This is a genomic window from Streptosporangium sp. NPDC023963, from assembly GCF_040639135.1.
GTDB lineage: Bacteria > Actinomycetota > Actinomycetes > Streptosporangiales > Streptosporangiaceae > Streptosporangium.
Window position 1 is genome coordinate 228081 of sequence record NZ_JBEZZK010000007.1, and the last position, 112232, is coordinate 340312.

Here is a 112232-nt window from a genome sequence, read left to right on the forward strand (position 1 = left end):
CGCCGGTCGCCGGCGGACCTTGCGGACGCAGGGCTCAGTGATCGACACATACGGTAACAGCGACACCGAAATGCGTTTTTTGCCCCAGTAACCATTCCAAGTACAGTTCCGTGAATATTGCGGACGACCTCCCGATAGGGTGACCCGCTAGCTCCATGACATCGACACCGAAGAGGACATCGTGGGCGGACGTCACCGGACGGATGAACTCGAGGACGGCTACACCCCGTACAAGGAACCGCAGCCCAGACGCAGGCGCGGGGGCCGCGGCAAGGTACTGGTCCCGCTGGCCGGGTCCGTCGCCCTCGCGGTGCTGCTCGGCGTCGCCGCGTTCGTGGTCATCAACCGCGACCGCGGCGCCGGTGCGTGCGGGGGCGAGGCGCTCCCGGTGCGGATCACCGCCTCCCCGGACATCCAGCCCGCCCTGTCCCAGATCGCCGGGCGCTTCAACAAGGCGGCCCACGACGTCGAGGGCAGGTGCGCCACGGTCACGGTGACCAAGGGCGCCTCGGCGACCGTGGCCTCCTCCTTCAGCGGCGGCAAGGCCACCGCGATGGACATGTGGATCCCGGACTCGAAACTGTGGGTGACGAACCTGCGGGCGAGGAACCAGGAGGTGCCCGAGGCGGGCGCGTCCATCGCCCACTCCCCCATCGTCATGGTGGCCTCCGGCTCGGTGGTGCCGAACCTGAAGAAGAGCTTCGGCGAGGCCAGCTGGGGCGGCATGATCAACGCCGCCAACGTGGCCAACGTGGACGGTCCCGGCCGCAAGGTGCGCGTCCTCGTGCTGGATCCCTCGCTCAACGCCGCCGGGCTCGGCGCGCTCCTGGCCGCCGCCGGGGTGGCCACGGCCTCGGGCGCGGGCGAGGAGCAGCTGGTCGGCGCGCTCAAGAGCCTGTCGGGGTCGACGTCGACGGTCCGCGACCAGGACGCGCTGCTGGCCAGCCTCGGCGTCAAGGGCAGCAAGGTCCCGCTGGGCATCTCCTCGGAGCAGGGGATCTGGGCGTTCAACAAGGCCAAGAAGCCCGAGGTCCCGGCCGTGCCGCTCTATCCGGCCGAGGGGACCATCAACCTCGACTACCCGGTGGTGGTCACCGCCGAGGACGCCGCCGTGCGCAAGGCCGCCGAGGCGTTCCGCAAGGAGCTGGGCAGCGAGGCGTCCAGGAAGACGCTGCAGGAGCAGGGGTTCCGCACCCCGGACGGCAAGGGCGGCAAGGCGATCTCCGGCTCCGACGGCTTCCAGGCCAAGGCCCCCCAGGCGATCGAGCCGCCCGACGGCAACACCGTCGCGAGGATGTCCCAGACCTGGTCCCGGATCAAGCTGGGCACCAGGCTCGTCACCCTGCTCGACGTCTCGGGCACCATGGCCCTCCCGGTGCCCGGTACCGGCCTGACCCGGATGCAGGCGATCAGCAGGATCGCCGTCGAGGGCATGAAGCTCTTCCCGGCCAAGAGCGAGATGGGGCTGTGGGAGTTCTCCACCCATCTGAACGGCCAGGGGGTCGACTATCGCGAGACGGTCCCGGTCGGCCCGCTCACCGAGGACATGAACGGCGTCCTGCGCAGGGACGTGATCAACCAGAGGCTGATCACGACCCGGGCCAAGTCGACCGGCGACACCGGGCTCAACGACACCCTCGCCGCCGCCTACGCGCAGATGACCAAGGAGTACCAGAGCGACAAGATCAACACGGTGCTGATCCTCACCGACGGCGCCGGCAACGACGACCCGGACGGCGGGATCAGCAACCAGCAGATCCTGAAGCGGCTCAAGGACCAGTTCGACCCGGAGAAGCCGGTCAGCGTCCTGATCATCGCCTTCGGTCCCGACGCCCCCAAGGGCAAGCGCCAGATGGACGCTCTGGCCAAGGCGACCGCCGGTGACGCGTTCATCGCCAAGAACGTCCTGGAGGTCAGGAAGTTCTTCCTGGAGGGCATGAAGCGCCGGCTCTGCGCCCCCAACTGCGACTGACCCTCCTCCCTCACCTTCACCCTGTACGGCTGGTGTCACATTGGCACCAGCCGTAGCAGTTTTCCCAGGTCATACCGTGTCGGCATGAAATCAACCCCTTTGGTCAACCGGTTGCCGGGAGGTGGCGTCCTACGCGTGTGGGCTGGAACGGGTGAGTGGTGAAACCCGTGAACGAGCCCGTCTCGCGGGGGAGGAATGTCCGTGCCCGGATGGCCGACCGTCGGCCGAACCGACGATCAACAACTCGTTGAGGCGCTGCGGCGTGCCGACACAACGGCGCCGGCGAGCCTCTACGACTCCTATGCCGAACGCCTCAACGACTACGCCCACTCGCTGCTGGGCGACCGTGAGGCCGCCGCCGGTGCCGTACACGACGCCCTGGTCGCGGCCCAGGGCGGAGTGGACCGCCTGCGCGAGCCCGGCCGCCTGCGCGCGTGGCTGTACGCGCTCGTACGGATCCGGTGCGCGGACGAGGGGCGCGGCGGCCCGCGGGGGTCGGCGCCGCCCGACGTCCACGACGACCCGGGCGAGCGGGAACTGGCGGCCCTGGTCCACGAGGTGATGGCGGAGCTGAGCGGGCAGGAGCGCGAGGTGCTCGAGCTGTCGCTCCGCCACGACCTCGGCAGCGGCGAGGTCGGCGCGGTGCTGGGGCTGACCTCCCGCCAGGTCACGGCGAGGCTCGGCCGGGCCCGCGACCACCTGGAGAACGCGGCCGCCGCCGTGGTGCTCGCCAAGGTCGGCCGGGCGCACTGCCCCGACCTGTCGGCGATGGTGGACTCGTGGGAGGGCCCCCTCACCACGCTGCTGCGCAGGCGGCTGTCGGCCCACATCGGCCGCTGCGAGGTCTGCGTCGAGCGCAGGGACCGGCACGTCTCGGCCGGGCGGCTGCTGGACCTGGTCCCCCTGGCCTACCCTCCGCTCTCCCTGCGCCGCCGGGTGATCGAGACCTGCGTGAATCCGGAGGCGCGCGAGGACCGCGCCGCCATCGTCGCCGGGAACGGCTTCGACAAGGCCGGTTTCCCCATCGCGGCCGAACGGCGCTCCGGGGGCCGCCGGTGGGGCGGCAGGAAGGGCGCGGGCGGCAGGCGGGCACGCGACGAGCAACCCTCCTCGGGCGGGGGGACCACGCCCCCCGAGGGCACCCGTTCCCGGCACGCGGCGCCCCCCGCGGACCCCGGAACGTCGCATCCGGACACGAGGGCCTGGCCGGCCGGGACGGAGGCCCGGTACGGGGAGGAGCGGGCCGGACACGCGGATACCGGGACACGCTCCCCGGAGAGCGGGCCGCGCCGCCCCGAGATCGGGACGGCGCCGAGGTACGTGCTGGCGTCGCCGGCGGACGGCGGGCCCGGGTACGCGGCCCCGTGGACGGACGCCGGGACCCCGCGCGCGTCACGACCCTCGGACGCCGACGCGCGACACGCGACACCCCCCGCGGACGTCGAGGCCTGGCCGGCACCGGCGGTGAGCGCCGAGGCGTGGCCGGCGCCGACGACGAACCCCGACGCCTGGCCGGCACCCCCCGCGGAGGGCGAGGCGTGGCGCACCGCACCGTCCGCGAACGCCGAGGTGTCACCGGCGCCGTCCCCGGACGGTGAGACCTGGCGCACACCGCCCTACGCGGACGGCGAGGCCTGGCGCACGTCGTCTCCCGACGACGAGGTGTGGCCCGCGTCATCCGCGGCCGGCGAATCATGGTCCGCGTCGTCCCCCGACGAGGCGTGGCCCGCGTCATCCGCGGCCGGCGAGCCGTGGTCCGCGTCGTCCCCCGACGAGGCGTGGCTCGGGGAGTCCCCCGAGAACGGTGAGGCCCGGCCCACCCCGCCGGCCGGCGGCACCGAGGTCTGGCGCACGTCACCGGCGGAAGCTCCAAGGATACGACGCACGCCGCCGGCGGAAGACCCCGGGGCCCGGCGTACACCGCCGGCCCCCGGCGAAAGGAAGCGGAGGACGGAGACGCCGCCCGCGCAGCGGCGGCGGCAGCGCGGGCGCAGGGGGCCGGTGCTGCTGGCGGTGGTGTGCGTGCTGGCCGCCACTGGGGCGGTGGTCGTGGTGGGCGGGCAGGACCTGGCCGGAGGGGCGTTGAGGGACCCCCAGACCGCGCCGGGGACGGAGCCCGCGCTGATCACGCTGGAGCCCGGCCCCGAGCCGGAGCCCGACCCGCTGCCGGAGGATCCGGAGGCGGAGGCCGCGCCGACGCCCACGCCGAAGCGGAGCCGCAGGACCGAGGCGCCCGTTCCCGCCGCCCCGACCGCCACCGCGGCACGACCGGCACCGAGCCGCGCGCCCACGGCGGGGCGGCCCCGCCCCACCCGCACCGCCGCCCGGCCCCCCGCGGCCGGACGGCTGAGCGTCTCGTGTCCGGGCGACATCGGGGAGGGTGCCGGGCAGATCCGGCTCTCGGCCCGCACCGCCACGGTCTCGTGGTCGGCGACCACCTCCGGCGGCCTCGACGTCCACCCCGCGCGAGGGCAGCTGAGGGCGGGCGCGAGCAGCGTGATTTGGGTCACCGCCAAGGACCCGTCGGAGAGCGGCGCCGGACGGGTCGCGTTCAGGTCCGCCGGAGGCAACGCCGGATGCGCGATTTCCTGGGAAAGCCCTGAATCAGAGGCTTCCACGCCTCAGGACGAGCCGGCTCCCGATCCGACTCCCACTCCCTCCGCCGGAGCGAGCTCCGAGGAGGCGACGGGCTGATTCCCGCATCTCGTTTTACCTAACACCGAGACTTCTCCCGTGGATCAGGTAAACCATGGACTGGTGCCGAGCGTCGGCATTGACGTCCATGTTGAGTGATTGGTCACATGAAGAGCGCGATCAGTCACGTCATTACCAACCAGGAGCTCGGAGATGTCGATCAAACGCAGGGGGCTCAAGTGGGCCCTCACTCTCGCCTGTGTCGCGGGAGCCGTGATCGCCTTAGCCGACATCGACACTCCGTTACGCTTGATCCTTACGCCCCTGTTCCTGTTGGTTGTTCCGGGCGCCGCAGTGGTAGGACTGTTGCGTGATCGTGACCCGCTTGCGGCACTATCAGTGGGTGCGGCAGCGAGCCTGGTTGTGAACGTTCTCCTGGCCGCTGCCATGCTTACCTTTGACGCATGGTCGCCCCGTGCCGGAGTCGCGACGATTGCGGTGCTCGGCGGCTTCATATACGTACTACGCGTGTTGTATCGGGGGAGCGGGAGCTTGCAGACCGAACAGGGGGCCAGGTCAAGGTGAACATCGTCATCGTTCGCCCGGAGGACCTCGGGGAGCCCGAGATCTCACGATGGCGGGAGTTGCAGGTGGCGGATCCGTCGCTGGACAACCCCTTCCTCTCCGTGGAGTTCACGCTCGCCATGGGGCGGCTGCGCGACTACGTCCGTGTCGCGGTCATCCAGGACGGCGGCAAGATCGTGGGGTTCTTCCCCTACGAGCGCCACAGCTTCGGGATCGGCAAGCCTCTCGGGGGCTTCCTGACCACCTGCCACGGGTTGATCTCGGTCCCCGGCCTCAAGCTGGACGTCCGGACCCTGCTGCGCGCCTGCAAGCTCTCCGTGTTCGACTTCGACCACCTGGTCCCCGGCCAGCCGACGTTCGCGCCGTACGAGTCGGACGTGCGACCGGCTCCGGTGATGGACCTCAGCGTGGGGTTCGAGACCTACATCGAGCAGGTGAAGGCCAACTCGCCGAAGAACCTCAAGACGGTCCGCTACAAGGAGCGCAAGCTCGGCCGCGAGCAGGGCGAGATCCGCTTCGAGTGGTACTCGGCCGACCCGGGCACGCTGCGCACGCTCACCAACTGGAAGTCCGACCAGTACCGCAGGACCGGCCGGGTCGACCGCTTCGCCCAGCCGTGGATCGTCCAGTTGCTCGACGAGATGCACGCGGCGAGGTCCGAGAGTTTCGCGGGCGTCCTGACCATGGTCTACGCCGGAGACAGGCCCGTCGCCGGCCACTTCGGCCTCCGGACGGCGACGACCCTGGTGGGCTGGTTCCCGGCCTACGACACCGAGTTCGCGCGTTACTCCCCCGGCATCATGCACCACCTGCACATGGCCGAGCACGCCGCGAACTCCGGGCTGCAGCAGGTCGACATGGGCAAGGGCGGACGCGAGTACAAGAGCTGGTTGAAAAGCGGTGACCTCTTCGTCGCGGAAGGTCGCGTATCGCGTCCCTCCCCGGCCGCCGCCGTCCACTGGATCGGCCGCACCCCGGTCAACAAGGCACGAACGATCGTTACGGATCGCCCGAATTTGTACAGGCTTGCCGACCGTGTCCTGAAGGGTTTCGGCCGTATGCGCTCCCCTGCGCAGAACCAATCAGGCACCCCGGTCGTCAAGGAACCATGGGGAGTGGGCTAGCCCGTTCCCGTTCATCACCACACCACCCGCCAGGACCCTCGCATGCATCCCTCATCGCATTCGCCGTTTCCGCCGGTCGTTACGGTCGGCGATGGCCCCGGGTCCGTCCGCCAGTCGCCCCTGACGACCGACCGCCCGGAAGGACATCCGTCACAATGAGTCCCGAGATCACCAAGCACTACAACAACAAGCCACCGCTGAGGGCGGTGCCACCCATCGAGCGGTTCACACCGATCACCCCCAACATGGCGATCTCCCCCACCGTCAGCGTCGTCGTCCCCGCCATGAACGAGGCGGAGAACCTTCCGCACGTCTTCGCGACCCTGCCGCAGTGGATCGACGAGATCGTCCTGGTCGACGGCAACTCGAAGGACGACACCGTCGCCGTGGCCAGGAGGCTGCGCCCCAACGTCCGCGTGGTGCACCAGACCGGCAAGGGCAAGGGCGACGCGCTGTCGGCCGGGTTCGCCGCGTGCAGCGGCGACATCATCGTGATGATCGACGCCGACGGGTCGACGGACGGCCGCGAGATCATCCAGTTCGTGGGCGCGCTGGTCACCGGCGCCGACTTCGTCAAGGGCTCGCGCTACGCCTCCGGCGGCGGCAGCGACGACCTGACGTTCATCCGCAAGTTCGGCAACAAGTCGCTGACCGCGCTGGTCAACCGGATGTACGGCACCAGCTACACCGACCTGTGCTACGGCTACAACGCCTTCTGGGCCCGCCACCTCGACGTCCTCAACCTCGACTGCGACGGCTTCGAGATCGAGACCCTGATGAACGTCCGCGCCGCCAAGGCCGGGCTCAAGGTTCACGAGGTCCCCAGCCACGAGCGCTGCCGCATCCACGGCGAGAGCAACCTGCACGCCGTCCGCGACGGCATCCGGGTGCTGAAGACCATCATCCGCGAGTGGCGGAGCAACCCCGCTCCCGTCGTTCACGAGCCGGCCGCCGCCACCCCGGCCGCCGATCAGGGCGCCGCGTAGCCATGAGAAGCAGTGTCGTCATCTGCGTCTACACCGAGGACCGCTGGGATGACATCCGGGCGGCCGTCGAGTCGGTCGAGAACCAGACACGCGAGCCACACGAGATCATCCTTGTTGTCGACTACAACCCGGATCTTCACCTGAGGCTCAAGAAGGAGTATCCCGGCGCGATCGTGGTGGAGAACGCTCAGGAGAAGGGGCTGTCCGGTGGCAAGAACACCGGCGCGGCGACCGCCTCCGGCGACATCGTGGCGTATCTGGACGACGACGCCGTCGCGGAGCCTGGCTGGCTGGAAGCACTGGAGGAGGGCTTCCAGGACCCGACCATCGTGGGGGTGGGCGGGCTGACCAGGCCGCTGTGGGGCATCGGGCACCGGCCCGGCTGGTATCCCCACGAGTTCGACTGGACCGTGGGGTGCAGCTATCTCGGCATGCCCACGGAACGGGCCAGGATCCGCAACGTCATGGGCGGCAACGCGGCCTTCCGCAGGGAGGTCATCGGCGGTGTCGGCGGGTTCCACACCGGCATCGGGCGCAGCGTGCAGGGGCGCAAACCCCGCCCGCTGGGCTGTGAGGAGACCGAGTTCTGCATCCGGCTCTCGCAGCGGATGCCGGGGTCGGGAATGCTGTTCGAACCGGCCGCGGTGATCGGCCACAAGGTGCCGCCCGTACGCTCGACGTTCGCCTACTTCCGCTCGCGCTGTTTCGCCGAGGGCCTGTCCAAGGCACTGGTCGCCCAGAGCGTGGGAGCGGGCGACGGGCTGTCGAGCGAGCGGGCCCACGCGCTGAAGGCGCTGCCGCTGGGCGCGCTGCGCGGGGTCGGCGAGGCACTGCGGGGCGACGTGTCCGGCCTCGGCAGGGCCGGGGCGATCGTCGTCGGCCTCGCCTGGACGACCTGGGGTTACATCGTCGGCTCCCTTCGACTGAAACTGAAGCGGGTGCGTCCGTCATGATCCGCGTACCGATCCTCATGTACCACTCGGTCTCCGACCGGCCCAACGCCGAGACGAAGCCGCTGGCGGTACGCCCCTCGGCCTTCGCCGAGCAGCTGGCCTACCTGAAGGAGAACGGCTTCACGCCGCTGACGGTGGCCGACCTGGTCGCCTCGCTGCACAACAACAACGGCCGCTCCATCCCGGAGCGGCCGGTCGTGGTGACCTTCGACGACGGGTACGCCGACTTCCACAGCGAGGCGCTGCCCCTGCTCGAACGCTACGACTTCCCCGCGACGGTCTTCCTGACCAGCGGGTGGGTCCGCGACGCGGGCAAGGACGCGGCGGGCAGGCCCCTCGACACGATGCTGTCGTGGAGCCAGGCCCGCGAGGCCGCCTCGTGCGGCATGGAGATCGGCGGGCACAGCCACAGCCATCCCCAGCTCGACCAGCTGCCCGACGACGAGCTCCGCCAGGAGCTGCGGCGCAACAAGGCCCTGCTGGAGGACAAGATCGGTTCCCTGGTCTCGACGATGGCCTATCCGTACGGCTACTCCAGCGTGCGTGTGCGGCGCGAGGTCAGGAAGGCCGGATACTGGGCCGCCTGCGCGGTGAACAACGCCATCGCCGCCGACCGGCACGACGTGCTCGCGCTGCCGCGCCTGACCGTCGCCGAGGGCACGTCGATGAGGATGTTCAGCCGGGCGGTCGAGGGAAACCAGGTCCCGCTGATCTATATGAGGGAACGCATGCTGACGAAGGGTTACGCCGTCGTCAGGCGCACGAGATACGGTCTGCGCAAGGTGCGCGGCCAGGCCTGAACGGCCGGGTACGCTCCGGAGGACGCGCGATCCGCGGGGCGGGTCGCGCACCGGTGGCCGACCCGGTGTGACCGGCGGTCCTCGCTCCGTCCGGCGCCCCTTCCCCCGGGAGCGGAGGCGTCGGGAGAGGGGCCTCCCGGCCGGAAAACGGCCGCTGTACCGCTTCTCAACGGTCTACGCGAAGCGCCCGGACATGACGGATCTCCGCGGTGACTCGTCACACCCTGGTCCGCGTAGCCGCCATGATGTTAGACGTGAGGCAACGGGCAGGTAATGACGTGACGACGACGGGGGCGGCGGAGACCGCCGAGGTCGGGGAGATCGATCCCACCCACCCCGCGCCTTCGGACGGAACCCGGGCCGGGTCCGACGGCGAGTCCACCGGCACGGCGCCCTTCGAAGCGCCTGACGACGAGGCTCCCGGCGCGCTCCCGGACGACGAGATCGCCGAGGGCGAGGCTCCGGGCGGCGAGACGTCCGACGGCGGGCCGCCCGGCGGGAGTCCGTACGGCGGGCGTCCCGGCGACGAGACGTCCGACGGCGGGGAGGCTTCGGGGGGCGACCCGCGCGACGACGCGGCCGGTGACGGCACGCCGCCGGACACGGACACCGCGGATACCGCGGACACCTCAGACGAGGCGGACACCGCGGCCGAGGCGGACGCCTCGGACTCGGACGCCTCAGAGGACACGGACGACGCGGACGACGCGGACGACGCGGACGACGCGCCGGATGACAGTGTCTACGGCGACGACCCGGAGGTCACCGCCGTCATCAGGCTCCCCCTCCGCCCGCTCGCCCCGCCCCCGGCCGGCGTTTCCGAGGACGATGCGGCCGAGACGGCCGAGGCCCCGCCCGCGCCCACCGAGGACGAGGACGAGGACGAGGACGAGGGCAGGTTCGAGACCACGGCGGAGATGCGCCTGCCAGGGCGGGCCGCGCCACTCCTCAAGCCCGCCCCCACCCCTCGGAGGTCCTCCGAACCCTCCGAACCCTCGGCGCCCCCGCCGGTCGCGGAATCCTCCGGGTTCTCACAGCCCTCGCAGCCCGCTGACCCCCGGGAGTCCGCCGGGGCGCCCAGGCGGCCCCTGGAAGTCTCCGAGCCCCTCGCCGAGGTCACAGAAACCCCGGCGGCCCACCAGGCCCCACAGGGCACGCAGAGGAGCTCGGGAACGGGTTCCGGGACGGGAAAGGGAGCCGGGAGGGGATCGGGGAAGGCGGCACCGGCGACCAGCGCCATGCCTCCGTCCGCGGCCGCCCCCGGGGCTCCGGCCGCGACGCCCGCCGCCAGGCCCTCGCGCCTGCAGGCCTTGATGCAGTCGGCCATGGTGTGGCTGCCGCCGCTCCTCACCATCGAGGGTCTGATCATGTACGTGCTGGCCCTGCGCGTCGCGCCGGGCCCGCTGCGGGGCGTCGACCTGAACGACATCGACGGTGTCGGCCTGATCTCGGCCATGCCGCCGACCGCGTTCGCCGCGATCCTGCTGATGCTCGTCGCGTTCTTCGTCACGATCGCACAGAACACCGACCGCAAGTTCCTGCTGCTCTTCCAGATCGCGGCGATAACCTTCGCCCTGCACGGGGCGGCCGCCCTGATCGAGGACGAGGCCAGGTTCCACACGGCCTACGTCCACGCGGGCTTCGTGGAGTACATCAACCGCACCGGCGAGTCCTCCGCCCTTCTCGACGCCCGCCTGGCGTGGCCGGGGTTCTTCGCGCTGGTGGGGTTCATCACGAAGGCCGCCGGGGTCACCGACCTGACGACGATCATGCGGTGGACGCCGCTGCTGTCGAACCTGCTCTACCTCCTGCCGTTCGTGCTGATCCTGCGCCAGGTCGTCGCCACCACCCGGGCCCGCTGGTTCGCCGCGCTGCTGTTCGTCATCGTGCAGTGGATCGGCCAGGACTACTTCTCCTCCCAGGGCTTCACGTACGCGATCTACCTGGCCTTCGTGGCGATCGTGCTGCGCTGGTTCGGCAAGGTGGAGCCCCGCGAGAAACCGATGCCGGCCAAGGGCTTCGTCCGGCGGCTGCTGGCCCGCCTGGACGGGCTGACGCCGGGCGAGCTGCCGCACTCCACCGGCGTCTACGACCGGACCATCATGCTGATCGTGCTGATCGGCCTGTTCGCGACCGCGACGGCCTCGCACCAGATCACGCCGTTCATGATGCTCGGCGCGCTGACCGGCCTGATCCTGCTGCGGCGCTCCTCGCTCAGCTGGGGGCTGCCCTTCTTCCTGGGCCTGATGGTGCTGGCGTGGATCAGCTACCAGACGGTCGCCTTCTGGAGCGGGCACATCGACCAGCTCTTCGGCGGTCTGGGCCGGATCCTGGAGAACCTGCAGAGCAACACCGGCGACCGGATCGACGGCAGCGACCCCAAGCACGCGCTCGTCCTGATGGCCCGCCTGGGCATCTGCGGCGTCATCCTGACGCTGGCCGCCGCCGGCCTGTTCCGCCGCCTGCGGCGCGGCGTCGGCGACCGCGCGGCCCTGCTGCTGCTGTGCATCCCGGTGCTCGCCCTCGGCCTGCAGAACTACGGCGGCGAGATCGGCCTGCGCATCTACCTGTTCGCGCTGCCGGGCGCCTGCATCCTGGCCGCGTACGCCTTCTTCCCGAACCTCCCGGCGGGCACCGAGGACGCGCCGGAGGAGACGGTGCCGATCCGCAGGCGCAACATCCGGTTCAACCCGGAGCTGACGCGGCGGATCTCGCTGCTGCTCGCCGCCGGGTGCGCCATGGTGCTGGCGATGGTCTTCCTCGTCGCCCGGTACGGCAACGAGCAGTTCGAGCGGGTCTCCGCCAGCGAGGTCGCGGCGATGCACTACGTCTACGACCACGACAAGCCGAGCGCCCGTGTCCTCTACCTGGTCCCGGTGGTCGGCGAGGAGGTCACCCCGAGCATCCCGTGGGGCGAACGCGACTTCGACAAGATCTCCTACCAGCAGGTGCTGGTGGACAAGAACCCGGCCCTGCTCTCCACGGTGATCGACAAGCTCCGGGTGTCGCCGCCCAACACCTACCTGGTGGCCACCCGGGGGCAGGCCGGATACCTGCAGCTCAACCACGGCTTCCCGACGGACTGGGCGCCGAGGTTCCGCGCCGCGCTCGACGCCCACAAGGAGCTCAAGCGGGTCTTCAACGGCGAGGACGCCGCCGTCTACACGCTCAAGACCTACCCCGAGGGGGCCGAGATCCCCGAGCCGGGGGCGCCGACCGGCGGCAGCGACCCGACCTCTCCGTGGACGCCGATCGGCCTGGGCGCGCTGGGCGTGACGTGGATCGCGCTGTTCGGCTACGAGGTGGTCCGCCTGCGGGGCCGCGATCAGGCGTCCAGGACGAGGAGGCGCATCCTGTTCGTCGCGGTGCCCGCGTTCGTGCTGGCCGTAGGGGTGATCGTGGAGAGGTTCATCGTCATCGGGTCCTGACCTCCGTAAAGGACAAAGTCTCCCGGCGGACGACCGGCGCGCGCGCCATACTGAGCACCGTTCGCCGGGGGGCGTACGGCTCGAAAGCTGCTCGAAGGACGGTCAGATGCTCGCAGGAGAACCCCGTGGCCGGGCGGGGGCCTCCACCGAGGTCACAGGGCGGCGGATCGCGGCGGTCGACGCGCTACGCGGTTTCGCGCTGTTCGGCATCGTGGTGGTCAACATCACCTATCTCGCCTCGGGATACCGGATGGCGGGGCTGGCGGCGCCGTCGTTCTCCGCGCCGCTCGACTGGGAGGTGCGCTGGGTCGTCTCGGTGCTCTTCGAGAACAAGTTCTATCTGCTGTTCGCCTTCCTGTTCGGCTACAGCTTCACCCTCCAGATCGACTCGGCCCACAGGTCGGGGGCGGCTTTCGTCCCCCGGTTCCTGCGCCGCCTGGGCGGGCTGTTCCTGCTCGGCCTGGCCCACGGGATCCTGCTGTTCCCCGGCGACATCCTGGCGACGTACGCGATCGTGGGGCTGGTCCTGCTGGCGGTGCGGCGGATCACCCCGCGCACCGCGATGATCGCCGCGCTCGCGCTGACGGTGGCGCTGGCCGTGGGGGTGCTGCTGCTGGCCGTGCTGGCGGCGCTGGGCACCGACGCCTCCGAGGCCGTGTCGGAGAGCGCGGCGCAGGCCGCCGTGTCGGACCGGGCCCTGCACGGCTCCGCGTCAATGATCATCAACGAGCATCTGCACAAGCTCGCCAAGATCTTCGTGTTGCGGGTCTTCTTCCAGGGACCCACGGTGCTCGCCGCGTGCCTGGTCGGGCTGGCCCTGGGCAAGCTGCGGCTGCTGACCGACCTGTCGGGGCACACGGCCACGCTGCGGCGGCTGCAGTGGGCGGGGTTCACCGCGGGGCTCGCCGGGGCGCTGGTCTACGCGCACTCGACCTGGTCGGGGGGCGGCCACGCGTACCACATGGTCGGCCAGACGGTGAACCTGGTCACCGCGCCACTGCTGGCCGCGGCCTACGCCGCGACCCTGCTGCGCCTGCTGCCCGCGGCGCCGCGGCTGGCCGGGGCGCTCGCGGCGCCCGGCAGGCTGGCGCTGACGAACTATCTGGGGCAGTCGCTGATCAGCTCGCTGATCTTCACCGGCTACGGGCTGAGCCTGGTCGACCAGGTCAGCCCGTTCCGTGTGGTGTCGATCGGCGTCGGCATCTTCGCGGCGCAGGCCGTCTGGAGCCGGTGGTGGCTGCGCCGCCACCGCTACGGGCCGGTGGAGTGGCTGCTGCGCTGGTTCACCAACCGGCGCAGGCCCGCCCGTTCCCCGGGCGGCGACACCTAGGCGGCTGGTGGTTCTCCCCTTTCCACCTGCGCACCGACCGCCTCGACTTCGTCTGGGTGCACGACATCTCCCAGGACTTCTGGGGCGACGAATGGCTGGAGGCGTTCGACCGGGCCCGCGCCCTGCAACGTCTTATGCCCACCGCCGCCGATCAGGGCGTGGACATCACGGTGCACGGAGGCACGGACGCCGAGCACGCGCGGGTGGAATGGTCAGGCACCTTCACACCGAGGGGCGCCACCGACGAAGAGACCATCGAGCTGTTCCACGGCATCTACGCCGACGGCCTTGCCGCGCTCAAGCGGACCCTCGGCATCTGACCGCTGGCCGCGCGGGCTTCAGCCGCGAAACGGGGCTTGAGCAGCAACCGAACGGCCCGTCACGTCAAGGAGCCCGGCAGGCGCCTCTTATCAGCACGTACCGGCCGATCGCTTCCTTAATCTTCGGGTCGGAGCCGCACGCGGACTCGTCTTCGCCGAAGTGCTCACTCCCCGGTACCCCACTGTGGTCGTCACCGACGGCCGTGGCAGCATCGGCACGGGACGTTCTCGTCACGGTGCGGGTGGAACAACCGGATCTCACGGACACGGTCTGCCTGCAGAAAGTTCACCCAGATGACGACGGGCGGGCAATCAAAACGATCATCAGGCGGGTTGATGAGGCTGTTCTCCCAGATGACCACGTCACGGCCGATCACAACGTTGGCGGAATTCTGCTGCACGCCGGCGTCGAGGTCGCGGTCCATCGTCCTCAGCAACCAGTCGATACCCTGGATGCGTTTGCGCTTCATCGTGGTGACCTCCACCGCAGGCGAGCAGAGATCCGTCAGCGCCTCCGCGAACGAGCCACACCGGGCGGCCCGCAAAGTGTCCTCTGCCTCCCTGCGGCGCCTCCTCTCCTGGATGGCCACGTCGTCGTGAGTCAGGCTGGCCGTCGTCAGCAACGCCTCCGACAGCTTGGCCCGCGCCTGGCTGAGCCGGCTCCGCACCGTGCCGACCGGGACATCACACAACTGCGCGATGTGCTCGTAGGCGGTGGCCGCGGTGAAGTAGCGCAACATCGTCACCAGACGCAGGCGGGGTGACAGCTCGTCAAGAGCGTGCCAGACCCAGTCCCTCAGGGCGTGACCATCCAGCATTTCCTCCAGATCGGGCTCACCGCGGGGAAAGACCAGCGCCTCGACGTCCTCGACCGGTATCGGCGTCGTGGCGCGAAGCTGCATCCGGCAGGAATTGCGTACGATCGCCCTCAGCCACGGCGCCAGGGCGGCGGGATCGCGGAGATCCCCGATACGGCGCAACGCGATCAGGACGGCTTCCTGAAGGGCGTCCTCGGCATCGGGGCCGCATCCGAGAATGCTCAACGCCACCGCCCGCATGTCCGCCTGGTGCCTGGCCAGCAACAAACCGAGCGAGCCGACGTTGCCGGATTGAGCTTCATGGACGAGGTCAACGTCTGTGACCATGGCGTTTCCCATGTCGTTCAGGCTACTGACACGGCATGACTGCGGCGGACGTCCACCGATCTTGCTTCGCAGGAGGGCAGACAGAACTCCCGGCCATCGCACTGGGTCAAAGGCGATCTATTTTCGACCCTGCGCAGAGCAGGCGATGAGATTCCTCCCGGAGTATGGAGAAGTACGCACCCGCGCGACCGAACCGTCCCGCCACCTCGGTGATGACGTCCGGCTTCCGGCAGCGCGAAGCGCGGGGACCGAATGGCACCAGATTCTGGACGTTCCTCCCTGCCATCGGCGAGGAAGCCCTGAAGAAGATCGGTCGGGAGATCCACCGCCGGCGGATTCACCGGTGGATCGGTCTCACCATTACATAGGTCGCCCGCGCGATCGATCCGATCGTTGTCGGCTGGATGAACTAATGCGGTCGGTTATGCCGATCGGAGATTCGTTCACTCCTGATACGCATCAATTCCTACCTGGTGCGCTGGATCCGCAACAAGTACAAACGGTTCAAGGCCATCAAGAAGGCCGCGCGGGCCATACAAGAGGAAGTAAGACGCCATTCCAGCATCGGAATGCACAGCCCCGTCATGTTCGAGAGCCTCTACCTGCCCTCAGAAACCACCGGGTGACCTAACCTTTGGTGCCCGTGCTACGGGGGAACCTCATCCGTGCCCAGACGGCGGCGCTCGTACTCGGGGTGTACACGCGCACCGTCTGGCCGACGCCATCCGGGGGCAGGACGATCTGCCGCTCAACCGGAACGGTGTAGCGGTCGACGAGCTCCCAGAAGATCATGTGGTCCCCTCCGGGTGTAGATCTTGTGCCGGTACATGCTCGCCCAGATGCCACCCTCCCGGAGGGTGATCTCCGTCGTGTCCACGCGGCCGATAGTCGCGACGCAGGCCATGGCGCGAGCGTCGGACCGGCGGGAGTTGACGGCGATGGCGATGCGGGCGCGCAGCCGCTACCCCGCGGTACGCGTCGTCATCGTGCTCCTCATCTGCTCCTGTGGGGGCCCGCGCTGTGATCGGATCGTGCGTGCCGTGCTCCGTGGTGTGAGAGGCGGGCCCCAAGCTCGTCCGTCACCCCGCCCAGCCTCCGCTGAGGAACAGGGCGGAATGGAGCAGCATGAGCGGCCCGAGAAGCAGCGCGTACAGCGCCATCACCCACGGTCTCCTGGTCGCGACCTTGGCGACCAGCACCCACAGCGGGAAGTAGAGCAGCAGCGAGCGCGGAATCGACAGGTAGTACGCCGAGGTCAGCAGGGCGGCGCCCTGTGCTCCCACGTAGACGGCCTCGCTCCACCTGCGCAGGAGGAGCAGGCAGACCAGCACGCAGACGGCCACCACCGCGCCGACGATCTCCATCCGGAACCCCACCGCGAAGTCGCCGGAGCCCATGGCCTCGCGCCAGGACGTCTCCCACGCCTCCCACGGCCAGGCGAACGTGCGGCCCCAACCGGCCTCCTGCGCGTGCTTCCAGGCCAGCCAGTCGCCCGACCTGCTGTAGTGGTAGGCGGAGTAGGCCACCGGCGGGACCAGCGGCAGCAACAGCCAGCCCGCGCGCCGGGGCGACCGCCTCCGGAGGCAGAACTCCACGATCAGCGCGAGCGCCAGGAACAGCCCCGTGATGCGCACGCAGGAGGCTCCCGCGGCCAGTAGGGCGGCCTGTGGCCAGCGGTCCTGCCTGGCGGCCAGCCAGGCGGGGATCGCCAAGGCGAGGAAGAGCGACTCGCTGTAGCCCGCCGCCAGGAACACCGCCGTCGGGAAGAGCAGCAGCGCCAGCACCGCCATCCACCCCGAGGCGCCCTCCATCTCGGCCAGCCGGGCCAGCGCCACCATCGCCACCGCCCCGGCGACCAGCGAGATCAGCAGCCCTGCCGCCGTCCAGTCAGGTACCACGAGGTGGACCAGCCGCAGCAGGAGCGACAACCCGGGAAAGAAGGCGGGCAGCCCGGGGTCGGGAGGCTTGCCGGGATCGCCCTCGTAGCCGTACTCGGCGATCGTGGTGAACAGCACGACGTCCCACTGGCGCCACTTGTCCACATACTCGCCGAGCACCACTCCGAGCAGCGTGGCGACCAGGATGCCCGCCCGCGAGCCGAACCAGAGGAGCAGCGCGTCCCGGTGGACGGAGCTGGTGATCATCGAGATGCGGGAGCCGGCGGGAACCGGGTCAGGAGTGTCCTCGCCGACGTCCGCCCCGCTGTCAGCGGGTGCTGCAGCGGGCGGGAGGACCGAGACTCCGTTCGACTCGGCCCTCATACCTTCCCGTCCCGGGCGGGAGCCTCGGTTGCGGTGCGGCGCTGTACGACGCTGTCGCCACTGTCCTGGTCGACAGGCTTGCGGTGGTGGACGACCTGCAGACCGGCCTCGCGCGTGAGCCGTTCGACGCGCTTATGGTTGACCTTCTCGCCCAGCTGGAGCCGTAAGTGGGCATAGATGCGCGGTGAACCGTAGCTGCCGCGCGAGTCGGCGTGGATCCGACGGATCATCTGCGTGAGTTGTCTGTTGCGGAGTTCACGTGGCGACTCGGGCCGCTTGAGCCAGTCGTAATATCCCGATGTCGATACCCGGAGTACGCGGCAGGCTCGCGCGACCGGAATATCGTCGTCGGCGAGCTCGTGGACCAGTGCATAGATCGCTCCTGCGGAGCCCTTTCCCAGGACCAGGCGCGCCGCCCGCTGGAGAATGTCGTTCTCTTTCTGCAGCTGCTTGTTGCGACGGTCGAGCTCGGCGATTCTCTTCTTGGTCTCGCTGGCCAGCCGACTGCCGTTTCTGGATTTTGTGTCGGCCTCATCCTGTTTTAGCCAGTTCTGCAGGCACGAGCGGCTGATGCCCAGGTCTTTGGCGAGCCGAAGGAGTGGTTTGTCGCCTTGGCGCGCGAGCTCGATGGCGCGGCGACGGAACTCGGGAGGATGCGGAGAGGGCATGGAGGACGTCCTTTCCTGATGATTGGAAGTGGCTTCGGGTCACGTGTCCGGAGAGCACGGAGAAACGGCCGCTGAACTCACGGATCCGTGGGAAGACGAAACCCGGGATCGGCTGATCAAGCCGGAGAAACGGCCGCGCGCGGCCGCGCGATCACGTCGGCCGGTCGGTGGCGTCGGGCCGCCAGGTCCAGGTTGATTCCGAGCCGGGTCCGCACTGACGGCGGCGCGCTCGACTCGTACCGGTACATGAACTCCGCCTCGGCGCCTTCGACCAGAGCGGTCTGTTCCACTTGCCGCATGATCTTCCCTGCTGGGTGTCCTCGGGACGTCCCCGGGTCGCCGGTGCGCTCGCCGTGGGACATGACGCAGTCAAGATGTATCGATCAGCCCGAAAGTTCGATTTCCGGCTCCCCAATTCGCAGGGCCCTCGTCGGGGCCGTGGATGGAACAGCCCGACCCTGTGGACGCGACCCGCTTCCAGTGGCCCAAGGCGTGCCAGACCCAGTCGCGCAGGACGTATGGTGCAGCAGTTCGTCCGTGCCGGGCTCACGGCGAGGGAGAACCGGCGACTCGACGTCCGGGAAGGGGATACCTCACGACGCGCATCTGCATCAGGCAGGCGTCGCGGACGATCGCCCGCAGCTACGGCTTCAGGGCGGCTGGACCACGGAGATCCCCGATCCGGTGCAACGCGATCAGGGCAACTTCCTGAAGGGCGTCCTCGGCGCCGGGGCCGTGTCCAAGGATGCTCAGCCATCCGGCCACGTCCGCGGTGGTCCGTGCCCTACCCGGTATGCCGGTTGCCGAAAAATGTATGGAAAAGTACGTGGTCGTCTTCGCCGGTACTCCGGCAAGCTCCTCACGGGTTCACTCAGAGGCCGCCGGCTGGGCGACGTCTTCGCACGAGCCCCTACACGACTGTCTGCAACTCCCCCGGCCGTTACGGCACCACGCTGAGCCAGCCTGCGCCGTGACCAACGGCACGGGGATCATCGGAAGGCGAATGTATGTGCACGATGCCTGTTCAGGGATGCCAGGCGCCCCGCGTGACCGATGATCAGTGGGAGGAACAGCCCGTGATGAACGCAGTGGCGGGCACCTCTCGCCGCGCCGCCATCGTGGGCGCGGGCGGCGCCGGCTTGATGACCGTCCTGGCCGCCTGTACCGGCACCGGCCATACCGGCCACTCCCCCGCAGGGACCGCTGAAACCTCCGCCGCCGACACCGCTACGCCGGCCGCCACGCGGAGCAGCACCGTCCTCGCGAAGACTTCCGACATCCCCAAGGAGGGCGGCAAGGTCTTCCCGGACCAGAAGATCGTCGTCGTCCAGCCCACCGCGGGCAAGTTCCGAGCCTTCAGCGCCGTCTGCACCCACAAGGGATGCACCGTGTCCGACGTCTCCTCCGGAATGATCAACTGTCCGTGCCACGGCAGCATGTTCTGGCTCGACGGCAAGGTCATGGGCGGCCCGGCCACCAAGCCGCTACCCGAGGTGGAGATCAGGATCGACGGCGACACCATCTCGCTCGCCTGAACCCGGCAGGCCTCCTCTGCGTCGCCACCTGTGAACCGTATCGCCTGGCTCGAAAATCGGTGCGTCAGCGGGCAGGCGGCATCGGTAGAAGTCGGGCCCCAGGTCGATGAAGCGGGCCTCGGGATCGGGGAGCAGGTGCCAGATGACGGTCAGTGCGGAGTTGCCGATGGCGAAGACGGCGCGTTTTCGGCCCCTCCGGCGAGCACGACGAACAGCACCGTCTCGCAGTTCGTCGGCGAGATCAGCACCCTGTCGCCGCGCTTGAACCAGTGGCGCAGCGCCGGCAGCAGGCCGAACCTGGCGGACGGCACGTGGAGGCACTCCTGGCCGATCCGGTCGCGCATGGCCGCCTCGAGCGCACGGCGGCCGTTCCCGCGGCCGTCCCCGAGGCCGTTCACGAGGCGGTGGTCCTTTCTCGAAGCCTGGTCCCAGGCCGCCGAGCGCCACCACCCACAGCTGGGTGGCATGAGCCGCCGCGATCTGTTGCGACAACGGCGACCACAGCCGGCCAGCTGTTTTCCCTGTCCTGCAAGGTCAAAGCGGTCGATCTTCTGTGCGCCGGGGCATTCCACCAGGAGGTGGAATGCCCCGGCGCCGAGCGACCTACCAGCGGCTGCCCGTGTGGAGCTGGCCACGCACCGCGCCGTCCGGGAACTGGCGGGTGTGCAAGTTGGCGTACCAGTTCTTCGGCTTGGCCTTGATGTCTCTGAGCAGGCTGCTCTTGACACTGACGGAGCCGGCAGCGGTGTTGCCGCGGATGCGCCCGTTGGACAGCAGGTCAATGACGACGGGGCCGTTCACTCCCGCCTTGCCCCTGTGGATGTGGAAGGCGGTCGGCCTGCCGGTGTTCCGCCACTGCACGATGTAGTGGAAGCGGTTGCCGCTGATCCGGAACTTGGCGACAGCCACGCCATCCCGGTCGTTGACCTTCTTACCCGGTTCGCGTACTTCGTTCCTGCCGAACAGCGCAGCGGAGAAGTAGTACTTCCTGCTCGAACCGGTCGACTGGGCATGGGCCGAGGTGGACGCGGCCTGGCTGGAGTGAGCGTAGCTGTGCGTGGCGACGATGGCCCCCGGGGAAGCAGCGACCGCGGGCGTGGCGATCAGCGTGCCGGCGGCGAGTGCCGTGACCGCTCCTGCCGCCACGGCATTACCGAGCCCGCTCCCCCACGACGTCCGTCCGTTGTTCGTCGGCTTGTGCGTGTTCATTACCATCCCTTTCCCGGCTGTTCTTGAGGTCTCTTTCGTCACTGTCGACAGCACAGGTGACACTAGCGCTAGTTCTGCGTGTAAATTCACATAAGGGGTGTGATCGGTGCCACACGGCTTATGTGGATGATTCCATCTCCGCAGCTCATGCGGCCTACCTCAATCGCTCGCGCTCCCGAAAAAAGAAAGGAGCATCCCCACCCATGCGATGATCATTTGGGGCGCCACGATCTCCGCCGACGCCCCCGGAGAGCCATCCTTTCGTCATAACGCTGCGCAAGCGACGAGAAAGCCTTCCCCCGTTTCCCGGACATGTGGCCTGAGGTCACTTATCAAGAAGGGTGTCTTTTATCCTTTGCTCTATTTACCGATTTCCGTCACAGCGCAGTCGAGCTCGCGCGCCGTCACGACAGTCCGCGCGTGCGCTCTGCATGGCTGCCCGGGCCGGGCGAAGGGGACGGTCGCCACGGCGTCGAACGGCTTAGACGCACGGCTGACCTGCTGTGCTTCGGCGGGCGCGAGGGCCGCCACACCTTGGATGACACGATCGTCAAGGCAGGCCTGGCGCAGCGGCACTTCCGATGTCGAAGCACCCATCGACTCTGCCCGGCCTCCGCCCAGGAATATCCGGCCGAGAATGGGCGGGCATTCTGCGCCGCCGGTCGTGGACGCCCATTCCCCACGCGTCATCGGCTGGTGCGTCGGCTTCGAGCCGAACGCTAATCCGCAGGGAAGGAATAAGCGATGCGGCCCATCGGAGGGCCGGAGCATGCTCGACGGTTCAGCATTCCGGCGACGGCACGCAACATACGTTCCTGGCTTACGGCAGGCGTTTGCGGAATACAGCTGGAGTGATTCGAGGGAGAAGCTGGATACGTCCGACGGAAATGCGGTCAATTAATTCCGCAGATTGATGCGGCCGAGAGTCGTCGATGCCGAGGTGCGGACAACCCGAGAACCGGCCGATGTCGTCGCCCATGGAACAATGAATAGTCCAGTCCATACCGGCGGCATCGCAATCTCGGTACGTACAGGTACGTCCCGTTCGAAAGTCCCCGCCAGCCGTCTCCCACCGCTGAGTGACCTGACCTCAGGGTGTCCGCCACACGGGGGAACCTCACCTGGTGACAGGGCGTCTCCGGCTACCTCACCGTCGGCCGACACGAGGCGGGGTGGCGGTGCCGTAGATGCGCTTGGCATGCGAGGCGTACAGGCGCGGGGCCACCAGCGGCATGATCAGCCGGACCATGAGCGGCGCGCGGGAGAGGACCTCCTCGACCACTTCGGGATCGCCCTCGTACATGGTCATGCCGAGGACGAGCGGCAGGTCCTTTTTAGAGCTATTTGAGAGGCTATGCTCGCCGAGTTGGGCCCATTCGGCGGCGGTGACGACTTTTTCTGCGAGAGGAAGGATCTCCTCCTCTTCCAGGACCATGTGCTTCAGCAGCCGGTCGAGCAGTACCTCGAAGGCCGCGGCGAGGTTCGCGCCGTTTTGGGCTGTGGACTTCCATACCGGCAGCAGCGTCTCCACGTCATGAAGGGCGGCCTCGATTCCGTGGTGCTGCTCCTCCATCGTCGGCACGATGGCCGAGGCCTGTGCACCGCCGCGTTCCAGAAGGAGTGGCCAGAGAACAATGTCCTCTCCCTCATGGTGCAGATGCAGGACGCGAGAAATCCGCTCGGCATGTGCCGCGACGACCGCGGAGCGTTTGGTGTCACCTGAAGCTACGTCGCGGACGAGCTGAGGGAGGAGCTCGAACTCCCGGCGCATCATCGTGTGCACCATGAACATGTCACGTACGTCGGCCATGGGCTGGCTCACTGCGACCCCATTAAGTGATTTTTATGGACATTTCGGACAAAAGATATTATGGGTAGTTGCCGAAACCTGCTCGCCGGGCAGCCGAGATCAGCCCTTCACGCCGCAGAAATGAACGTGTGAGTTTGGTCCAGCGAGCGAGTTACCGGCGGTCACCGATGCGCAACTGGCCACGCAGCGCGCCGTCGGGGGAGTGGGCGGTGTGCAGGTCGGCGTACCACTTCCTGGGGTCGTTCCTGATGTCTCTGAGCAGGCCGCCTTTGACCAGGACTGAACCGCGCGCGAAGTTGCCGCGGACGTCGCCCTTGGCCAGCAGGTTGATGACCACGGGGCCGTTCGCCCCAGCCCTGCCCCGGTGGATGTGGAAGGCAGTCGGCCCGCCGGTCTTGCGCCAGGCGACGAGGTAGGAGAACCGGCCGTCTGAGCCGTGTGGGCGTGACCGTGCGTGCTGGACAGAGGCGCCGCGCCGGCGGGCGCGGCGATCAGCGTGCCGACAGCCGCCACCGCGAGCGCACCAGCCACCACTCCCCCGGCCACCCGCTGCCACGAGATTCGCCTCCCCATGCATGTCGCAACCCTTTCCGCCGCTCCAAGGTCTGCTTTGTCACCACAGACAGCAAGGATGACAATATCGGCACTCACGCAATTTATTTACACAAGTCGTGTGATAAGTGCCACACGGCCTCTCGGGCCGTTCGGAGACCGACGGCATGAGCCGTCGACCATCCTCGTCATCACGCCCGTCACTACGCTTGACCAGCGGATACGGCGTCGCGAAAATGATCACAAAGAACGTTCTGCCCGAAATGATCTATCTATCGTATAGTCTCCGCCAGTGCCGCAGAAAGCGATCGTCTTCGCATTAAGCGAGAAAGTCTCCCCCCGTAGTCCGGACACCTGACCTGAGGCCACCCGGTATCACAAGGACGGCCTCCATGCCCTTTTTGAATTCACAAAACTCCGGAATCGACGACATTCATTATCGGAAAGTACAACCTCGTCCCGATCGGAGCGCAGCCGCCGACTGGCCGGGCACCGCTGAGTGACCTCACTTCAGGTGTCCGTCCTCCGGGCGAGGGACGGCCCGGTCGGCCGCCCGCCGGACGGTGGATTCCCCGCTCCGACGCTCCGTCTCAGCAGACACGCTCCTGGAAGGAACACGTCGAATGAACGCCCTGGCCGAGGAAGCCGCGCCCAGCCCGAGGGCAGCCGAACGGTCGACGTTCTCCACCTTGCCGAGCATGATCGTGCGGTTACTCGACACCGCCGGCATCTCCGCGGGCGACAAAGTGCTGGAAATCGGCACCGGCACCGGCTACTCCACGGCACTCCTGTGCTATCGGCTGGGCACCAGCGCCATCACCTCGGTCGAGGACGACCCGGTGGCCGCCGACCGGGCCGGAACAGCACTCACCCTGATCGACTACCTTCCCACCCTCGCGCACGGGGACGAGCTGACCGGCCACCCGACCGGGCACCCTACGACCGGCTCATCGCCACGTGCCTCGTACGGACGATCCCTCCGGCGTGGGTGAAACAGGTCCGCGCGGGCGGGACACGATCACCACGCCGATGATCGGCGACACCGGAGCGGCTATGTTCGCCCACCTGCGGGTGGCGGAGGACGGCAGCGCCGCCGGACGGTTCGTCGCCCCCGATGGGTTCTTCACGCCGACCCGGCACCAACGCCGCGCGGCCATCGGACGACGTCGACCTCGTCGTCTGTGAGCTCACTTGTATGTATTCGTACGCAGATCCCTTGATGGTGCGATCTCCAGTGTCGGCATGACCATGGACGCGGCATCTTGAAGTTCTCTTTCCTGGCCGGGCCGGCCCCGGACGGATCGGCGACGGCGTGTCCCGCCGGTTCGGGTTCCAGCCGCTGTACGACCAGACAGTCAGCTCGGGCCCTGATCTGTCCGGCTGATGCGAAAACCATGGCCGAGATGCTCGCAGCCCGGCTCCACATCCCCTCCCGTGAAGTGCGCATGGAGAAGGTGCCGGTGCCTGAGCCCGGTCCAGGGCAGGTCCGCGTCGAGGTGCGCGCGGCCGGTGTGTGCCTGTCCGACGTGCACCTCGCCGACGGCACGCTCCCGCCCAAGCTGCTGAAAGGCGACGTGGTGACACTCGGCCACGAGGTGGCCGGCGTGGTGGACGTCCTCGGCGCGGGAGTGACCGACCGGGCGGCCGTGACCGCCGCGGCGGCCACGCGTCCGGGCGAGGCGGCGGCGGTCTGGGGCGTCGTCAGGCTCCCGCGCGCTCGCTCCACCTGACCTCGTACGGCTTGAGCTGGAACTGCTTGCCGTCCACGACGGTGACGGCGTCCGCGGCGGTGGTGTTGACCATCACGAGCTGGCGCTCCTGGGCCAGGACCCGCACCTGCGCGTTGGAGGAGGTCACCGCCTCCAGCGGGACCCCGACGGGGAACCACTTGGTGAAGCCGCTCAGGATGCCCGCCATGGGCATCTCGACGCCGGTGGTCGGGTGCCACAGGCAGCCGGGGCAGGCCTGGTCGTCACCGGTGGACTTGCGCTGGGGGTTCCAGAAGAGCGAGGTGGTGACGCCGCTGGTGGCGAACTCCATCATCGCGGCCGTGTGGACGGCGATGCGGTGATCCTCCTCCCAGTCGCTGTTCATGGGCTCGACGTACCACTCGGCCCACCAGACCGGCAGGTCGCCGCTCTTCTCCCGGAGCCATCGGGTGAGGGCGCCGAACTTGCCCAGGGCGGTGAACTCGTCGGGGAAGGCCCCGGCCTCCTTGGTCACCGAGGCGCCGTCGACGACGATGAAGTCGGCGCCCTTCTTGTTCTCGATCCAGTACTCGACCGCCTCCAGGTCGCGCTGGACGATGCTCCCCCACGGTCCCTGGATCTCCGCCCCCCGCTCGGGGGTGCTGGTGCTGCCGACCGACACGTAGGGACCGCCGACCTTGATGTCCTTGTCGACGGCCTTCAGCGCGTCGTAGACCTTGTTGTAGAACTCGGTGTAGCCCTCGATGTCCCAGCGGTTCTGGGCCGTGTTCCAGAAGCCCTTCAGCTCGTTCCACACCATGAAGTGCTTGACGGTGGGATAGCGCCTGGCGACGGTCACGGCGAGCTTGGCGTAGTCGTCGAAGTGCTCGGGCCGCGGCGCGGTCTCCAGCTGCGTCCAGTCGGTCCTGCCCGAGCTGCCGCCCTTCATCCAGTCCGGCGAGCAGCACAGCGTGATGATCGGGATGGACTGCGAGCCGGACATGAACCTGATCCGGCGGTCGAGGTCGCGGAAGTCGTTCCTGCCCGGCGCCGGTTCGGGGTTGCCCGCGCCCCAGCCCATGATGTGCTGGTTCTGCAGCATCGGGACCCGGCTGAGCATGTGGGAGGCGGCCTCGGTGACCTCGCCGCCCTCGTTGTCCGCGCTGAACTCCGTGTGGGTGATGCCCCAGCGCGGCCAGTCCTGGACGACGGGGGGCGCTTCCAGCACGGGCGCCGCCTGCGTTGGGGCCATTGTCATGGTTTGTCCGCGCGGAACGTCCGGCTTGGCGGCATAGGCGATGATGCCGACCACGAGTGCCGCCGTCACGACCAACGCTCCCAGTGCGACCGGCCAGGCCGGGCGCCGTCGCTGGTGCCGTCCGTTAGTCGGTATCACCGATTTCCTCAATCCTCGCAGGTCAACGAATGTAGCGTTCCATAGCGGCGTCGGACGTGACGGTGCCCCGGCATGGTTCACAGGCAAGCGTTACCGGCCGCGCCGCCAGCGTATCCGTGGCGGCTTGCATGACGCTTGAAACTTCTACGGTAGTTGCCGCCCGCCCGTGCGCCCACCCGGGCGCCCGGCCCGAGCGCACGGCCCGGCCCCGGCCGCGGACCCCGGCGCCGGCGGTTCGAGCGGGGGGACCACCGGGCGGTCGTTCAGCCGCCCAGGACCCTCAGTGCCCGGTCGACGAGCGTGGGGACGGCCGCGCCGATGTGCTCGAAGCCCTCACCGACGGTCTTGCCCTGCTTGAACCTGGCGTGGATGCCCTCCACGATGACGGCGAGCTTGTAGTTGCCGAAGGCCACGTAGAAGTCCAGGTCGGACAGGTCCGCGCCGGAGACCTTGGCGTAGTGGGCGGCGAACTCGCGGGCGGTGAGGAAGCCCGGGGCCACGGTGACGCCCGCCGCGACCGGGACCGAGGCGCGCTCCTCGTCACCGGGGTCCTGCCAGTAGGTGAGGGTGAGGCCGAGGTCGGCCAGCGGGTCGCCGAGCGTGGACATCTCCCAGTCGACGACGGCGAGGATGCCGGGATCCGGGGAGAGCCGCACCAGCGTGTTGTCGAGCCGGTAGTCGCCGTGGACCAGCGTCGAGGCGGAGCGCGCGGGCAGGCGCTCGCGCAGGCGGGTCACCAGGCGGTCGTACGCGGGCAGCTCGGCGGTCTTCGACCGCTCCCACTGCTGCCCCCAGCGCTCCAGCTGGCGGGCCATGTATCCCTCGGGACGCCCGAAGTCCCCCAGCCCCACCCGCTCGTAGTCGATCGCGTGGATGGCGGCGAGCACCTCGGCCAGCCGCTCCGACAGCCGCCGGGTCTGGACGGGGGTGAGCCCCAGGGCGTCCTCCCGGGTCCGCACGGCCGCGCCGTCCACGTGTCCCATGAGATAGAAGGGCGCCCCGATCACGTCCTGGTCGTCGCAGAAGGCGACCGGTTCGGGCACGGGGACCGAGGTCGGCGCGAGCGCCGAGATCACCCGCCACTCGCGCCGCATGTCGTGGGCGGTCGGCAGTACGTGCCCCAGCGGGGGGCGGCGCAGTACCAGGCGGCGCCCGGAGGTCTCGACGACGTACGTCAGGTTGGATCTACCGCCCGCGATCATGGAGACCCCGGTAGGCTCACCGACGCCCGGGACATTGGCCGCGATCCATCCGACAAGACGTGGCCAGTCGATGCCAGGGGTGCTCATAGCCAACCATTAGAACGTCACTCGGGTCAGCGGCGCCAGCCGGGGTCGCCCAATGAGATCCCGAAACGTTGCGGTCGACACCACCTGGGCTCCGTTCCGTCCTTTATCGTTACATTACGTGCCTACCAGCATGCTTGGGCTTTGCGACATCCTTCATTGGATGACGTAGGGGACCCCGCACATCCCAGTAGGAGCTCATGCACGTCTCAATCGTTCAGCCCCGTGACCTCGGCCCGGCCGAAATCGACCGATGGAGAACCCTTCAGGGTGCCGACCCTGCCTTCGACAACCCCTTCCTGTCCCCTGAGTTCACCGTCACCGTTGGCGCGCTCCAGGAACGCGTCCGGGTGGCGGTGCTGCACGACGGATCGGACATCGTCGGATTCTTCCCCTTCGAACGTCATCCGATGGGCATCGGCATGCCCGTCGCCGCGGGCCTGACCGATGCACAGGGGCTGGTGCACGCCAAGGACGTGGAGATCGACGCGCGACGGCTGATCAGGGAGTGCGGCCTGGCCGTCTACGAGTTCGACCACCTGATCGCCGGGCAGCCGCTGCTGCAGCCGGGGCACTGCAGACACCCCTCGCCGATCATCGATCTGCGTGACGGCTACGAGGCGTACATCGAGACGATCAAGGTGACCTCCGGCAAGACCTACCGCTCGACGGCGTACAAGAGCCGCAAGCTCCAGCGCGACGTCGGGCCGCTCCGGCACGACTACGCCACCACCGACCTGGCGCCGCTGCGCACGCTGCTCGGCTGGAAGACCGAGCAGTACCGCCGCACCGGCCGCACCGACCGGTTCGCCCGGCCGTGGATCGTGGAGCTGGTCGAGCGGCTCCTCGCCACCGACACCGAGCACTTCGGCGGGGTCCTCGACATGCTGTACGCGGACGGCGAGCCGGTCGCCGGGCACTTCGGGCTGCGCACCGCCACCACCCTCGCGGGCTGGTTCCCCGCCTACGACACCTCCTTCGCGAAATACTCCCCCGGCCTGATCCACCACCTGGCCATGGCGGAGAAGGCCGCCGAGGCCGGGATCCAGGTCATCGACATGGGCCGCGGCGAGAAGGAGTACAAGGAGAAGCTCAAGAACGGCGAGTACGAGGTCGCGGAGGGCCGCATCGCCCGGCTGAGCCCCGGCGCCGGGGTCCACTGGATGCTGCGCGTGCCGGTGCGCAAGGCTCGCGGCACGGTCCTGGCCAGCCCGCTGCTGCGCACCACCGCCGACCGCGCCCTCAAGACGTACGGCCGCCTGCGGACGTCCATGCAGTCGTGAGCCGGTTCGCCGCCGCGGTGTGGGAACGGTCCCACGCCGCGGCGGACCCGGGGACCGGTCGCTCCGGAAGAACGCGCGGCCGTTCCGTGCCCCGCCGGGCGGACCCGGGGACGGTCGCTCCGGAAGGACGCGCGGCGGCCGTTCCCGCGATCCGCCGCGCGGCGCCGGGGACCGGTCAGCCGATCAGCTCGGCGACCACCGAGACACCTCGCCTGAGGTCGGCCCGCGACGCGGAGCCGTAGCCGATCACCAGGCCGTGCCGCAGCTGCGGCCCGTAGTAGTGGCGGGCCATCGAGTCGAGCAGCACGCCCCGGGCGCGGGCCGCCTCGACCAGGGGCTCGACCGCGCCCTCGGGCAACTCCACCATGACGTGCAGGCCCGCGGTGTCGCCCGTGACCCTGCCGGAGCCGAGGACGTCGACGACCACGGCGCGGCGGCGCGCGTACTCCAGGCGCGTCCGGCGCAGGTGCCGGTCCAGATCCCCCTTCTCCAGGAGCACCGCCACCGCCTGCTGGGCCGGGCCGCTCGTGCGGTCGGCGAGGGCGTCCCTGGTCACGGCGAGGGCTTCGACGAAACTCGGGCGGGCGACCAGCCAGCCGACGCCGATGTCGGGTGACAGGGCCTTGCTCAGGCTGCCCAGCAGCACCACCCGGCCGGGATCGAGACCGTGCAGGGCGGGCAGCGGGGCGACGTCGTAGCGGAACTCGGCGTCGTAGTCGTCCTCCACGACGATCGCGCCGGTGCGGCGGGCCCAGGCGAGGAGACGCTCCCTGCGCGGGATGGGCAGGCGCCCGCCGAGGGGGTACTGATGGGCGGGGGTGGTGTACAGGACGCGCAGGTCGTCGGGGAGACCGTCGACGACGACGCCGTCCTCGTCGACCGGGCAGGGCACGAGCTCGGCGCCCCGCCCGGCGAAGACGTTCCTGGCGACGCGGTAGCCGGGCTCCTCGACGCCCGCCCGGTCACCGGGCCGCAGGAGGGTGGCGGCGACCAGGTCGAGCCCGTTGCCGGTGCCCCGGGTGACCATGATGTTCTCCGGCCCGACGGGGATCGCCCTGGTCCTGCGGAGGTGCTCGGCCAGCGCGGCACGCAGCCTCGGCAGGCCGCGGGGGTCGGGATCGCTCGCCGGCGGCAGGCCGGCCGCCCCTCGCCAGGCCCTGCGCCAGGCCGCCCTGTCGTAGTCGTGGACCCACGGCTGTCCCGGACGCAGGTCGATCATCCTCCGCCCGCTCCCGCGCCCGTCGACCGGCGCGGGAGCGGGCGCCGCCGGAACGGGGGCTCCCGGCTCGGCGGGAACCGTCATGTCGGCCACGTAGGTGCCCGAGCCGTGGCGCCCCTCGAGCCAGCCCTCCGCGTACAGCTGCTGGTAGGCCTCCGTGACGACGGTGCGGCTCACCGCGAGCTGGCGGGCGAGGGACCGGGTGGAGGGCAGGCGCTCTCCGGAGGAGAGGGCGCCGCCGCGCATGGCGTCTCTGAGGCGGTCGCCGAGCTGGACGGCGAGCGCCGTACCGGCCTCGCGGTCCACCGCTACGGGCAGGTCGACGGAGGGGCGCGGCAAAGTGGTCTCCTGTAAGCGTGTGAAAGTGGACGTGTTCTCGATATCCACTTCTTCCTAGGTTAGTACCATGCTCTCCACGACTCCCCGCACCACCCTCAACCGCGCGAAGAACAGGGGCCGGACCTCCCGGGAGGACCTGTACGCGGTGCTGGACGCCGGGCTGGTCTGCCACCTGGGCATCCTGGCCGGCGGCTCCCCCATGGTGGTCCCCACCGGCTACGGCCGGATCGGCGACACTCTCTACCTGCACGGTTCCACCGGCGCGACCTCCCTGCGCAACGCGGAAGAGGTCTGCGTCACGGTGACCCACGTGGACGGCGTCGTGCTCGCCCGCTCGTCCTTCCACCACTCGCTCAACTACCGTTCCGCCATGGTCTACGGCCGCCCCCGCCGGGTGGTGGACGCCGAGGAGCGCCTGGCCGGGCTGCGGGCGATCACCGAGCAGCTCGCCCCCGGCCAGTGGGACGCCACCCGCAGGCCCACCGGCAAGGAGCTCGCCGCGACCATGGTGCTCGCCCTCTCCCTCGCCGAGGCGTCGGTGAAGGTGCGCCAGGGCCCGCCGGTCGACGACGAGGAGGACTACGGGCTGCCGATCTGGGCCGGGGTCCTGCCGCTGCACCAGGTCTGGGGCACGCCCGAGCCCGATCCCGCGCTGAGCGGCGACCTGGCCGTGCCCGAGCACATCGCGTCGCGAACCATGCCCGTTCGGTAAGCCTCTCCGGCAAACCCGCCCCACGCGCCACGCGTCTCCATGACGAGGCCCCTATCCGGCCCCCGAACCATGGAGGCGGCCATGACGGCCATCGGCTGGACACCCCCCGGCTACACCGAGCTGCGCGAACTCGGCGCGGGCGGCGGTGGGCGGGTGGTCCTCGCCCGTCACGACGAGTCGGGCACCCAGGTGGCGATCAAATACCTGGCCGAGTGGCTCAGGGACGACCCGGGCTTCCTCGCCCGTTTCCGCGAGGAGGCCCGGCTCCTGGTGGAGCTGGCGGACGAGAACGTGGCCCGGCTGTACGAATACGTCGAGGTGCCCGGCGGCGCCGCCATCGTGATGGAGGCCGTCAACGGCGTCTCCCTGCGCGAGCTGCTGCGCGAGCACGGCCCGACGGGGCCCGAGGCGGCGCTGACCGTGCTCAAGGGCTCGCTGGCGGGGCTGGCCACCGCTCACCGGGCCGGGCTGGTGCACCGCGACTACAAGCCGGAGAACGTGCTCGTCGAGGCCACGGGCACCAGCAAGCTGGTCGACTTCGGCATCGCCGTGCGGGCGGGAGACGGCGGCCGGGCCGCGGGCACCCCGCCCTACATGGCTCCAGAGCAGTGGGCCGGCGCCCCCGCCTCCCCCGCCTGCGACGTCTACGCCGCGACGGCGGTCTTCTTCGAGTGCCTGGCCGGGCACCGCCCGTACCGCTCCGGTGAGCGGGTGGTGCTGATGCACCAGCACATGACCGCGCCGATCCCGGTGGACGAGGTCCCCGAGCCGGTCAGGCCCCTGGTCGCCAGGGGCATGGCCAAACGGCCCGGTGACCGGCCGGCCGGCGCCGCGGAGTTCCTGGCGGAGCTGGAGAGCGTCGCGGTCGCGGGCTACGGGCCGGAGTGGGAGGAACGCGGGCGGGCCCGGCTGGCCGCCCTGGTGGCACTGCTTCCCCTGCTGTTCCCGCCCGCCGCCCCCGGACCGGTGGACGGGACCACGCTGTTCAGGACGGTGCTGGACACGCTGCGGTCGAAGTCCGCCGGGGTGGCGGTGGGCGCCGCGGGGGTGATGCTGATCGCGGGCGGCGCCGGCGTGTACGCCCTGGCCTCGGGAGGGCCCGAACGACCTCGCACGATCGACGTGGTCGCCGCGACGCCGCCCCTGCCCCCCTCGCCCGGCACGCGGAGCCAGGTGTCGCCGTCCCTGCCCGCGCCCTCCTCCGCGACCTTCTCCCCTCCCGCGTCCGAGGGGCCGGTCCCCTCGGCCGGACCCACCGGGGAGGGCGTCCCCTCCGCCGGCCCCACCGCCGGGGGGACGAGCGCTCCCCCCGCCACCGGCACGCCCGGCGGGCCGACACCGCCGACACCTCCGCCGTCCTCCCTCCCGCCGACGACGCCGCCACCGTCCTCCCCGCCGACGCCGACGACCGGTCCCTCCACCGCGCCGCCCGAGGCGGGGGTACGCCGGGTGGAGGTGGTGCGGGCCCGTGTCAGCGCGCGGGGCGCGGCCCTGGTGGCGGTCTCGGTCGACACCGCGAACGCCCGGCAGGTACGCCTGCGCGTGGTCTTCCGCGCCGGCCAGGCCGTGCGGAGGACGGTCGTGCCGCTGTCGGGCGCGACGAGCTACTCGCGCACGGTCAGGTTCGGCTTTCCCCGGGTGGGGTGCGGGGCCGCCTGGAACGTGGTGGTGACCGGCCTCCCCTCGGGCCGCACGAGCGGCGCGAGCGGCGCGACCTCCCCGTGCGCCGGGCCGACGCGCACCCCGAGGCCGGCTCCTACGGCGACCGGGACGGCCGCGCCCACCTCCGCGCCCACCTCGGGGCCCACGCGGAAACCCACCCCGAGGCCGACGGCCACCCGCACCGCGCGCCCCGCACCGCAGGCGACGGCCACCCGCACCGCGCGCCCCGAACCGCAGGCGACGGCCACCCGCACCGCGCGGGCCACCGCGAAACCGTCGGCCACCCGTAGCGCAAGACCGAAAATTGGTATTTCGGTCATACCTTCCTCGCCGGGGGAATCGAGCCGCGCATAGCGGACAACCACTGGTCAGCTCCGTACCGTGAGACTGATTCACGGTAAATGAGCGGAATGCGGTTATCTATCGCTAAGCTACGGTCCGTCTGTTATGGGTGGGGGCCCAGACAACTGAGGAGACCGTTATGTACGGCACGCCATCGGCCTGGCGAGTCCCCGGATACACCGAGATCCGCGAATTGGGCGCCGGTGCGGCCGGGCGTGTGGTGATGGCTCGGCACGACGCCGACGGCATCATGGTGGCGATCAAGTACCTGTCCGACGAGCTCAGGAGCGACGTCGGGTTCGTGGCCCGCTTCCGGCACGAGGCGCGGGTGCTCAACACCCTGAGCAGCCCGCACTCCGTCCGGCTGTACGACTACGTCGAGACCGGCGACGGCGCGGCCATCGTCATGGAACTGGTCAACGGCGTCGCCCTGCGGGCGCTGCTGCGCTCGGAGGGACCGACCGGCCCCGAGGCCGCGCTGCTCGTGCTCAAGGGCTCGCTCCTGGGACTGGCCGCCGCGCACTCGGCGGGTGTGGTGCACCGCGACTTCAAGCCCGAGAACGTGATGGTGGAGGCCGACGGGAGGAGCAAGCTCGTCGACTTCGGCATCGCGGTCCGCTCCGGCGACGGCGACACCCCCGCGGGCACGCCGCCCTACATGGCTCCCGAGCAGTGGGTGGGCGGTCCCGCCGGGCCCGCCACCGACGTCTACGCCGCCACCGTCGTGTTCTTCGAGTGCCTGACCGGCACCCGTCCCTTCCGGGCCACGAACATCGCCGCGCTGGCCCGCCAGCACCAGGTGATGCCTCCGCCGATCGAGGAGGTGCCCAGCGCCCTGCAGGGGCTGGTCGAGCGCGGCCTGGCCAAGCATCCCGCCGACCGGCCGCCGACCGCCAGCGCCTTCCTCACCGAGCTGGAGGCGGTGGCCGCCGACGCCTACGGCCCCGACTGGCAGGAGCGCGGCCGGCGCCGCCTGGCCGGGATCGCCGGGCTGCTGGCCGCGATGTTCCCGCTGGACACGCCCGTCCCCGGAGCCGACACCTCGCTGGCCATGACCGAACTCGACGGCGACGGCGGCGACGGCTGGGAGAAGACCTCCTCGGTCAGCAGGCTGAGCGTCAAGATCCTCATCGGCGTCGGCTGCATCGCGGTGATCGGCGGGCTGACCGCGGTGCTGGTCGGCTCGGGCGACTCCACGGAGATCCAGTCGCAGAGTTCCGTCACCTCGCAGAGCCCGACCCCCTCGGACCCGCTGGAGACGCCCATCCCCGGGGACGAGGTCGACGAGACCGACGAGCCGGTGGAGGAGTCGCCGTCCGCGGCCACTCCGACGCCCACGCCGACCCCGAGCACCACCGCCACCTCGGGCCTTCCGCCCGTGGCGCCCACCGCGACGTCGGCCGCCACGACGCCCACGCCGTCGGCGACGCCCACCAGAAGGCCCACCACGCGGCCGACGAGGAAGCCGACACAGCAGCCGGCTCCGACTCCCACCTCGGAGGAAAGCGCCACCCTGGAAGGTCCCGGCGACACCGGCCGTCCCACGACCAGGCCGCCGTCCGCCAGCCCGACCCAGCCGACCGCGGCCCCGACCCAGACGACGAGACCGTCCCCTACCCAGACGACGGGGCCGACCACGGAGCCCTCTCCCACCGTGACGGACCCCTCGTCTCCGGGCACCACGCCACCGGGCACCGAGTCGCCTCCGCGCATCACCGCCTCGCCCCTGCCGCCCGTGGAGGCGACCCCGGCCGCTTTTCTCGCGCTGGGCCTGGTGACGAGTGGTGCCGTACCGTTCACACTGGCCGTCAGGCGCGGCATGGCGGGACGGCACCGGAGACGCCGGTAGACAGGGGAACGATCGCGATATGAGCACCGACCGGGGAGGCACCGCCGGGTTCCGGCTGACCGGTCGTACCTGGGCCGACGACCTGGGAATCTGGTCGTCGGCCGTCACGGCCGACGGGCGGCCGGGGAGCGCGCTCAGGTTCGAGCCCCGGCTGGTCGCCGACCCCGCGGCGCGAGAGCGGCTGGTCGCGGCCGTGGTCGCCGACCGCAGGCTCACGCAGAGCGGCACGACCGGGCTGGTCCCGATCGCCGACCTCATCACGGCCGGGGACGAGGTCTGGCTGATCACCTCGGAACCGGTCAGCCCGACGGTGGGCGACCTGCTGTCGTCCGGCCCGCCCGGGTCGCCCCGGCCCGACGCGGGCAGCGCGGCCACCGTCCTGGTGGAGACCGCGCAGGCGCTGCTGGCCGTGCACGCCTCCGGGCTCGCCCACGGGGAGCTGCACCCGGGCACCGTGGTGATCGCCTCGGACGGGTCGGCGCTGCTCGCGGAGCGAGGGCTGGCCGACGCCCTGCTCGGCCGCCCTCCCGCGCCGGAACGCGACGTGGCGGCCTGGGCCTCGCTCGCCCGGGGTCTGGCCGCGACCTGGGCCTCGGCCGACCGCGGGGCCGCCGGGCTGCTGGAGAGGGTGGCGGCGACGGCCTCCATCAGGGGGCTCGCTCCCGCGCGCGACGCGCTGCTCGCCGGTCGTGACGTCCTGCCCTCCGGGTTCACCACCCGCGACAGGCTCGTGGCCACCCTGCACCGGTGGCCGGCGCACGAGGCGCCCGCCCCGGGCGGGTATCCGCCCCCCGCGCGGCCCGCCCCCGACGAGGGGGACATCGTCACGCTGCTGCACGTCCCGAGGGCCGGTGATCCGCGCGCCGCGGGGGGTGACGAGCGCCGGCCCGAGGACGTGGTCATGCGGTTCGGTCCCGGGGTGCCGTCGGAGACCACGGCCGCCCAGCTGTGGCGGGCCGGCCGGGACCAGCAGCAGACCGAGTTGCCGTCCGGCGGGCTCGCCGCCGCGGCTCCCCGCGCGCGGCGCAGGCGCGGCCGTACGGTCCTCGCCTCGGCGATCCTCGCGCTGATGGTCGTGGGCGCGCTGGCGATCTGGCTGTTCCGGGGTCCGGCGACACCTCTGGAGGTGACGAAGGTGGACGTCAGCGCCCCGAGGAAGGCGCAGGGGTGCGACACGACGGTCAAGATCACCGGCGTGCTGTCCACCAACGGCGCGGGCGGTGAGGTCAGCTACCGGTGGAAGCGGAGCGACCGCAAGGAGCCGATCACGCAGACCGGCCGGATCGCGTCCGGGGACACCTCGCACGAGGTGAGCCTGGAGTGGACGATCAAGGGCGAGGGAAATTTCAAGGGAACCGCCACCCTGATGCTGCTCACTCCGGTCCCCGAGGGAAAGAAGCTCCAGGACAGAGCCACCTTCACCTACAAATGTTCATGAGTGATCGCCAAGGTCCACAATGCGGCACAAAGCCGTTCTTACTACTCTGGCGGCCATGACCACGCAGACCCCCTCCGGTTGGTATCCCGACCCCTACGGCTCACCGCTGTTGCGGTGGTGGGACGGCAACGAGTGGACCGACGCCACCCATCAGACGGACGCTCCCCCGGAGCAGGGCGCGGCGCCGGGACCGCAGACCGGTCCCCTCCTCCAGCCGCACTCCGCGGGACCCGGCCCCTGGCAGACGGGGCCGCATCCGACCGGGCTCGGTCCCCGGCAGACGGGGCCGCGTCCCGCGCCGGAAGGACCCCCCGGGGCAGGTTCCTCCGGCCCCTCCGGCCAGTGGTCCCGTCCGGCCGCGCACCAGCAGGCCACGCAGGCGTCGGCGGGCACGGGACAGCCGCAGTGGGGCGGGCCGCCGAACGGCCACACGGCGCAGATGCCCCTCCCGCCGTACGACGGCTACCCGTCCGGGCCGCCGCCGCGCAAGAGCGGCCCGCTGCCGTGGATCCTGGGCGGCGGCGGCGTGCTGATCCTGATCGTCGTGATCGTGGTCGCCGCGATGTACCTGATCGACCCCGAGCGCGGGAACACCGCGGGCGGGCCCACCGGGCTCCCCACACCGCCTCCCACGGCGCCCCTGGAGCCCAGCCAGGAGCCGACTCCCGAGGCGACGCCCGCGCCCTCACAGAGCCCGCTGCCCCAGGTCGTGGACGGGCGCGTCACGGACCCGGCGACCGGCCTGTCGTACGAGATGCCCGACGGTCCGTGGAAGGTGCCCCCCAGCGTCGGCGGCGGGCTCGACTTCGTCTGGACCAGCGCGGCCGTCGCCGTCGCCCAAGAGAACTTCGACGGCAGGGGCGGCAACTGGCTCGGCAACGTGCTGACCGGCGAGCTTCCCGACCAGTTCGGCTACCAGGGTGTCGGCAGCATGCGCTCGGTCGCCGCGTCGCTGCTGCAGGTCGTGGAGCCCAACTTCTACAGCCCCCCGCACCGCCGGAAGATCGTCGAGGACAAGGCCGTCAAGGTCAGCGGCAGGGACGCCTGGCTGTTCGTCTTCGACCTGGACTTCTCCGAGCAGGCGAAGATCAACGGCTGGAAGTGGAAGCGGGAGCGGGCCGCGTTCGTGATCGTCGACCGTGGCGAGGGCAGGCGTCCGGCGCTGGCCTACGTCTCCGTACCGGACAATCTCGACCTATCCGTGGCAGACAAGGTGATCAAGTCATTCAAGCTCTCGTGAAGTGAGTACTACCCTGAGGGCTATGAGTGACCTGCTGGTCTGGATCGACTGTGAGATGACCGGGCTCGACCTCGGACGTGACGCGCTTGTCGAGGTGGCCTGCGTGGTCACCGACGGCGAGCTGAACCAGCTCGACGAGGGGGTGGACGTGGTCATCAAGCCCCCGCCCGAGTCCCTTGAGCAGATGTCGGAGGTGGTGCGGGAGATGCACACCGCCTCCGGCCTGCTGGACGCGCTGGGGGGCGGTGTCACGCTGGCCGAGGCCGAGTCCATGGTGCTCGAATACATCAGGGGCCACATCCGGGAGCCGAAGAAGGCCCCGTTGTGCGGCAACTCCATCTCCACGGACCGGTCGTTCCTCTCCCGCGACATGCCGGCCGTGGACGCGTTCCTGCACTACCGGATGATCGACGTCTCCTCGGTGAAGGAACTGGCCCGGCGCTGGTACCCCCGCGTCTACTTCGCCTCGCCCGAGAAGCAGGGCGGCCATCGGGCGCTGGCCGACATCGTCGAGAGCATCCGGGAGCTGCGCTACTACCGCGCGGCGGTCTTCGTGCCCCAGCCGGGCCCCGACTCCGCCACCGCCAGGGAACTGGCCGAGGGCGTGTCCACGCACAGAGCTTGAGCGTTTCACGAGAAACCCGGTACGAAACGACTCCCAAAGACCGCTACACTTTTCATGTGCTGCTGCGGCGGCGATGGTGGGTGTAGCTCAGTTGGCAGAGCGCTAGGTTGTGGTCCTAGATGCCGGGGGTTCAAGTCCCCTCACTCACCCCACGAGAACGGCCGGTCCCCAGGGGCCGGTCGTTCTTCATTTCCAGCCTCATTACCCCCCAAAAGTGGATATTGCAGGTTATGCTCGCTGCTATCGCTACGCCGTTAGGATCGGGGGTTTCGGCGACCTGACCGTGTTGCAGCCACGGAGGCCGGATGAGAGTCGACGACGCCCCGTTCGACGCAGAGCCCAGAGTCGTGACGGGTCTGAGCAGGCGTGAGACCGAGGTCATGGAACTGATCGCGACGGGTCGCTCCAACGGGCAGATCGCCCAGCACCTGTTCCTGAGCGAGAAGACCGTGAAGAACCACGTGAACCGGATCTACGCCAAGCTCGGCGTCGACTCGCGGGTCACCGCGATCGACCTGTGGCTGGAACGGGCGGCCCGCGAGGAACCTCAGCCCCACTAGCGCCCGCCGGCGCGGGAGACCCCGGAACCGCTAGGCGGAGAGGCGCAGGCAGCGGGAGGCCTCCAGGGCGCGGGCGATGGCGGACGTGCCCTCCCCCAGCTCCTCCGAGGTGATCGAGAGCGCCGGCCGCAACCGTACCGACCGCTCGCCGCACGGCAGGACCAGCACGCCCTCCTCCTCCCGCAGGCGGGCCACCAGGAGGTCGCGCTCCACCGCGTCCGGCAGGTCGAAGGCGCACATCAGGCCGCGCCCGCGCGCGTTCTCCGCCAGGTCGGGGTAACTCTCCTGGATCTCCCGCAGCGCCGCGAGGAGCTCGGCGCCGAGCCTGCCCGCGCGCGGGATCAGGCCGTCGCGCTCCACGATCTCCAGCATCCGGCGGGAACGGACCATGTCGACCAGCCCGCCACCCCAGGTGGAGTTGATCCTGCCGCTCACCTGGAACACGTTGCCGGGAACCGTGTCGACCCTGCGGCCCGCCATGATCCCGCCCACCTGCACCTTCTTGGCGAAGGCCACGACATCGGGGCGCAGGCCCAGCTGCTGGTACGCCCAGGGGGTGCCGGTGGTCCCCGCGCCGGTCTGCACCTCGTCCATGACGAGGAGGGCGTCGTACTCGTGGCAGAGCCGTTCCATCGCGAGCAGGAACTCCGCCCGCATGTGGTTGTCGCCGCCCTCGCCCTGGATGGGCTCGGCGATGAAGCAGGCGATGTCGTGGGGGTGGCGCTCGAAGGCCGCCCGCGCCGCGGCCAGGGACCTCTCCTCGGCCGCCTCGACGTCGCCGAGGTGGATCGCGGGCACCTCGATCCTGGGCCAGTCGAACTTCGGGAAGCGGTCGGTCTTGATCGGGTCGGTGTTCGTCAGCGAGAGCGTGTAGCCGCTGCGCCCGTGGAAGGCGCGGGTGAGGTGGAGAACCTTGGTACCGAGTTCCGGGGAGCGCCCCTGCGAGGTGTTGAGGCGGCTCTTCCAGTCGAAGGCGCACTTCAGCGCGTTCTCCACGGCGAGGGCGCCGCCTTCCACGAAGAACAGGTGCGGCAGCTCGGGGTCGCCGAGCACCCGGGCGAACGTCTCGGCGAAGTCGGCCAGGTGGGTGGTGTAGAGATCGGAGTTGGCGGGCTTGTTCGCGGCGACCCGGCCGAGCAGCGCCAGGAACTCCGGATCGTCGTCGAACGGGTTCACCCCGAGGGGCGCCGAGGCGAAGAAGGTGTAGAAGTCCAGGTAACTTCGGCCGGTGTGGGCGTCGACGAGGCGAGACCCCCGGCTCCGTTCGAGGTCCAGCACGAGCCGGTAGCCGTCGACGAGCAGATGACGGGCGAGACGGCCATGAACGTCCATGTCCCCTCCACGGTGATCCGAGAAGATGATCCCCCGTCGTTGACACATCTACACGGAGACATTACGTGTTAGATCCGATCCTTGTGAAGATTTTCTTGCGTACGCGCTGCCGGGGCGCGGATTTCCGGGCACGGGAGGGCGCAGCCCGGGCGCGGGATCGTACGCCCGGAGCCGGAGCCGGAGCCGTGCGGCCCGACCTCCCCGAATGACCGTTTCCCTTCCCGAAGATCACCCCTCCCGAGCCCACAAACCGGTTAAATCGGCCTATCGTGCGGTAAGGCAGTACGACCGCCAGGAGGAAGCCCGATGTCCCTTCGCGAATCCGCAGCCGACATGCGGGACGAACTGGTCCGCCTCCGGCACGCCCTGCACCGGGAGCCGGAACTCGGCCTCGACCTGCCACGCACGCAGGAGAAGGTGCTGACGGCGCTGTCGGGCCTGCCCCTGGAGATACGGCTCGGCGAGAGGCTGAGCTCGATCACCGCCGTGCTGCGCGGCTCCCTGCCGGGCCCGACCGTGCTGCTCAGAGGTGACATGGACGCCCTGCCGGTCACCGAGCGGGGCGACGCCGAGATCGTCTCGCGGATGGCCGGGCGGATGCACGCCTGCGGCCACGACCTGCACACCACCATGCTGGCGGGCGCGGCGCACCTGCTGGCCGCCGGGCGCGACCGGCTCGCGGGGAACGTGGTCTTCATGTTCCAGCCCGGCGAGGAGGGTCCCGGCGGCGCGAAGATCATGATCGAAGAGGGCGTGCTGGACGTGACGGGCGAGCGCCCGGTCGCGGCCTACGCCCTGCACGTGATCAGCTCGATACTTCCCCAGGGCGTCTTCGTGACCCGGAGTGGCCCGATCATGGCCGCCGTGGACAGGTTCACGGTGACCGTGCGCGGCGCCGGGGGCCACGGCGCCTCCCCGCACCGTGCCAAGGACCCCATCCCCGCGGCGTGTGAGATGGTCACCGCGCTGCAGACCATGGTGACGCGCGGGTTCGACGTGTTCGACCCCGTGGTCGTCACCGTCGGCAGCTTCCACGCGGGCAGCGCCGACAACGTGATCCCCGAGGAGGCCCGCTTCGAAGCCACGGTCCGGTCGTTCTCCGCCGCCGCGCACGCGCGCGTCCAGGAACGGGCGGTGACCCTGGTGAAAGGCATCGCGGCGGCACACGGGCTGGAGGTGGACGCCGGCTACGAGGTGAGCTACCCGGTCACGGTCAACGACGGCGCCGAGGCCCGTTTCGCGGGCGAGGCCATCCGCGAGGTCTACGGCGAGCGGCGCTTCGTCGAGGCTCCCCAGCCGTTCACCGGCTCCGAGGACTTCTCGTTCGTCTGCGACCAGGTGCCGTCGGCCTTCGTGGCACTCGGCGCCTGCCCGGCGGACGTCGATCCGGGCAGGGCCGCCTACAACCACGCCCCCGAGGCCAGGTTCGACGACGCCGTGCTGCCCGACGGGGCCGCGCTCTACGCCGAGCTCGCGACCCGCCGCCTCGCCCTCGCCGCGAGCTGAGCGAACCGGACGGACCGGGCGCGAGACGAGCGTGCGCCGAGCCGACCGGACGGGCCGGGCCCGGCGCGGGCCGCGCGCGGGTCCGGCGGGCCGGGCGCGGGATGGTGCAGGCCGGACGGGCCGGACGGGCCGGGCTGTACGGGGCCCGTCGGCGCGTCACGCCGCCGCGTAGACCACCAGCGAGACCGCGACGTACTGCGCCAGGTAGGCCGCGACGGTGAACGCGTGGAAGACCTCGTGGAAGCCGAACCAGCGGGGAGAGGGGTCGGGCCGGCGCATGCCGTACACGATCCCGCCCGCCGTGTAGAGCACCCCGCCGAGGAAGAGCAGGGCCACCGCGGCCGCCCCCGCGCCCTCCACGAGCTGGGGCAGCACGAAGACGGCCGTCCAGCCGAGGGCGATGTAGAGCGCGGTCGAGAGCCATCGGGGGGCGGCGGTCCACAGCACCCGGAAGAGGACCCCGGCGATCGCGCCGGTCCAGATCACGCCGAGCACCACCGCACTGGCCGCCCCGTCCAGGGCGAGCAGCGCGAACGGCGTGTAGGTGCCCGCGATGATCAGGTAGATGTTGGCGTGGTCGAGGCGCCGGAGCACCTCCTCCGAGCGCGGGGAGAGCGTCCCGCGGTGGTAGGTGGCCGAGATGCCGAAGAGCAGGCCGGAGGTGATCGCGTAGATCGCGGCGGCGAGTCTCGCCTCCAGGGTGGGCCCCAGCGCGACGAGGACGAATCCCGCGACGAGCGCCACGGGCAGCGCCCCGGCGTGCAACCAGCCACGAAGGCGGGGCTTGACGGACTCTGCGAGCGTTTCGGCAAGGATCGGGGCCATGAACCTACGGTAGCGTAAGTTACGCAGCCGTAGGTTGTGATCTATTCAACACCGGCGTCAACCGGTCGCGACTGCGCATATGGTTTCCCCTTCGGGTTCACACCAGGGAGAAGAGGACCGGACCGATGGGCAGGCGGGAAGCGCGGGAGCCGATGCCGGGACGGTACCCGGTGACCTTCGGCGAGGTCGATCTCCTGCAGGACCTCGACCGGCCCTCCGGCTGGGTCGTCTCCAAGGACGGCGTGCCGCAGTCGTACGTCGACCTGGACGACGCCACCTACCTCGACTTCGAGTACGTCCGGCTGATGGCCGACGTCATCGACCTCCTCGACGGGGGTCCGCTGGACGCCGTGCACGTGGGCGGCTGCGCCTGCACCCTGCCCCGTTACGTCGCGGCGACCCGTCCCGGGTCCCGGCAGGTCGTCGCCGAGCCGGACGAGGGGCTCGTCCAGCTCGTCAGGGACCAGCTCCGGCTGAAGTCGGTGCCCCGGCTCAAGGTCAGGATCCTCGACGGCCGCACCGCCACCGCCGGGCTCGGCGACGCCTCGGCGGACCTGCTCGTGCTGGACGCCTTCAGCGGTGCCACGATGCCGATCGACCTGGCCACCTCCGAGTACATGGGGGACGTCGCCCGCGTCCTGCGCACGGGCGGCACCCTGCTGATCAACGTCGCCGACGGCAAGGGCCTGGCCTTCACCCGCCGGGTGCTCGCCACCGTCCGCGGCACCTTCCCCCAGGTGGTGCTGCTCGCCGAGCCCGGCGTCATGCGGGGACGCCGCTTCGGCAACCTCATCGTCGCCGCCTCCCGCGTCCCCCTGCCCGTCTCCGACCTGACCCGCAGGGCCGCGGGCGGGCTCACGCAGGCCCGCTGCGTGCACGGCGAGGACATCGTCAATTTCATCGCCGGAGCCCGCCCGCTGAACGACGGCGACGCCGTGGTCATCCCCGTTCCCCCGCCCGCCGTCTTCGGCTGACCCGCTCGCCGCCCCTTCGGCCCGTCCCTTCCCGTCCCTTCCCGTCCCCTCAGCCCGGCGGGGCCGGTCCGGCATGCCGGTACGGCGCCTCAGCCCGGCACGGGAACCCAGGCGCCGACCCGGGTGCCCTCGCCGGGCGTCGAGGAGACGTCGAGGCCGCCGCCGAGCGCGGCCATCCGGTCGGCCAGCGCGCCCAGGCCCCCGCGGCCGGGCCCGCCCCGCTCGAAGCCCCTGCCGTCGTCGGAGACCGTGGCCCGCAGGCGCCCGCCGGACCAGGCCAGCCGCACCTCGATCCTGGAGGCCTCGGCGTGCTTGAGCGCGTTGGCGACGGCCTCGCTGACCGTGAAGTACAGGGCTCCCTCGATCTCGTCGGGGAAGCGCCGCGAGCGGAGCGCCGGATCGGCCGTCACGGTCGTGGCCACCGGCAGCCGCGAGCAGCGCTCCTCGACCGCCTCGGCCAGGCCGCCCTGGCTGAGCACGGACGGGTGAATGCCCGCCGCCAGTTCCCGCAGGTCGTTGAGGGTCTGGCGGGCCTGCTCGCGCAGGAGCGCCAGGCTGCCGGGGCCGCCGCCGGTGGCGCGCGCCAGCTCCAGCCCCGCGATCAGCGCGACGAGCTGCTGCTGCGCCCCGTCGTGGATGTTGCGCTCGATCCGCCGCCGCTCGGCCTCCTGCGCGTTGACCAGGCGTGCCGCCAGCCCCGCGCTCTGGATCGCCAGCCCGACCGGCACCGCGAGCGAGCCGAGCAGCCTGCGGTCCTCGGCGTTGAAACGTCCCGCGGCCCTGGGGCCGCAGGTGATGTGCCCCAGCCCCGCCGGGACGGTGAGCACCGCCTCTCCGTCCTCCCCGCCCGCCACCACCCGCGTGCCGTCCGCGAGCGTCACGGCGGCCCACCGCGTCTCCAGGCCCGCCCGTACGGCCTCCGCCAGCCTTCCCAGCTGTTCCACGGGGTCCGCCTCGTCCAGGCCCGGCCCGAGCTCTGTCAGGAGCTCGTCCACCGTCGGCCTGAGGTCGAAGACCAGGAGGAGCCTGGATCCCCTGACCGCCACCCGGATGTCGAGCAGGTTGTGGCGGAACACGACGGTGGCGATCACCGCGGGCAGCGCGGCCACCGCCGTCACGACGCCGACCCAGCTCACGGCCTGGCCGCCCTGCCCGAAGATCACTATCGTCACGGAGCCGCTCAGGGCGGCCACCACCCCGAGGATCATCCAGCGCAGGCGGCGCCGTTCGACGAGGGTGCCGCGCCGCCGGCGCAGCACGAGGGAGGCCAGCACCGACAGCGCCACGAGGAAGACCACCACCTGCCCGAGCCCGCCCACCGAAGCGGCGAGCAGCCCGGCCGTGCCTTCGAGCCCCACCGGGTTGCCGTGCGGAAAGGTCAGGGCGTAGACCTCGTCGGGGCTCAGCAGGACGCCCAGCCAGTGCAGGAGGATCGCCACCCCCGCGATCCAGGCGACCGGGCGCCAGCGCGGCGAGGGCAGTCTGCCGTCAGGGAAGATCAGCGGGATGAACACCCAGCTCAGGCCGTAGAAGCCGGAGAACAGCGAGGCCAGCAGCGCGCCGGCCACGGCGAGGGGGCCGTGGGCGTCGCCGTACGCCACCAGGACGCCCACGCCGAGGCCGCCGAGACCGAGGCAGCAGGCGGTGACCAGCAGCAGCCAGCCGTAGGGGTTGTCGGGGCGCCTGACCGCGATGAGCAGGCCGACCGAGGGCAGGATCGCGCAGGCCACGACGAACAGCCACTGGCTGAGCGGCACGGGCACACCGGCCTCCAGCACGCCGCCCACGACCATCCCGGCCACCGACACCGCGGCCATGGACGCGGCGAGGGCGCGGACCGGGGCGGACGCCGACGGGCCCGGCGGTGACGCGGGTGCCGGAACGGTTCGAGGGGCCGTGGACGTCATGGGACGTAGGGTGACCTGCCGCGGGCTCCGCCGTCCAGGGGGTTGCCCGCACATCCGGTGCGGTTCGCCGCACCGGCGGGACGGAGGACCGCCGGGTGTCGCGAGGCGGGAGCGCTTCCTAGTTTCGGATAAGGGCCATCGGGGAGATGGCCGCAACGCCGGAGAACATCCCAAGGAGCATCTCATGCGGTTGCCGTTCCGATCGAAGCGCCTGCTCGCCATCGCCGTCACGGCCGTTCCGGTGATGACCCTGCCACTGGCCGTCCCCGCGGCGGCGGTCACGGCTGAGGCGGTCACGGCCGGGGCGGTCACGACTGAGGCGGTCACGGCTGAGGCGGTCACGGCGGGGAGACCTCTCGCCGAGCCGGAGATCCCGGACAGCCCCGCCGGCCGGCAGCTGCGCTGGTTCCTCGGCGCGCCGGACCGGGCGCCGCTGGCGGAGAGCGAGCTCAAGGAGCATCTCAACTCCGGTTTCCTCGCGTCGCTCACGGTCAACGGCGTCAACGCCTTCCTCAAGGCGTCGAAGGGGTTCCGCCTGGAGAAGCTGACCAAGGAGACGCCGTCCTCGCTGGCCGGGACCGGGACGATCGGCGAGCAGGCGTTCACCCTGCAGCTCGGCGTGGACGGCGACGGGAAGATCAACCTGCTCGGGCTGACGCCCCCCGAGCCCTCCGTGCCCGCCGCCCCCAGGAGCTGGGAGAAGCTCGACGCCCGGCTCCGCGAGGTCGCGCCGCGGGTGGGCTTCCTCGCCGCCGAGATCGACAGGCGGGGCAGGTGCGACGTCGCGCACGCCGTGGCGCCGGACACGGCCCGCCCGCTGGGATCGATCTTCAAGCTGTACGTGCTCGGCGCCGTGGCCGAGAAGATCCGCGACGGCGGGCTGAGCTGGAACACCAAGCTCACGATCAAGCCCGAGTGGAAGAGCCTGGGCGAGGACGGGCTGACGGGCCGCCCCGACGGCAGCACCACCACGGTCGCGGAGGCCGCCAAGCTGATGATCTCGATCAGCGACAACACCGCCACCGACATCCTGATCCACACGGTCGGCCGCAAGGCCGTGGAGGCCAAGGTACGGCGGTGGTCGAGCCATCCCGAGCCGAACGTCCCCTTCCTCACCACGCGCGAGCTCTTCCTGCTCAAGGGCGTGAACCACCCCGCGCAGGCGAGCGCCTACCTGGCGCTCGACACCGCGGGCAGGCGCGCCTACCTCAAGGACACGGTCGCCAAGCAGTCGCTGTCGGACATCGTGCTCTGGCAGAAGCCCCGCGAGATCGACACGGTGGAGTGGTTCGGCTCGCCCCGCGACGTCTGCCGCGCCTACGCCGGACTTCTCAAGCTGGGCGGCAGGCAGGTGAGCGCGGTGATGTCGGCCAACGACCTCGGGCTCAAGCTCGACAGGAAGAAGTGGCCGGTGGTCTGGGCCAAGGGCGGTTCCGAGATGGGCGTCCTCGACCTGTCGTACCTGGCCCGCTCGGCCGGGGGGAGGACCTACGTGGTGACCGCGCTGACCAGCGACCCCGCCGCCGCGCTGGACGAGCGGGCCACGGCCCCCGAGCTGATCTCCCTGAGCCGGGGCGGCTTCGCGCTGGCCACCGGAAAGTAGTCCCGTCCTCCGGGCGGCCGTGAACAGCCGCCCGGAGGACGGCGGGAGACAGCCGCCGGACGGGCGCGGCCGGGTGGACCGGCGGGCTTCGCCGTCGAGGCCGTGGCACTTCGTTGCCACGGCCTCGTCCGTCATGGAATAGTTGAAACATCAACTGAGTTATCACCGGCGAACATCGCCGAAAGGAATCCGCAATGCCGGCCGTGACCGTAGAGAACCCGCTGACCCTGCCCCGCCTGCCGCAGCCGCTGAACGCGACCCGCGAGCGCCAGGTGCTGGCCGTCACCACCGCACCGAGCGGATTCGAGGGAGAGGGCTTCCCGGTCCGCAAGGCACTCGCGACGATCAAGTCCCAGTATCTCGACCCGTTCATCATGATGGACCAGATGGGTGAGGTCGACTACGCGCCGGGCGAGCCCAAGGGCACCCCCTGGCACCCGCACCGGGGCTTCGAGACCGTCACCTACATGATCGACGGCGTGATGGACCACGCCGACTCGCACGGCGGCGGCGGCACGATCTCCGACGGCGACACCCAGTGGATGACGGCCGGCGGCGGCATCCTGCACAAGGAGGCTCCCCCGGAGTGGCTGGTCCAGAAGGGCGGCCTCTTCCACGGGATCCAGCTCTGGGTCAACCTGCCGGGCAGCGAGAAGATGGTCGCGCCGAAGTACCAGGACATCGGCAGGACCAACGTCGTCCTGCTCAGCAGCCACGACGGCGGAGCGCTGGTCCGCCTCATCGCGGGCGAGGTCGGCGAGTTCACCGGCCCCGGCTCCACCCGGACGCCGATCACCCTGCTGCACGCCTCCCTCAGCCCCGGTTCCCGGCTGACGCTCCCCTGGCGCAAGGATTTCAACGCGCTCGCGTACGTCCTGTCGGGACGCGGCACCGTCGGCGGCGACCGGCAGCCGATCGAGTCGGGCCAGCTGGCCGTCTTCGACGGCTTCGGCAACCTTCCCGGCCTGGGCACCGACGGCGAGACCATCACGCTCTCGGCGGCCGGCACCCAGGAGAGCCGCAGCCCCAACCTGGAGGTCATCGTGCTCGGCGGCCGCCCGATCGGCGAGCCGGTCGCGCACTACGGGCCGTTCGTGATGAACACCCAGGCGGAGCTGGCGAAGGCGTTCGAGGACTACCAGGCCGGCCGTCTCGGCACCATCCCCGCCGGCCACGCCTGATCGCGGCACACGCGGCCCCGCGTCCGGGATCCGGCCCGGGGCCCAGCGTCCGGGATCCGATGCGGGCCCGGCCTACGGCGCGGATCGGAACATCGCGGCCGGAGACGCCACGGCCCCGGGCCTCGGGGCCCGCCGACGGGCCCGCGCCGCCCCCTGCCGGGCCTAGCGTTCGGTGAGGGTGACGCAGGCGACACGGAGGCCGGCATCGCCGACATCGGCGCCGGTGGTGCGGGTGGGCTTGGCGTGGATCACGAGCGACCGGGGCAGCCGGCCCGGGACGAGCGCCCAGTCCTGGGTGGTGGTGGCGATGGCGTCGCCCCGGACGTCGGTGGTGAAGTCGAGCCAGACCTCGTTCTCGGGGCTCGCCTGGGCATGGGAGTGCCGATAGTGCGGCCCGGCGTCCTCCGGTTTGAAACCGCACGCGTTGACGTGCAGGTGCGCCCCGTAGGTGCGGCTGTGGAGCATGTTCTTGACGGTGACCCTGGCGGTGGCGAGCACCGCTCCCGACTCCACGGTGACCCGCGCCGAGGCTCCGGGGGGCACCAGCGCGGTGTCGTAGACGATGGCGGAGGCGCGCGGCGCGGGTCTGGTGAACGTGCCGCCCCCGGCGAGGCGGATCCCCTCGGCGCTCGGACCCGCGCTGGGGCTGTGCCCGGCCGGATGGGGCGCGGCGACCTGCTCGCCGCAGCCCGTGCAGAGCAGGGCGACGGCGGCGAGAACTCCCAGAATGCGCATCCACGATCTCCTTGACCGGGCCGGAGAAGAGCAGCGCCCACCATATCGAGTGATCATACGACCACGCTCGGTATTGACCGCTCCCGGCCACGCCGCTCCGGAGATCCGCGGCGGGGGCCGGGCGGTGTCCGCGCCGCGCGGGAAGGCGGAGATCACGGCGGGGGCCGGAGACGCCCGTCGCCGGCCCCCGCGGGGCGGGAGGGATGCAGCGCCGGCGGCAGCGCCCCCGCCTCGTCGTCGCCGGCCCGCGCGGGGCGGGAGGACGGAGCCGCCTCCATCGCACCCGTCACCACGGCGACGACCGTGGTGTCCCTGGGAAAGGCCCCGCGTTCCGCGAGGGTGAAGACGCCCCACATCATCTTCGCCACGTAGATGCGGTCGAGCGACATCCCGTGCCGGTGGGCGAAGTCGTCGGCGAACGCATCCAGCTCGGGAGCGCGCCTGGCGTAGCCCCCGGCGTGGAAGTCGTGGTCGATCGTCCAGTTGGCCGACACCTCGCCGTAGGTGGCCGCCTGGAGCCTGGCGACGTCGTCTGCCAGGAACCGCGCTCCCCGCAGGACGGAGAAGCCCAGGGCCCGCCGCCCGGCGGCCAGCCCGGCGGCGATGCCCGCGAGCGTGCCCCCGGTGCCGACGGGGCAGCACACGACGTCGAACGGTACGTCGATCTCCCCGGGGAGTTCGGCGCAGCCGCGGACGGCCTGCTCGTTGCTGCCGCCCTCGGGCAGCAGGTAGAACCGGCCGAACCTCCGGCGGAGTTCCTCGACCACGGGCGCGGTGCCCTTCGCCCGGTAGGTGGTGCGATCCATGTAGACCAGCCGCATCCCCGAGCGCGCGGCGAAGGCCAGCACGTCGTTGAGCGGCAGGTGCTCCTCGCCCCGGATGACGCCGACGCTCCGGAACCCGAAGCGGGCTCCGGACGCGGCGACGGCCCGCACGTGGTTGGAGTAGGCGCCGCCGAAGGTGAGCAGGGTCTCGTGGCCCAGCTCGGCGGCCCGCGCGAGGTTGTACTTGAGCTTGCGCCACTTGTTGCCCGGCAGGAGGGGGTGGATCAGGTCGTCGCGCTTCAGGATCACGCGTACGCCCGCGCGGGCGAGCCGGGGGTCGTCGAGCTCCTCGAGGGGCGAGGGCGGCGTCCGGTCGAACTCCCGCGACCCGCGTCCCGGATCGGTCATGATCGGCCGAGGAGCGGTTCAGGCGCCTGCCGAGGCTATCTCGTCGATGCGGGCGGCCAGGGTGAAGTCGAGCTCCGTCAGGCCGCCCGCGCTGTGCGTGCTGAGCGCCAGGTGGAGGGTGCGCCAGCGGATGTCGATGTCGGGGTGATGGTCGAGCTTCTCGGCCTCGACCGCGATCTCGTCCACGATGCGGATCGCTGCGGGGAAGCCGGCGGCGGTGATCGTGCGGCGGATCTCGTCGCCCTCGCGCCGCCACTCGGGCAGGCCGGTCAGCCGCTCGTCCACCGCGGAGTCGTCAAGCAGGTTCATCCCCCCAGGAGATCATGTCTCCGGCGAAGACGCCAAGCCTGGGCAGGCTTCCGGCGCGGCGGGCCATGGCCATGATGCCCTGGGCCATGGAGGTGGCGTGGCTGGCCTGGTCGAGGAGGGGCTCCAGCTCGGGCAGCAGGCCGGGCAGCCGGGCGAGGCTCCATTCGTGCCAGTCCGACAGGCGGGTGCCGCCGCTGTCGGGGTCTTCCGCGCGGTAGGCCGTCAGGATCGGGCACTCCCGGTTGATGCGCAGCAGCCATCTCTCGATGTCGGCGTTGAGCGCGGCGATCCGGGAGGGGGCGGCGTACAGCCAGCCGTCGTCGCCGATGCGGTCGGACTCGCCGGGGGCGGCCGGGTAGGAGCGGACCACCGTGCCGTGCAGGAACAGGCCGCTGGCCACCATCAGCTGGCGGCCCTCGCACCAGTCGAGCGCCCCGCGCAGGGGCGCCGGGACGGTGTCGACGATGACCGCGCGCTGGGAGGTGCTCGGCTGCCGGGCGAAGCGTACGTGCACCTCGGCCCACATGTAGTAGCTCGCCTCCCCCGCGCCGAAGAAGGGGAAGGGGAAATCCTTGTCGAGGTGGGCCATGTGTCGGGTTCTCCGTGGGGAGGGGACAGGAGTCGTTCCGAATATGAACGACTCCCGACGACACTCCTGGGATTACTCGCCGGAGCTCGTATTTTGACCGGATCCGGTCATTTGACGGCGCCGGAGGTGAGACCCGACTGGATCTGGCGCTGGAAGATGATGTAAATGATCATGACGGGGATGATGGCCATGCTCAGCGCGGCGAACAGGCCGGGCCAGTCGGCCTCGTACCCGGCGCTGGTGGAGATGTTGGCGACACCCTGGGTGATCACCCATTTGCCCTCGACGTTGCCCGAGAGCAGCACGATCGGCAGAAGATACTGGTTCCACTGACCCAGGATGTTGAAGATCGTGATGCTGATCAGGCCCGGCTTGGCCATCGGCATCATGACCTGGAAGAACGTCCGGGTGTGCGAGCAGCCGTCCATCATCGCCGCCTCGGCCACCGAGGTGGGCAGCGTCTTGAAGAACGCCGACAGGAAGAAGACGGTGAACGGCAGCGAGTAGGCGATGTAGACCAGGATCAGGCCGAGGTGGGTGTCGATCAGGCCGAGGTTCTTCACCACGAAGAACAGCGGGACCAGCGCGAGGAAGACCGGGAACGTCATGCCCGACACGAACAGGAAGTAGATGAGCCTGTTGCCGGGGAAGGTGTAGCGCGCCAGCACGTACGCGGCCATCGAGCCCAGGAGCATGGTGCCCGCCGTGCTGCACGCCACCACGAAGACGGTGTTCAGCATGTACTGGCCGATGTGGGCCTTCTCCCAGGCCCGGCCCCAGGCGTCCCAGCCGAAGGTGGCCGGGAGGGTGATGGCGTCCCCGAAGATCTCGGTGTTGGTCTTGAAGGAGGACAGGAACGTCCAGACGATCGGGCCGATGATCAGGATCGCCCAGACCAGCAGCGCGACGTGGGAGAGCGCGCCGAAGATCCCGAGCGGGTTCTTCACGCGGCGCCCGGGGCGCGCGGGGCGGGAGGCGGGCTTGCGCGCCGGGTCCGTGGCCATCAGAACTCGATCCTCTCGCGCCGGGTCACGCGCAGGGTGAGGGCGGCGAACGTGATGGTCATGAAGAACAGCGCCACGCCCATCGCCGACGCGTAGCCGAACTTGGAGAAGTTGAACGCCGTGCGCCAGATCTCCATCGGCAGCACCGTCGTGGAGTTGTCGGGCCCGCCCCGGTCGACCGAGAGGACCTGGACCAGGGCGAAGGCGTCGAACGCGGCGATGCCGAGATAGACCCAGGCGACCTGCATGGTGTCCCACAGCAGCGGGATCGTGATCCTGAAGAACAGCGTGAACCGGCCCGCGCCGTCCAGCGCGGCGGCCTCGAACACGTCCTTGGGGATGGAGGACATGCCGGCCGAGAACAGGACCACGTAGAAGCCGACGGCCTGCCAGACCATCACCGCGATGATCGACAGCAGGGCGATGTCCGGGTCGATCAGCCAGCCGACCGGGTCGACGCCGACCTTGCCGAGCAGGCCGTTGATCACGCCGGTGCCGTCCGGGCGGTAGATCGCCTGGAAGAGCACGCCGACGATGGCCACGGCCAGGACCTGGGGCAGGAAGAAGATCACACGATAGACCTTCGAGCCCCAGATCCCGGTCATCTGGCCGCCCCGCTGCCCGCCGCTCAGGTTGAGCAGGAAGGCGAAGAACAGGGCGATCACGATCGTGACCAGCGGCATGACAAGTAGCAGAACACCGTGGTGGCGCACCGCGGCCCAGAAGACCTCGTCGTCAAAGAGCCTGGTGAAGTTCTCCAGGCCGATGAACTGGGGGTTCGCCGAGATGCCCTTCCAGTTGGTCATCGAGATGTAGAAAGCCTGTATGTACGGGCTGATCACGAAGACCACGTAGAGAAGGACCGGCGCGGCCAGAAAGCCGACGATGAACGGATACTTGCCCTGCCGCATCGGGAGCTACACCGTCCGGTTCTGCTTGGTGATGGACGAGTCGGCCTTGGTCTTGTCGGCGGCCTTCTGCATCTTCTCGCAGAACTCGTCGGCGGAGATGCGGCCGAACATGAGCGCGTTGGTCTGCTTGCGCAGCTCGGTCTCGAACTCCTTGTACCAGTTCTCGAAGCTGCTGAAGGTGACGATGTTCTGGCCGGCGGCGGTCTGCGCGGCGCTGAGGCTCGCGTTGCCGGGCGACAGCTCCAGGCCGTCGGCGGCACCGGTCACGACGGTGATGTTGCCCGACTTCTCGGTGAAGCCCCTCGCGCCCTCCTTGGAGAGCATGATGCGCAGGTACTCCAGGCCGCCCTTGGGGTTCTTGGCCTTGGCGGGGACGATGTAGGCCTCGCCGGCGGCGGCGCGGATGGCCTCGAACGGCATCTTGTCGGCGGCGGTGACGCTGGGGGTGGGCGTCAGCGCGTACTTGAAGGTCTCCGGGGTCTGGGCCTTCTGCTCGTTCTCCAGCCAGGAGCCCGACGGGTACAGCGCGACCTTGCCCTGGTTCTGGCGGAGCTGCACCTCGGTGTGGATCAGGCCCTCGAAGGACTTGTCCATGTACTTGGCGATCTCGGCCCAGGCGGCGGCGGACTGCTTCATGGCGTCGCGCTGCCAGACACCGTCGACGAGGTTGTCGACGTCGACCAGGATCTGGTTGCCCTCGATCTTCGCGGCGGAGATGAGGATCATCCAGTACGCGTAGTAGGCGGCGTTCTTGCCCGCGTACGCGAAGGGGGTGATCCCGGCGGCCTTGGCCTTCTCGGCGAAGGCCTTGAACTCCTCGAAGGTCTTCGGCGGGGTCCAGCCGTTCTTCTCGAACAGCGCGGAGTCGTACCAGAGGCCGTACGCGGAGAAGACGTAGTTCATCAGGTAGGGCTTGCCGCCGATGAGGCCCGACTCGACGGTGCCCGGCGCGACCATGTCGCGCACCTTCTTGCTCGGGTCGTCGATCGAGGGGGCGTCCCACAGCTCGGTGAGCTCCAGGAGCTGGCCCTCCTGCTGCAGGGCTCCGCTGTCCATCAGGTCGGTGCCGGAGTTGGCGATCATGTCGGGGACGTCTTCGCCGGCGAACCGCGGCTGCAGGGTCTGCGCGATCTGCTGGGTGGCGACGTGCTTGATCTGGGCCTGCGGGAACGCCTTCTTGTACAGCGGCTCGTGGACCTCGGTCGCGTAGCTGTCACCCAGGCCGCCCTTGAAGATGACGACCTCGAGCGGCGCGTTCGCCGCGACGCCGAACGGGTTCTTCGCGGAGACCGCGCCGCCCGCGGAGGGGGCGGCGGAGGCCGGGGCCGCGGGGGCCGCGCCGCCGCCGGTGGCGCAGGCGGTGAGCAGTCCGGCGCCGGGGCCGGCGATCAGAGCGCTCATGCCGATCCGGCGGAGCATCTGCCGCCGGGTGATATCTCCGGGCGTACCGGCCGAGTTGGACATGTAACCCTCCTGAACGGGGGATCAATTAGGAAAGTTTCCTAAACGTTTGCCCGAAGGTACGTACCCCCGGAGTCCACCGTCAAGAGCTCGTATCCGGTCTAGACCGAGCCGTGATGTCCTCGCGACATATCCGGTAGAAACCAAACGCCAGGGAAGTGCAATCCAATGACAGAACGGCACACAGTAGCCGATATTTCCCGGCAAACCGTTGACGCGCGGCCAATGGGAAGGTAAAGGAACCATGCCCCCCGGTCATCGAGGAGCAACAACCGGTCTAGACCAGATAATGGGGGTTTGCCGCCTGATACCGCAACCCCCTACTTTTGGGAACATGTTGCTGGCCGAACAGCGCCGACTGCTGTGTGAGTACGGCCACCGGGCCGCCACGACCGGACTGGTCGTCGGGACCGCGGGAAATCTCAGCGTGCGTGCGGGCGATCTGGTCGCCGTGACGCCCAGCGGCGTCTCCCTCGACCGGCTGGAGCCCGAGGCCTGCCCGGTCGTCGACATCGAGGGCCACCTCGTCGAGGGCGACCTGCGGCCGTCCTCGGAGACCCCCATGCACCTGGCGGTCTACGCGGCCACCGGCGCGGGCGCCGTCGTGCACACCCACTCCGTGTTCGGCACCGTGGTCGCCACGACCATGAGCGAGCTGCCGCCGATCCACTACAACGTCCTGCTGCTCGGCGGGGCCGTCAGGGTCGCCGAGTACGCCACCTACGGCACCCCCGAGCTAGCCGCCTCCGTCAGGGCGGCCCTCAAGGACAGGCGTGCCGCGCTGCTGGCCAACCACGGCGGGGTCACGATCGGCGACGACCTGGACGGGGCCTTCGAGGCGACCCGGCTGCTGGAGTGGCTCTGCGAGGTCTACGTACGGGCCAGGAGCGTCGGCGAGCCCCGCGTGCTCACCGAGGAGCAACTCGCCGCGGTGGTCCGGCGCGCCTTCGACCCGCCCACCTTCCCCCGCCGCGAGGACTGACCACGGCACGACCACCTGTCCGACCGGCACACCGCCGGACTTCCCGTCGCGAGGACTGACCGCATGCCCCTTCAGCTCACCGGCGCCCCGAGCGATCCGGACCTCATCCGCCTGCCCTGGGACGTCCCGCTGGAGCAGTGGCCCGAGCACCGGCTGGTCTCCCTGCCCCGCGGCATCTCCCGGCACGTGGTGCGCTTCGCCCGCCTGTCGGGCAAGGTGTACGCGATCAAGGAGATCAGCGAGTACTACGCCAAGCGCGAATACCGCCTGCTGTGGGATCTGAGCCGGATGGACACCCCGTCCGTCGAGCCGGTGGCCGTGGTCACCGGGCGGACCGACGCGGACGGCGAGCCGCTCGACTCGGCGCTCATCACCCAGCACCTGCAGTTCTCCCTGCCCTACCGCGCGGTCATGTCGGGTACGGTCCGGCCGGAGACGCTCAACCGGCTGCTCGACGCCCTGGCCGTGCTGTTCGTGCGGTTGCACCTCAGCGGCTTCTACTGGGGCGACTGCTCGCTGTCGAACGTCCTGTTCCGCCGGGACGCGGGCTCCTTCGCCGCCTACCTGGTCGACGCTGAGACCGGCGAGCTGCACCCCATGATCAGCGAGGGCCAGCGGCTGTACGACATCGACGTCGCGCACACCAACATCTTCGGCGAGATGCTCGACCTGGAGGCGGGCGAGCTGCTGCACCCCTCCATCGACCCCGAGCAGGTCGCCGACTCGGTCGTCCGCCGCTACCACCGTCTCTGGAGCGAGCTCACCTCCGACGACATCATCGACGAGGTCGACTGGCACATGATCGACCAGCGGATCCGCCGGCTGAACTCCCTGGGGTTCGACGTCGCGGAGATGATGGTCCGCCGCAAGGCGGGCACCGGCCGGCTGATCGTCCGGCCCAAGGTCGTGGACGCCGGGCACCACCAGCGCAGGCTGTTGCGGCTGACCGGCCTGGACGTGGAGGAGAACCAGGCCAGACGCCTCCTCAACGACCTCGACTCCTTCCGCGTGTCGCACGGCCTTCGCCACGAGGACGAGGCGATCGTGGCCCACCGCTGGCTGGCCGAGGTGTTCCAGCCGACGGTGCTGGCCGTGCCCCAGGAGATGCGGGGCAAGCTGGAGCCCGCCCAGTTCTTCCACGAGGTGCTCGACCACCGCTGGTACATGTCGGAGGAGGCCGGGAACGACGTCGGCCTGCCCGCCGCGGTGAATTCCTATGTGAAGAACATTCTTGTTTTCAAGCCGGACGAAAAGGCATTCATCACCGACGAGTCAACGGGTTGATTTCCATCCAGGGTGTATAACTTCCTACTCAGTTGGAGAATCGTACGCCTTCTCCTATCAAAGCCCTAGCCAGGAAGCCCGGTCACCGAGGACTGTCCCTACGCTGACCGGGCGACGCTTGAAGTCGCTGGCGAGGGAGAGCACGTGCTCGGAATCGAAGACTGCCTCACCGAGGTAATGGCCATCCCCGGTGCCCTGGACGCGATCCTCATCGATCAGACCAGCGGGACCGCGGTGGCCACCGGCGGTGCGAGCCGCCACGCGGACGTGGAGAGGTCGGCCGCGGGGTTGAGCGAGACCCTGCGCGCGACCCTCGACGGGCTCGCCTTCGCCTCGCCCGGCGGTACGGTCCGGATCAGCGACATGATCATCACCACGGACGGCGGCCACCATTTGCTACGGCCGATGGAAACGCTTTTCGACGGCCCTCTGGTCATTTATGTCAGGCTCGATCTCGAACGCTCGAACCTGGCCCTGGCCCGCCACCGTCTCCAGGCCCTTTCCGGCCGTCTGATATCGACGTGAAATCATGCCGAACGTCGAGAACATCCTCAGCGGGCTCGCCGGCGACCACGCCACCGGCTCCCTGCGACTCGGCAAGGCGGGGGTCATCTACCTCACCGACGGTCGCGTGACCTACGCCGAGAGCGCGGCGGCCCCCCGGCTGGAGGACCTGCTGGGCGCCTGCCGCGGGATATCCGCCCACGCCGTGCGTCAGGTCAGGCAGGCCGCCGGACGCCGGACGCCGGACGCGCCGACCCCCGGGCCGTCGGGGGGCGAGCAGCTGGTCGCGCGGGGCCTGCTCACCCGCGGGGAACTGGAGTTCTGCGTGCTGAGCGCGGTGCTCGACGCCGCGTACTTCCTGCTGCAGGCCACCGGGCACCGGCCCAGGTTCCGGCGGGGAGAGCTGCACTGGCTCGGACCGCAGTGGTACTTCGACGCGACCGGCCTGCTCCGGGAGTGCGAGCGAAGGAAGGCGCAGTTGGAACAGACCTGGCCGTCCGCGGAGCTGGACACGCTCCCGGTCGTCCCGCTGGGGCGCATCAGCGCCCAGCGGGTGGTGCTGAGCTCGCTCCAGTGGGAGGTGCTCGTCGGCGCCGACTCCACGGCGACCCCGGCCGACCTGGCGCGCAAGCTGGGCCGTCCCGCGTACTCGGTACTGCTCGCCGTACGGCAGCTCGCCTCGTCCGGACTGCTCCGCCTCCCGGAGCCCGCTCCGGCGGAGACTCCTGCGGCTCCCAGGGCTCCCGGGGCTCCCGGGGCTCCCGGGGCACCGGACCCGCTGCCCAGGCGGACGAGGGGTGCCACGGAGATCCCCGCGGCCGCCGCGGGTTCTCCGGAGACCTCGGAGTGGCTCCCCAGGGCGAACGGGGACCCGGCCGACGTCAACCTGCTCATCCGGCTCAGGAACGCATTGGAGGCCATGACTTGAGCGACTTGAGCGACTTGAGCGACTTGAGCCCGGTCACATGCCGATAAGGCTGCGGACGCTGAAGCTGATCGGAAGGAGGATGCCGGTGGAACTGCGTGAGGAGATACGGCGCGAGATGGCGGCGCTGCGAGAACGCATGCCCGACGTGAACGGGAGCATCGCGTGCAGCGTCGACGGTCTGACGATAGCGAGCGACCTGGAGAGGGACACCGAGCAGACCGGCGCGCTCTCCTCCGCGGTGCTGGCCCTCAGCCGCCGGATGACGAGCATGGCCGGCAAGGGCACCTTCGAGGAGACGTTGATCTCCGGTACCAACGGCTACGCGGCGTTCTACGCCGCCGGACCCAAGATCGTCCTCACAGTCCTGGCGCGCCCGGGGACCAACCTCGGGCTGCTCCGGCTGGAGGGCCGCAAGACGGCGGCCAGGCTGGCCGCCGCCGGCTCGCGCACATCGATACCCCAGTGATCGGAGACAGCAATGGGCAACATGGACATCTCGCTCAAGGAGATGATGACGATCGACGGTGCCATCGGCGCGGTCGTCGTCGACTACAACAGCGGGATGGCGCTGGGCGCGCTCGGCGGGTCCAAGGACCTCGACCTCCAGGTCGCGGCCGCGGGTAACACCGAGGTCGTCAAGGCCAAGATGCGGACCATGGAGTCGCTCGGCCTCAAGGACGGCATCGAGGACATCCTCATCACGCTCGGCACGCAGTACCACGTGATCCGCCCGATCGCGGGCCGGAGCGGCAAAGGGCTGTTCCTCTACCTGGCTCTCGACCGGAACCGGGCCAACCTCGCGCTCGCGCGGCACACCCTGCGCGGCATCGAGGAGAAGCTCGAAGTCTGATCCTCCGGTGCGGCCCGCGCCCCGGGAGGCACGGACCGCACCGGAGTCCTTTCCGCGTCTTTTCTGAGCGTTCCCGGAGGACTCCGGCGGGGGTCTTCCGGAGGGCGACGGCTCCGGCTCAGCCCTTCCCGGCGCCGATCTCGGCGGCGCGGGCACCGGCGGCGGCCACGCCGGCCGGGGCGTGCCAGGAGGCGGGCTCGACCATGACCTTGGGCTTGCCGGCCCACGGCCGCACCGCGGCGCTCACCGGCTGGGTCTGCACGCCTATCCCCAGTCGCTGGGCCTTGGCGAAGACGACCGTCGGAGGCTTGGCCGGGCTGGTGTCCCTGCGGCTCCAGGCACCGGTGGAGAACGCGACGGGGTGGTTCTTTATCCCCGTACCGTCACCCCACTTGGTGACCACGTACTGGATGTCGATGTGGCCCATCCCGCCGTTGCCGTCCACGCCGAGCGTGCCGGCGTTGAACGTTCCACCGGTCAGGTCGGCGAAGGTCTTGGCGTCGATGTCGATCATGATGCCCTGGTTCGAGGGGGAACCGGGGCCGCGGTCGCCGACGAAGAACTTGGCCTTCTTGCCCTTGTAGATGAGGTAGCCCTCGGTGAGCAGGGGCCAGCTCGGGCTGGCGATCATGCCCTTCTGCATCGGCCGGCCGCTGGCGGGCAGCCCGGTGTCACCGGCCCGGCCGGAGGAGTCGTCCCAGAAGTAGGAGGCCGTGGTCGCGCCCTGGAGGAGGACGGACTCGGCGCTGGCCTTCGCCACCCCGACCTCGGGGTCGGCGGTGGCGGCGAAACAGGTGGAGGTGGGCAGCGCCACCGCGACACCGGTGGCGGCGAGGACGCTCGCGCCGACCAGGGCGGCGGCGGCGAGGCGGTTTCCGCGGGACTTGTTCTTCTGCCAGGTGAACTTGCTCAGGCCGTTCTTGTGCAAACCAAAGATGGGGCGCATGGAGAAAAGGCTCTTTCGCGAGGGAACGGGGCAGCCACGTGCGACACACCGGAGTGGTGCGGTGGCGGGGACGCGCTCGTCGGAAAAGGGGGCGTAGCCGGAATCTCAGGCAATCGCTACGCGGAGCACGATCTGGAAGGTGCCGCGATCGGGCGCGGCGAGAAGGTACGGGGGGAAGGGGGAAAGTTCAGGTGGCCGGCACGGACAAGGGCTGCACCGACGTGGTAACGCGGTGATCCATGAGGGGATCTCCTCTCCATCTCGTCTACCGGGTTAGCTGACGGGTTCGGGCGGTGGAGTTGCCCTACCGCCGCGTGGTCGCGGCGGATTCACCCCGGAAACGTGGTTCCCCGGCTCCGGGGCCCCTGAGGGGCCCTCGGGATTCGACGTCGGCCGGCCGCTCCCTCTTGTGAAGGGCAGGTCGCCAACCGATAACTGTGGACACTACCCACCCAAACCGGACAAAGCAAAGCAAACACCATGAAAACCCCAGAAGATCTACCTACAAGCTTCAAGGAAGCCTCATCGATCGCCCCGCCAGGCCAACACCCGTCCTACCAGCACGGATGTCTCCCCCATCTCGGGATCCGCCCCCGGAACCCCGTCCCGGAGCCCGTTCCAGGGCCCTGTCCCCGGAGATCCACACGGGGAACATCCGCCCCGTGAACCCGTCCCCGGCCGGTCCCGCCCCGCCCCGTAAAGGTTCACCCAAGGTCCCGCCCCGCAAAGGTCCATTCAAGGAGAGCCCGTCCCGCGGGCCGTCCCCGGCCGACCGGTTCCGCCAGGTTTCAACCGGCCCCGCTCAGTCCCGCTCAGTCCCACCAGAACGACCAGGCGTTCCTGCCCTTGATCTGCTCGGCGTAGTCGATGAGGTTCCCCGCCCCCTGGATGATGCTGTCGGGGCAGAACGTCCAGTGCTCCGCGGCGACGTGCAGGGCGTGCTCGGAGGTGGTCGGAGGCGCGGCGACGCTGAGGTCGAGGGTGTTGAAACCCATGCCGACCACCCGCACCCCGAACCTGTCCTCCCAGCTCCGCACGACGGCCGCGAGCGGGACCATCCACTCGTTGTGGTTCAGGGCGCCCTGCCAGCCCATGACGGCGAGGGCGTCGGCCCCGCGCTCGACCGCGACGAGCCCGAGCGGGGTCCTGCGCTCGGCCACCAGCCCGGCGTACCAGTCGGCGACCACGCCGGGGTCGGCGGCGAGCCTTCCCGAGGGGGCCGGGCCGGGACACTCGGGGCCGAAGGGGTCGAGCAGTTCCAGCTGGTCGAGGTTGGCCTTGGCGATCCAGTCGGACCACACCTCGGCCATGAACGCGGCGGCGTGGTAGTTGTCGATCTGACCGGCCGTGTCCGGGGCGATCTGCCCGGCCGACCAGGGCTGGACGGAGTCCTCCAGCAGCACCGGCCACAGGCCCGACCGCTCGTGCTGGGCCCTCAGCCGCGCCCAGTACTCGCCGGAGACCGCCACCTCGCTGAGCCAGAACGCCGGACGGCGACGGACGGCGAGCTGGGCGTAACCGGGGTCGGGCCACACCACGTCCCCAGGCGGCAGCTCCACCGAGAGCCTCCTGCCGCCGCCCCCGCCGAGCCCGTCGCCGTCCTCGCTCCCGTCGGCTCCATCGGCGAACAGCTGGCCCAGAACTGGCGGAAGTCGCTCGCTCTCGCAATCGCTCATCTCTACCGATCCGATCCTGACCACGGACCAATTTTGGCCTGTCAACCATCCCGAGGGACAGTTCTGCCCTGGTCCAGGCAAAAATTATCGGTAGTGGGGAGAAACGGAACCGGGCGGGTGCCCGTCCTGCGCCGTCCCGCCCGGCAGGTCGGCCGCGTTTTGTTGTGCAGTGCAGAACGTTGTGCTGCAAAGTGGCCGCAGGGCGGTGTACTCGCCTACCTTGACCAGGTATTCGATCGCCGGATCACAATGGGAAGCCGCGATGAGTGAGCCCGCTCCGGAACGCAACCAGTCGGCCTCGCTCCGACGCGCCCTCGCCGTCCTCGGGCACGTACGCGACCACGCGGGCGCGGGCCACGGCCTGTCGCTCACCCGGCTCGCCGAGGCGCTCGACATGTCCAAGAGCACTGTGCTCCGGCTGGCCGCCCCGCTCATCGAGGCCAGGCTCCTGGAGCGCGACCGCAGGAGCGGCGCCTACCGGCTGGGCAGCGGCGCCCTGCACCTCGGGCAGGCCTACCTGGCCACCCTCGACCTGCGGACGGTGGCCGCCGAGGAGTCGCACCGCCTGATGGCGGAGGCCAGGGAGACCGTCCACCTCGTGGTCTACGACCCGCCCGACGTGGTCTACATCGACAAGGTCGAGAACGAGACCAACGTGCGCATGGCCTCGCGCATCGGCAGCCGCAACCCCGTCTACCGCACCGCCGTGGGCAAGGCGATCCTCGCCTGGCAGCCGGAGGAGGCCGTCGAGGAGATCGTGGCCGCCGGGATGCCGCACGTCACCCGGTACACCATCACCGACGCCGCGCGCCTGCGCGCCGAGCTGGGCCGGATCCGGCAGCGGGGCTACTCGGTCGACGACCGCGAGAACGAGCCCGAGGTGCGCTGCGTCGCGGCACCGATCTTCAACCACAACGACGTCGCCACCTCGGCGATCTCCATCTCGGGCCTCACCTCCCGGATCACCGCCGCGCGGGTGCGGGACCTGGGTCCCCTGGTGGCCGAGACGGCCCTGCGCATCTCCAGAAAGCTCGGGTCGACCCGTTGACCGACTCCGGAAAGCTCGGGTCGACCCGTTGACCGACGAAGCCCGCCCGCCGACTCTTTAAGGACCCGCTTTCCATGACTGATCTGGTAACGCTCGGTGAGAGCATGGCGCTGTTCACCGCGCGGCGCACCGGCCCGCTCAGGCACGCCCGCGACTTCGGGCTCGGCGTGGGCGGCGCGGAGTCGAACGTGGCCATCGGCGTCGCCCGCCTCGGCGGGCGCGCGGCCTGGATCGGCAGGGTGGGCGCCGACGAGTTCGGCGAGCTGCTGCGCTCGACGCTGGCCGGTGAGGGCGTCGACGTGCGGGGGATGCGGGTCGACCCCGGGGCGCCCACCGGCCTGATGATCAAAAGCAGGCGCACGGCCGAGATGGTCGACGTGCGCTACTACCGCTCGGCGAGCGCCGGATCCCGGCTGCGCCCCTCCGACCTGGACGTCTCGCTGATCCGCTCGGCACGCGTGCTGCACGTCACGGGCATCACGCTCGCGCTGTCGGCGTCCGCCGCCGAGGCGGTGCGGGCCGCGATCGCCGAGGCTCGCGACGCGGGCGCGATCGTGTCGATGGACGTCAACTACCGCCGTGCCCTGTGGACGCCCGCCGAGGCGTCCGCCGCGCTGCGCGAGACCGTCGCCTCGGTGGACGTCCTGTTCGCGACCGAGGCCGAGGCCCGGCTGGTCGTCGAGGGGGACGACCCGCTCACCCTGGCCGGAGCCCTGTCGGCCCTCGGCCCGCGCCACGTCCTCATCAAGCGCGGCGCCCTCGGCGCGATCGAGCTCTCCGACGGCGCCGTACGGCACGCGGAGCCCTACCGGGTCGTCGAGCTCGACCCGGTGGGCGCCGGGGACGCCTTCGCCGCGGGCTGGATCGCCGAGACCCTCGCCGGGGCGGCCCCCGAGCGGCGGCTGGCCACGGCCTGCGCCGCGGGGGCCTTCGCCGTCACCGCCGACGGCGACTGGGAGAGCCTGCCCCGCCGCTCCGACCTGGACCTGTTGCGCCCGGCCGACGCGGTCGACACGGTGGACGCCGTCAGCCGCTGACCCGCGCCCTTCCCGGGAGCGGCGGCCCGCGGTGCCGGGCGAGACGCCGGGCCCGTGGCGACGGCGCCTTAGTCGATCTTGCTGAGGTCGATGACCACGCGCTGGTCCCCGAGCCGGTAGCTGATCAGCCGTTCACCGCTCATCCCGGCCCCCGGCCCCGGCATCTGCAGGCCGTTCTTGCCGGGACGGACCCCGAAATCGCCGGATCTGCCGGTGACCAGATCGTGCAGGAAGGCACCCTCCGACTTTCTCTCCTTGCGGTAGGTCGAACTCTGGAAGCGGCCCACGAAATCGCCGGGCGCGTGGGCCGGGACGAACGGCAACTCCTTCTCCTGGGAACCGTCGCGCAGCCGGTGGAAGAACCTGTGGTCGGCCTTCCTGCCGATGCACGCGGTCAGCCCGCATTGCACGCCGAGCTCACCGGGGTTGACCACTGCCGTGCGTTTCTCCCCGGTCTCCACGTTGAGCAGTTCGGCCAGGGCCGTCAATTCGGCGGGGGTCGTCTCTTCGAGGAAGTCGAACATCCCGGCCGTACCGACCCACGGCCAGCGCATGACGTGATGTCTCTCCGCGCCCGCGACGGGCTTCACCGCCCCGCCCCCGAGGGGGACGGTGAAGACGCCGTCGCTCTCCCTGAAGGAGAAGGCGATCCTGCCGTCGCCGGTCACGGCCGGCGGGTCGAGAGCCTCGTCCGCGCCCTCCTCGCCGTTCCGGTGCGAGGCCACGAGCCGGGCCTGGCCGCCGGCGAGCGGGGCCGCCCACAGATCGGCGAGCTTCTCGTCACCGATATCACGGGTCGTCCACCAGACCACCTGCCCGGCGCCGATGGTGAAGTCGAAGGCGAACGTCACCGTCCCCTTCGGCGTGGGAATGTCGGTGATCTTGCGGATTTTCGCGCTGTCCATGTCGTAGGCGTAGAGGGCGTCGGACTTCTCCAGACTCGACCAGGTCCCGGTGAGCAGCGTGTGGTCGTCGATGAAGGCGTGCGGCCGGAGTTCGCGCCCGTCGGGCAGCAGGGCCGGGATCTTCCTGACCGCCTGCGGCCAGACCTTCTCGACAGGGTCCGGAACCTCGGACACCTCGCCCGGGAGGCGCGGCTCCGCGGTCCCGGCGCTCGACACGGCCGTCGGGTCCGCCGCCGTCGGGTCCGGGCCGTTGGCGGCGCCGCGTACCACCACCGCGAGCCCGCCCGCCACCACCGCCACGGCGACGGCCGCGGCCAGGGCCCGCGCGCGCGCCCCGCGACGCCGGGAACGGGTCACGATGTGCGCGGACAGGCTGCTCGGCGCGTGCGGCGCGCGCTCGGAGGCGTGGCCGAGGGCACTGCGGAGGTTGGCTTCCAGGTCGTCGTTCATCGGGTGCTCCCGTTGGCCGCTGCGGGATGGGGTACGGCGGAACGAAGCCTGTTCAGGCCGAGCGACGCGTGACTGCGGACAGTCCCCCGGGAGATGCCGAGAACATCGGCGATCTCCACGTCGGTCAGCTGCTCGTAGTACCGCAGGACGAGTACGGCCCGCTGCTTGCGGGGCAGACCTTCGAGCGCCCGCCACAGCCCCTGCTCCACGTCGGAGGGCAGCACGTCCAGATGAGCCCGTTCCGGAAGGTCCCAGGTGAGCCGCTCGCGGCGGCGCAGCCGCCAGGTGCCGATGTGCAGCCGAGCCATGATCATCCTGGTGTAGCTCTCCGGATCGCGCTTGCGGCGCACCCGGGACCACGCCCGATGCAGCCGGATCAGCGCCTCCTGGGTGAGATCGGCCGCGTCGTGAGGGTCACCGCTGAGCACGTAGCCGTAACGCAGCAGCGCATCCGCCCGCTCAGCGACGAAGTCCGTGAAACGGGATTCGTCGTCCAATTGCCTTCGCCCTTACGAGTCCGTCACAGCTTTCCGATTCCGTCACAACTCAGACGGACTTGGCGGCGAAACTGTTGAATCCGGCGAAGAAAGACGTCGCCGTCACCCGCTCCCCACGGTCTCCACGGCCCGCTAGAGCTCGAAGAGCACGAGCCGATGCCGTGCCGCCATTTCCAGCACCACGCGGCACACCTCTCCGGCCCGGGGGAAGACGGCGTTCATCAGCACGAAGTCCTCACCCACGGTCAGCGGCTCGGACCATGGTGAGGTGCCGTAGTTCTCAGCGGTCAGGTCCGGGAAGAGCGCCGTCAGCTCCTCGTAGAAGGCCGCCACCTCCGGGCGCGGCTCACCGGGGGCGGCTCCGCTCTCGTCCCAGGCGAGATACCGGAGAAGGGCCTCCCGCGCGGTGATCGGTTCGGTCCCGAACCAGACTCCGAGATCAAAGCTCACACCACGTCCTCGTTCTCGCCTCGTCCGCCCGGCCGTCGAATCCTACGTGCCCGGCGGACGCCCGATATGCGCGGACGGTACGGAAAGATCGACGCCTGCCGATCGCCCGGTCGCGCGTGGCGGCGGTTCTGTCGGTGGCGGACCGTACCCTGACGTCATGATCATTGTCTCAGGCTGGATCCGGGTGGACCCCGATGCCCGTGACGGCTACCTCCGGGGGTGCGTGAGCGTGGTCGAGCAGGCTCGCGCCTCGTCCGGCTGCCTCGACTTCACGCTCGGCGCCGACCTCGTCGACGCCGGCCGGATCAACGTCTACGAGCGCTGGGAGTCGGCGGAGACCCTCGACGCCTTCCGGGGTTCCGGGCCGGGCGACGACCAGGAGGCGGTGATCCGCGACGCCGAGGTGGCGCGCTACCAGATCTCCGGTGTCGGCCCCGCCTGATCCGGCGGGCCGGTGGAGCTCCTTTCCCGTACCGGCGCGACCGGTCTGACCGCTTCTCCGATCGCCGGGCGGCACGAGAGCGGGCTCCGGGCGTCAGGCCGGGCCGTTCCCCGCGCCCGCCACCCGAGGCGCCGCGTCAGGCCAGGTTTCCGGCCGGGGTCCGTCCCTGAGCGGACCACTCCTGGATCCAGTTCGGGTAGGCGACCGCCGGCCGGCCGGCCTCGTCGAGTTCGGCGAGATCCTGCTCGGTGAGCGTCAGGTCGGCGGCGGCGATGTTGTCCGTGAGCTGTTCCAGCTTGCGCGCGCCGACGATGACGCTGGTGACGGCGCGCTGGGCGAGCAGCCAGGCGATCGCGACCCGGGCGGGGCTCACCTCGTGCCGCGCGGCGACGGTCCGCAGCACGTCGAGCACCTTGAAGCCCTTCTCCTCCTCGAACGGCACGAAGTCGAAGCCGTTCCGGGCCCGGCGGGAGTCCTGCTCGGTGGTCACCCCGCCGCGGTCGAACTTGCCCGTGAGGAATCCGCCGAGAAGCGGTTGCCACACCGTCAGGCTCAGCCCCGCGTCCTCCGCCAACGGCACCAGCTCATGCTCGACGTCGCGCGTCGCCGGTGAGTACTGGATCTGGTTGGCGACGAACCTCGCCTGGTTGTGCAGCGCGGAGATGCCCAGCGCCTTGCTGACCTGCCAGGCGGCGAGGTTGGAACAGCCGATGTAGCGGACCTTGCCCTGTCGTACCGCGTCGTCGAGCGCGCTCAGCGTCTCCTCGAGCGGCGTCAGGCGGTCGTAATTGTGGATCTGATAGAGATCGATGTAGTCGGTCCCCAGCCGGCGCAGGCTGTCCTCCAGGGCCCGCATCACGTGCAGACGGGAAAGCCCCTGGTCGTTGGGCCCCGGCCCGACCGGAGCGAACAGCTTGGTGGCGAGCACCACGTCCCGCCGGCGCCGCCCGACCGCCCGGCCGAGCATCTCCTCGCTCTCGCCGTCGGCGTAGATGTCGGCGGTGTCGATGAAGTTGATCCCGGCGTCGAGTGCCGTGCCGACGATCCGATCCGCTTCCTCCTGCCCGAGTGCCCCGAGGTTGTGGAACACCGGGTGATCCTTGCCGCCGAACGTCATCGCGCCCAGGGAGATCTCGGAGACCCAGACCCCGGTACGTCCCAGCAGACGATATTTCACCAGCTACTCCTTCATGTGTACGTCCGGTCCACGGCAGGCGGCCGGGCGTCTCGCACCCGTTCGGTCGCTATGTCCGGACACTCTGTCCGAAAATTACGCTACACGATGTCCGGACGAGGTGTAGCGCGACGTTCGCCGCGGGACGACGACCTAGGATCCGGATATGCCTTCGATTACTCGACGACGCACCGCGAGCGTCGGCCGTCCCACCTCGGCCGAGGCGGAGATCCTGGCCGCGACGCAGCGTCTCCTGATCAACGGCGCGAACTTCACCGAGCTCGGCGTGCAACAGATCTCCACAGAGGCCGGCGTCGCCCGCTCGACCTTCTACAGCCACTTCCGCGACAAGATCGACCTGCTCATGCGTCTGGCCACCGAGCTCATGGCCTCTTCGTTCGACCTCACCTCGGCATGGGACCCGTCGGACGGCGTCGAACGTCTCGCGGACGCCTTCCTGCGGGTGGTGGAGGTCTACCGGCGACACGCCGCCGTACGGCAGGCGATCGCCGAGGTCGCCACCTACGACGCGACCGTGCGTGACTTCTGGGGCAAGGAGGTCAAGCAGTTCACGGACTGGACGATCGCGGTGCTCCGCGCCGAGCAGGACGCGGGCCGCGTCCCCGCCGGCCTCGACCCGGTGAGCGCCACCCGGGTGATCGTCATGGGCGGCGAACGGGCCATCGTCGACCACGTCACCGCCGGAGATCCCGGCGGCGACGCCGCGTTCGCCCGCGAGATGGCACTGACCTGGTGGTACGGCGTCTTCCGCCGCCCGGCGGACCACGGCGAGTAAACGCCCTCTCCCGGGTGGCCCTGGCGGTACCTGCCCGCTCAGGGCCTGCTTCAAGTCCCGTGAACGAGGCTCAGGGTGGTGTGCTGGACGCGTGGCCGCCGGCCACGGTCCCCGCCCCTTGATTCGTCTTCCCTTTGGAAGGTGCGCCGCAGGCCCGGGGAAACCCCTCGGGAGGGCTGCCGCAGCCAGGGCTCCCCCCACGGCGGATCTCCATACCGAGACTGAACAGAGAATTTCCCGTGAGTGATCAGAGATACCGGATACGCCCCATGGAACCGCAGGACTTCTTCCGTGTCGTCGCGTTGCTGAACGAGACGAGCGCCCACGATATCGGCCACGTTCTCCTGTCCGGCCTGATCGGGAATTCGGCCCCCGCCCCTCTTCTCGCGATTGTCGCCACAAGAGCGGATACCGTCGTCGGCGCGGCGAAAATCACGGCGGATCCCGTGTTTCCCGAAACCTTCTCGGCATTGATCTCCGTCGACGCGGACGCCAGGGGCCTCGGCATCGGCTCGGCACTCGCCGAGCGGGTGGACGCCGAGCTGCGACTCCTGGATGGTGGAACGGCGACCTGCTCGATCCGGGACGACCTGCCTCGCGGGCGCGCGTTCGCGGAACGTCACGGTTTCACGGTCGCGCATCACAGCCTGGGTTTCCGCTTCGACCTGACCGGCTCCGAGTACTCGCTGGCCGCGCGGGCGGCCGAGACGGCCGAGCGGGCCGGGGTGCTCATCCGGAAAGCGACCATGGCCTCCGAGGAGGACCTGATCCTTGAGTGCTTCACCCGTTGCAGGATGGGGCTTCCCCTCCCCTACGGAAACCGCCCCGTCGACGTCCGCGCACGGCTTCTGCAATTCCCGCCCGGGAGCATGTATCTGATCGCCGATTCACCCGATGCCGGATCCGTCCGGCCCAAGGGTATGAGCATCCTGATACCGCAGAGGCGAAGTTGGTACGTGCGTTTCACCGGCACCGACCCCGACTTCCGAGGGCAGGGAGTGGCGACGGCCGTGAAGGCGAATTCACTTCTGTACGCCCAGCGGACCGGGGCCGAAAGCGTCACCACCCACAACGACGAATCCAACACGCCGATCATCCGTGCCAACAAGGCACTCGGCATGGTGCCGGACGTCGGATACTGGAGCCTTCTGCGCGATCTGTGAACGACGCGCGGAAACGCCTGGCCGATGTTCGCCCCGGGACTCGGGGGCGCGGCGACCCGGGGGCGCACCGGTCCGGCAGACTGGACATGACAGAAAGGGGTCCCGCCATGACCGACAAGCCCATCCTGGAGCCCAGCCCCAGTCATCCGATCACGATCACGGCGAACCCGGCCCGGGTCGTCGTCTCGGTGGGGGGCCAGGTGGTCGCCGACTCGCGGCGCGCGCTGACGCTGCGGGAGGCGGCGTACCCGCCGGTGCAGTACGTCCCGATCGCCGACGTCGACCGCTCGCTGCTGGAGCGGACCGACACCGCCACCTACTGCCCGTTCAAGGGCGACGCGAGCTACTACACCGTCACGGTGGACGGGAAGCAGTCGGTGGACGCGGTGTGGTTCTACGAGTCGCCGCACCCGGCCGTCGCCGAGATCAAGGACCACGTCGCCTTCTATCCCGACCGGGTCGACTCCATCGTCGTCGAGTAGCCACCCGCCAGAACCCGAGGCGCTTTCCCGGTGCTCCCCGTTTCCCGGTGTTCCCGGTGTTCCCGGTGTCCTCGATGTCCCGGCGCCCCTGTGCGAGGGCCTTTTCTGGAACACGGCCGGGCCGAGCGGCGGCCTGTGCGGACCGCCGCTCGGGCCGGTAAGGCAATGCCGGTCAGCTCCACCTGATCGATCGCGCGTCGTCGTTGAAGTTGCGGCCGTTGATGATCGGCATGACCGCCCGGTCATTCAGGTAACCGGTCGCCGGGGGGAGGAAGTTCGTATACGCATAGTGGTTGGTGAAGCAGTTGGAGTAGTTCCTGAAAGAGGAGATGCGGTCCCACCAGTGCCGCGGAAGATTGACCGAGTAGTCGATGTTGGTGGTCGGACCGGTGCAGCTCCGGGAGCCGCGGAAGGTGTACGAGGCGCCCCGGTAGTTTATGTGCTCGTATTCGATCCCGATTATCATCAGGGTCCCAGCGGCGGCGGGGGTCGCTTCGGCGTCGGCCGACTTCTCGCTGCTACCGAGTAGCGCGTCGAGGACGGGGTCGTCCACACCCTCGACGGCGGAGGGCGGGGCGTCGGTGACGGCGCCGTCGGTGGCGAACCGGATCGCCTCGGTGAACGTGGGGAAGCAGTGCTCCGTTCCCGGCTCGTTCAGTCCTCCGATCACGTCGACGACGCAGTTGTTGGCGGGGGTGGGAGCGGGTTCCCCGGGTGTCGCGACGGCCCCGGCCGGTGCCGGGACGGAGGCGATCAGGGGCAGGGCCGCACCGAGCCCGGCCGCGAGGAGGCGCAACCGCCGTACGGCGTCACGCTTGACTCCCTGATGCGATTCCGTTCCGATTTCCTGGCGCATTTCCATCTCCTTGTTGCTCGTCATCTCTGATCCATGTCACGCTTGCCGGAATCATGGGCAGGATTTTCCGGCGTCCGAGAGATCCCGTATGCCCGCTCCCCGCCGCATGCTTTCCGCACTTCCCGCATGCCGATTCGCGCCGCCGTCCACCTCAACGTGGACTCTCCGCTCGTCCGCTACAGCGCGCCGCGCGTTCACATTCCATGCCGCGCCCGATTTGCCAGTGAATGCAATCTTTTGACGGCTATTCATGCCGGCTATTCGGTGCGTCGCGTTCGAATGTAAATGGCACACGGTCGCCCGGGAAGGCGACACGGCAATGTGAACCCGATTATCTGGGCCAGAGTTGGCAATATCCCAATAAGATGGACTTGCCTTCATATATCTATATGAATTGGCCGCGGCGGCCCGTCATTCGAAGCCGTCAACCGGGAACTCGGGACGCTCATCCCGAGATACGCCCGGTCCCGGCGATACGCCCGGCCGCCGACCGGAACTGAATGGATCGACGTCCGGAGAGCGCCGGAGCGGGAAGGCCGAAGGCGGCCACGTCCTGCTGTCGCATCTGTGATCTTTCATCCCGATACTGAACTGCGGACGAGATCCGGAGAGCTGGGGAGGAACCGGTGGGTGCCAAGGGCGGTACGGCCGAGATCATGATCGCCGAGGCTCGCAAGGCGTTCTGGGTGATGGTCGGGTTCCTGGCCCTCATCTGGGTGATGCAGATCGCCAACTGGACGTCGGGCTACGCGTTGGGCCAGGAGCACGGCGTGCGGCCATGGGATCCCGCGAGCCTGCCCGACATCGCGTCGGCGCCGTTCCTGCACTGGAGCTGGGAACACATCCAGGCCAATTCGGGACCGCTGTTCGTCTTCGGCTTCCTGTCGGCCTACCGGGGCGTCGTCAAGTTCCTCGGCGTGACGGGGCTGATCATCCTGGTCAGCGGCCTTGGGGCCTGGTTCACCTCCAACCCGCAGAGCGTGGGCGCGGGCGCGAGCGGCGTCGTCTTCGGCTACTTCGGCTACGTCCTGGTGCGGGGGGCCTTCGACCGGCATCTGATCGACATCGTGGTAGGCCTGGTCATCGCCCTCTGCTTCTCCTACCAGTTCACCGGGCTGCTGCCCAAGGAGGGCATCGGCTGGCAGGCCCACCTGTTCGGCTTCCTCGCCGGCCTGCTGGGCGGCTGGCTGTTCCGCGAACGTAAGCGCACCCGACCGGTCCCGGCCCCCTCACCCCAGGATCCGAGAACCGCACTGCGGAAGGAACTGGACGAACTCGGGCTCTGACGCGGACGCCACCAGGAGCGGCCGCGTCGGCGCCTCGCAAGAACTTCCGGGGATCGCGAAATGATGAGGCGCCAGGTTTTCTGCACAGGACTCTAGATGTGCTTACGCCGGATGAGAAGGCGGTGTGACTCCTGCAGCTCCGCCGGCAGGTCGTCCGGAGCGAACCAGCCCGCCTCCAGGATCTCGAAATCGTCGAGCTTGAGCGTGCCGCCGGCGAACTCGGCCTCGTAGGCCACCTCCAGGCGCAGCCGGTAGCCGCTCTTCAGCCGGACCAGCTCTCCGACGTGGACCTTCAGCCCGGTCTCCTCCCGCACCTCGCGGCGGACCGTGTCCTCGAAGGTCTCCGATCTGTTCGCGTAGCCGGTCGGGAGGCCCCACTGCCTGCCTTCCGGCCAGAAGCGGTGCTTCAGCAGGAGGACGTTGCCGTCCTGGTCGCGCACTATGCCGGTCACCCCGACCATGAACGTGGCGTGACGAAGCCAGTTGACGCGCCACTGGAGTGAGCCACTGGTCAGCCTCCAGAGCCGGACGATCAGCTTCTTCACGGTGAGTCCCATCCGCAGGCCGGCGCCCGCCTGAAGATCAGACGCTACCCGTTCGGACCGTGACTCCCGGGCCCGGTTTCACGAAGCATGGGCGTAGTAGGAGTCGACCGCGGGCTGGCCGGTGTAGTTGGGCCCGGCACGGTCGTCGGAGCCGAGATAGCGGTAGGGCAGCTCGACGACCCGCCGGCCCCGGCAGGTGATCCGGCGACGCCGCGTATCGTGTTTTCCGTCAGGTCAGCCGGTCGAACTCACCGATCTTGACGCCACCGACGAAAGCCCGCCACTCGGCGGGAGTGAAGAGGAGCTTGGGGCCTTGGGGGTCCTTGCTGTCGCGGACCGCGACCACACCCGGCAGGTTGGCGGCCACCTCGACACACTGGCCACCGTTGTCGGAGGAGTGCGATGACTTCCGCCACACAGCGGCACTCAGGTCCATTCCCGCCTCACTTCTTCGACCATTTTGAGGGATGCACGCTCAGGATAGGCCCACAGCCGTATCGCTTCATATCGATTTCGGATGGAAATCACAAGGTCATGGTCGGTCGTGACGTGTCCTAGGGCCGGCGAGTCCATATGGATGGTCTCCGGCTGCCCGTTCGGAAGCTCGGCAATCATGAAAGCGCCCGCTAGACCCGCCATGCATTCCGGATCGACTACCTGGATAGAGACATTGGGGCTCTGGGCCGCCTCCAGCAGGTGGCCGAGTTGTTCCCGCATCACCTCGGGACCGTTGACGCGACGGCGAAGTACGCCCTCGTCCATGAGGACGAGAAGCATCGGAGGGTCGTCCTTGTCGAGGATGCGCCGGCGGCGCATGCGGGCCTGGACACGCTCCTCCACCTCGTCGGGGGTGGCTCGGGGGCCATGAGTGAAGAGGTGCCGGGCGTAGGACTCCGTCTGGAGGAGGCCGGGGACGAGAAGAGGGTCCCAGGAGCGGAGGACGAGGGCGGCGGGTTCTATTTCCTCGGCCCAGCCGATGAACCAGGCCGGGCCGCTGGGGCGGGCGACGATGTGTCGGCGCAGGTCCGTGAAGTGCGTGCTGCCGCCTGAGCCGAAGAGCAGGTCGAGCCGCTCGGCGTCGGATCTCGACGGCGTGCGGGTGGCGGACTCCAGGCGGCTCACCTGCGTCTGCGTGCATCCCAGGCGTGAGGCGACGGCGCTCTGGGACAACTGCGCGGCCTCACGCAGGCGGCGCATCTCGGACCCGAAACGCGCGTGCGGAGATCCGGGCTCCGGGGAGGTCTCGACGCTCATCGCATTCCTCCTGAAATAGAGAAAAACGGCTTTTTGGGTTAATGGGCGATGTCAGCTCTTGGTATCGACAGGCCGACCGTCGGCATTTTCAGCTATCTCTCGGATTGCCGATCCGGTTATGTCCCCACCTCGCATGAGGGCAATCTAATCACACGTCCTCTCGGTTCGACAGGACGGAAAAGAAAGCATCCCATCCCCTTTAAACCGGAGACGAGACGAGTGATGAATGACCAGAACGGCGACCTTTCACGCCTCGATCGCGCTCGCCGGAGGCACTCGGCGGACAGGAACGCGACGGCGGTCGAGCGGCGCGAGCGATTCGTCCATCTGACCCGGCTCGGCTGGGATCTGCATCGCCTCGGTGTGTGCACCTCGCTGGTCCTCCCGGTGGCGGGGCAGCCGATTCTGGAGATCCGTACGGCGACGGGCGCGACCCTGGTCAGGATCACGGTCGTCCGGCGTTACTGCGGGTGGGCGTTCGTCTGGCGGCCCTGGTGGGCGCGGCTGTGGCAGCGCGGGGAATGGGTCTGGGCGGAGGCCGACAACGCGGCCGACATGATCATGTCGGCGGTGACCGCGTGAGATCCGGAGAGGAGACCACGGGGAAAGAGGACAGCTGTCCTGGACATCACGGTGACGGAACGTCGACAACGCCGTGGGCGGGTGGGCCGTGCAGCGCGTGGCGGAAGGTGTTTCCCGGGCGGGTGGAATCCGTGCCGGAGGCTCGGGCCTGGGCGCGTGACCTGCTCGCCGGGCAAGTCGAGGACTCGGTGCTCGACGACGTGCTGCTCCTGCTGAGCGAGCTGGCCACGAACGCGGTGGCCCACTCCGACTCCGGGCGTACGGCGGACGGACGGGTGGCCGTCTACGTGGCGCGTACCAGCGCGATGGTCCACGTGGAGGTCACCGACGACGGATCGGCCGCGAGCGCGCCCGCCGTGCGCGTGCCGGAGGCGGACGACGACGGCGGGCGGGGGCTGTGGCTGGTGGAGATGGTCGCGGCCGGATGGGGTTCGCACCGCGACGACGCGGGCGGGTCGGTCTGGTTCCGGGTGCCGGGGTAGATCCGCGCACCCGGCCGCTCGAAGGTGGCGGAGGGCGTACGGACCTGCCCGTCATCACGGCGAGGGGAGCAACGGGGGCGGGGGCTTACACGGCCATGCCGTGGCGCAGGATCCGTAACAGCCGTCGCGCATGGCTCGCGTCGGCGCCGGCGACGGCGGCCGCGCCTGTCAGGGCCAGCAGGTCACCTACCGCGAGGTCGGATCGGACGGCGCCGTCCTCCTGCGCCCTGAGGAGCAGAGCCTCCGCGGTCGATCTCATCGACTCATGCCAGCGATCGAACAGTTCGGTGCGCCGCTCGTTCCTGCTTTCGGTGCCCGCGAGGGCGAGGGGGCCCTTGGTCGCGACGTGGACGACAAAGCCGTCCAGCCAGTCGAAGAGCGCCTCGACCGCCGACGGCTCCCGAAGCAGTGCCGCACCCCGCTCGCAGAGTGCGGCGACCTCCTCCGCGTACACGGCGACGAGCAGGTCGCCACGAGTGGGGAAGTGCCGGTAGAGAGTCGCGTTGCCCACGCCCGCTCTGCGCGCGATGTCGTCCAACGCGACCTCGGGACCGTGTTCTTCGAAGAGTTCTCTCGCCGCCGACAGCAGCAACCCGGCGTTCCGCGCGGCGTCGGCTCTGCGCCCTCGCCCGGGAGTGGTCGGCCTGTCGCCCGTACGCGCCATCTGCCTGCTCCAGACTTGTTAATGGGGACTTCCCCGTTTATGGTAATACCCGTAAACGGGGAGGTCCCCATATCGCTCACCCGGGTTGACGACGGGTCTCATCGGAGCCCTTACGGGAGGACTGCCATGGCGCTTACCGCCGAGGATCGCGTGGCTATCACGGAGCTGATCTCGATGCACGGTCACCTGATCGACGCCGGGAGACTCGACCGGCTGCACGAGCTGTTCACCGCCGACGCCGTCTACGACGTCAGTGATCTGGGCGGAGGGACCATCGAGGGTCTGGCCGCGTTTCGCGACGCGGCGCTGGCCATGGGCGAGCGTAATCCGGTCGGCCACCACGTGACGAACATCGTTGTCACCGAAACAGCCGATGATCACGTACGTGCTCTGTCCAAGGGCATCGGCATCATGGCGGACGGCACGTGCGGAAGCGTGACCTACGAGGACACGGTCTCGCGCGGCGACCGGGGCTGGCGAATCAGCCATCGCAGGGTGCTCTCGCGGCGAGTCCCTCTGGGCGCCGGATAGGAACGGCTCCACGCTCTCGCGGGGCACCCGGGCAAGCAGGCCGGCGGAACGGGATCAGGCCCTGGCCCGCCGCCGTTCACCGTCACCACGCCGTCCTGCCCGGGGCCGGACCCCGTTCCGGGATCAGTCGTCCCAGACGGCGTTCTTCAGGATCGTGGCCAGGCCCGGGGTGGCCCACTGGTCGACGACGAGGATCTTCGACTGCGGCAGGTACCACTCGCGCTGGTTGAACGTCGACTTCTGCCCACCGTTGCTGTACGACACGCACCGGCCGGGCCACACCCGGTAGTGCGCCTTGTGCGCCACCCCGACGTTCCGGTAGCCGACCACGATCGCCTTGCCGAGGACCTGGCCGTACTTGGGGTCGGTCGGGCAGCGCTGCACGTCGGAGGCCGGGTAGTACGGGCCCTGCGTGGGGTCGTAGGGTCCGAACCCCTCGGCGCCGATCTTGAGTGTCTTCGGCCCCATGACCCAGAAGCTGTCACATTTGGGCTGGAAGTAGCCGCGGCCGGGCCGCGCGCAGGCACCCGTCACCACCTGGACCCGGTCCGCGGTCCGGTACACCCGCCAGGAGTTCGGGATCTCCAGGGTCAGACCGGCGCGCAGCCGGAGCGGCGCGGTGGAGGAACTCGCGGACGCGGGGAACTGGGCCGCCAGCACGGCGGCTCCGGCGACGGCGGCCAGCGTGATCGTTCGCTTCATCATGGCGGCGACGATACGGAGTCCGGCTTGTCGTCGGCTTGCAGGCTTCTTGCCCGCGAAAGCCCCGGATCTCGTGTCCGCGAGAGGCCCCGGGCCCGCGATCGGCGGGCGGGTGGACGGCAACGACATACCGCTGGGTATGCTCGCTGACGCAGATGGCTCCTGCCCCATCGGTACGACCAGCGAGAGAGGGGAACGGGACGTGTTCACCGCTCCGAGCGATCCCGAGTCCGTCTTCACCTACGGCGCCCCCGCACTGAAGTTCGGGCCGGGCGCCTCCGCCGAGATCGGCTTCGATCTCGGGCAGTACGGCGCGCGCCGCGTCCTCGTCGTCACCGACCCGGGGGTGGCCGCGACCGGCGCGCCGCGGCGGATCGCCGAGCAGCTGGCGGGGTTCGGCATGGAGGCGCGCGTGTACGACGGCGTGCGCGTCGAGCCGACGGACGAGAGCCTGCTCGCGGCCGTCGAGCACGCCCGCGCCTCCGGCCCGTGGGACGCGTTCGTCGCCGTCGGGGGCGGGTCGAGCATCGACACCGCCAAGGCGGTCAACCTGCTCACCACCAACCCGGGCGAGCTGATGGACTACGTCAACGCGCCCGTGGGAGGCGGCCTGGCGCCGTCACGGCCGCTCAAGCCGCTGGTCGCGGTGCCCACGACGACGGGCACCGGGTCGGAGAGCACCACGATCTGCGTGCTCGACGTGCTCGATCTGAAGGTCAAGACGGGGATCAGCCACGCCCGGCTCCGCCCGGTCCTGGCGGTCGTCGACCCGGACCTGACGCTGTCCCAGCCCCCGGAGGTCACCGCCGCCTCCGGGATGGACATCCTCTGCCACGCCCTGGAGAGCTACACCGCCCGCCCGTACACCTCCTACGAGCGCAAGCGTCCCGAGGAGCGCGTCCCGTACTGCGGGTCGAACCCGGTGGCCGACATGTGGTCCGAGCGGGCGCTGCAGCTGCTCGCGGGGTCCTTCCGCGCCGCCGTGCGCGACGGGGACGACAGGGAGGCGAGGGCGCGGATGGCGCTGGCGGCGACGTTCGCCGGGCTGGGGTTCGGCAACGCGGGCGTGCACATCCCGCACGCCAACGCCTACCCGATCGCCGGGCGCGTGCGGGACTTCCGTCCCGAGGGTTACCCGGGGGACGAGCCGATGGTGCCGCACGGGATGGCCGTCGCGCTGACCGCCCCCGAGGCGTTCCGGTTCACCTTCGAGGCGCGGCCGGAACGGCACCTGCGGGCGGCCGAGCTGCTCGACCCGTCCGCCGAAAGGCCCGGCGACCTCGCGGAGTTCCTGCCCGGCGTGCTGGCGAGGCTGATGCGCGACGTCGGGATGCCGAACGGCATCGGCGGCGTCGGGTACACCGAGGCGGACGTCCCCGCGCTCGCGGAGGGGACGATGAAGCAGCAGCGGCTGCTCGCCACCGCCCCGCGCCCGGTCGGCGAGGACGACGCGGCCGGGATCCTGAGCCGGTCCATCACCCTGTGGTGAAGACGCCATCGGTGAAGGAACATCGGTGAAGGAACATCGGTGAAAAGGCACCCTTGCCGAAGGAACCGTTGGTGAGCACACCGTTCAGTGCAGCATGACGCGTGCCCATTGCCTTCTGGCCACCACGAGACCCAGCGCCCCCATGGCGAGGAGATAGAGCACGCTCACGACCATGCCGGAGTCGATCCGGCCGAGGGCGCACCCGCGCAGCAGCTGGATGGCGTGGTAGAGGGGCAGCAGCTCCACGATGACCTGTATCACCCGGGGGTAGACGGTGACCGGGTAGAACGTCGTGGCGAAGAGGAACATCGGCAGCAGCACCAGCTGCACGTACTGGAAGTCGGACCACGCTCGGATGCGCGTCGTCACGGCCAGTCCCGCGCTCCCGAAGGCGAAGGCGACGAGCAGCGTACCGGCCGCCGCGACCAGGGCGTCCGGCCAGGAGACCAGCCCGAACACGGTGATCACGAGGAGGAACCCGATCGCGGTGACGAAGCCGCGCAGCACCGCCCACGCCACCTCGCCGGCGACGATCCCGGTGAGGGACACGGGGGTGGACAGGATCGCCCGGTAGTACCGCTCGTGGGTGAACTTGACGAAGGCGCCCTCCATCGTCTCGTACAGGGCGCTGTTCATCACCGCCGTGGCGAGCAGGCCGGGCGCGACGAACGCGGCGTAGGTGACGTTCACCCCGTCGACGTCCCCGACGAGCCGCCCGATGCCGACGCCGATGGCGAGCAGGTACAGGATGGGCTCGAAGATCGAGTACATCGCCATGGTCCACGGGTTGCCTCCGGTGTGCACCCGGAGGTTGCGGAACACCAGGAAGTGCGCGCCGCCCCAGCGGGGCACGGCGGGCGGCACCCTGCTCTCCGGGTCCGGCACCCTGGTCTCCAGGTTCTGCGACATGTCGACCCCTCAGACGTGGATGTGTCGCCGGTACGTGGTCAGGGCCACCGCGACGCCCCCGGCGGTGAGCGCGGCCAGGTAGCCGACGTGGATCGCGGAGGTGAGCGGGGTGGCGGTGCCCAGGCTCAGGGTTCGGCACAGGTCGACGCCGTGCCACAGCGGTGTGACGTACGCCAGCGGGCGCAGCCAGCCGGGGAGCGTCTCGATGGCGAAGAAGGTCCCGGAGAACAGGTACATCGGCATCAGCACGAACCGGAACACCGTGTTGAGGGTGTTGAACCTGTCGACGGTCACCGTCCACGCCGCCAGCGGGGCCGCGAAGGCCATGCCGGTGAGCAGCGCGGCGGGCACGACGAGCACGGCCCACGGGGAGCGGGTGGCGCCGAAGGCCGCCATCACCACGGCGAACGCCAGCGCGCTCGTGCCGATCCTGAACGCCATGAACAGCAGGTGCCCGGCCATGATGTCGCGGGGTTCCAGCGGGGTCGCGGCGGCCACCAGGTAGCCCTTGCCCTGTCGCAGGGAGCTGTGGACCACGAACGCCGCCTCGACGTAGGCGTTCTGCATCGCCGCGGCGGCGAGCATCCCGGGGGCGAAGAACTCCAGGTAGGTCAGGCCGCCCAGCGACGCGGGGTCGACCAGCTGTCCGAGCCCGGCGCCGATGGCCACCAGGAAGAGCAGCGGGTTCGCCACGCTGATGACGATGGTGCTCCTCCAGGAGCGGCGGTAGCGGAGCATCCACGAGGAGAACTCGCGAAGGAACATGGGCATGCGTCGTCCGCCTCGGTCCGTCGGGGTCGGGAACATCGGCATGATGGACATGTCGTCCGCCTCAGTCCGTCAGGGTCCGGCCGGACAGGCGCAGGAACACGTCCTCCAGCGTCGATCTCCGGACGAGGGCGGTGATCGGGGTCATCCGCGCGGCGGTGACCGCGGCCAGCGTCGCCTCGCCGTCGTGCGTGTAGACCAGCACCCGGTCGGGCAGGACCTCCACCCGCTCCCCCTCGCCGGGGCCGACCAGGTCGCAGAGCTTCTCCGCGGCCTGCTCGTGCTCGTCGATCCGGAACCTCAGCTCCAGGACCTCGCGCGTCGAGTGCCGGCGGATGAGCTCCTGGGGTGACCCCTCGTCCGCGACGAGCCCCTTGTCCATCACCACCAGGCGGTCGCACAGCTGCTCGGCCTCGTCCATGTAGTGGGTGGTGAGCAGCAGCGTCACCCCCTGCTGCTTCAGCCTGAACAGCCGGTCCCACAGCACGTGCCGCGCCTGCGGGTCGAGCCCGGTGGTCGGCTCGTCGAGCAGGAGGATGTCCGGCTCGTTGATCAGGGAGCGGGCGATCGTCAGCCGCCGCCGCATGCCGCCGGACAGCGCCCCCAGGCTCTCGCCCGCCTTCTCCTCCAGCTGCGCGAACTCCAGCAGGCGCTCCGCGCGCTCCCTGATCACGCGGCGGGACAGCCCGAAGTAGAGGCCGTACATCGTCAGGTTCTCGCGCACGGTGAGGTCGGGGTCCAGCACGTCGTCCTGCGGGACCACGCCCAGGCGCGCCCGGATCCTCCGGCCGTCGCGCGCGGGGTCCATGCCGAGAATCCGCAGGGTTCCGGCGGTGGCCGGGGAGACGCAGCCGAGCATGCGCATCGTCGAGGACTTGCCCGCCCCGTTCGGGCCGAGGAACCCGAAGGCCTCCCCCCGGTCGACGTGGAAGTCGATCCCGGCCACGGCCTGGAACCCGGTGCCCCGCCTGTCTCTGGGCGGGTACGTCTTCTGAAGCCCCTCCGCCTGGATCAACGGTGCCGCACTGCCGTCTTCTGCCATGGACACCTCGGGCTCTCCAGCACGATCAGTCGTGTTACCTATAGATCACGGGATCTTTAAGACATGATTTTGTAAGAGTCCGAGCATGTTTCGCAATATATTTACCCGACGACGGGATGCGGTACGGGCCTTCCGAGCACCTCCGCCAGGCGTGAGAAGCCGTCGCCACCCTGACCGGCGTCGACGGCCCGCAGGGCGACGGCCCGGGCGGCGCTCAGCACGCCGGTGTCGATGCCCCGGGCCTGGGCCGCGTGGATGATGTGCTCCATGCCGGCGGCGGCCGACAGGATGGTGGACTCGTCGCCCGGGTGGTCGCCGCCGTCGAGGTTCTCCGCGAACTCGTCGATGATCTCGGGGAGGAGGGCGCCGATCCCCTTGGCGAGTGGGGCGAGCTCCCTCGCCGCGATGTTCTCGGCGGCGGCCAGGGCGAAGGCGTGGACGAGACCGCTCATGGACGTCCAGAAGAGGTCGAGCAGGGCCACGTCGTGCGCCGCCGCCCTCCCGGGGTCCGCGCCCAGGTAGGCGGAGGTGCCGCCCAGGCTCGCCAGCGCCCGCCGATGGGTCCGGTGGACCTCTTCGGGCCCGCTGTACAGGACGACCGCCGCCGGTCCCCCGATGGTCGGCGTCGGGGTCATGATGGCCCCGTCGAGATAATCGATGTCGCGCTCGGCCGCCCACGCGGCCATCAGGCGGGCGCGTTCCGGCGTGTCGGCGGTGAGGTTGACCAGGGTGCGCCCCTTCAGCGCGCCGGCCGCCGGGCCGACGATCGCCTGCGCAGCGTCGTAGTCGATCACGCAGGCGATCGTCAGCGGGCTCGCCGCGACCGCGTCGGCGGCCGTGTCCGCGCGGATCGCTCCCCGGGCGACGAGATCCTCGGCCCGGGCGGCCGTCCGGTTCCACACGGTCGTGGGATGGCCGTTCGCGAGGAACGCTCCGGCCAGCGCCCGGCCCATCGGCCCCAGGCCGAGGACCGTCACCGGGGTGGGGTGGTCGTGGGTCATGTCCTACTCCGATCCGGCGTCGTTCGATCGGGCGTTCGCGCCCCGCGCGGGGTTCGTGCGAAGCAGGTCGATCAGGGCGGAGAGGTCGTCGTCGCCCCGGTTCGCGGCGACCCCCCGGTGGAGCAGCGCCCCCATGGGCTCCAGCAGTTCGGTGCTGACGCCCTGGTCCCTGCCGGCGTCCAGCAGGTTGACGAAGGCCTCCGCCTGCATCCCCAGGTTCGAGGCGGTGGCGGAGTGGTCGTTCGCGTCGTACGCCTTCGCCATCTCGGGCAGGCTCGTGAGCATGGCCTCGAGCCACGAGACCACCAGCGGCGTGAACTCCGTCGCCGGGACCTTCTCGGAGCCGACCATGGCGACGGCCTGGAAGAAGCCGCCGAACATCCCGTACATCGCGCTGAGCAGCGCGATGTCGTACAGGGCCGCCCGGCCCGCGTCCTCGCCCAGGTGGGAGACGGTGCCCAGCGCCGACAGGGTCCGCTCGTGAGCGGTGAACGTCTCCGGCGATCCGCTGCAGAGGATGAGGGATCCGGGGCTCCCGATCATCGGGGGCACCGCCATGATGCCGCCGTCCAGATAGTCCGCTCCCTGCTCGGAGGCCCAGCGGGCCAGCTCGCGCGCCTGGCGGGGCGTGCCGTTGGTGAGGTTCACCAGGGTCCGGCCCGCCAGGAGGCCGGTCACGGTGCCGGGGGCGCCGGAGCCCTCGGGGACGTTGCGGGCGGGGGCGCCGAGGACCTCGCGGACCGCGTCGTAGTCCAGCACGCAGATCACGACGACCGGGCTCGCGGCGACCGCCTCGGCGGCGGTGGCCGCCTCGGTCGCGCCCCGCTCGGTGAGCTCTCCGCCCTTCCCGGCGGTACGGTTCCACACGGTCGTGGGATGGCCGCTGTCCAGGAAGGCCCCGGCCAGCGCCCTGCCCATCGCCCCCAGGCCGATGACTGTCACCGGCGTCCTCTCGTCAATATTCATTTGTCCCCCTATTTCACGCGATGTCGGCATATGAAGGTTCCAGGCCCGGATCCCTTCGGACCCCGGCTGGGACGTTTCGATGCTGGCGCGTCGCTGAAATTTCCTCAAGTACCTACTATTTTGTCAGGTACTAACCTTTTCGTAAGGGTGGAGATCGGGATGAAGAAACAGACCTACTCGTGCGGGCTCGACGCCGCCGTCGACGTCGTGGGCGGCAAGTGGAAGGCACTGATCCTGTGGGCCCTCCACTCCGGGGCCCTCCGGTTCGGCGAGCTGAGCCGGAGCGTGTCGGGAATCAGCGAGAAGATGCTGATCCAGCAGCTCCGGGAGATGGAGTCGTACGGCCTGGTGCACCGCGAGGTCTATCACCAGGTTCCGCCGAAGGTGGAGTACTCGCTGACCGAGTTCGGCCACTCGCTCAACACCGCGCTCATCCCGCTCGGCGAGTGGGGCGAGATCCACATGGAGACCATCGAGGCCCTCCCGCGCCGCTGAGGCCCCGTCGAGCGGCGCCCGGGACCGGGCGAGCACCTCGGGACGGGTCGTCTCGGCACCGTCCCGCGCCGCCCGCGGGCCGACCGGCGCACCTGATCGAGGTAGTACCAGCTGTACCAAGAGGCTCCAGCTCGCGGGATCGAAGTGATGATCTCCCCCGCGACATGCTTCAGGGGTCGGCAAGTGACCCTCGAACAAGGAGTCCCGGTGTACAAGCCCTCCTCCCCCCGCTCACGCCTCCTCGCCTGCGGGCTCGCCGCGACGATCGCCGTCGGCACCGTCGCCGCGCCGGTCGCGGCGACGGCCTCGGCCCCGACCTCGGCGTCTGCGGCCGCCGGTTTCGACGACGGCGTGCAGAAGTCACTCGACGGGCTGATCGGCAAGGAGTTCCCCGGCGCGCTGGCCTCGGTGCGCGACACCGACGGGCGCGTCACCGGCTACACGGCGGGCGTCGGCGACCTGGAGACGCGGCAGGAGGTGCCCGCCGACGGCCGGGTGCGCATCGGCAGCAACACCAAGACGTTCGTCGCCACCGTCGTGCTGCAGCTCGTCGGCGAGGGAAGGATCGAGCTGGACGGGCCGGTCGAGAGGTATCTGCCCGGCCTGGTCCGCGGCAAGGCCGGCGACGGCCGTAAGATCACGGTTCGCCAGCTCCTCCAGCACACCAGCGGCCTGCCCAACTACACCCGCTACATGCACCAGGACTTCTTCAAGATCCAGCACCGCTATGTCGAGCCCAGGGACATGATCGACGTGGCGCTGCGGCACAGGGCGTCGTTCGGGCCGGGCAAGGGCTGGGAGTACAGCAACACCGGCTACCTGCTGCTCGGCCTGGTCGTGCAGCAGGTCACCGGCCGGCCGATCGCCGAAGAGGTCACCAGGCGGGTCATCGACCGCGCCGGGCTGCGCGACACCTACTGGCCGGGCGTCGGCGACCAGACCGTCAAGGGCCCGCACCCCCGCGGCTACACGGTCAGGAAGCCCAAGGGCGAGTTCGTCGACATCACCACGATGGACCCGTCCTGGGGCGGCGCGGCCGGCCAGCTCATCGGCACCCCGAACGACCTCAACACCTTCTTCCTCGCCCTCCTGGACGGCAAACTGCTCAGGCCCGCGCAGCTGGCGGAGATGAAGAAGACGGTCAAGGCCCCCGGGTTCCCCGAGGGATGGCGGTACGGGCTCGGCGTGATCAAGATGAAGCTGAGCTGCGGCGACACCGCGTGGGGCCACGGCGGCGACATCGACGGCTACGAGACCCGCAACGCCGCCACCACCGACGGCCGGGCGACCGCGGTCGCGGTGACCGCCCTGCCCACCGGCGAGGCCGGGGCCCTGAAGGTCATCAAGGTCGTCGACGACGCCCTCTGCGGCGCCGAGTAGCGCTTCTCCGGCCTCTCTCCGGCCCCGCCCCCGGCACGCACGGGACAGGACGCCGGAAACGCTGACAGCGCACCCGCGAGAATCGCTGATGCGCTGTCAGGTATGGTGCGCCGCCAGGGACTCGAACCCCGGACCCGCTGATTAAGAGTCAGCTGCTCTAACCAACTGAGCTAGCGGCGCTTGAAGCCCTTGAAGAATAGCGCACATCGGGCGGCGCTTCGAAATCGGCGACGGCCCCCGGCCGGCGGCGATCGCGGGGCAGAGACGATCACGGCCGGCGGCGATCGCGGGGCAGAGACGATCACGGCCGGCGGCGATCGCGGGGCAGAGACGATCACCGGCTAAGCTAGAACAACATTCGGTCCTGTACTGGGAGCACACATGTGGTTCGCCTCACCGAGCGACGCCGGCGAGCGGCTCGACGCCGTCGGCTACCTCCCCGACGCCTCCATCTCGACCTCGGTCTTCCTGGCGGGAGCGCTCGGCAAACCACTGCTCGCCGAGGGGCCCGCGGGGGTGGGCAAGACCCAGCTCGCCAAGGCCGTGGCGGCGACGACCGGGGCCCGGCTGGTCAGGTTGCAGTGCTACGAGGGGCTGGACGAGGCCAGGGCGCTGTACGAGTGGAACTACAAGAAGCAGCTGCTGCGCATCCAGGCCGGGCAGGGCGAGGACTGGGACGCCACGCATGACGACATCTTCACCGAGGAGTTCCTGCTGGAGCGGCCGCTGCTCGCGGCGATCCGGTCGGAGACGCCGGTGGTCCTGCTGATCGACGAGATCGACAAGGCCGACGTCGAGGTGGAGGGGCTGCTGCTGGAGATCCTGTCCGACTACCAGGTCACGATCCCCGAGCTCGGCACGATCGCCGCCGTGCGGAAGCCGTACGTGGTGCTGACCTCCAACGCCACCCGCGAGCTCTCCGAGGCGCTGAAGCGGCGCTGCCTCTACCTGCACCTGGAGTACCCGACGCCGGAGCGCGAGCGCGACATCGTGCTGGCCCAGGTGCCCGCGATCGAGGCGAGCCTGGCCGAGCAGCTCGCCCGCACGGTCGCCACCCTGCGCGGCCTGGAGCTGAAGAAGTCGCCCTCGATCGCCGAGACGATCGACTGGGCCAACACCCTGCTGGCGCTGGGCAGGACCGAGCTCGACGAGGCGGCGATCGGAGCGACCCTCGGCGTCGTCCTCAAGCACGCCTCCGACCAGACCCGGGCGCGCAAGGAACTGGCCCTGTGACGGGCCCGGTCCACGGGACGGGAGGCCGGAGGTGAGCCTGCTCGACCGGCACGTGGGGTTCGTGCACGCGCTGCGCGAGGCCGGGCTGCCGGTGTCGCCGGCCGAGGGACTGGACGCGGCCAGGGCGCTGGCGGTGATCGACCTGGCCGAGCGGGAGTCGCTGCGGGCCGCGTACGCCGCGACGCTGGTCAAGCGGCCCTCGCACCGGCCGGGCTTCGACATACTGTTCGACCTGTGGTTCCCCGCCTCGACGACCGGCCTGCGGGCGTCGGACGCGGCCGATCCGGACCCGCCGGGCCCGCCTGACCTGGAGACCGCCGAGGTCTCCGAGCTGCGCGACCGGCTGGCCGGGCTGCTGCTGGGCGCCGAGGGGATGAACGAGTTCGCGCGGGCGATGGTGGAGCGCTTCGGCCGCCAGCCCGCGGGCCCCGGCAGGCAGAACTGGTTCTCCTACCCGGTGATGCGGGCGCTCTCCCCCGAGACGCTCATGGCGCGGCTGCTCGCCGAGGTCCTCGCGGGCCGGGAGCGCGGCGGGCTGGCGGAGAGGGTCGCCCGGCAGCGGATCGGCGAGAACACCAGGCGCTTCGAGGACGCCGTCTCCACCGACGTGCGCCGCCGGATCGCCGAGGACGCCGGGATCGAGCGGATCGCCCGCTCCGCGGTACGCCCGCCGCTCGAACAGCTCGACTTCCTGCGGATCACCAAGGCCGACCTGGCCAGGCTCCGCCGGGAGGTCCACCCGCTCGCCCGCCGCCTCGCCGCCCGGCTGACCGTCAAGCACCGGCTCGGCCACCGTGGCCGCCTCGACTTCCGCAGGACCGTACGGGCCTCGCTGTCCAGCGGCGGGGTGCCGCTGACCACCTTCAACAGGCCGCGCCGCCCGCACAAGCCCGAACTGGTCGTGCTGTGCGACACCAGCGACTCGGTCGCCTCCTTCGCGCACTTCACCCTGCTGCTGACGTACGCGTTGCGCGAGCAGTTCACCAAGGTCCGCGCGTTCGGGTTCGTGGACACCGTGGACGAGATCTCCCGGTTCTTCGTACCGGGCGCCGACGTGGTGGAGGCGATGACCCGGCTGACGAAGGAGGCCGACATGGTGCGGTTCGGCCGGACCGACTACGGCCACGCGCTGGAGCGGTTCGCCGAACGGTACGGCGACGCCATCGGGCCGAAGACGTCCCTGCTGATCCTGGGCGACGCCCGGTCCAACTACCAGCCGCCCGCGCTGGAGACGCTGAGGCGCCTGGCCGCCGGCGCCCGGCACGCCTACTGGCTCAACCCGGAGCCGGTCGCCCAGTGGGACAGCGGCGACTCGCTCGCGACGGCGTACGGCGGGATCGTGCCGATGTACGAGTGCCGGAACGCCGCGCAACTGGCGGCCTTCATCGAGGGACTCGTCTGAGAAAACGCGACGGGCGCGGTCAGCTCATGCGGCGCAGCACCCGGGCTGCGGTCCTGGCGAGGACCTCCACCTGGGCGTCGTCGAAGTCGGCCCGTGGCCCCTTCTGGATCCAGCGCGCCACCAGGCGGGGCTTGAGAAGGGTGAGCCCCTCCGCGGTGACCGACCGCCTGATCTCCCCGCCGTGCACGGCGATCAGGGGCTCGATGGTGACGGGGATGCCCGACTCCCGGGAGAGGACCTCGGCCAGCGACTCGGAGACCTCGACGAGCGCCTTGGCCACCTTCGTGCCGTACTTCTCGCCCAGGAACAACCGGTCGCCGTACCGGGCGATCTCGGTGTCGGGGCCCCACGCCTCGTTGTCCACCACCCAGACGCCACCGGGGCCGATGACGAGGTGGTCGACCGACGCCTTGCCCGGCATGGCCCGGCCTTCGAGGATGTGGTAGCCGTCCCTGCGGAGCTTGCGGCGGAGCAGCTTGCCGGTGATGGCCTCGCCCCGGCGCCTGCCGCGCCAGACGGCGGTGGCGTCGTACTCCCGCCAGGTCAGGAACGTGTCCCCGGCGGCGACGAGCAGGGCGCCCAGCAGTCCGAGGATCGGCGGCGACAGATTGAACCGGTAGGCGAGCGCGACGCCCACCGCCAGGCCGGCCACCGCCTTGACCGCGCGCATCTTCCTGCGCTGGGCGACTTCCTTGATCCAGAACTGCTCGTACATGACCTGCGGCGACAGGCCGTGGACCTGGTCGACTGGCGTCACGTAGATAGATCCGCCCGGCATAGCGAACCCCCATGGCTAGAACGGTCGGGAAGGATGGGAGGGGGGACCTGCCACGCTGAAGATCCTCAGACCATGAAATACCCAATCGGGGGCTCCAGCTATCCCTGGATCGCGAAGGTGACGCAAGTAACACACATTCGCCAGCCACCAGCGGTGCAACCGACCAGTCGGTATGCTTTCCCTCACCACACCATGGGGGACGCATGACTCAGGACCAGGAGCCGGTACGGCAACGCCTGCTCAGCGAGGCCACACGTCTGTTCGCCGAGCGAGGCTTCGAGAGTACGTCAGTTCAGGAGGTCGTCTCGGCGGCCGGCGTCACCAAGGGCGCCATGTACCACTATTTCGATTCCAAGGACGACCTGCTCCACGAGATCTACGGGCGCGTGCTGCGCCTGCAGATGGAGCGGCTGACCCACTTCGCCGACGGCCCGGGACCGGTGGCCACCCGCCTGCACTCCGCCGCCGCGGACGTCGTGACCACCACGGTGGAGAACCTGGACGACTCCAAGATCTTCTTCCGCTCGATGCACCTGCTCGCGCCCGACACCCGCAAGGTCGTCCGCGCCGAGCGGCGCAACTACCACGAGCGCTTCCGCGACCTGGTCACCGAGGGGCAGCGCGAGGGCACCTTCAGGAGCGACGTCCCCGCGGACATCGTCGTCGACTTCTTCTTCGGCTCCGTCCACCATCTGGGCACCTGGTACAGCGCGGAGGGCGCGCTCTCCGGCCCCGAGCTGGGGGCGCACTTCGCCGACCTGCTCCTCACCTCGCTGCGGCCGGATCCGCCGGCACCCCCCGCGTGACCCTCCGCCCGGACAGGGCGACGAACTCCGCGACGCCCCCCGGCACGGAGCCGGGGGGCGTCGCGTCGGCATACGGTCAGGCGGGAGCGGGCAGGTCCGCGAGGGCCGCCACGGCCTCCCGGTGGGCGCCGGGGGTGCCGAACGCGATCTCGGCGGACTTCGCGCGCTTGAGATAGAGGTGCACCGGGTGCTCCCAGGTCATCCCGATCCCTCCGTGGAGCTGGACGCTCTCCTCGGCGACGTGCACCGCCACCTCCGAGCACCACGACGCGGCCACCGCCGCCGCCAGCTCGCGGTCGCGGGCCGCCTCCCCCCCATCGGGCGCGCCCGGGTCCGTGGCCAGCAGGTCGGCCGCGTTCCTCGCGGCGGCACGGGCCCGCACCACGTCCAGCCAGAGGTCGGCCATCCGGTGCTTGATCGCCTGGAAGGAGCCGACCGGCCGGGCGAACTGGTGGCGCTCCTTGATGTAGGAGAGCGTCGTGCCCAGACACCACTCGGCGACCCCGAGCTGCTCGGAGGCGAGCAGGCCCGCGCCGAAGCTCAGCACCCTCCGCACGTCGAGCCCGCCGATCGCCTCACCGGCGGGGGTGCCGGAGAACGTGACGGTGGCGACCGGCCGCGTCAGGTCGAGCGACGGCACCACGTCGATCCGGACATCCGCGGCCTTCACCTGGTAGAGCGCCGTCCCGACGGGCACGAGCAACACGTCCGCCACGTCCGCGCCGGCCACCGCCGTGATCTCCCCGTTCAGCACCCCACCGTCGGTGACGGTGACGGTCCCCGGCAGCGGACGGTACGGCGAGGCGGCCAGCGACACCGCGAGCGCCGCCGTGGTCTCCCCAGAGGCGAGTCGCTGGATCAGGTCCTTCTCGCCGACCTGCAGCAGGGCCTTCGTGGCGAGTACCGAGCTGGTGAAGAACGGCAGCGGCGCCACCGCCCGCCCCAGCTCCTCCAGCACCACCGCGACCTCCCGCGCCGACGCCCCTGCCCCGCCGTACTCCTCCGGCACCAGCAGGCCCGCCACCCCGATGTCCCGCGACAGCGTCTTCCACAGGTCCATGTCGTACGGCGCCTCGGACTCGGCACGCCTCAACACGGCGTCGGCCCCGCAGCGGTCCGAGAGAAGATCCCGCACGGAGGCGCGCAGTTCCTCTTCCACCTCGGTATAAAGGAGGGTCATCGCGGAAGGTCCTTCCAGGGCACGTCCTTGTCGACGCGGGGTTCCGAGGGGAGGCCGAGCACGCGCTCGGCGATGATGTTGCGCAGGATCTCCGAGGTGCCGCCCTCGATGGAGTTGCCCTTAGCGCGGAGGTAGCGGTATCCGGGGCCCCGGCCGAAGAAGTCGACGCCGTCGGAGCGGCGGAAGGTCCAGTCGTCGTAGACCAGGCCCTCCTCTCCGCGCAGTTCCACGTCCAGCCCCGACAGGGCCTGGTTGAGGTCGGCGAAGGCGAGCTTCATGCCGGAGCCCTCGGGTCCCGGCTGCCCGGCGGAGAGCTGCTCGCGCAGGCGCGTACCGGCCAGGCGGGTCACCTCCGCCTCCACCCACAGGCGCAGCAGCCGCTGGTGCAGGTCGTGGGTGCGCGCCTCGGGCCGGGAACGCCAGGTGTCGGCGACCAGGCCGACCACGCCGCCGCCCCGCCGGACCGGCGCGCCGCCGATGGCGACCCGCTCGTTCATGAGCGTGGTCTGCGCGACCCGCCAGCCGTCGCCGACCTCCCCCAGCCGCAGGTCGTCACCGAGCCGTACGCCGGTGAGGAAGACCTCGTTGAACTCGGCCTCGCCGGTGATCTGCCGCAGCGGCCTGACCTCGACCCCGGGGGCGTGCATGTCGCACACGAAGTAGGTGAGCCCCCGGTGCTTGGGCACGTCCACGTCGGTCCTGGCGACCAGGATCGCCCAGCGCGAGTGGTGGGCGCCGGAGGTCCACACCTTCTGCCCGTCCACCACCCACTCGTCGCCGTCCCTGACCGCGCGGGTGGCGAGCGTGGCCAGGTCGGAACCGGCACCGGGCTCGCTGAAGAGCTGGCACCAGATCTCCTCGCCCGTCCACAGCGGGCGCAGGAACCGCCTGCGCTGCTCGTCGGTGCCGAACGTCAGGATCGTGGGCGCCGCCATCCCCAGCCCGATCGTCTGCAGCCCGACATTGAGCTGCGGCGTCCCCGCCAGCTCGTGCTCCACGACGTTCTGCAGCTCGCGCGCGGCTCCGAGCCCGCCGAGCCCTTCCGGGAAGTGCACCCAGGCCAGCCCGGCGTCGAACCTGGCCCTCAGGAACTCCAGCCGGTCCCCGGCGGGGTCGTGCCCGGCCAGGAACGCGGCAGCGCGCTCCCTGACCGCCTTCTCGTCCAGCGTCACGAACGCTCCCTTCGTCGATCTCCATCGATCCTCGTCGACCGTCATCGGTTCGCGCCCCGCGCCTCGCCTCCGGGGCGCCCGGCACCGCTCGCCCCCCGGGACGGTGGGCGGGCGCCGGGTCAAATGTGCTTCTTGAGTTCCCGGTAGGCCAGGGAGCGCTTGTGGACCTCGTCGGGCCCGTCGGCGAGCCGCAGCGAGCGGGCGCCCGCCCAGAGGCCGGCCAGCGGGAAGTCCTGGCTGACGCCTCCGGCGCCATGGGACTGGATCGCCTTGTCCAGGATCCACTCCACGTCGCGCGGTGTGGCGATCTTGATGGCCTGGATCTCGGCGTGGGCCCCCCGGTTGCCCACGGTGTCCATCAGCCAGGCGGTCTTCAGCACGAGCAGGCGGAGTTGCTCGATCTTCACCCGCGACTCGGCGATCCAGTCCTGGACGACACCCTGCTGGGCGATCGGCTTGCCGAACGCGTTCCGCGACAGGGTCCGGACGCACATCATCTCAACGGCCCGCTCGGCCATCCCGATCAACCGCATGCAGTGGTGGATGCGGCCGGGCCCGAGGCGGGCCTGGGCGATCGCGAAGCCGCCGCCCTCCTCGCCGATCAGGTTGTCGACCGGCACCCTGGCGTCCTCGAACACGATCTCGGCGTGCCCGCCGTGGTCGGAGTCGGAGTAGCCGAAGACGTGCATGCCCCGCTTGACGTGCATGCCGGGCGTGTCGCGCGGCATCAGGATCATCGACTGCTGCCGGTGCGAGGACGCCTCGGGGTCGGTCTTGCCCATCACGATGAAGATCTTGCAGTTGGGGTTCATCGCGCCGGAGGCGAACCACTTGCGGCCGTTGACGACGTACTCGGAGCCGTCCCTGACGATCGACAGCGCGATGTTCGTGGCGTCGGAGGACGCGGTGTCGGGCTCGGTCATCGCGAACGCCGACCGGATCTCGCCGCGCAGCAGCGGTTCCAGCCACTCCTTGCGCTGCCACTCGCTGCCGAACATGGAGAGGACCTCCATGTTGCCGGTGTCGGGGGCGGCGCAGTTGGTCGCGGTCGGGGCGATCCTCGGCGAGCGGCCCATGATCTCGGCCAGCGGCGCGTACCGCAGGTTGGTCAGGCCCGCGCCGTGCTCGCCCGGCAGGAAGAGATTCCACAGGCCCCGCCTGCGCGCCTCCTCCTTGAGGTCCTCCATCAGCGGCGGAGTGGCCCACCCGCTCTCGGCGGCCTGGGCCTCGAAAGCCTCCTCCGCCGGATACACACACTCGTCCATGAAGCCGAGCAGTCGTCCCCGCAGTTCCTCGGTCTCGGCGTCGAACGCGAAATCCATGGCCCCTCCTCACGGTCTCCCGTGAGGGTACCGACCGGACGGTATGCCTGTCGACAGGCCCTCTATGCTCGACCCCATGGACCCCGCCTTCTTCGCCACCCCCGAGGAGTTCCGCGCCTGGCTGGAGGAGCACCACGAGACCGGGAAGGAACTGCTGGTGGGCTTCTTCAAGAAGGGCACCGGCCGTCCCAGCATGACCTGGCCCGAGTCCGTCGAGCAGGCCCTGTGCTTCGGCTGGATCGACGGCGTCCGCAGGACCGTCGACGCCGAGAGCTACAGCATCCGCTTCACACCGCGCAAGGCGCGCAGCACGTGGAGCGCGGTCAACATCGCCAAGGTCGCCGAACTGACCGAGCGCGGCCTGATGCGTCCCGCGGGCCTGCTGGCCTTCGGGCAGCGGACCGAGGACAACTCGGTGATCTACTCCCACGAGCGGGCCGAGGACGCCGCGCTGGACGAGGAGCAGGAGCGCCGCTTCCGCGCGGAGACGGCGGCCTGGGAGTGGTTCCGGAGCCAGCCGCCCGGCTACCGCAGGACCGCGCTGCACTGGGTGACCACCGCGAAGCGGCCCGAGACGAGGGAGAAGCGTCTCGTCCGGCTGATCGAGGACTCGGCGGCGGGACGCAGGCTCGCGCAGTTCGAGCGCCGAGTGGTCCCCGAGAACACCCCCTGAGTGGACCTTCGAGCAGGTCCACCGCAGGTTCTAGTGTCGTATCCATGACCGCGAAGATGCCCGTTCCCGTCGTCCTCGAAGGCGAGACCGTACGGCTGGAGCCGCTGACCGGCGGCCACATCCCCGACCTGTTCCTGGCCGGTGGCGGCGACGACGAGGTGTGGCGCTGGATGCCCGCCCCGACCCCGCGCACCGAGGCCGAGCTGGCGGAGATCGCGGTACGGCTGATCGAGACGCCGGACCACGTGCCGTTCGCGGTGATCCTGAGGGAGACCGGCCGCGCGGTCGGCTGGACCACCTACATCGACACCCCCGGATACGCCGACAGCATCGAGATCGGCTGGACCTGGTACGGCAGGTCCGTGTGGCGCTCCGCGGTGAACACCGAGTGCAAGGTCCTGCTGATCGACCACGCCTTCGACAAGCTGGGCGTGAACCGGGTCCAGCTCAAGACCGACAACCTGAACGTCCGCTCGCAGAACGCGATCATGCGCGTCGGCGGCGTCGCCGAGGGCACCCTGCGCCGCCAGCGCCGCCGTGCCGACGGCACCTGGCGCGACACCGCCTATTTCAGCATCCTCGACGACGAGTGGCCGGCCCACCGCGCCCGCCTCACCGGCCCGCCCCGCTGAACCATCAGCCCTGCCGAACCACCAGCCCCGCCGAACCACCAGCCCCGCCGAACCATCAGCCCCGCGGTCCGCGGTTCTCGGCCCGTGATCCGGTTCTCGGCCCGTGACGCGCGGTTCGCGGCCTACGGACCTTCGCGGCCGAGCATGCCGCGCAGGAGTTCCCCGATCCCCAGGCGGAGGTCGTCCAGGGTCGGTTCCGCGCCGGCGCCGATGACCGCGTCGAACATCGCCCCCTCGCCGAAGGCGACGAGCTGGCGCCCGTGCCGTACCGGGTCGGACGACCCGGCGGCCGAGAGGATCGAGACCGCGATGTCACGGAAGCGCTCACCGGCCCTGTCGTAGATCGTGCGCAGCTCCGGGCGGCGGGTGGCCTCGAAGGCCAGTTCGTAGCGGGCGATCGTCTGCTTGCGGCCGGCGGTCAGCTGCGTCCAGAGCGCCCTGGCCATCATCTCGGCGAGGGCCTCGATCACGTCCGGCCCCGGCGGGCCGAGGAGTGGCGCGAACGCGGCGGTCTCCAACTGGGCAAGCCGTGCGAGGGTCAGCTCCAGGAGCGCGGACCGGGTGCGGGCCAGGTTGGAGGTCGACCCCGGCGGCAGCCCGGCCGCCTCGTCCACGGCTCGGTGGGTCAGGCCGCGCATTCCCCGATCCACCAGCAGGGCGATGGCGGTGTCGGCGACGAGCTCCGCGCGTTGGGACTTCACCCTTCGATACTACATTTGTAGTTCAGCTACGGGAGCAGTAGCATCTACTACACCTGTAGTGAAGGAGAATGTCATGACACGTGCGGTGGTCATCGGAGCGGGCATCGGCGGGCTGACGGCGGCGGTGGCGCTCCAGCGGCGCGGCTGGGACGTGACGGTGTTCGAGCGGGCGGCGTCCCTGGAGCCGGTCGGTTCGGGCCTGGGCGTCGCCGCCAACGCGCTCAAGGCGCTCGACACGATCGGGGCCGGCGACGAGATCCGCAGGCTGTCGGCGGTCCAGGGCGCGGGCGGCATCCGGCGCTCCGACGGCCGGTGGCTGGTGAGGACCAGCGCGGAGGCCGCCTCGGCGCGCAACGACGGCGACTCCATCGTGCTGCTGCGCCGCGCGGAGCTGATCGACATCCTCTCCTCCCATCTCGCACCCGGTACGGTCCGGCTGAACACCGAGGTCTCGGGGGTCGACCCGGAGAGCGGCCTGGTGACCCTCCCCGACGGGCCGGCGGAGGCGGACCTGGTGGTGGCGGCCGACGGCATCCACTCTCCCGTCAGGTCGGCGCTGTTCCCCGGCCATCCCGCCCCCCGCTACGCGGGCGTCACCAGCTGGCGGGTGCTCATCCCCGCCGAGGGCGTCCCGGGCCAGGCGTACGAGAGCTGGGGGCGGGGCAGGGTCTTCGGCGTCATGCCACTGGCCGGGGGCACGTCCTACTGCTACGCCACCGACACCGTCCCGGCGGGCGGCGGTGGCGGGGACCAGCTGGCCGAGCTGCGCCGGTTGTTCGGGGACTGGCACTCCCCGATCCCTGAGCTGCTCGCCGCGGCCTCGCCGGAGAAGGTCCTGAGGAACGACATCCGCTACCTCGCCACCCCGCTGCCCGCCATGCACCGGGGCCGGGTCGCCCTGCTGGGCGACGCCGCGCACGCCATGACCCCCAACCTGGGCCAGGGCGCCTGCCAGGCGATCGAGGACGCGGTGGTGCTGGCCCACGTGGCCGGCGACGGCCGGAGGTTCACCGGCGGCATCAACGCGGACGGCGCGAGCGCCGTATCACCGGCCGGAAGCGGCGGGCCGACCGGCGGGAACGACCCGCTGGCGGGCTACACCGCCGCGCGGCTTGAGCGTACGTCCAGGATCGTGGCCCGGTCCGCCGCGATCTGCCGCGCCACCCGGATCCGCACCCCGCCGGCCGTACGGCTGCGCGACGCGATGATGGCGCTCAGCTGGCGGCTCGCCCCGTCGAGCGTGACCGGTCCGATGGACGAGGTGTTCGGCTGGACACCGCCCGCCACCTGACCCCGCGGCCGTTTCGCGACCACGGCGCGGCTACGGCGTGACGCCCGCCTTCTCGCGCACCGTGGCGGGAACCCCATGGTCGGGCGAGAGCCGTCCCAGGGTGATCGTCCCCCAGACGAGCAGCGCGGCGGCGCCGAGGGCGGGGATCACGTTCAGCCAGCCGCTGGGCACCGCCTCGTCGAGCAGGAGCGCGCCCGCGAGGATCGAGGTGATCGGGTCGACGATCTGGACCGCGGCGTAGGAGATGCCGAAGTAACCCACCTCGTAGGTCTTCTGCAGCAGCACGACCGCGCAGATGAGCAGCAGGGGGATGGCCAGCGCGAACCAGTTGAGCAGCGTGCTCAGGTCGCCGTCGAAGTTGCCGCCCACCACCCGGACGAAGGTGGAGACGCTGGCCGTCACCGCCCCCGCGCCGACCGACAGTACGAGCGCGTGGGCCGAGCCGGACATCTTCCGTGCCAGCAGATGAGACACCAGCACGACCAGCCCGACGCAGCCGAGGAAGCCCAGCCCCTCCTGGTTCGTCATGTGGGGTCTCACCGGGTGCGCGGGGACGAGCAACAGCAGCCCGAGCAGCCCGACGGCCACCGCGATCGAACCGATGATCTCCGCCTTGTGCGGGCGCCTGCCGTGCAGCATCGCCGCCAGCGGCACCGCGAACACCAGCGTCGCCACGCTGATCGGCTGCACCGCGATCAGCGGCGCGAAGCTGAGGGCCACGGCGTGCAGGGACGCCCCGGTGAAACCGATGACGCCGCCGAGCCACCAGCGGGGCCGCTTCATCAGCTTCAGCGAGGCGCCCTCGGAGACCGCCTCGAACTGCTGGAGCGCGGCTCCCAGGGCGTAGCCCAGCGCGCCGACCAGGGCGATCGATATCCCGACCCAGGTCATCGCCACCTCACATAACGGACGGGGCATCCGGAAAGAAGCGATTCACGGGTCATCCCGCAAGCTTAAGGCGCACGGCGAACGGGTAGGGACCTTCTTCTGTCTGTACGAGACACAGCCTCGTGCCCGTACGAGCCGCGGAGAGGCGTCGTCCGGCCGGTACCGACGAGAGCGCGACGCCCTCTCCGGCGGGAAACGCCCTTACGAACCGGCACTCCGGATGTGACCGACATCCTGGCCATCGGCCCGGATCCGATCGGCACCTCGACCGCCGTCACCGGTCCGGGCTGCGGCGGGCTCGCCGGGCCGGGAGCCCGCACGGTCCTCGGGGTCCTCGGTGCTCTCAGTGTCTTCGGGGTCCGAAGGGTCCTCGGGGCCTTCGGAGTCCTCGGGGACGAGATGCGCGGTGCCGGAGCCGTCATCGCCGGGCCGGGAGCCGTCGGGGTCCCCGTGGCTCTCGCGGTTGTCGCGGTCATCGCGGACCTCCCAGACCAGATGCGCCGTGCCGGAGCCGTCATCGCGGGCGGCCTCCCGCCAGCCGGCGGGCCAGGATCGCAGCGCGCCGGGAGCCTCCCGTACCGTCGCCTCCCAGAAGGCGGGCGCGGTCGTGAAGACGGTCTCGGCGAGGGACGCCCTTCCCTCGAAAGTGGCCTGGCGGAAGACCGCCTCGTCCTCGAACACGGCGTCTCCGAAGAGCGCGGTCCCCGAGAAGGTGGTCCCGCGGAAGAGAGCCCGGTCCCTGAAGACGGCCCGGTTGAAGAACACCTCCCGCTCGAACGTGACCCCCCTGAAATCCGCCCGGAGGGCGAACGTCGTCTCCCGGAACACGGCCTCGTCCCTGAAGACCGCCCCCTCGAAGCCCGCCTTGTAGTTGGCCTCCCCCCAGGCCGCCCGGCCGCTGAAGACCGCTCCCCCGAACACCGCCACGCCCTCGAAGACGGCCCTGTCGAAGCGGGCGAACCCCTCGAACCTGGCTCCGCCGAAACGTGCCCGGCGCATCCGGCAGTCGACGAACCCCGGCTTCACCAGCCACGCGCCCGTGAGGTCGAGATCGATGTCCGGCCAGAACGTGACGGGCCTGACCGGCTCGGACCCGCTCCAGCGCAGGTGGGTCCTGAGGATTCCCTGGGCCGTGGCGCGTACCTGGAGTTCCTGCGGGTCGATGGTCTCCTCCCGGCCGTCGGGTTCCGCCTCCGCCGGCGCGGCCGGGGTGGGGGGCATCCGCAGATAGGCGCAGATCACGTCGACGACCGTCTGGCGGTGCTCGGGATTGTCCTGCGCGACGCGTTCCAGGGCGTGCAGGCCGGCCAGGCGCACGGCGGCCTTGTCGTGCCCGAGCTGGTCGGTCGCCTTGGTGTAGAGCTCGGTCACGCGCCGCTCATCGGCGTCGTACTCCTGGTAGGCCTGCGTGCGTTCCCCGAGCCACTGGCGGCGCACGCCCAGGAGGAGCGCCACCAGCCCCACGGCCCCGGCACCCACGGTCAGGCCGGTCTTCACCGCGTCCAGGCGCATCTCGACGCGCTTGGACGCGTCCGGCGCCGTGTCCGCGAGGAACAGCAGGACCGCCGTGGCGCTCCACATGGACACGACGATGAGCACGACGCCGGCGAGGACCCACCACCAGGACAGGACGCGCAGTGCCGCGCGGTCGTCCCGCCGGGGACGCGCCAGGGTCAGCCCGGCGCCCACCCCCGCGAGCACCGCGGCCACCAGGGCGAGCAGGCCGGGCAGGGGGACGTAGGCCGCCAGGTCCGGCGCCCCGGCTCGGCCCGCCACCAGCGCGGCCGTCGCCACCGCCCCCGCCGCGACGAGTGAGATCACGCCGACCGTCCCGCGCCGGGGGTGCCGCCTCATCGATCCTCCTCGGGGGTGGGGCCCCCGCCTTCGGACGATCCGGGCGAGGGAGAACGGGCTCTCCGCCGCCTCCGGGGAGGAGAGAGTCCGGAAGGCAACTCCAGCGCATCCCTCCCGGATCGTCCAGTCGTCCGGAGGAACGCCCTGCCCCCGCCGCCCTCGCCGCCCCCGCCCTGCCTCCGCTGGTCACCGGTCCGTGGTCACCGGTCCGTGGTCACTGGCCTCTGGGCGGACAGACGCAGAACAGGTGCCCCTCGGGGTCGGCGAGCACGACCCACTTTCCCTCGCCGGGCTGGAAGTCGGGCCGGGTGGCTCCGAGTTCCAGGTAGTCCCGGACGGCCCCTTCCAGGTCGGGCACGCGGACGTCCAGGTGGAACTGCTTGTCGGGCCCCGGCCAGGTGGACGGCTTGCGGTCGAGATTCTGCTGGAAGTAGATGCTCATCGTGCCGTCGCCGATACCGGCGTAGGTGTCCTCCGCGTACTGGACCTCGTAACCGAGGACGGCCGCGTAGAACTCGGCCAGCCGCCTGGGCTCGGCGCAGTCGATGTTCACGGCGAGAAGCTGTGCTGTCGTGGTCATGGAACGATCGTCCCGCCCATACCTGTCAGCTGCTGTCACGTTTGCCGGGCCGGTTCGCGGGACAGGTCCAGGCGCCGGGACAAGCCCGGGCACAGGTGCCGAAACAGGTGCCGGAACAGGTGCCGGGACAGCCGGTGGCCGGAATAAGGGGTGGCCGCCGCGAGGAGGGCCTGGTTAGGGTGACTCCGTGTTTCTGATCGTTTCCCCGCCGACCGCCCCCTAGCGGGCGGCCCTCTCTCCTGACGACCGGACCCGAGCGGTCCGGTGGGTGCTTGCCGTCCGCATACGTGCGACCTGACGACGACCACCTCATCTGGAGAGATCTCCATGACGCATGTCTCCGTACGGCGGGGCCTGCTGTACGTGTCCATCGCGGCGACCGCCTGGGGTACCGGCGGCGCCGCCGGCGCGCTGCTCCACCAGGCGGGCGGGCTCGGCCCCGTCGCCGTCTCCTTCTGGCGGTTCGCCGCCGGAGCCGCCGTGCTCCTGCTGGCCAGGTGCCTGTTCGGCCTCGGCCGGCCCCGGCCCGCCGGGCCGCTCACCACCCTCCGGCCGGCCCGCCTCGCCCGGCGGGGCCCGGTGCTCGGGCGGGTCCTGGTCACCGGCGTGGCGATGGCCGTCTACCAGACCGCCTACTTCGCGGCGATCGCCGAGTCGGGCCTGGCCGTGGCCACCGTGGTCACGATAGGCGCGACCCCCGTCCTGGTGGCCGCGGGCGGGCGGCTGCTGCTGGGCGAACACCTGGGCGCCGCCGGGCTGGGCGCGGTCACGATCGCCCTGACCGGCCTGGCCGTGCTGACGCTCGGCGACGGGTGGGCCGCCTTCTCGGCGGCCGGTGTCGGGTGGGCCCTGCTGTCGGCGGCCGGGTACGCGGGGGTGACCCTGCTCAACCGGGCCTCCGCCGACGAGCCGTACGCCACCGCGACGGGCGGCTTCGTCGTCGGCGGGCTCTGCCTGCTCCCCGTCGCGTGGGCCCAGGGCCTGCTGCCCTCCGGTGACCCGCTCGCCTCCTGGGCGGTCGTCGCCTACCTCGGTACGGTGCCGACGGCCCTGGCCTACGGGCTCTTCTTCACCGGCCTCGCCGCGGTACGCGCCACGACGGCCGCCGTGATCTCCCTGGTGGAGCCGGTCGGCGCGGCGGTCCTGGGAATCCTGCTGCTCGGCGAGCGGCTCACCCCGGCGACGGCGTGCGGGAGCGTCCTGCTGCTCGGCGCGGTCGCCCTGCTCGCCCTGAAGGAGAGAGGACAGGCGCCCGTCCCGGTGTGACGAGGGCGAGGGCCCCGTACGGGGGAATCCGTACGGGGCCCTCGCGGGACGTCAGCCGAACAGGCCGGGGCCGGTGGCGACGATCTGGTCGTGCGGGGCCGGAACCCGGCGGTGGCGGCGCTCCCCCTCCACGCTCTCGAACCTCGGCGGGAGCCGGAAGGTGAGCCGGTCACCGGGCACGGGCCGCAGGCCGGACAGGCTCACAGCACCTCCAGGACGGAAGGGTCGAGATCGGCGACACGGCTGTGACCCGCCAGGCCGAGGGTGAGATCGAGCTCGGCGAGCAGGCCGCGCACCACGTGGCGCACGCCGTCCTCGCCGCCCGCGGCCAGGCCCCAGACGTACGGCCTGCCGAGGAGCACGGCCCGCGCGCCGAGGGCGAGGGCCTTGACGATGTCGGAGCCGGTGCGGACGCCCGAGTCGAACAGCACGGTCATCCGGTCGCCCACGGCCGCCGCGATCGCGGGGAGCGCGTCGAGCGAGGCCGTGGCGCCGTCGATCTGGCGGCCCCCGTGGTTGGAGACGACCACGCCGTCCATGCCCGCGTCCGCGGCGCGCAGGGCGTCGTCCACGTGCTGGATACCTTTGAGGACGATCGGCCCGTCCCAGTTGTCGCGGAGCAGGGACAGCTGGTCCCACGTGTGGGGGCGGCCGTTGAACATCGGTACCCACTGCATGATCGCCGCGTCGAGGTCCTCCTCGACCGGGCGGGCCAGCCTGGCGCGGAACACCGGGTCCGACAGCGGGATCGCCAGGCCGGTCCCGCGCAGGAACGGCAGGTAGGCGTGGTCGAGATCGTGCGGGCGCCAGGCCAGGGTCCAGGTGTCGAGGGTGACGACCAGGGTGTCGTAGCCGTTCTTGGCGGCCCGGTCGAGCAGACTGAGCGTGACCTCGTCGTCGTGCGGCCAGTAGAGCTGGTACCACCGGGGGCCGTCGGCCTCGGCCACCTCCTCCAGCGTGTGGGACGCGGCGGTGCTCAGCACCGTGGGAATGCCGAGCGAGGCGGCGGCCCTCGCGGTGGCCATCTCGCCGTCCGGGTGCACGATCGACTGCACCCCGATCGGGGCGAGGGCGAGCGGCGCGGGGTAGGTCCTGCCGAACAGCTCGACGGCGAGATCCCTGACCGGGACGTCGCGCAGCATCCTGGGCACGATCCTCCGGCGGTCGAACGCCTCGCGGTTGGCGCGCTCGGTCGCGCCGGTCCCCGCGGAACCGGCGACGTACCAGTACGGTCCCGGGTCGAGCCGCTCGCGCGCGACCCGCTCCAGCTCGGCGACGGACGTCGAGTACGGGGGCGGGGTCCCGACCAGGCCGTTGAGGTAGATCTCGTACTGGTAATCGGAGAAGGCCATGCTCCAAGCTTTGTGGCGATCATCCTGGATGTCCACGGCTTGTTGGCTAAAATCACCTCCGACTTATCCCGCTATGGCAGGACAAGTCATCGGTGCCCCGGAAATCTGGCGGGAGCACCCCGATCCTGAACGGCCGATCTTTGCACCACAATGTGCGGAGAGACGGAACGCGAGCCCGGGGACGGGCGTTGGAGGGAACGTGGCCTCGATTACCCAGCTCTTCAGGCGGTTCCTCGAACGCCCCGGCACCATCGACCTCTCGAAGTTCGAGAAGGTCGTCGCGGAGGCCGGGACCCGCGAGGAGCGGATCCGCGCGCTCGACGAGCTGCCCGCGCCGTCGGTCGACGACCTGCCCGAGTTCTGCGCGATCGTGCGCGAGGCCGCGCGCCGCGCGCTCGACCTGCGGCCGTACGACGTGCAGCTGGTCGGCATGCTGGCGATGCTGTCGGGAAACGTCGCGGAGATGGCCACCGGCGAGGGCAAGACCCTGTCCGGCGCGATGGCCGCCGCCGGATACGCCCTGCAGGGCAAGCGCGTCCACGTCATCTCGGTCAACGACTACCTGGCCCAGCGTGACGCCGAGTGGATGGGCCCGCTCTACGAGGCGCTCGGCGTCTCCTGCGGCTGGATCGGGCAGAACTCCACCCCCGGCGAGCGCCGGGCGGCCTACGCGGCGGACGTGACGTACGGCTCGGTCAGCGAGATCGGCTTCGACGTGCTGCGCGACCGGCTGAGCACCGCCGTGGACGACCTGATCGTGCCCGCGCCGGCCGTGGCGCTGGTCGACGAGGCCGACTCCGTGCTGGTCGACGAGGCCCGGGTGCCGCTGGTGCTGGCCGGCGCCGCCGACCCCGGCGACGCGGTCCCGGAGATGGCGGTGCTGGTCAGGCAGCTGGTCAAGGGCTACCACTACGAGCTCGACGACCAGGCGCGCAACGTCCACCTGACGAGCAAGGGCATCGACACCGTCGAGCAGGCGCTCGGCCTGGACCTCTACGACACCCCGGCCACCCTGACGGACGTCAACCTCGCGCTGCACGCGCACGCCCTGCTGACCAAGGACGTCGACTACATCGTCCGCGACGGCAAGGTGCACCTGATCAACCCCTCCCGGGGGCGGGTCGCGCTGCTGCAGCGCTGGCCGGACGGGCTGCAGGCGGCGGTGGAGGCCAAGGAGGCGCTCTCGCCGTCGGAGACCGGCGAGATCCTCGACTCGATCACCGTCCAGGCGCTGATCACCCGTTACCCGGAGAAGTGCGGCATGACCGGCACCGCGGTGGCGGTCGGCGACCAGCTGCGGGAGTTCTACGACCTCAAGGTCGCCGTGATCCAGCCCAACCGGCCGAACGTGCGGATCGACGAGCCCGACCGCCTCTTCGAGTACCGCATGGAGAAGGACCTCGCGCTGGTCGAGGAGATCGTCGAGGTGCACGCCACCGGCCGGCCCATCCTGATCGGCACCCTGGACGTGGCCGAGTCCGAGCGCCTGGCGCTCACCCTGAGCGGGCGCGGGCTGGAGTGCGTGGTCCTCAACGCCAAGAACGACGCCGAGGAGGCGGCCATCATCTCCCGGGCCGGGGAGCGCGGCGCGCTCACGGTCTCCACCCAGATGGCCGGGCGCGGCACCGACATCCGCCTCGGCGAGGGCGTCGACGAGCTCGGCGGCCTGTACGTCATCGGCTCTGGCCGGCACACCAGCAGCCGCCTGGACGACCAGCTCCGCGGGCGCGCGGGCCGCCAGGGCGACCCCGGCGGCTCGGTCTTCCTCGTCAGCGGCGAGGACGAGCTGATCACCCACTACGTCGCCGACGAGTACGCCAAGGGCGTGCCGGAACACTCCCTCGTGGGCCACGCCCAGCGGGTCGCCGAGGGCGTCAACATGGAGATCCACCGCAACACCTGGCGCTACACCCGCCTGCTGGAGCGCCAGCGCGGCCAGCTGCTGGAGCGCCGCGACCGGGTCCTGCGCGACAGGGTGGCCGGCGAGGCGCTGGCCGCCGCGGCCCCCGAGCGGTGGGCGGAGCTGGCGGAGAGCGTCGGCGAGGACGTGCTGCACGAGGCGGCCCGCCAGATCGTGCTGTTCCACCTCGACCGCGGCTGGGCCGACCACCTGGCGTACCTGGCGGAGCTGCGGGAGGGCATCCACCTGCGGGTCCTCGGCAGGCTCAACCCGATCGACGAGTTCCACAAGGACGCCGTACCGGCCTACCAGCGCCTGCTGGCCGAGATCGAGTCACGCTCGGTCGAGACCTTCGAGACCGCCACCGTCACCGAGGAGGGCCTCGACCTGGAGGGCGCGGGCCTCAAGCGCCCCACCGCCACCTGGACCTACCTCGTCCAGGACAACCCCTTCGGCACCGAGTGGGACCGCATCCTCAACCGCCTCGCCACCAAGGTCCGCCACCGTTGACGCCTTTCGGGCGGCCGTCGCGACGGGGAGGGCCGTCCTTCAGGCGCTGAGCTGATCGACCCGCGACTTCGACAGCTCAAGCAGGGCCGCGCTGTCGCGGACGGAGACGCCCGCCGCCCGGAGAGCCGCCACGGCCTCCCTCGCGGTCTCGCCGAGTTGCGCGGCCACCTGGTCGCGCCGTGCCCGAAGGTCCCGGTAGGTGTCGAGTACCGCGGGCGGGACACCGGCCACCTCGTACAGGTACGTCACAACGATCTCGGCCTCCGCGGGGACGTCGAGGATGAAGTGTTTGGCCGCCTCCACCTCCTCGTACAGCTCCGCGAGGGTGTCGCCGGAGACGCCTCCCTGGATGGGGGCGTCCATCGGGAGCGCGATCCAGTAATCGGTCTTACGCACGGCCTTCATCGTGAGCCGCAGGGGTGCATCGGTCATTCCAACCATCCCTTTCCGAACACGTCTTCCAAGTCATGTGCGAGAGCCGCGAGCAGGTCGGGGTCCATATGCCGCATGGGGACCCGGGACCGGGCGACCACCACCTGATCGGAGTTGTAGAGCAACAGGGACCGGGTGGTCCTGCCCGCGTCGACCCAGTCGGGACGCAAGGCGTGCCGGCGTGCGAGCTCGTAGATCCGGTCGCGGATCTCGGGGTATGTCTGGAGCACGCACGGAAGCTAGCGTACTGGACGAAGGACGTCCAGCGAACTGGACAACAGCTCGGCGGTTTGCCGTGATGCGTGGGGATAAATTCCGGGGCCCGGTTCGCGTCACTCAGACGTGGCGCGGTGCGCGTCGCCGACATCATGGCGCGCGTTACGTGTGTGGTAATGGTTTCGCCGATCACCGCCGGTTATCGTGGCGTACGTGACCACCACCAGCGCGTCCCGGCCGGTAGGCGAGCTTCTGCGCCAGTGGCGGGAACGACGGCGGATGAGCCAGATGGACCTCGCGATCCAGGCCGACATCTCCACCCGGCACCTGAGCTTCGTGGAGACGGGCCGGTCCAAACCGAGCCGGGACATGATCCTGCACCTCGCGGAGGAGCTGGAGCTCCCGCTGCGCGAGCGCAACCACCTGCTGCTGTCCGGCGGGTTCGCGCCGCTCTACGCGGAGACGCCGCTCAGCTCACCGCACATGGCGTCGGTGCGGGAGGCGCTGGGGCAGGTGCTGAGCGGGCACGAACCGTACCCGGCGGTCGTCGTCGACCAGCGCTGGAACCTCATCGACCGCAACGCCGCGACCGGGTTGCTGCTGCGCGGGGTCGCGCCGGAGCTGCTGGTCCCCCCGGTCAACGTGCTGCGGCTGAGCCTGCACCCCAAGGGCATGGCGCAGCGGATCATCAACCTGGGCGAGTGGCGGGCCCACCTACTGCACCGGCTCCGCCGCCAGATGAGCCTCACCGCCGACCCCGAGCTGGCGGCGCTCTGGCAGGAGCTCGACGACTACCCCTGCGACCAGCCCGAGCCGGAGATAGACCGGCCCGGTCCCGGCGACATCGTGATCCCCCTCCGGCTCCGCCGCGGCTACCGTGAGCTGGCCTTCTTCAGCACCATGGCCACCTTCGGCACCCCGCTGGACATCACCGTCGCCGAGCTGGCCATCGAGGCGTACTTCCCGGCGAACCCCGAGACCGCCGCCTACCTGCAGCACCAGCACCACCCCGACTGAGCAGGGGACGGGGCGGGGGCGCGGCGCGCGCCCCACGCCACACCCCCGCCGTCTCGGCCGGTCCGGCCGAGGTCACTCGTCCCCGGCCGGTCCGGCCGGTCCGGCGTCCTGGAAGGTCCTCGGTCGCCGACAGCGGGTCTCAGCCGGAGACCCCGGCCCCGGACTTGCTCGGCTCGCCGGGCTCATCCGATTCGCCGACCTCGCCGGACTCGCCAGGCTCGTCCGACTTGTCGGATTCGTCGTTCTCGCCGTGCTCGCCGTGCTCGCCGTGCTCGTTGTGCTCACCGGTTTCCGGCTTCCCCGCGCGCGACGCCGCGACCCTGGCGAGGACGACGTCGACGACGAGGAAGGCGAGCAACGAGACGCCCAGCAGCGGGAGGAACACGCCCACCGCGACCGCCACGGCCGCCAGGGGCAGGACCACGGCGAGGGGCAGCCGCCGCAGGCCGCCGCGCTCGTAGGGGACGCCGAACCCGCGGGTCGGGCGGCGCAGCCACCACATCCGGTAGCCCCACACGATGACCGAGATCAGCGCCACGGCCAGCGCGGCCAGCAGGATCTGGTTGACCAGGCCGAACAGCACTCCCATGTGCCCGTCGATGCCCCACCGGGTCAGCTTGGCCCCGATGGGGAAGTCGTCGAAGCGCAGCTCGGCGACCGCATGGCCGCCGGCGGCGTCGACCGCCACCTGGTCGTTGCGCTGCGGCCAGAGGCGGTCCGTCTCCTTGACGACGTACGGGTCGCCGGACTCGGCCGGCCAGACGATCTCCAGTGGTCCGGACAGGCCCTTGCCCGCCGCCGCCCGGACGACCTGGTCGACGTCGGCGGCCGGGGCGGCGCCCGCGTCCCCTCCGGCGTGGGCACCGTGGTCACCGTGACCGCCGGAGACGGGCATCGACGGGGTGCCCCAGCCGATCGCCCTCTGGATCACGTCGACGTTGACTCCCGCGTACTTCGACCAGGTCAGGCCGGTGGCCGACAGGGCGAGCAGGCCGACCAGCGCCCACAGTCCGACCGAGCCGTGCCAGGAGAGGGTCTTGCGCCGGCCGCGGACGCCGCGCTCGGGGGTGACGAGGCGGCGCAGCCGCTGACCGGCACGGCGGCGGCGGGTCAGCCACAGCACCAGGCCGCCGAGCGCGACCAGCCACAGCCAGCTGGCGGCCATCTCGCTGTAGACGCGTCCAGGCTCGCCCAGGTGCAGGTGGCGGTGGAGCTGGGAGATCCAGGTCCGCACGGGCAGGGCGCCCGAGCTGCCGTAGCTCTCCAGCGACCCGCGGACCTGGGCGGTGTACGGGTCGACGAAGACCGCCGTGCGGATGCTCTCCGCGAGGCCGGGGTCGTTGAACAGCACCCGGGTCGTCGCGTCAGGCTCGTCGTAGGTCCATACGGCTCCGATCGTTCCCCCGGGATGCGCGGCGGTCGCGGCCGCGACCTGCCGTGCCAGGGGCAGCTTCTGCTGCCCGGCCGGTACGGGGACCGTCAGCTCGTGGGAGTGGACCACCTTCTCCAGCTGGAAGGAGGCGGCGTACAGCAGGCCGGTCGTCGCCGCCACCAGCAGGAAGGGCGCGACGAGGATCCCGGCGTAGAAGTGCAGGCGGAGCAGGAGCGAGCGCAGCGTCGCCCAGGTGGAGGGCACCGGGGACACCGGAGACACGGGGGGCACGGGAGCCGGCGAGGGGCCGGACGGCCCGGTCCCGGGCTGGATCTCGACGTCAGACGTCATGGGGAGAGTTCTCCGTTCGCAGGGAACGCGCGCACCGTCAGGTACGCGGCACCGCGGGGTGAGGTTCGGTTCGGTGTCGCGGGAGGGCAGGCGGGACTCCGGCCCTCACCGGCCGCAGGCACGGTGGGAGCCGGGCTCGCGGCCCGTCGGCGTTGGCGTTGGCGGATGTCGCCGGGCACCACCGGGAACCGGTGGGCGCCGGCGGGCGCCGGTGTGGCGGCACTCGGGCTCACCGGCAGGGAAGGGCGCGACGGCCCGCGGCCGGAAGGGTACGGCGCTCGGAGACGCGGGCCCGCGAGGGCGCGACGGCGTCCGGGCGCGACGGCCCGATGTCAGACGGCGTACGGGACCGCGGGCGGCCCGCGGCGCGAGACGGCGGCGGCGAGCAGCCGGGTGACCGGTGGCACCCGGTCGTCGGGCGCGGCGGGGAGCGGCGCGACGCGGCAGGCGACGGGCGCGCGCCACCGCAGCAGGGTGAGGGCAGAGGCGAAGAGCAGGAACAGGAGTGTGGCCAGGCCGCACTCCCCCCGCTCCAGCCAGTGGGCCGACAGCACCGCCGTCACGGCGTGCACCAGCAGCATGAACAGGCCGGTGGAAAGGTCACCGGCGCCGTGCTCGTGCCCGGTCGGCGGTTGTACCGCGCCGGAGGTGAACCACAGGTGCATGCCGTACTGCGCGGCGAAGCTCGCCCCCAGCAGCATGCCGAAACCACGCCGCCGCCGGGCGAGCGCGAACGCGCCCGCCGCGGTCGGCAGCACCGCCCAGACCAGCACACCCGGTCCCACCGGGCTGCCTCCGGCCAGCACGTGCATGGCCAGCGACGCCGTCACGCACACGACCGCGAACACCGCGGCGCGAACAAAACGGAAGGCGTGCATGGGGCAATGGTGACAGAGAATGGTGAATTCGCCAGCCCTTGAACTGTCGTTAAGAGTGTGGATTAATACCACTCGATCTGTGCGTCACGATTGGGCGGTCTGCGCTAGTCGGTCACCTCAGGCGGGAGGTCCCCCACCTTGGGCGCGTAGTCGGCGTCCTCGGGCGTGGGGTCGGCCACCTCGGGCGCCCGGTCGGCCACCTCGACCTTCAGTTGTGCCGTCGAGGTGATCAGGCTGCCCTCCGGCGCTCCCGCCCTGGCCGCGTCCGTCACGACGACGCGCTCGCCCAGGTACAGGTAGGTGGTGCGGTCGAAGATGTACTCGTGCCGCACCCCGCCGAACTTGTTGACCATGGCCACCGCGACCCCCTTGCGTCCGGCGGCGTCCTCGGCCTCGTCGACGGTCTCGACGCCGGGGATCGTGCCGGCCGCCCGGAACAGCGCGGCCCGCTGGGCGGACGGCATGTACGCCTGTGTGATCATCGAGCCGACTTTCCCCCACGCCGTATAGTCGGCCAGGGGGTCCTGTGCCAGATCCCGGTAGAGGTGCTCGCGCATCCCCTCGGGATCGGTGGGCAACCGGCTCAGGTAGGCGTAGTCGGTGCGCCGGTGTTCGGGACTGATGTCGTGGCCCACGAGCTTCCCCGGCGCCGCGTCGCCTTCCCCCCGCCGCTTGACCGCGGCGGGCAGCGGCTCCCCGGGGAACGGCCTCGGCTCCAGATGCCTGCTCGACATGACCCCTCCGTCCAAGGCGGAGCCCTCCACCGGCAGCCACACCTTGATCAGGCTGTGCTCGAGGTAACGGACCTCCTTCCCGCCCTCCTGCAGCTTGGCCGGGAACATGATCTGCATCTCGAAGGCGAGGAACTGGCCCGGTTCCGGGTACAGCTCGTCCCGCTCGCTCACGGTGTCGGCGGCCCGCTGGAGGACCGCCGACATCGCCACGGGCGTCACCTGGACGGCCGTCCCCGGCCGGGAGGGTGAGCTCGTGTCGACGAACCCGAGTCCCACGACGAGCGCGGCCCCGGCCCCCACCGCCAGGCTCGTTCCCACGCTCAGCCGGAGGTTCCTCCGCAGGCCGGCCGGGCGGCGGGCCTTGCGGCCGGCCGGTGCCGCGCCGAGGGCGGCGATCTCCGACAGCAGCCGCCGCTCCTCGGCGCGCAGCTCCGCCGGGCCCGGCCGGGGCACCTCACCGCGCAACCGGTTCACCTGGGTCATCTCATCCATGGAAGGTCTCCTCGCTGACGGACGTGGGGTCGACCCCGCCGAGTTCCTTGCGCACCTTGCCCCTGGCCCGGTTGACCCGCGAGCGGACCGTGCCCACCGGGATGTCCATCGCCTGGGCGGCCTCCGGGTAGGTGAGGCCGCCCCAGGTCACCAGCAGCAGCACATCCCGGTGACCCGCGGGCAGCCGCGCCAGGGCGGCCGCCAGCCTGCGCCGCACGGCGCCGGCGCTCAGCCGCTCGTCGCTGCGCTCGGTGAACGGGGCGGTCACCGGGTCGACGCCGGTCCGTTCGAGGACGCGCAGCCGCCGCACCTCGACGCGCTTGTGCCGCCTGATCAGGTTGGTCGCGATGCCGTACAACCACGGCCGCGCGCTGGGCTGCGCCGGGTCGTAGCCCGCCCTCCTGCGGAACGCCACCAGGAAGGTGTCCGCCACGACGTCCTCGGCCGCGTCGGCTCCCAGCCGCCGGGTGACGTAGCGCTTGATGTCGGGCGCGTGCCGGTGGAAGACCTCGGCGAACGCCTCCGGCTCCCGCCGGGACCGCTCGATGACGGAGGCGTCGTCGGCCTCCGCCCTGTCGGCGGGGGAACCGGCGGGAGAGACGTCGCGGTCCCGCGCCCCGTCGGCGGGGAGGACGCCACCGTCCCCCTCCCCGCCGACGGGGAGGGTGCCGCCCGCCCCCGTCCGGGTCCGGCTCGTTTCGCTCATATCCGGCCTCTCGGCTCTCGGTCAGGACAACCGTTGTTGCCCTCCCGCGTGCCCGCGGTTCCCGGAAACGACCCGGCGATCTGGCCGGAGGTGAGATCGGCCGGCCCCCGCCCCGGTACGCGCCCCTCGGAACCCGGGAAAGCGGGGCGCGCGCCTCCCGCGCGCGCCCCGCATCGGCGACCGTATCGACGGCTGTATCAGTGGCCGTGTCGACGGCCGTATCAGTGGCCGTGTCGGTGGCCGTGTCAGCGGTCCCTCCGAGGGCTCGGGGGGACACGCGTCCCCGTCACACCGGGGTGAACTCCAGGTAGGAGACGGCGGGCATGGGCAGGGAGAACTCCAGCCGCAGGGTCCCGTCCGCCGCGTGGACGGTACGGACGGGTTCCAGCTCGTCCAGGCCGTTCGCGGCGTGGAGCCGTTCCCACTGCCCGCCCTCGGGCCAGCCGGCGCCCCCGCCCATCTCCGCCCAGATCGCCCGGATGTTGGAGTGCCGCTCGTCGATCCGGTGGTGGCTGACCGCGTACTCCCTCGCGGCCAGGCCCTCGACGGTGAGGGCGACCTCGCGCGACAGGATCTCCGCGCCGTCGGCCCGGCCCTGGTCGAGGGTGCCGTTCCACACCAGTACCCCGACGGCGCCGGTGGCCGAGCGCGCCGCCCACGCCTCGACCCCCGCGACGTCGCCGCCGGCCGAGCAGGCGAGCTCGTCCTCGCCCAGCCGGTCGGCGAGGGTGAGCGCGAGGTAGCGGGGCTTGCGCAGGTTGCCGACCGTGAGCAGGCCGAACCCGCCGTGGAAGAGCGCCGGCGGGCGGCCCAGCTCCTCGAAGTGGTCCGAGGCGACCCAGTGGGCCAGCGCGTCGACCCGCCCGGCCGCCGACCTCATCCCGTGCAGCAGGAACGCCGCCCCGAACGGCCCGTCGCCGATGCCGTGGAAGTGCGTGGGGGTCGGCCCCCACTCCGTCCACCAGATCGGCGTGCCCGCGCGGCCGTGGCGTTCCAGGGCGGGCCGCCAGTCGAGCGGGGCGTTGCCGTAGGTGTGGGTGGAGACGAAGTCGAGCGCCGCGCCCGAGGCGTCCACGTGGTCGATGAGTTCCTGGACCCAGCCGTTGGCCGCCGACGACGGGCCGCCGACGCGGATGTCCGGGTGGACGTCCTTGACGGCCGCCGCCGACACGTCGTACAGGCGGAAGAACTCCTGGGGCGTGCCGCTCCAGAAGACCTCCAGGTTGGCCTCGTTCCACACCTCGAAGGCCCAGTTGTCGATGACCTCGCGCAGGCCGTACCGCTCGACGAGGTGCCGGGTGAGGTCGCGGACCAGGTCGCCCCACCGGTCGTAGTCCCTGGGCGGCGAGATGATCGCCTCGTAGCCGAAGACCGTCTTCGACGGGTCGGAGGCGAGGTCGCGCGGCATGAACGACAGCTCCACGATCGGCCGCATGCCGAACCCGGTGATCGTGTCGTAGACCTCGTC

General features: G+C 70.5%; 110 protein-coding genes, 2 tRNA genes and 1 riboswitch (1 of these 113 only partly in view). Of the genes, 54 read left to right on the forward strand and 58 right to left on the reverse strand.

The features are described 5' to 3' along the window. Positions 1 to 181: 181 nt before the first annotated feature. The 9 genes from AB0F88_RS22895 to AB0F88_RS22935 all read left to right on the forward strand — a co-directional run bounded on the left by AB0F88_RS22895 (position 182) and on the right by AB0F88_RS22935 (position 14132). On the forward strand, positions 182 to 1972 hold the full coding sequence (locus AB0F88_RS22895) for a substrate-binding and VWA domain-containing protein (RefSeq protein WP_362687356.1): 1791 nt from the start codon (positions 182 to 184) through the stop codon (positions 1970 to 1972). 201 nt (positions 1973 to 2173) lie between these two features. Continuing rightward, positions 2174 to 4666, forward strand: coding sequence for a sigma factor (locus AB0F88_RS22900; RefSeq protein ID WP_362687358.1), 2493 nt, complete (start codon positions 2174 to 2176; stop codon positions 4664 to 4666). Between the two features lie 521 nt (positions 4667 to 5187). Further along, positions 5188 to 6315, forward strand: coding sequence for a GNAT family N-acetyltransferase (locus AB0F88_RS22905; RefSeq protein ID WP_362687360.1), 1128 nt, complete (start codon positions 5188 to 5190; stop codon positions 6313 to 6315). Positions 6316 to 6470: 155 nt separating this feature from the next. Then, the gene (locus AB0F88_RS22910) at positions 6471 to 7301 is read left to right on the forward strand and encodes a glycosyltransferase family 2 protein (protein ID WP_362687362.1); all 831 of its coding nucleotides are present in this window, start codon (positions 6471 to 6473) and stop codon (positions 7299 to 7301) included. A 2-nt stretch (positions 7302 to 7303) separates the two neighbouring features. Next, positions 7304 to 8254 carry a glycosyltransferase family 2 protein gene (locus AB0F88_RS22915; protein WP_362687364.1) on the forward strand — a complete coding sequence of 317 codons (951 nt, stop codon included), beginning with the start codon at positions 7304 to 7306 and terminating at the stop codon, positions 8252 to 8254. Beyond that, positions 8251 to 9054 carry a polysaccharide deacetylase family protein gene (locus AB0F88_RS22920; RefSeq protein ID WP_362687365.1) on the forward strand — a complete coding sequence of 268 codons (804 nt, stop codon included), beginning with the start codon at positions 8251 to 8253 and terminating at the stop codon, positions 9052 to 9054. Before AB0F88_RS22915 ends, AB0F88_RS22920 begins: the two co-directional genes overlap by 4 nt. 278 nt (positions 9055 to 9332) lie before the next feature. Beyond that, complete coding sequence (locus AB0F88_RS22925; RefSeq protein WP_362687367.1) at positions 9333 to 12482, forward strand: hypothetical protein; 3150 nt, start codon at positions 9333 to 9335, stop codon at positions 12480 to 12482. 106 nt (positions 12483 to 12588) lie between these two features. Then, positions 12589 to 13812 (forward strand): DUF418 domain-containing protein, encoded by a 1224-nt coding sequence (locus tag AB0F88_RS22930; RefSeq protein ID WP_362687369.1) that lies wholly within the window; start codon positions 12589 to 12591, stop codon positions 13810 to 13812. Between the two features lie 56 nt (positions 13813 to 13868). Continuing rightward, entirely contained in the window at positions 13869 to 14132 is a 264-nt protein-coding gene (locus tag AB0F88_RS22935) for a hypothetical protein (RefSeq protein WP_362687371.1), read from the forward strand. A 191-nt stretch (positions 14133 to 14323) separates the two neighbouring features. Here the strand turns inward: AB0F88_RS22935 and AB0F88_RS22940 are convergent, their stop codons facing one another. The 5 genes from AB0F88_RS22940 to AB0F88_RS22960 form a co-directional block, all read right to left on the reverse strand. After that, positions 14324 to 15289, reverse strand: coding sequence for a sigma-70 family RNA polymerase sigma factor (locus AB0F88_RS22940; protein ID WP_362687373.1), 966 nt, complete (start codon positions 15287 to 15289; stop codon positions 14324 to 14326). A 615-nt stretch (positions 15290 to 15904) separates the two neighbouring features. Further along, complete coding sequence (locus AB0F88_RS22945; RefSeq protein ID WP_362687375.1) at positions 15905 to 16069, reverse strand: hypothetical protein; 165 nt, start codon at positions 16067 to 16069, stop codon at positions 15905 to 15907. A 287-nt stretch (positions 16070 to 16356) separates the two neighbouring features. Beyond that, positions 16357 to 17421 (reverse strand): mannosyltransferase family protein, encoded by a 1065-nt coding sequence (locus tag AB0F88_RS22950; protein ID WP_362687378.1) that lies wholly within the window; start codon positions 17419 to 17421, stop codon positions 16357 to 16359. A gap of 113 nt (positions 17422 to 17534) precedes the next feature. Further along, complete coding sequence (locus AB0F88_RS22955; protein ID WP_362687381.1) at positions 17535 to 18206, reverse strand: IS3 family transposase; 672 nt, start codon at positions 18204 to 18206, stop codon at positions 17535 to 17537. A gap of 116 nt (positions 18207 to 18322) precedes the next feature. Next, complete coding sequence (locus tag AB0F88_RS22960; RefSeq protein WP_362687384.1) at positions 18323 to 18496, reverse strand: hypothetical protein; 174 nt, start codon at positions 18494 to 18496, stop codon at positions 18323 to 18325. 789 nt (positions 18497 to 19285) lie between these two features. On the opposite strand from AB0F88_RS22960, the gene AB0F88_RS22965 reads away from it, so the two are divergent. Beyond that, entirely contained in the window at positions 19286 to 19741 is a 456-nt protein-coding gene (locus AB0F88_RS22965; RefSeq protein WP_362687387.1) for a Rieske (2Fe-2S) protein, read from the forward strand. A gap of 149 nt (positions 19742 to 19890) precedes the next feature. Here AB0F88_RS22965 and AB0F88_RS22970 read toward each other — a convergent pair whose 3' ends face one another. From AB0F88_RS22970 to AB0F88_RS22985, 4 genes are all read right to left on the reverse strand, one after another. Next, a complete protein-coding gene (locus tag AB0F88_RS22970) occupies positions 19891 to 20139 on the reverse strand; it encodes a hypothetical protein (RefSeq protein WP_362687390.1) in 249 nt (82 codons plus the stop codon). 205 nt (positions 20140 to 20344) lie between these two features. Next, on the reverse strand, positions 20345 to 20887 hold the full coding sequence (locus tag AB0F88_RS22975; protein WP_362687393.1) for a CHRD domain-containing protein: 543 nt from the start codon (positions 20885 to 20887) through the stop codon (positions 20345 to 20347). Positions 20888 to 22097: 1210 nt separating this feature from the next. Beyond that, positions 22098 to 22760: a hemerythrin domain-containing protein gene (locus AB0F88_RS22980; RefSeq protein WP_362687396.1), complete on the reverse strand. Its 663-nt coding sequence runs from the start codon at positions 22758 to 22760 to the stop codon at positions 22098 to 22100. 151 nt (positions 22761 to 22911) lie between these two features. Next, the gene (locus AB0F88_RS22985; protein WP_362687399.1) at positions 22912 to 23337 is read right to left on the reverse strand and encodes a CHRD domain-containing protein; all 426 of its coding nucleotides are present in this window, start codon (positions 23335 to 23337) and stop codon (positions 22912 to 22914) included. Positions 23338 to 23935: 598 nt separating this feature from the next. On the opposite strand from AB0F88_RS22985, the gene AB0F88_RS22990 reads away from it, so the two are divergent. From AB0F88_RS22990 to AB0F88_RS23000, 3 genes are all read left to right on the forward strand, one after another. Continuing rightward, positions 23936 to 24304, forward strand: coding sequence for an rRNA adenine N-6-methyltransferase family protein (locus AB0F88_RS22990; RefSeq protein ID WP_362687402.1), 369 nt, complete (start codon positions 23936 to 23938; stop codon positions 24302 to 24304). Further along, the gene (locus AB0F88_RS22995; protein WP_362687405.1) at positions 24297 to 24497 is read left to right on the forward strand and encodes a hypothetical protein; all 201 of its coding nucleotides are present in this window, start codon (positions 24297 to 24299) and stop codon (positions 24495 to 24497) included. The genes AB0F88_RS22990 and AB0F88_RS22995 overlap by 8 nt, the downstream gene beginning before the upstream one ends. Before the next feature lie 218 nt (positions 24498 to 24715). Continuing rightward, positions 24716 to 25042 (forward strand): alcohol dehydrogenase catalytic domain-containing protein, encoded by a 327-nt coding sequence (locus AB0F88_RS23000; RefSeq protein WP_362687408.1) that lies wholly within the window; start codon positions 24716 to 24718, stop codon positions 25040 to 25042. On the opposite strand, the gene AB0F88_RS23005 is transcribed toward AB0F88_RS23000, so the two are convergent. From AB0F88_RS23005 to AB0F88_RS23015, 3 genes are all read right to left on the reverse strand, one after another. Continuing rightward, a complete protein-coding gene (locus AB0F88_RS23005) occupies positions 25014 to 26258 on the reverse strand; it encodes a xylan 1,4-beta-xylosidase (RefSeq protein WP_362687411.1) in 1245 nt (414 codons plus the stop codon). The two genes, AB0F88_RS23000 and AB0F88_RS23005, sit on opposite strands and share 29 nt — an antisense overlap. A 401-nt stretch (positions 26259 to 26659) precedes the next feature. Further along, complete coding sequence (locus AB0F88_RS23010) at positions 26660 to 27685, reverse strand: phosphotransferase family protein (protein ID WP_362687413.1); 1026 nt, start codon at positions 27683 to 27685, stop codon at positions 26660 to 26662. Between the two features lie 206 nt (positions 27686 to 27891). Further along, positions 27892 to 28089 (reverse strand): hypothetical protein, encoded by a 198-nt coding sequence (locus AB0F88_RS23015; protein ID WP_362687415.1) that lies wholly within the window; start codon positions 28087 to 28089, stop codon positions 27892 to 27894. A 3-nt stretch (positions 28090 to 28092) separates the two neighbouring features. On the opposite strand from AB0F88_RS23015, the gene AB0F88_RS23020 reads away from it, so the two are divergent. Further along, entirely contained in the window at positions 28093 to 28965 is an 873-nt protein-coding gene (locus AB0F88_RS23020; RefSeq protein WP_362687418.1) for a GNAT family N-acetyltransferase, read from the forward strand. A 175-nt stretch (positions 28966 to 29140) separates the two neighbouring features. Here AB0F88_RS23020 and AB0F88_RS23025 read toward each other — a convergent pair whose 3' ends face one another. Further along, the gene (locus AB0F88_RS23025) at positions 29141 to 30523 is read right to left on the reverse strand and encodes a PLP-dependent aminotransferase family protein (RefSeq protein WP_362687421.1); all 1383 of its coding nucleotides are present in this window, start codon (positions 30521 to 30523) and stop codon (positions 29141 to 29143) included. 67 nt (positions 30524 to 30590) lie between these two features. Here AB0F88_RS23025 and AB0F88_RS23030 point away from each other — a divergent pair, with 67 nt between their 5' ends. From AB0F88_RS23030 to AB0F88_RS23065, 8 genes are all read left to right on the forward strand, one after another. Further along, entirely contained in the window at positions 30591 to 31235 is a 645-nt protein-coding gene (locus AB0F88_RS23030) for a pyridoxamine 5'-phosphate oxidase family protein (protein ID WP_362687424.1), read from the forward strand. 81 nt (positions 31236 to 31316) lie between these two features. Continuing rightward, entirely contained in the window at positions 31317 to 33251 is a 1935-nt protein-coding gene (locus AB0F88_RS23035; RefSeq protein WP_362687427.1) for a protein kinase, read from the forward strand. 127 nt (positions 33252 to 33378) lie between these two features. Beyond that, complete coding sequence (locus AB0F88_RS23040; protein ID WP_362687430.1) at positions 33379 to 35088, forward strand: protein kinase; 1710 nt, start codon at positions 33379 to 33381, stop codon at positions 35086 to 35088. 19 nt (positions 35089 to 35107) lie between these two features. Then, positions 35108 to 36526, forward strand: coding sequence for a hypothetical protein (locus AB0F88_RS23045; RefSeq protein WP_362687433.1), 1419 nt, complete (start codon positions 35108 to 35110; stop codon positions 36524 to 36526). A 55-nt stretch (positions 36527 to 36581) separates the two neighbouring features. Continuing rightward, positions 36582 to 37766, forward strand: coding sequence for a DUF2510 domain-containing protein (locus tag AB0F88_RS23050; RefSeq protein WP_362687436.1), 1185 nt, complete (start codon positions 36582 to 36584; stop codon positions 37764 to 37766). Between the two features lie 22 nt (positions 37767 to 37788). Then, the gene (gene orn, locus AB0F88_RS23055; protein ID WP_362687439.1) at positions 37789 to 38391 is read left to right on the forward strand and encodes an oligoribonuclease; all 603 of its coding nucleotides are present in this window, start codon (positions 37789 to 37791) and stop codon (positions 38389 to 38391) included. Positions 38392 to 38467: 76 nt separating this feature from the next. Continuing rightward, a tRNA-His gene (locus AB0F88_RS23060) sits at positions 38468 to 38543 on the forward strand. Between the two features lie 153 nt (positions 38544 to 38696). Further along, entirely contained in the window at positions 38697 to 38951 is a 255-nt protein-coding gene (locus AB0F88_RS23065) for a LuxR C-terminal-related transcriptional regulator (RefSeq protein ID WP_362687442.1), read from the forward strand. Between the two features lie 30 nt (positions 38952 to 38981). On the opposite strand, the gene lat is transcribed toward AB0F88_RS23065, so the two are convergent. Beyond that, positions 38982 to 40283, reverse strand: a complete 1302-nt coding sequence (lat, locus tag AB0F88_RS23070; protein ID WP_362687445.1) for an L-lysine 6-transaminase — start codon at positions 40281 to 40283, stop codon at positions 38982 to 38984. A 306-nt stretch (positions 40284 to 40589) separates the two neighbouring features. Here lat and AB0F88_RS23075 point away from each other — a divergent pair, with 306 nt between their 5' ends. Continuing rightward, positions 40590 to 41789: a M20 family metallopeptidase gene (locus AB0F88_RS23075; RefSeq protein ID WP_362687448.1), complete on the forward strand. Its 1200-nt coding sequence runs from the start codon at positions 40590 to 40592 to the stop codon at positions 41787 to 41789. A gap of 156 nt (positions 41790 to 41945) precedes the next feature. Here AB0F88_RS23075 and AB0F88_RS23080 read toward each other — a convergent pair whose 3' ends face one another. Next, entirely contained in the window at positions 41946 to 42614 is a 669-nt protein-coding gene (locus AB0F88_RS23080; protein WP_362687451.1) for a hemolysin III family protein, read from the reverse strand. A gap of 125 nt (positions 42615 to 42739) precedes the next feature. Between AB0F88_RS23080 and AB0F88_RS23085 the strand changes: the two genes are divergently transcribed. Further along, positions 42740 to 43588 carry a fused MFS/spermidine synthase gene (locus AB0F88_RS23085; protein WP_362687454.1) on the forward strand — a complete coding sequence of 283 codons (849 nt, stop codon included), beginning with the start codon at positions 42740 to 42742 and terminating at the stop codon, positions 43586 to 43588. Between the two features lie 89 nt (positions 43589 to 43677). Here the strand turns inward: AB0F88_RS23085 and AB0F88_RS23090 are convergent, their stop codons facing one another. Then, a complete protein-coding gene (locus AB0F88_RS23090; protein ID WP_362687457.1) occupies positions 43678 to 45495 on the reverse strand; it encodes an ATP-binding protein in 1818 nt (605 codons plus the stop codon). Between the two features lie 184 nt (positions 45496 to 45679). On the opposite strand from AB0F88_RS23090, the gene AB0F88_RS23095 reads away from it, so the two are divergent. Continuing rightward, a complete protein-coding gene (locus AB0F88_RS23095; RefSeq protein ID WP_362687460.1) occupies positions 45680 to 47098 on the forward strand; it encodes a serine hydrolase in 1419 nt (472 codons plus the stop codon). Positions 47099 to 47292: 194 nt separating this feature from the next. Beyond that, entirely contained in the window at positions 47293 to 48279 is a 987-nt protein-coding gene (locus AB0F88_RS23100; RefSeq protein ID WP_362687463.1) for a pirin family protein, read from the forward strand. A 162-nt stretch (positions 48280 to 48441) separates the two neighbouring features. Here the strand turns inward: AB0F88_RS23100 and AB0F88_RS23105 are convergent, their stop codons facing one another. The 7 genes from AB0F88_RS23105 to ngcE all read right to left on the reverse strand — a co-directional run bounded on the left by AB0F88_RS23105 (position 48442) and on the right by ngcE (position 54463). Beyond that, on the reverse strand, positions 48442 to 49014 hold the full coding sequence (locus tag AB0F88_RS23105; RefSeq protein ID WP_362687466.1) for a hypothetical protein: 573 nt from the start codon (positions 49012 to 49014) through the stop codon (positions 48442 to 48444). 152 nt (positions 49015 to 49166) lie between these two features. Beyond that, positions 49167 to 50186, reverse strand: coding sequence for a pyridoxal-phosphate dependent enzyme (locus AB0F88_RS23110; protein ID WP_362687469.1), 1020 nt, complete (start codon positions 50184 to 50186; stop codon positions 49167 to 49169). Positions 50187 to 50204: 18 nt separating this feature from the next. After that, positions 50205 to 50495 (reverse strand): 4a-hydroxytetrahydrobiopterin dehydratase, encoded by a 291-nt coding sequence (locus AB0F88_RS23115; protein ID WP_362687472.1) that lies wholly within the window; start codon positions 50493 to 50495, stop codon positions 50205 to 50207. Beyond that, positions 50482 to 51084, reverse strand: a complete 603-nt coding sequence (locus AB0F88_RS23120; protein ID WP_362687475.1) for a hypothetical protein — start codon at positions 51082 to 51084, stop codon at positions 50482 to 50484. Before AB0F88_RS23120 ends, AB0F88_RS23115 begins: the two co-directional genes overlap by 14 nt. 107 nt (positions 51085 to 51191) lie before the next feature. Continuing rightward, a complete protein-coding gene (locus AB0F88_RS23125; protein WP_362687478.1) occupies positions 51192 to 52088 on the reverse strand; it encodes a carbohydrate ABC transporter permease in 897 nt (298 codons plus the stop codon). After that, positions 52088 to 52999: a sugar ABC transporter permease gene (locus AB0F88_RS23130; protein WP_362687481.1), complete on the reverse strand. Its 912-nt coding sequence runs from the start codon at positions 52997 to 52999 to the stop codon at positions 52088 to 52090. Before AB0F88_RS23130 ends, AB0F88_RS23125 begins: the two co-directional genes overlap by 1 nt. Before the next feature lie 6 nt (positions 53000 to 53005). Further along, entirely contained in the window at positions 53006 to 54463 is a 1458-nt protein-coding gene (ngcE, locus tag AB0F88_RS23135; protein WP_362687484.1) for an N-acetylglucosamine/diacetylchitobiose ABC transporter substrate-binding protein, read from the reverse strand. A gap of 331 nt (positions 54464 to 54794) precedes the next feature. Here ngcE and AB0F88_RS23140 point away from each other — a divergent pair, with 331 nt between their 5' ends. The 6 genes from AB0F88_RS23140 to AB0F88_RS23165 all read left to right on the forward strand — a co-directional run bounded on the left by AB0F88_RS23140 (position 54795) and on the right by AB0F88_RS23165 (position 59008). Then, positions 54795 to 55442, forward strand: coding sequence for a class II aldolase/adducin family protein (locus AB0F88_RS23140; protein ID WP_362687487.1), 648 nt, complete (start codon positions 54795 to 54797; stop codon positions 55440 to 55442). A gap of 63 nt (positions 55443 to 55505) precedes the next feature. Then, positions 55506 to 56726 carry a DUF4032 domain-containing protein gene (locus AB0F88_RS23145; protein ID WP_362687490.1) on the forward strand — a complete coding sequence of 407 codons (1221 nt, stop codon included), beginning with the start codon at positions 55506 to 55508 and terminating at the stop codon, positions 56724 to 56726. 144 nt (positions 56727 to 56870) lie between these two features. Beyond that, positions 56871 to 57251, forward strand: a complete 381-nt coding sequence (locus tag AB0F88_RS23150; protein ID WP_362687493.1) for a roadblock/LC7 domain-containing protein — start codon at positions 56871 to 56873, stop codon at positions 57249 to 57251. A gap of 4 nt (positions 57252 to 57255) precedes the next feature. Continuing rightward, the gene (locus tag AB0F88_RS23155; RefSeq protein ID WP_362687496.1) at positions 57256 to 58158 is read left to right on the forward strand and encodes a hypothetical protein; all 903 of its coding nucleotides are present in this window, start codon (positions 57256 to 57258) and stop codon (positions 58156 to 58158) included. A 79-nt stretch (positions 58159 to 58237) separates the two neighbouring features. Then, positions 58238 to 58624, forward strand: coding sequence for a roadblock/LC7 domain-containing protein (locus AB0F88_RS23160; protein WP_362687499.1), 387 nt, complete (start codon positions 58238 to 58240; stop codon positions 58622 to 58624). A gap of 12 nt (positions 58625 to 58636) precedes the next feature. Further along, entirely contained in the window at positions 58637 to 59008 is a 372-nt protein-coding gene (locus tag AB0F88_RS23165; protein ID WP_362687502.1) for a hypothetical protein, read from the forward strand. A 118-nt stretch (positions 59009 to 59126) separates the two neighbouring features. On the opposite strand, the gene AB0F88_RS23170 is transcribed toward AB0F88_RS23165, so the two are convergent. Together AB0F88_RS23170 and AB0F88_RS23175 are read right to left on the reverse strand one after the other, a co-directional pair. Continuing rightward, positions 59127 to 59954, reverse strand: coding sequence for a hypothetical protein (locus AB0F88_RS23170; protein WP_362687505.1), 828 nt, complete (start codon positions 59952 to 59954; stop codon positions 59127 to 59129). Positions 59955 to 60201: 247 nt separating this feature from the next. Next, positions 60202 to 60353, reverse strand: a riboswitch (cyclic di-AMP (ydaO/yuaA leader). Between the two features lie 413 nt (positions 60354 to 60766). Then, positions 60767 to 61630: a DUF4253 domain-containing protein gene (locus tag AB0F88_RS23175; protein ID WP_362687508.1), complete on the reverse strand. Its 864-nt coding sequence runs from the start codon at positions 61628 to 61630 to the stop codon at positions 60767 to 60769. A 262-nt stretch (positions 61631 to 61892) separates the two neighbouring features. On the opposite strand from AB0F88_RS23175, the gene AB0F88_RS23180 reads away from it, so the two are divergent. Together AB0F88_RS23180 and AB0F88_RS23185 are read left to right on the forward strand one after the other, a co-directional pair. After that, positions 61893 to 62678, forward strand: coding sequence for an IclR family transcriptional regulator (locus AB0F88_RS23180; protein WP_362687511.1), 786 nt, complete (start codon positions 61893 to 61895; stop codon positions 62676 to 62678). A 74-nt stretch (positions 62679 to 62752) separates the two neighbouring features. Continuing rightward, the gene (locus tag AB0F88_RS23185; RefSeq protein WP_362687514.1) at positions 62753 to 63715 is read left to right on the forward strand and encodes a sugar kinase; all 963 of its coding nucleotides are present in this window, start codon (positions 62753 to 62755) and stop codon (positions 63713 to 63715) included. Between the two features lie 68 nt (positions 63716 to 63783). Here AB0F88_RS23185 and AB0F88_RS23190 read toward each other — a convergent pair whose 3' ends face one another. From AB0F88_RS23190 to AB0F88_RS23200, 3 genes are all read right to left on the reverse strand, one after another. Further along, positions 63784 to 65070 carry a hypothetical protein gene (locus tag AB0F88_RS23190; protein WP_362687517.1) on the reverse strand — a complete coding sequence of 429 codons (1287 nt, stop codon included), beginning with the start codon at positions 65068 to 65070 and terminating at the stop codon, positions 63784 to 63786. Then, complete coding sequence (locus tag AB0F88_RS23195) at positions 65067 to 65567, reverse strand: SigE family RNA polymerase sigma factor (RefSeq protein WP_362687520.1); 501 nt, start codon at positions 65565 to 65567, stop codon at positions 65067 to 65069. Before AB0F88_RS23195 ends, AB0F88_RS23190 begins: the two co-directional genes overlap by 4 nt. Positions 65568 to 65699: 132 nt before the next feature. Continuing rightward, entirely contained in the window at positions 65700 to 66017 is a 318-nt protein-coding gene (locus AB0F88_RS23200) for a hypothetical protein (protein ID WP_362687523.1), read from the reverse strand. 157 nt (positions 66018 to 66174) lie between these two features. Here AB0F88_RS23200 and AB0F88_RS23205 point away from each other — a divergent pair, with 157 nt between their 5' ends. Further along, on the forward strand, positions 66175 to 66459 hold the full coding sequence (locus tag AB0F88_RS23205) for an antibiotic biosynthesis monooxygenase family protein (protein ID WP_362687526.1): 285 nt from the start codon (positions 66175 to 66177) through the stop codon (positions 66457 to 66459). 136 nt (positions 66460 to 66595) lie between these two features. Here AB0F88_RS23205 and AB0F88_RS23210 read toward each other — a convergent pair whose 3' ends face one another. Then, positions 66596 to 67636, reverse strand: coding sequence for an aldo/keto reductase (locus AB0F88_RS23210; protein ID WP_362687529.1), 1041 nt, complete (start codon positions 67634 to 67636; stop codon positions 66596 to 66598). A 163-nt stretch (positions 67637 to 67799) separates the two neighbouring features. Here AB0F88_RS23210 and AB0F88_RS23215 point away from each other — a divergent pair, with 163 nt between their 5' ends. The 3 genes from AB0F88_RS23215 to AB0F88_RS23225 all read left to right on the forward strand — a co-directional run bounded on the left by AB0F88_RS23215 (position 67800) and on the right by AB0F88_RS23225 (position 70074). Then, on the forward strand, positions 67800 to 68429 hold the full coding sequence (locus tag AB0F88_RS23215) for a TetR/AcrR family transcriptional regulator (RefSeq protein ID WP_362687532.1): 630 nt from the start codon (positions 67800 to 67802) through the stop codon (positions 68427 to 68429). A gap of 269 nt (positions 68430 to 68698) precedes the next feature. Then, positions 68699 to 69592, forward strand: a complete 894-nt coding sequence (locus AB0F88_RS23220) for a GNAT family N-acetyltransferase (protein WP_362687535.1) — start codon at positions 68699 to 68701, stop codon at positions 69590 to 69592. A gap of 107 nt (positions 69593 to 69699) precedes the next feature. Beyond that, positions 69700 to 70074 carry a DUF427 domain-containing protein gene (locus AB0F88_RS23225; RefSeq protein WP_362687538.1) on the forward strand — a complete coding sequence of 125 codons (375 nt, stop codon included), beginning with the start codon at positions 69700 to 69702 and terminating at the stop codon, positions 70072 to 70074. 172 nt (positions 70075 to 70246) lie between these two features. On the opposite strand, the gene AB0F88_RS23230 is transcribed toward AB0F88_RS23225, so the two are convergent. Continuing rightward, the gene (locus tag AB0F88_RS23230) at positions 70247 to 70930 is read right to left on the reverse strand and encodes a hypothetical protein (protein ID WP_362687541.1); all 684 of its coding nucleotides are present in this window, start codon (positions 70928 to 70930) and stop codon (positions 70247 to 70249) included. A 626-nt stretch (positions 70931 to 71556) separates the two neighbouring features. Between AB0F88_RS23230 and AB0F88_RS23235 the strand changes: the two genes are divergently transcribed. Continuing rightward, positions 71557 to 72216, forward strand: a complete 660-nt coding sequence (locus AB0F88_RS23235) for a rhomboid family intramembrane serine protease (RefSeq protein ID WP_362687544.1) — start codon at positions 71557 to 71559, stop codon at positions 72214 to 72216. A 92-nt stretch (positions 72217 to 72308) separates the two neighbouring features. Here AB0F88_RS23235 and AB0F88_RS23240 read toward each other — a convergent pair whose 3' ends face one another. From AB0F88_RS23240 to AB0F88_RS23250, 3 genes are all read right to left on the reverse strand, one after another. Continuing rightward, positions 72309 to 72761 carry an NUDIX domain-containing protein gene (locus AB0F88_RS23240; RefSeq protein ID WP_362687547.1) on the reverse strand — a complete coding sequence of 151 codons (453 nt, stop codon included), beginning with the start codon at positions 72759 to 72761 and terminating at the stop codon, positions 72309 to 72311. 229 nt (positions 72762 to 72990) lie between these two features. Continuing rightward, positions 72991 to 73197, reverse strand: coding sequence for a DUF397 domain-containing protein (locus tag AB0F88_RS23245; RefSeq protein ID WP_362687550.1), 207 nt, complete (start codon positions 73195 to 73197; stop codon positions 72991 to 72993). Beyond that, positions 73188 to 74015, reverse strand: coding sequence for a helix-turn-helix transcriptional regulator (locus AB0F88_RS23250; RefSeq protein WP_362687553.1), 828 nt, complete (start codon positions 74013 to 74015; stop codon positions 73188 to 73190). The genes AB0F88_RS23245 and AB0F88_RS23250 overlap by 10 nt, the downstream gene beginning before the upstream one ends. 222 nt (positions 74016 to 74237) lie before the next feature. On the opposite strand from AB0F88_RS23250, the gene AB0F88_RS23255 reads away from it, so the two are divergent. Together AB0F88_RS23255 and AB0F88_RS23260 are read left to right on the forward strand one after the other, a co-directional pair. After that, positions 74238 to 74597, forward strand: coding sequence for a hypothetical protein (locus AB0F88_RS23255; RefSeq protein ID WP_362687556.1), 360 nt, complete (start codon positions 74238 to 74240; stop codon positions 74595 to 74597). 122 nt (positions 74598 to 74719) lie between these two features. Beyond that, positions 74720 to 75079 (forward strand): ATP-binding protein, encoded by a 360-nt coding sequence (locus tag AB0F88_RS23260; RefSeq protein ID WP_362687559.1) that lies wholly within the window; start codon positions 74720 to 74722, stop codon positions 75077 to 75079. Between the two features lie 85 nt (positions 75080 to 75164). On the opposite strand, the gene AB0F88_RS23265 is transcribed toward AB0F88_RS23260, so the two are convergent. Continuing rightward, on the reverse strand, positions 75165 to 75743 hold the full coding sequence (locus AB0F88_RS23265) for a helix-turn-helix domain-containing protein (protein ID WP_362687562.1): 579 nt from the start codon (positions 75741 to 75743) through the stop codon (positions 75165 to 75167). A gap of 150 nt (positions 75744 to 75893) precedes the next feature. Between AB0F88_RS23265 and AB0F88_RS23270 the strand changes: the two genes are divergently transcribed. Next, positions 75894 to 76274: a nuclear transport factor 2 family protein gene (locus AB0F88_RS23270; RefSeq protein ID WP_362687566.1), complete on the forward strand. Its 381-nt coding sequence runs from the start codon at positions 75894 to 75896 to the stop codon at positions 76272 to 76274. A 123-nt stretch (positions 76275 to 76397) separates the two neighbouring features. Here the strand turns inward: AB0F88_RS23270 and AB0F88_RS23275 are convergent, their stop codons facing one another. Further along, a complete protein-coding gene (locus tag AB0F88_RS23275; protein WP_362687569.1) occupies positions 76398 to 76979 on the reverse strand; it encodes a hypothetical protein in 582 nt (193 codons plus the stop codon). Between the two features lie 199 nt (positions 76980 to 77178). On the opposite strand from AB0F88_RS23275, the gene AB0F88_RS23280 reads away from it, so the two are divergent. Further along, positions 77179 to 78465 carry a hydroxyacid-oxoacid transhydrogenase gene (locus AB0F88_RS23280; protein ID WP_362687572.1) on the forward strand — a complete coding sequence of 429 codons (1287 nt, stop codon included), beginning with the start codon at positions 77179 to 77181 and terminating at the stop codon, positions 78463 to 78465. A gap of 84 nt (positions 78466 to 78549) precedes the next feature. On the opposite strand, the gene AB0F88_RS23285 is transcribed toward AB0F88_RS23280, so the two are convergent. The 5 genes from AB0F88_RS23285 to AB0F88_RS23305 all read right to left on the reverse strand — a co-directional run bounded on the left by AB0F88_RS23285 (position 78550) and on the right by AB0F88_RS23305 (position 83127). Next, a complete protein-coding gene (locus AB0F88_RS23285) occupies positions 78550 to 79374 on the reverse strand; it encodes an ABC transporter permease (RefSeq protein ID WP_362687575.1) in 825 nt (274 codons plus the stop codon). Between the two features lie 9 nt (positions 79375 to 79383). Further along, positions 79384 to 80145 carry an ABC transporter permease gene (locus AB0F88_RS23290; RefSeq protein ID WP_362687578.1) on the reverse strand — a complete coding sequence of 254 codons (762 nt, stop codon included), beginning with the start codon at positions 80143 to 80145 and terminating at the stop codon, positions 79384 to 79386. Positions 80146 to 80206: 61 nt separating this feature from the next. Beyond that, positions 80207 to 81184 carry an ABC transporter ATP-binding protein gene (locus tag AB0F88_RS23295; protein ID WP_362687817.1) on the reverse strand — a complete coding sequence of 326 codons (978 nt, stop codon included), beginning with the start codon at positions 81182 to 81184 and terminating at the stop codon, positions 80207 to 80209. A 101-nt stretch (positions 81185 to 81285) separates the two neighbouring features. Next, a complete protein-coding gene (locus AB0F88_RS23300) occupies positions 81286 to 82185 on the reverse strand; it encodes an NAD(P)-binding domain-containing protein (protein ID WP_362687581.1) in 900 nt (299 codons plus the stop codon). Positions 82186 to 82188: 3 nt separating this feature from the next. Then, positions 82189 to 83127 carry an NAD(P)-binding domain-containing protein gene (locus AB0F88_RS23305; RefSeq protein ID WP_362687583.1) on the reverse strand — a complete coding sequence of 313 codons (939 nt, stop codon included), beginning with the start codon at positions 83125 to 83127 and terminating at the stop codon, positions 82189 to 82191. Between the two features lie 183 nt (positions 83128 to 83310). Here AB0F88_RS23305 and AB0F88_RS23310 point away from each other — a divergent pair, with 183 nt between their 5' ends. Beyond that, complete coding sequence (locus AB0F88_RS23310) at positions 83311 to 83646, forward strand: helix-turn-helix domain-containing protein (protein WP_362687586.1); 336 nt, start codon at positions 83311 to 83313, stop codon at positions 83644 to 83646. A gap of 207 nt (positions 83647 to 83853) precedes the next feature. Next, a complete protein-coding gene (locus tag AB0F88_RS23315; RefSeq protein ID WP_362687589.1) occupies positions 83854 to 85026 on the forward strand; it encodes a serine hydrolase domain-containing protein in 1173 nt (390 codons plus the stop codon). Positions 85027 to 85129: 103 nt separating this feature from the next. On the opposite strand, the gene AB0F88_RS23320 is transcribed toward AB0F88_RS23315, so the two are convergent. Continuing rightward, positions 85130 to 85206, reverse strand: a tRNA-Lys gene (locus AB0F88_RS23320). 201 nt (positions 85207 to 85407) lie between these two features. Between AB0F88_RS23320 and AB0F88_RS23325 the strand changes: the two genes are divergently transcribed. Together AB0F88_RS23325 and AB0F88_RS23330 are read left to right on the forward strand one after the other, a co-directional pair. After that, the gene (locus AB0F88_RS23325; protein WP_362687592.1) at positions 85408 to 86259 is read left to right on the forward strand and encodes a MoxR family ATPase; all 852 of its coding nucleotides are present in this window, start codon (positions 85408 to 85410) and stop codon (positions 86257 to 86259) included. Between the two features lie 31 nt (positions 86260 to 86290). Beyond that, complete coding sequence (locus tag AB0F88_RS23330) at positions 86291 to 87661, forward strand: VWA domain-containing protein (protein WP_362687595.1); 1371 nt, start codon at positions 86291 to 86293, stop codon at positions 87659 to 87661. A 19-nt stretch (positions 87662 to 87680) separates the two neighbouring features. Here AB0F88_RS23330 and AB0F88_RS23335 read toward each other — a convergent pair whose 3' ends face one another. Beyond that, positions 87681 to 88418, reverse strand: coding sequence for a nuclease-related domain-containing protein (locus AB0F88_RS23335; RefSeq protein WP_362687598.1), 738 nt, complete (start codon positions 88416 to 88418; stop codon positions 87681 to 87683). A 224-nt stretch (positions 88419 to 88642) separates the two neighbouring features. Between AB0F88_RS23335 and AB0F88_RS23340 the strand changes: the two genes are divergently transcribed. Further along, the gene (locus AB0F88_RS23340) at positions 88643 to 89245 is read left to right on the forward strand and encodes a TetR/AcrR family transcriptional regulator (RefSeq protein WP_362687601.1); all 603 of its coding nucleotides are present in this window, start codon (positions 88643 to 88645) and stop codon (positions 89243 to 89245) included. A gap of 76 nt (positions 89246 to 89321) precedes the next feature. On the opposite strand, the gene AB0F88_RS23345 is transcribed toward AB0F88_RS23340, so the two are convergent. The 3 genes from AB0F88_RS23345 to AB0F88_RS23355 form a co-directional block, all read right to left on the reverse strand. Next, positions 89322 to 90425 carry an acyl-CoA dehydrogenase family protein gene (locus AB0F88_RS23345; protein WP_362687604.1) on the reverse strand — a complete coding sequence of 368 codons (1104 nt, stop codon included), beginning with the start codon at positions 90423 to 90425 and terminating at the stop codon, positions 89322 to 89324. Then, positions 90422 to 91591 (reverse strand): acyl-CoA dehydrogenase family protein, encoded by a 1170-nt coding sequence (locus AB0F88_RS23350; RefSeq protein WP_362687820.1) that lies wholly within the window; start codon positions 91589 to 91591, stop codon positions 90422 to 90424. The genes AB0F88_RS23345 and AB0F88_RS23350 overlap by 4 nt, the downstream gene beginning before the upstream one ends. Before the next feature lie 125 nt (positions 91592 to 91716). Next, entirely contained in the window at positions 91717 to 92919 is a 1203-nt protein-coding gene (locus AB0F88_RS23355) for an acyl-CoA dehydrogenase family protein (RefSeq protein ID WP_362687607.1), read from the reverse strand. Positions 92920 to 92995: 76 nt separating this feature from the next. On the opposite strand from AB0F88_RS23355, the gene AB0F88_RS23360 reads away from it, so the two are divergent. Further along, on the forward strand, positions 92996 to 93592 hold the full coding sequence (locus AB0F88_RS23360; RefSeq protein WP_362687611.1) for a YdeI/OmpD-associated family protein: 597 nt from the start codon (positions 92996 to 92998) through the stop codon (positions 93590 to 93592). 44 nt (positions 93593 to 93636) lie between these two features. Further along, positions 93637 to 94224, forward strand: a complete 588-nt coding sequence (locus AB0F88_RS23365; protein WP_362687614.1) for a GNAT family protein — start codon at positions 93637 to 93639, stop codon at positions 94222 to 94224. A gap of 122 nt (positions 94225 to 94346) precedes the next feature. Here AB0F88_RS23365 and AB0F88_RS23370 read toward each other — a convergent pair whose 3' ends face one another. Next, complete coding sequence (locus AB0F88_RS23370; RefSeq protein WP_362687617.1) at positions 94347 to 94925, reverse strand: TetR/AcrR family transcriptional regulator; 579 nt, start codon at positions 94923 to 94925, stop codon at positions 94347 to 94349. A gap of 73 nt (positions 94926 to 94998) precedes the next feature. Here AB0F88_RS23370 and AB0F88_RS23375 point away from each other — a divergent pair, with 73 nt between their 5' ends. Then, complete coding sequence (locus AB0F88_RS23375) at positions 94999 to 96216, forward strand: FAD-dependent oxidoreductase (RefSeq protein ID WP_362687620.1); 1218 nt, start codon at positions 94999 to 95001, stop codon at positions 96214 to 96216. Positions 96217 to 96246: 30 nt separating this feature from the next. Here AB0F88_RS23375 and AB0F88_RS23380 read toward each other — a convergent pair whose 3' ends face one another. From AB0F88_RS23380 to AB0F88_RS23390, 3 genes are all read right to left on the reverse strand, one after another. Beyond that, complete coding sequence (locus AB0F88_RS23380; protein WP_362687625.1) at positions 96247 to 97107, reverse strand: DMT family transporter; 861 nt, start codon at positions 97105 to 97107, stop codon at positions 96247 to 96249. 198 nt (positions 97108 to 97305) lie between these two features. Beyond that, complete coding sequence (locus tag AB0F88_RS23385) at positions 97306 to 98958, reverse strand: pentapeptide repeat-containing protein (RefSeq protein WP_362687628.1); 1653 nt, start codon at positions 98956 to 98958, stop codon at positions 97306 to 97308. Between the two features lie 214 nt (positions 98959 to 99172). Next, entirely contained in the window at positions 99173 to 99538 is a 366-nt protein-coding gene (locus AB0F88_RS23390) for a VOC family protein (protein ID WP_362687633.1), read from the reverse strand. A 327-nt stretch (positions 99539 to 99865) separates the two neighbouring features. Here AB0F88_RS23390 and AB0F88_RS23395 point away from each other — a divergent pair, with 327 nt between their 5' ends. After that, positions 99866 to 100804, forward strand: coding sequence for an EamA family transporter (locus AB0F88_RS23395; protein ID WP_362687638.1), 939 nt, complete (start codon positions 99866 to 99868; stop codon positions 100802 to 100804). Between the two features lie 51 nt (positions 100805 to 100855). Here the strand turns inward: AB0F88_RS23395 and AB0F88_RS23400 are convergent, their stop codons facing one another. Further along, positions 100856 to 101008, reverse strand: a complete 153-nt coding sequence (locus tag AB0F88_RS23400) for a hypothetical protein (protein ID WP_362687641.1) — start codon at positions 101006 to 101008, stop codon at positions 100856 to 100858. Further along, positions 101005 to 102156 carry a lactate 2-monooxygenase gene (locus tag AB0F88_RS23405; protein WP_362687644.1) on the reverse strand — a complete coding sequence of 384 codons (1152 nt, stop codon included), beginning with the start codon at positions 102154 to 102156 and terminating at the stop codon, positions 101005 to 101007. Before AB0F88_RS23405 ends, AB0F88_RS23400 begins: the two co-directional genes overlap by 4 nt. 208 nt (positions 102157 to 102364) lie before the next feature. Here AB0F88_RS23405 and secA2 point away from each other — a divergent pair, with 208 nt between their 5' ends. Further along, positions 102365 to 104566 carry an accessory Sec system translocase SecA2 gene (gene secA2, locus AB0F88_RS23410; protein WP_362687823.1) on the forward strand — a complete coding sequence of 734 codons (2202 nt, stop codon included), beginning with the start codon at positions 102365 to 102367 and terminating at the stop codon, positions 104564 to 104566. Positions 104567 to 104605: 39 nt separating this feature from the next. Here secA2 and AB0F88_RS23415 read toward each other — a convergent pair whose 3' ends face one another. Further along, complete coding sequence (locus AB0F88_RS23415; protein WP_362687647.1) at positions 104606 to 104998, reverse strand: hypothetical protein; 393 nt, start codon at positions 104996 to 104998, stop codon at positions 104606 to 104608. Beyond that, positions 104995 to 105228, reverse strand: coding sequence for a hypothetical protein (locus AB0F88_RS23420; RefSeq protein WP_362687650.1), 234 nt, complete (start codon positions 105226 to 105228; stop codon positions 104995 to 104997). The genes AB0F88_RS23415 and AB0F88_RS23420 overlap by 4 nt, the downstream gene beginning before the upstream one ends. 199 nt (positions 105229 to 105427) lie before the next feature. Here AB0F88_RS23420 and AB0F88_RS23425 point away from each other — a divergent pair, with 199 nt between their 5' ends. Further along, a complete protein-coding gene (locus tag AB0F88_RS23425) occupies positions 105428 to 106231 on the forward strand; it encodes a helix-turn-helix transcriptional regulator (RefSeq protein WP_362687653.1) in 804 nt (267 codons plus the stop codon). A 139-nt stretch (positions 106232 to 106370) separates the two neighbouring features. Here the strand turns inward: AB0F88_RS23425 and AB0F88_RS23430 are convergent, their stop codons facing one another. From AB0F88_RS23430 to AB0F88_RS23450, 5 genes are all read right to left on the reverse strand, one after another. Then, entirely contained in the window at positions 106371 to 107954 is a 1584-nt protein-coding gene (locus AB0F88_RS23430) for a PepSY-associated TM helix domain-containing protein (protein ID WP_362687657.1), read from the reverse strand. A 332-nt stretch (positions 107955 to 108286) separates the two neighbouring features. Beyond that, positions 108287 to 108832 (reverse strand): hypothetical protein, encoded by a 546-nt coding sequence (locus tag AB0F88_RS23435; RefSeq protein WP_362687660.1) that lies wholly within the window; start codon positions 108830 to 108832, stop codon positions 108287 to 108289. Between the two features lie 104 nt (positions 108833 to 108936). Then, positions 108937 to 110058, reverse strand: a complete 1122-nt coding sequence (locus AB0F88_RS23440; protein WP_362687663.1) for a CU044_5270 family protein — start codon at positions 110056 to 110058, stop codon at positions 108937 to 108939. Beyond that, entirely contained in the window at positions 110051 to 110764 is a 714-nt protein-coding gene (locus AB0F88_RS23445; RefSeq protein ID WP_362687666.1) for an RNA polymerase sigma factor, read from the reverse strand. The genes AB0F88_RS23440 and AB0F88_RS23445 overlap by 8 nt, the downstream gene beginning before the upstream one ends. Positions 110765 to 111050: 286 nt before the next feature. After that, positions 111051 to 112232, reverse strand: partial view of a hypothetical protein gene (locus AB0F88_RS23450; protein ID WP_362687670.1) — the 3' portion only. 651 nt of this gene lie beyond the right edge of the window; only the last 1182 of its 1833 coding nucleotides appear in the window; its start codon lies off the right edge, out of view; its stop codon occupies positions 111051 to 111053.

Coding starts and splice junctions, on each gene's coding strand:
- AB0F88_RS22910 (WP_362687362.1), top strand. CDS start 6,471: ATGAGTCCCGAGATCACCAAGCACTACAACAACAAGCCACCGCTGAGG.
- AB0F88_RS22915 (WP_362687364.1), top strand. CDS start 7,304: ATGAGAAGCAGTGTCGTCATCTGCGTCTACACCGAGGACCGCTGGGAT.
- AB0F88_RS22920 (WP_362687365.1), top strand. CDS start 8,251: ATGATCCGCGTACCGATCCTCATGTACCACTCGGTCTCCGACCGGCCC.
- AB0F88_RS22930 (WP_362687369.1), top strand. CDS start 12,589: ATGCTCGCAGGAGAACCCCGTGGCCGGGCGGGGGCCTCCACCGAGGTC.
- AB0F88_RS22940 (WP_362687373.1), bottom strand. CDS start 15,289: ATGGGAAACGCCATGGTCACAGACGTTGACCTCGTCCATGAAGCTCAA.
- AB0F88_RS22945 (WP_362687375.1), bottom strand. CDS start 16,069: ATGATCTTCTGGGAGCTCGTCGACCGCTACACCGTTCCGGTTGAGCGG.
- AB0F88_RS22950 (WP_362687378.1), bottom strand. CDS start 17,421: ATGATCACCAGCTCCGTCCACCGGGACGCGCTGCTCCTCTGGTTCGGC.
- AB0F88_RS22955 (WP_362687381.1), bottom strand. CDS start 18,206: ATGCCCTCTCCGCATCCTCCCGAGTTCCGTCGCCGCGCCATCGAGCTC.
- AB0F88_RS22965 (WP_362687387.1), top strand. CDS start 19,286: ATGAACGCAGTGGCGGGCACCTCTCGCCGCGCCGCCATCGTGGGCGCG.
- AB0F88_RS22980 (WP_362687396.1), bottom strand. CDS start 22,760: ATGGCCGACGTACGTGACATGTTCATGGTGCACACGATGATGCGCCGG.
- AB0F88_RS22985 (WP_362687399.1), bottom strand. CDS start 23,337: ATGCATGGGGAGGCGAATCTCGTGGCAGCGGGTGGCCGGGGGAGTGGT.
- AB0F88_RS22990 (WP_362687402.1), top strand. CDS start 23,936: ATGAACGCCCTGGCCGAGGAAGCCGCGCCCAGCCCGAGGGCAGCCGAA.
- AB0F88_RS23000 (WP_362687408.1), top strand. CDS start 24,716: ATGCTCGCAGCCCGGCTCCACATCCCCTCCCGTGAAGTGCGCATGGAG.
- AB0F88_RS23005 (WP_362687411.1), bottom strand. CDS start 26,258: ATGACAATGGCCCCAACGCAGGCGGCGCCCGTGCTGGAAGCGCCCCCC.
- AB0F88_RS23010 (WP_362687413.1), bottom strand. CDS start 27,685: ATGAGCACCCCTGGCATCGACTGGCCACGTCTTGTCGGATGGATCGCG.
- AB0F88_RS23015 (WP_362687415.1), bottom strand. CDS start 28,089: ATGACGTTCGAAGGGGAAGAATCCGACGATGTCCGATCCGTCGTGCAG.
- AB0F88_RS23020 (WP_362687418.1), top strand. CDS start 28,093: ATGGGCATCGGCATGCCCGTCGCCGCGGGCCTGACCGATGCACAGGGG.
- AB0F88_RS23030 (WP_362687424.1), top strand. CDS start 30,591: ATGCTCTCCACGACTCCCCGCACCACCCTCAACCGCGCGAAGAACAGG.
- AB0F88_RS23035 (WP_362687427.1), top strand. CDS start 31,317: ATGACGGCCATCGGCTGGACACCCCCCGGCTACACCGAGCTGCGCGAA.
- AB0F88_RS23040 (WP_362687430.1), top strand. CDS start 33,379: ATGTACGGCACGCCATCGGCCTGGCGAGTCCCCGGATACACCGAGATC.
- AB0F88_RS23045 (WP_362687433.1), top strand. CDS start 35,108: ATGAGCACCGACCGGGGAGGCACCGCCGGGTTCCGGCTGACCGGTCGT.
- AB0F88_RS23050 (WP_362687436.1), top strand. CDS start 36,582: ATGACCACGCAGACCCCCTCCGGTTGGTATCCCGACCCCTACGGCTCA.
- orn (WP_362687439.1), top strand. CDS start 37,789: ATGAGTGACCTGCTGGTCTGGATCGACTGTGAGATGACCGGGCTCGAC.
- AB0F88_RS23065 (WP_362687442.1), top strand. CDS start 38,697: ATGAGAGTCGACGACGCCCCGTTCGACGCAGAGCCCAGAGTCGTGACG.
- lat (WP_362687445.1), bottom strand. CDS start 40,283: ATGGACGTTCATGGCCGTCTCGCCCGTCATCTGCTCGTCGACGGCTAC.
- AB0F88_RS23075 (WP_362687448.1), top strand. CDS start 40,590: ATGTCCCTTCGCGAATCCGCAGCCGACATGCGGGACGAACTGGTCCGC.
- AB0F88_RS23080 (WP_362687451.1), bottom strand. CDS start 42,614: ATGGCCCCGATCCTTGCCGAAACGCTCGCAGAGTCCGTCAAGCCCCGC.
- AB0F88_RS23085 (WP_362687454.1), top strand. CDS start 42,740: ATGGGCAGGCGGGAAGCGCGGGAGCCGATGCCGGGACGGTACCCGGTG.
- AB0F88_RS23090 (WP_362687457.1), bottom strand. CDS start 45,495: ATGACGTCCACGGCCCCTCGAACCGTTCCGGCACCCGCGTCACCGCCG.
- AB0F88_RS23095 (WP_362687460.1), top strand. CDS start 45,680: ATGCGGTTGCCGTTCCGATCGAAGCGCCTGCTCGCCATCGCCGTCACG.
- AB0F88_RS23100 (WP_362687463.1), top strand. CDS start 47,293: ATGCCGGCCGTGACCGTAGAGAACCCGCTGACCCTGCCCCGCCTGCCG.
- AB0F88_RS23105 (WP_362687466.1), bottom strand. CDS start 49,014: ATGCGCATTCTGGGAGTTCTCGCCGCCGTCGCCCTGCTCTGCACGGGC.
- AB0F88_RS23110 (WP_362687469.1), bottom strand. CDS start 50,186: ATGACCGATCCGGGACGCGGGTCGCGGGAGTTCGACCGGACGCCGCCC.
- AB0F88_RS23115 (WP_362687472.1), bottom strand. CDS start 50,495: ATGAACCTGCTTGACGACTCCGCGGTGGACGAGCGGCTGACCGGCCTG.
- AB0F88_RS23120 (WP_362687475.1), bottom strand. CDS start 51,084: ATGGCCCACCTCGACAAGGATTTCCCCTTCCCCTTCTTCGGCGCGGGG.
- AB0F88_RS23125 (WP_362687478.1), bottom strand. CDS start 52,088: ATGGCCACGGACCCGGCGCGCAAGCCCGCCTCCCGCCCCGCGCGCCCC.
- AB0F88_RS23130 (WP_362687481.1), bottom strand. CDS start 52,999: ATGCGGCAGGGCAAGTATCCGTTCATCGTCGGCTTTCTGGCCGCGCCG.
- ngcE (WP_362687484.1), bottom strand. CDS start 54,463: ATGTCCAACTCGGCCGGTACGCCCGGAGATATCACCCGGCGGCAGATG.
- AB0F88_RS23140 (WP_362687487.1), top strand. CDS start 54,795: ATGTTGCTGGCCGAACAGCGCCGACTGCTGTGTGAGTACGGCCACCGG.
- AB0F88_RS23145 (WP_362687490.1), top strand. CDS start 55,506: ATGCCCCTTCAGCTCACCGGCGCCCCGAGCGATCCGGACCTCATCCGC.
- AB0F88_RS23155 (WP_362687496.1), top strand. CDS start 57,256: ATGCCGAACGTCGAGAACATCCTCAGCGGGCTCGCCGGCGACCACGCC.
- AB0F88_RS23160 (WP_362687499.1), top strand. CDS start 58,238: ATGCCGGTGGAACTGCGTGAGGAGATACGGCGCGAGATGGCGGCGCTG.
- AB0F88_RS23165 (WP_362687502.1), top strand. CDS start 58,637: ATGGGCAACATGGACATCTCGCTCAAGGAGATGATGACGATCGACGGT.
- AB0F88_RS23170 (WP_362687505.1), bottom strand. CDS start 59,954: ATGCGCCCCATCTTTGGTTTGCACAAGAACGGCCTGAGCAAGTTCACC.
- AB0F88_RS23175 (WP_362687508.1), bottom strand. CDS start 61,630: ATGAGCGATTGCGAGAGCGAGCGACTTCCGCCAGTTCTGGGCCAGCTG.
- AB0F88_RS23180 (WP_362687511.1), top strand. CDS start 61,893: ATGAGTGAGCCCGCTCCGGAACGCAACCAGTCGGCCTCGCTCCGACGC.
- AB0F88_RS23185 (WP_362687514.1), top strand. CDS start 62,753: ATGACTGATCTGGTAACGCTCGGTGAGAGCATGGCGCTGTTCACCGCG.
- AB0F88_RS23190 (WP_362687517.1), bottom strand. CDS start 65,070: ATGAACGACGACCTGGAAGCCAACCTCCGCAGTGCCCTCGGCCACGCC.
- AB0F88_RS23205 (WP_362687526.1), top strand. CDS start 66,175: ATGATCATTGTCTCAGGCTGGATCCGGGTGGACCCCGATGCCCGTGAC.
- AB0F88_RS23215 (WP_362687532.1), top strand. CDS start 67,800: ATGCCTTCGATTACTCGACGACGCACCGCGAGCGTCGGCCGTCCCACC.
- AB0F88_RS23220 (WP_362687535.1), top strand. CDS start 68,699: ATGGAACCGCAGGACTTCTTCCGTGTCGTCGCGTTGCTGAACGAGACG.
- AB0F88_RS23225 (WP_362687538.1), top strand. CDS start 69,700: ATGACCGACAAGCCCATCCTGGAGCCCAGCCCCAGTCATCCGATCACG.
- AB0F88_RS23230 (WP_362687541.1), bottom strand. CDS start 70,930: ATGCGCCAGGAAATCGGAACGGAATCGCATCAGGGAGTCAAGCGTGAC.
- AB0F88_RS23245 (WP_362687550.1), bottom strand. CDS start 73,197: ATGGACCTGAGTGCCGCTGTGTGGCGGAAGTCATCGCACTCCTCCGAC.
- AB0F88_RS23250 (WP_362687553.1), bottom strand. CDS start 74,015: ATGAGCGTCGAGACCTCCCCGGAGCCCGGATCTCCGCACGCGCGTTTC.
- AB0F88_RS23255 (WP_362687556.1), top strand. CDS start 74,238: ATGAATGACCAGAACGGCGACCTTTCACGCCTCGATCGCGCTCGCCGG.
- AB0F88_RS23265 (WP_362687562.1), bottom strand. CDS start 75,743: ATGGCGCGTACGGGCGACAGGCCGACCACTCCCGGGCGAGGGCGCAGA.
- AB0F88_RS23275 (WP_362687569.1), bottom strand. CDS start 76,979: ATGATGAAGCGAACGATCACGCTGGCCGCCGTCGCCGGAGCCGCCGTG.
- AB0F88_RS23285 (WP_362687575.1), bottom strand. CDS start 79,374: ATGTCGCAGAACCTGGAGACCAGGGTGCCGGACCCGGAGAGCAGGGTG.
- AB0F88_RS23290 (WP_362687578.1), bottom strand. CDS start 80,145: ATGCCCATGTTCCTTCGCGAGTTCTCCTCGTGGATGCTCCGCTACCGC.
- AB0F88_RS23295 (WP_362687817.1), bottom strand. CDS start 81,184: ATGGCAGAAGACGGCAGTGCGGCACCGTTGATCCAGGCGGAGGGGCTT.
- AB0F88_RS23300 (WP_362687581.1), bottom strand. CDS start 82,185: ATGACCCACGACCACCCCACCCCGGTGACGGTCCTCGGCCTGGGGCCG.
- AB0F88_RS23310 (WP_362687586.1), top strand. CDS start 83,311: ATGAAGAAACAGACCTACTCGTGCGGGCTCGACGCCGCCGTCGACGTC.
- AB0F88_RS23325 (WP_362687592.1), top strand. CDS start 85,408: ATGTGGTTCGCCTCACCGAGCGACGCCGGCGAGCGGCTCGACGCCGTC.
- AB0F88_RS23340 (WP_362687601.1), top strand. CDS start 88,643: ATGACTCAGGACCAGGAGCCGGTACGGCAACGCCTGCTCAGCGAGGCC.
- AB0F88_RS23345 (WP_362687604.1), bottom strand. CDS start 90,425: ATGACCCTCCTTTATACCGAGGTGGAAGAGGAACTGCGCGCCTCCGTG.
- AB0F88_RS23355 (WP_362687607.1), bottom strand. CDS start 92,919: ATGGATTTCGCGTTCGACGCCGAGACCGAGGAACTGCGGGGACGACTG.
- AB0F88_RS23360 (WP_362687611.1), top strand. CDS start 92,996: ATGGACCCCGCCTTCTTCGCCACCCCCGAGGAGTTCCGCGCCTGGCTG.
- AB0F88_RS23365 (WP_362687614.1), top strand. CDS start 93,637: ATGACCGCGAAGATGCCCGTTCCCGTCGTCCTCGAAGGCGAGACCGTA.
- AB0F88_RS23375 (WP_362687620.1), top strand. CDS start 94,999: ATGACACGTGCGGTGGTCATCGGAGCGGGCATCGGCGGGCTGACGGCG.
- AB0F88_RS23380 (WP_362687625.1), bottom strand. CDS start 97,107: ATGACCTGGGTCGGGATATCGATCGCCCTGGTCGGCGCGCTGGGCTAC.
- AB0F88_RS23385 (WP_362687628.1), bottom strand. CDS start 98,958: ATGAGGCGGCACCCCCGGCGCGGGACGGTCGGCGTGATCTCACTCGTC.
- AB0F88_RS23390 (WP_362687633.1), bottom strand. CDS start 99,538: ATGACCACGACAGCACAGCTTCTCGCCGTGAACATCGACTGCGCCGAG.
- AB0F88_RS23395 (WP_362687638.1), top strand. CDS start 99,866: ATGACGCATGTCTCCGTACGGCGGGGCCTGCTGTACGTGTCCATCGCG.
- AB0F88_RS23405 (WP_362687644.1), bottom strand. CDS start 102,156: ATGGCCTTCTCCGATTACCAGTACGAGATCTACCTCAACGGCCTGGTC.
- AB0F88_RS23415 (WP_362687647.1), bottom strand. CDS start 104,998: ATGACCGATGCACCCCTGCGGCTCACGATGAAGGCCGTGCGTAAGACC.
- AB0F88_RS23430 (WP_362687657.1), bottom strand. CDS start 107,954: ATGACGTCTGACGTCGAGATCCAGCCCGGGACCGGGCCGTCCGGCCCC.
- AB0F88_RS23435 (WP_362687660.1), bottom strand. CDS start 108,832: ATGCACGCCTTCCGTTTTGTTCGCGCCGCGGTGTTCGCGGTCGTGTGC.
- AB0F88_RS23440 (WP_362687663.1), bottom strand. CDS start 110,058: ATGGATGAGATGACCCAGGTGAACCGGTTGCGCGGTGAGGTGCCCCGG.
- AB0F88_RS23445 (WP_362687666.1), bottom strand. CDS start 110,764: ATGAGCGAAACGAGCCGGACCCGGACGGGGGCGGGCGGCACCCTCCCC.